Source organism: Pseudooceanicola marinus (genome assembly GCF_020177265.1).
GTDB classification, from domain to species: Bacteria; Pseudomonadota; Alphaproteobacteria; order Rhodobacterales; family Rhodobacteraceae; genus Pseudooceanicola; species Pseudooceanicola marinus_A.
This window is the reverse complement of record NZ_JAIVMC010000004.1, coordinates 54,848-168,188: the sequence shown is the minus strand read 5'-3', so window position 1 is coordinate 168,188 and position 113,341 is coordinate 54,848. Positions and strand designations below refer to the sequence as shown.

At 68.6% G+C, this 113,341-nt stretch carries 103 protein-coding genes and 2 pseudogenes (2 of these 105 cut by a window edge); 46 read left to right on the top strand and 59 right to left on the bottom strand.

All coding sequences use genetic code 11. The features are described from left to right. Positions 1-190 carry the 3' end of an organoarsenical effux MFS transporter ArsJ gene (gene arsJ / locus LC066_RS07850; protein WP_224897764.1) on the top strand. Its footprint begins 1,079 nt before the window's first position, so only the last 190 of its 1,269 coding nucleotides appear in the window; its start codon lies beyond the left edge, outside the window; the stop codon is at positions 188-190. Here arsJ and LC066_RS07845 read toward each other — a convergent pair. Together LC066_RS07845 and LC066_RS07840 are read right to left on the bottom strand one after the other, a co-directional pair. After that, positions 187-1,371 carry an MFS transporter gene (locus LC066_RS07845; protein ID WP_224897762.1) on the bottom strand — a complete coding sequence of 395 codons (1,185 nt, stop codon included), beginning with the start codon at positions 1,369-1,371 and terminating at the stop codon, positions 187-189. The two genes, arsJ and LC066_RS07845, sit on opposite strands and share 4 nt — an antisense overlap. Next, positions 1,368-2,249, bottom strand: a complete 882-nt coding sequence (locus LC066_RS07840; protein ID WP_224897760.1) for a TIGR00730 family Rossman fold protein — start codon at positions 2,247-2,249, stop codon at positions 1,368-1,370. Before LC066_RS07840 ends, LC066_RS07845 begins: the two co-directional genes overlap by 4 nt. 284 nt (positions 2,250-2,533) lie before the next feature. On the opposite strand from LC066_RS07840, the gene dapD reads away from it, so the two are divergent. After that, positions 2,534-3,361, top strand: coding sequence for a 2,3,4,5-tetrahydropyridine-2,6-dicarboxylate N-succinyltransferase (gene dapD / locus LC066_RS07835; RefSeq protein ID WP_222477347.1), 828 nt, complete (start codon positions 2,534-2,536; stop codon positions 3,359-3,361). 194 nt (positions 3,362-3,555) lie between these two features. Next, complete coding sequence (locus tag LC066_RS07830) at positions 3,556-3,807, top strand: GlsB/YeaQ/YmgE family stress response membrane protein (protein ID WP_085889138.1); 252 nt, start codon at positions 3,556-3,558, stop codon at positions 3,805-3,807. A gap of 49 nt (positions 3,808-3,856) precedes the next feature. Here LC066_RS07830 and LC066_RS07825 read toward each other — a convergent pair whose 3' ends face one another. Continuing rightward, positions 3,857-5,062 (bottom strand): DUF2235 domain-containing protein, encoded by a 1,206-nt coding sequence (locus LC066_RS07825; RefSeq protein WP_224897758.1) that lies wholly within the window; start codon positions 5,060-5,062, stop codon positions 3,857-3,859. Between the two features lie 135 nt (positions 5,063-5,197). Between LC066_RS07825 and LC066_RS07820 the strand changes: the two genes are divergently transcribed. Next, complete coding sequence (locus tag LC066_RS07820; RefSeq protein ID WP_085889140.1) at positions 5,198-5,569, top strand: hypothetical protein; 372 nt, start codon at positions 5,198-5,200, stop codon at positions 5,567-5,569. A 64-nt stretch (positions 5,570-5,633) separates the two neighbouring features. Here LC066_RS07820 and LC066_RS07815 read toward each other — a convergent pair whose 3' ends face one another. Then, entirely contained in the window at positions 5,634-6,740 is a 1,107-nt protein-coding gene (locus LC066_RS07815; RefSeq protein ID WP_224897756.1) for a Hint domain-containing protein, read from the bottom strand. A gap of 355 nt (positions 6,741-7,095) precedes the next feature. Between LC066_RS07815 and dapE the strand changes: the two genes are divergently transcribed. The 3 genes from dapE to LC066_RS07800 all read left to right on the top strand — a co-directional run bounded on the left by dapE (position 7,096) and on the right by LC066_RS07800 (position 9,755). After that, complete coding sequence (gene dapE / locus LC066_RS07810; protein ID WP_224897754.1) at positions 7,096-8,259, top strand: succinyl-diaminopimelate desuccinylase; 1,164 nt, start codon at positions 7,096-7,098, stop codon at positions 8,257-8,259. Beyond that, positions 8,259-8,681: a GNAT family N-acetyltransferase gene (locus LC066_RS07805; protein ID WP_224897752.1), complete on the top strand. Its 423-nt coding sequence runs from the start codon at positions 8,259-8,261 to the stop codon at positions 8,679-8,681. Before dapE ends, LC066_RS07805 begins: the two co-directional genes overlap by 1 nt. Positions 8,682-8,783: 102 nt before the next feature. Then, positions 8,784-9,755: a 2-dehydropantoate 2-reductase gene (locus tag LC066_RS07800; protein ID WP_224897750.1), complete on the top strand. Its 972-nt coding sequence runs from the start codon at positions 8,784-8,786 to the stop codon at positions 9,753-9,755. Here LC066_RS07800 and LC066_RS07795 read toward each other — a convergent pair. After that, the gene (locus LC066_RS07795; RefSeq protein ID WP_222477340.1) at positions 9,752-10,525 is read right to left on the bottom strand and encodes a sulfite exporter TauE/SafE family protein; all 774 of its coding nucleotides are present in this window, start codon (positions 10,523-10,525) and stop codon (positions 9,752-9,754) included. The genes LC066_RS07800 and LC066_RS07795 overlap by 4 nt on opposite strands. Positions 10,526-10,649: 124 nt before the next feature. Between LC066_RS07795 and rnr the strand changes: the two genes are divergently transcribed. After that, the gene (gene rnr / locus LC066_RS07790) at positions 10,650-12,956 is read left to right on the top strand and encodes a ribonuclease R (protein ID WP_224897748.1); all 2,307 of its coding nucleotides are present in this window, start codon (positions 10,650-10,652) and stop codon (positions 12,954-12,956) included. Between the two features lie 132 nt (positions 12,957-13,088). Then, entirely contained in the window at positions 13,089-14,546 is a 1,458-nt protein-coding gene (locus tag LC066_RS07785) for a lytic murein transglycosylase (protein ID WP_224897746.1), read from the top strand. Between the two features lie 283 nt (positions 14,547-14,829). On the opposite strand, the gene LC066_RS07780 is transcribed toward LC066_RS07785, so the two are convergent. From LC066_RS07780 to LC066_RS07760, 6 genes and pseudogenes are all read right to left on the bottom strand, one after another. Continuing rightward, positions 14,830-15,393, bottom strand: coding sequence for a membrane integrity-associated transporter subunit PqiC (locus tag LC066_RS07780; protein WP_222477335.1), 564 nt, complete (start codon positions 15,391-15,393; stop codon positions 14,830-14,832). Between the two features lie 2 nt (positions 15,394-15,395). Further along, positions 15,396-16,568, bottom strand: a pseudogene (locus tag LC066_RS21575) (paraquat-inducible protein B); the annotation flags it as partial. Positions 16,569-17,096: 528 nt separating this feature from the next. Further along, positions 17,097-17,480: pseudogene (locus LC066_RS21570) on the bottom strand (MlaD family protein); the annotation flags it as partial. Next, positions 17,477-18,142 (bottom strand): paraquat-inducible protein A, encoded by a 666-nt coding sequence (locus tag LC066_RS07770; protein WP_222477333.1) that lies wholly within the window; start codon positions 18,140-18,142, stop codon positions 17,477-17,479. The pseudogene LC066_RS21570 and the gene LC066_RS07770, both read right to left, overlap by 4 nt. Beyond that, positions 18,139-18,861, bottom strand: a complete 723-nt coding sequence (locus LC066_RS07765) for a paraquat-inducible protein A (RefSeq protein ID WP_224897742.1) — start codon at positions 18,859-18,861, stop codon at positions 18,139-18,141. The genes LC066_RS07770 and LC066_RS07765 overlap by 4 nt, the downstream gene beginning before the upstream one ends. Before the next feature lie 98 nt (positions 18,862-18,959). Next, entirely contained in the window at positions 18,960-19,778 is an 819-nt protein-coding gene (locus LC066_RS07760; protein ID WP_224897740.1) for a purine-nucleoside phosphorylase, read from the bottom strand. Between the two features lie 207 nt (positions 19,779-19,985). On the opposite strand from LC066_RS07760, the gene LC066_RS07755 reads away from it, so the two are divergent. Then, positions 19,986-21,167, top strand: coding sequence for a MalY/PatB family protein (locus LC066_RS07755; RefSeq protein WP_224897738.1), 1,182 nt, complete (start codon positions 19,986-19,988; stop codon positions 21,165-21,167). A gap of 131 nt (positions 21,168-21,298) precedes the next feature. Continuing rightward, positions 21,299-21,934 carry a VOC family protein gene (locus LC066_RS07750; RefSeq protein ID WP_224897736.1) on the top strand — a complete coding sequence of 212 codons (636 nt, stop codon included), beginning with the start codon at positions 21,299-21,301 and terminating at the stop codon, positions 21,932-21,934. A 99-nt stretch (positions 21,935-22,033) separates the two neighbouring features. Here the strand turns inward: LC066_RS07750 and LC066_RS07745 are convergent, their stop codons facing one another. The 5 genes from LC066_RS07745 to LC066_RS07725 all read right to left on the bottom strand — a co-directional run bounded on the left by LC066_RS07745 (position 22,034) and on the right by LC066_RS07725 (position 27,587). Further along, positions 22,034-22,498 (bottom strand): Hsp20 family protein, encoded by a 465-nt coding sequence (locus LC066_RS07745; RefSeq protein WP_085889154.1) that lies wholly within the window; start codon positions 22,496-22,498, stop codon positions 22,034-22,036. 144 nt (positions 22,499-22,642) lie between these two features. Further along, on the bottom strand, positions 22,643-23,509 hold the full coding sequence (locus tag LC066_RS07740) for a trypsin-like serine peptidase (protein WP_412103232.1): 867 nt from the start codon (positions 23,507-23,509) through the stop codon (positions 22,643-22,645). Positions 23,510-23,577: 68 nt separating this feature from the next. After that, positions 23,578-24,948 (bottom strand): glycolate oxidase subunit GlcF, encoded by a 1,371-nt coding sequence (gene glcF, locus LC066_RS07735; RefSeq protein ID WP_224897735.1) that lies wholly within the window; start codon positions 24,946-24,948, stop codon positions 23,578-23,580. Position 24,949: 1 nt separating this feature from the next. After that, complete coding sequence (locus LC066_RS07730) at positions 24,950-26,077, bottom strand: FAD-binding protein (protein ID WP_224898151.1); 1,128 nt, start codon at positions 26,075-26,077, stop codon at positions 24,950-24,952. A gap of 55 nt (positions 26,078-26,132) precedes the next feature. Continuing rightward, entirely contained in the window at positions 26,133-27,587 is a 1,455-nt protein-coding gene (locus LC066_RS07725) for an FAD-linked oxidase C-terminal domain-containing protein (protein ID WP_224897733.1), read from the bottom strand. Between the two features lie 138 nt (positions 27,588-27,725). Here LC066_RS07725 and LC066_RS07720 point away from each other — a divergent pair, with 138 nt between their 5' ends. The 9 genes from LC066_RS07720 (at position 27,726) to LC066_RS07680 (ending at position 38,099) form a co-directional block, all read left to right on the top strand. Continuing rightward, positions 27,726-28,463, top strand: a complete 738-nt coding sequence (locus LC066_RS07720; RefSeq protein WP_222477316.1) for a DUF599 domain-containing protein — start codon at positions 27,726-27,728, stop codon at positions 28,461-28,463. A 194-nt stretch (positions 28,464-28,657) separates the two neighbouring features. Further along, the gene (locus LC066_RS07715; RefSeq protein ID WP_224897731.1) at positions 28,658-30,100 is read left to right on the top strand and encodes a flavin-containing monooxygenase; all 1,443 of its coding nucleotides are present in this window, start codon (positions 28,658-28,660) and stop codon (positions 30,098-30,100) included. A gap of 9 nt (positions 30,101-30,109) precedes the next feature. Then, positions 30,110-31,144, top strand: a complete 1,035-nt coding sequence (locus tag LC066_RS07710) for a DUF5591 domain-containing protein (RefSeq protein WP_222477313.1) — start codon at positions 30,110-30,112, stop codon at positions 31,142-31,144. Then, on the top strand, positions 31,141-32,124 hold the full coding sequence (locus tag LC066_RS07705; RefSeq protein ID WP_224897729.1) for a hypothetical protein: 984 nt from the start codon (positions 31,141-31,143) through the stop codon (positions 32,122-32,124). Before LC066_RS07710 ends, LC066_RS07705 begins: the two co-directional genes overlap by 4 nt. A gap of 228 nt (positions 32,125-32,352) precedes the next feature. Continuing rightward, positions 32,353-33,837, top strand: coding sequence for a 4-hydroxyphenylacetate 3-hydroxylase family protein (locus LC066_RS07700; RefSeq protein ID WP_224897727.1), 1,485 nt, complete (start codon positions 32,353-32,355; stop codon positions 33,835-33,837). Between the two features lie 2 nt (positions 33,838-33,839). Next, complete coding sequence (locus LC066_RS07695; RefSeq protein WP_224898149.1) at positions 33,840-35,021, top strand: amidase; 1,182 nt, start codon at positions 33,840-33,842, stop codon at positions 35,019-35,021. Further along, a complete protein-coding gene (locus LC066_RS07690; protein ID WP_224897725.1) occupies positions 35,018-35,899 on the top strand; it encodes a polysaccharide deacetylase family protein in 882 nt (293 codons plus the stop codon). The genes LC066_RS07695 and LC066_RS07690 overlap by 4 nt, the downstream gene beginning before the upstream one ends. Beyond that, complete coding sequence (locus tag LC066_RS07685) at positions 35,896-37,356, top strand: amidohydrolase family protein (protein WP_224897723.1); 1,461 nt, start codon at positions 35,896-35,898, stop codon at positions 37,354-37,356. Before LC066_RS07690 ends, LC066_RS07685 begins: the two co-directional genes overlap by 4 nt. Next, positions 37,353-38,099, top strand: coding sequence for an Asp/Glu/hydantoin racemase (locus LC066_RS07680; protein WP_224897721.1), 747 nt, complete (start codon positions 37,353-37,355; stop codon positions 38,097-38,099). The genes LC066_RS07685 and LC066_RS07680 overlap by 4 nt, the downstream gene beginning before the upstream one ends. A 57-nt stretch (positions 38,100-38,156) precedes the next feature. Here the strand turns inward: LC066_RS07680 and LC066_RS07675 are convergent, their stop codons facing one another. From LC066_RS07675 to LC066_RS07665, 3 genes are read right to left on the bottom strand one after another with little or no spacing between them, the layout of a single operon-like run. Beyond that, complete coding sequence (locus LC066_RS07675; protein WP_224897719.1) at positions 38,157-39,179, bottom strand: aldo/keto reductase; 1,023 nt, start codon at positions 39,177-39,179, stop codon at positions 38,157-38,159. Next, positions 39,176-40,300, bottom strand: coding sequence for an NADH:flavin oxidoreductase/NADH oxidase (locus tag LC066_RS07670; protein WP_224897717.1), 1,125 nt, complete (start codon positions 40,298-40,300; stop codon positions 39,176-39,178). Before LC066_RS07670 ends, LC066_RS07675 begins: the two co-directional genes overlap by 4 nt. Positions 40,301-40,310: 10 nt before the next feature. Then, positions 40,311-41,288 (bottom strand): ABC transporter substrate-binding protein, encoded by a 978-nt coding sequence (locus tag LC066_RS07665; RefSeq protein WP_224897715.1) that lies wholly within the window; start codon positions 41,286-41,288, stop codon positions 40,311-40,313. A gap of 486 nt (positions 41,289-41,774) precedes the next feature. Between LC066_RS07665 and LC066_RS07660 the strand changes: the two genes are divergently transcribed. After that, positions 41,775-43,358 (top strand): ABC transporter permease, encoded by a 1,584-nt coding sequence (locus tag LC066_RS07660; protein WP_224897713.1) that lies wholly within the window; start codon positions 41,775-41,777, stop codon positions 43,356-43,358. Further along, positions 43,355-43,786: a VOC family protein gene (locus LC066_RS07655; protein WP_224897711.1), complete on the top strand. Its 432-nt coding sequence runs from the start codon at positions 43,355-43,357 to the stop codon at positions 43,784-43,786. The genes LC066_RS07660 and LC066_RS07655 overlap by 4 nt, the downstream gene beginning before the upstream one ends. A 103-nt stretch (positions 43,787-43,889) precedes the next feature. Here LC066_RS07655 and LC066_RS07650 read toward each other — a convergent pair whose 3' ends face one another. The 8 genes from LC066_RS07650 to LC066_RS07615 form a co-directional block, all read right to left on the bottom strand. Beyond that, a complete protein-coding gene (locus tag LC066_RS07650; protein WP_224897709.1) occupies positions 43,890-44,717 on the bottom strand; it encodes an ABC transporter ATP-binding protein in 828 nt (275 codons plus the stop codon). Continuing rightward, positions 44,714-46,156: an aldehyde dehydrogenase family protein gene (locus LC066_RS07645; RefSeq protein ID WP_224897707.1), complete on the bottom strand. Its 1,443-nt coding sequence runs from the start codon at positions 46,154-46,156 to the stop codon at positions 44,714-44,716. Before LC066_RS07645 ends, LC066_RS07650 begins: the two co-directional genes overlap by 4 nt. Beyond that, entirely contained in the window at positions 46,157-47,536 is a 1,380-nt protein-coding gene (locus LC066_RS07640; RefSeq protein ID WP_224897705.1) for an aminotransferase, read from the bottom strand. Between the two features lie 165 nt (positions 47,537-47,701). Next, a complete protein-coding gene (locus LC066_RS07635; RefSeq protein ID WP_224897703.1) occupies positions 47,702-49,045 on the bottom strand; it encodes an 8-oxoguanine deaminase in 1,344 nt (447 codons plus the stop codon). 16 nt (positions 49,046-49,061) lie between these two features. Further along, entirely contained in the window at positions 49,062-50,027 is a 966-nt protein-coding gene (locus LC066_RS07630) for a helix-turn-helix domain-containing protein (RefSeq protein ID WP_222477292.1), read from the bottom strand. 280 nt (positions 50,028-50,307) lie between these two features. Continuing rightward, positions 50,308-51,303, bottom strand: coding sequence for a CobW family GTP-binding protein (locus LC066_RS07625; RefSeq protein ID WP_224897701.1), 996 nt, complete (start codon positions 51,301-51,303; stop codon positions 50,308-50,310). Beyond that, complete coding sequence (locus tag LC066_RS07620) at positions 51,300-51,644, bottom strand: hypothetical protein (protein ID WP_224897699.1); 345 nt, start codon at positions 51,642-51,644, stop codon at positions 51,300-51,302. The genes LC066_RS07625 and LC066_RS07620 overlap by 4 nt, the downstream gene beginning before the upstream one ends. Beyond that, on the bottom strand, positions 51,644-52,525 hold the full coding sequence (locus tag LC066_RS07615; protein ID WP_224897697.1) for a polysaccharide deacetylase family protein: 882 nt from the start codon (positions 52,523-52,525) through the stop codon (positions 51,644-51,646). The genes LC066_RS07620 and LC066_RS07615 overlap by 1 nt, the downstream gene beginning before the upstream one ends. 264 nt (positions 52,526-52,789) lie before the next feature. Here LC066_RS07615 and LC066_RS07610 point away from each other — a divergent pair, with 264 nt between their 5' ends. Then, positions 52,790-53,758, top strand: coding sequence for an asparaginase (locus LC066_RS07610; RefSeq protein WP_224897695.1), 969 nt, complete (start codon positions 52,790-52,792; stop codon positions 53,756-53,758). Positions 53,759-53,770: 12 nt separating this feature from the next. On the opposite strand, the gene LC066_RS07605 is transcribed toward LC066_RS07610, so the two are convergent. The 4 genes from LC066_RS07605 to LC066_RS07590 are packed head-to-tail and all read right to left on the bottom strand — an operon-like array spanning position 53,771 to position 60,575. Then, the gene (locus LC066_RS07605) at positions 53,771-55,822 is read right to left on the bottom strand and encodes a hypothetical protein (protein WP_224897693.1); all 2,052 of its coding nucleotides are present in this window, start codon (positions 55,820-55,822) and stop codon (positions 53,771-53,773) included. Between the two features lie 3 nt (positions 55,823-55,825). Next, positions 55,826-58,651 carry a DUF4159 domain-containing protein gene (locus LC066_RS07600; RefSeq protein ID WP_224897691.1) on the bottom strand — a complete coding sequence of 942 codons (2,826 nt, stop codon included), beginning with the start codon at positions 58,649-58,651 and terminating at the stop codon, positions 55,826-55,828. After that, complete coding sequence (locus tag LC066_RS07595) at positions 58,651-59,526, bottom strand: DUF58 domain-containing protein (protein ID WP_224897689.1); 876 nt, start codon at positions 59,524-59,526, stop codon at positions 58,651-58,653. The genes LC066_RS07600 and LC066_RS07595 overlap by 1 nt, the downstream gene beginning before the upstream one ends. Next, the gene (locus tag LC066_RS07590; RefSeq protein ID WP_224897687.1) at positions 59,523-60,575 is read right to left on the bottom strand and encodes an AAA family ATPase; all 1,053 of its coding nucleotides are present in this window, start codon (positions 60,573-60,575) and stop codon (positions 59,523-59,525) included. The genes LC066_RS07595 and LC066_RS07590 overlap by 4 nt, the downstream gene beginning before the upstream one ends. 64 nt (positions 60,576-60,639) lie before the next feature. On the opposite strand from LC066_RS07590, the gene LC066_RS07585 reads away from it, so the two are divergent. From LC066_RS07585 to LC066_RS07575, 3 genes are all read left to right on the top strand, one after another. After that, positions 60,640-61,245, top strand: a complete 606-nt coding sequence (locus tag LC066_RS07585) for a DUF1285 domain-containing protein (RefSeq protein WP_224897685.1) — start codon at positions 60,640-60,642, stop codon at positions 61,243-61,245. Positions 61,246-61,432: 187 nt separating this feature from the next. Further along, positions 61,433-61,816: a VOC family protein gene (locus LC066_RS07580; protein ID WP_224897683.1), complete on the top strand. Its 384-nt coding sequence runs from the start codon at positions 61,433-61,435 to the stop codon at positions 61,814-61,816. A 2-nt stretch (positions 61,817-61,818) separates the two neighbouring features. Continuing rightward, a complete protein-coding gene (locus tag LC066_RS07575; protein WP_224897681.1) occupies positions 61,819-62,520 on the top strand; it encodes a helix-turn-helix transcriptional regulator in 702 nt (233 codons plus the stop codon). A 15-nt stretch (positions 62,521-62,535) separates the two neighbouring features. On the opposite strand, the gene LC066_RS07570 is transcribed toward LC066_RS07575, so the two are convergent. Beyond that, positions 62,536-63,459: a cation diffusion facilitator family transporter gene (locus LC066_RS07570; protein WP_222477277.1), complete on the bottom strand. Its 924-nt coding sequence runs from the start codon at positions 63,457-63,459 to the stop codon at positions 62,536-62,538. A gap of 70 nt (positions 63,460-63,529) precedes the next feature. Between LC066_RS07570 and LC066_RS07565 the strand changes: the two genes are divergently transcribed. Continuing rightward, on the top strand, positions 63,530-63,940 hold the full coding sequence (locus LC066_RS07565; RefSeq protein ID WP_224897680.1) for a MerR family transcriptional regulator: 411 nt from the start codon (positions 63,530-63,532) through the stop codon (positions 63,938-63,940). A gap of 93 nt (positions 63,941-64,033) precedes the next feature. On the opposite strand, the gene LC066_RS07560 is transcribed toward LC066_RS07565, so the two are convergent. The 8 genes from LC066_RS07560 to rbfA form a co-directional block, all read right to left on the bottom strand. Continuing rightward, entirely contained in the window at positions 64,034-65,374 is a 1,341-nt protein-coding gene (locus LC066_RS07560) for a M16 family metallopeptidase (protein ID WP_222477275.1), read from the bottom strand. Continuing rightward, positions 65,371-66,765, bottom strand: a complete 1,395-nt coding sequence (locus tag LC066_RS07555) for a M16 family metallopeptidase (RefSeq protein ID WP_224897677.1) — start codon at positions 66,763-66,765, stop codon at positions 65,371-65,373. Before LC066_RS07555 ends, LC066_RS07560 begins: the two co-directional genes overlap by 4 nt. 277 nt (positions 66,766-67,042) lie before the next feature. Continuing rightward, the gene (locus LC066_RS07550) at positions 67,043-67,558 is read right to left on the bottom strand and encodes a DUF3035 domain-containing protein (RefSeq protein ID WP_222477273.1); all 516 of its coding nucleotides are present in this window, start codon (positions 67,556-67,558) and stop codon (positions 67,043-67,045) included. A gap of 50 nt (positions 67,559-67,608) precedes the next feature. Next, entirely contained in the window at positions 67,609-68,076 is a 468-nt protein-coding gene (lspA, locus tag LC066_RS07545; RefSeq protein ID WP_224897675.1) for a signal peptidase II, read from the bottom strand. A gap of 20 nt (positions 68,077-68,096) precedes the next feature. Next, positions 68,097-69,695, bottom strand: a complete 1,599-nt coding sequence (purH, locus tag LC066_RS07540; protein ID WP_224897673.1) for a bifunctional phosphoribosylaminoimidazolecarboxamide formyltransferase/IMP cyclohydrolase — start codon at positions 69,693-69,695, stop codon at positions 68,097-68,099. 22 nt (positions 69,696-69,717) lie between these two features. Beyond that, positions 69,718-71,472: a heparinase II/III family protein gene (locus LC066_RS07535; protein WP_224897670.1), complete on the bottom strand. Its 1,755-nt coding sequence runs from the start codon at positions 71,470-71,472 to the stop codon at positions 69,718-69,720. A 208-nt stretch (positions 71,473-71,680) separates the two neighbouring features. Next, a complete protein-coding gene (locus tag LC066_RS07530; RefSeq protein WP_224898147.1) occupies positions 71,681-72,397 on the bottom strand; it encodes a phosphodiester glycosidase family protein in 717 nt (238 codons plus the stop codon). 64 nt (positions 72,398-72,461) lie between these two features. Then, positions 72,462-72,917 (bottom strand): 30S ribosome-binding factor RbfA, encoded by a 456-nt coding sequence (gene rbfA, locus LC066_RS07525; RefSeq protein ID WP_224897668.1) that lies wholly within the window; start codon positions 72,915-72,917, stop codon positions 72,462-72,464. Positions 72,918-73,168: 251 nt separating this feature from the next. Between rbfA and dapB the strand changes: the two genes are divergently transcribed. Together dapB and LC066_RS07515 are read left to right on the top strand one after the other, a co-directional pair. Continuing rightward, a complete protein-coding gene (gene dapB / locus LC066_RS07520) occupies positions 73,169-73,984 on the top strand; it encodes a 4-hydroxy-tetrahydrodipicolinate reductase (protein ID WP_224897666.1) in 816 nt (271 codons plus the stop codon). Positions 73,985-74,097: 113 nt separating this feature from the next. After that, positions 74,098-74,478, top strand: a complete 381-nt coding sequence (locus LC066_RS07515) for a dihydrodipicolinate reductase (protein WP_224897664.1) — start codon at positions 74,098-74,100, stop codon at positions 74,476-74,478. Positions 74,479-74,562: 84 nt separating this feature from the next. Here the strand turns inward: LC066_RS07515 and LC066_RS07510 are convergent, their stop codons facing one another. After that, positions 74,563-74,769 (bottom strand): DUF1674 domain-containing protein, encoded by a 207-nt coding sequence (locus LC066_RS07510; protein ID WP_412103234.1) that lies wholly within the window; start codon positions 74,767-74,769, stop codon positions 74,563-74,565. A gap of 214 nt (positions 74,770-74,983) precedes the next feature. Here LC066_RS07510 and LC066_RS07505 point away from each other — a divergent pair, with 214 nt between their 5' ends. The 5 genes from LC066_RS07505 to rpsO all read left to right on the top strand — a co-directional run bounded on the left by LC066_RS07505 (position 74,984) and on the right by rpsO (position 79,929). Beyond that, entirely contained in the window at positions 74,984-76,393 is a 1,410-nt protein-coding gene (locus LC066_RS07505) for an RsmB/NOP family class I SAM-dependent RNA methyltransferase (RefSeq protein WP_224897663.1), read from the top strand. Between the two features lie 225 nt (positions 76,394-76,618). Beyond that, entirely contained in the window at positions 76,619-77,554 is a 936-nt protein-coding gene (truB, locus tag LC066_RS07500; protein WP_224897660.1) for a tRNA pseudouridine(55) synthase TruB, read from the top strand. Between the two features lie 8 nt (positions 77,555-77,562). Then, positions 77,563-78,090, top strand: a complete 528-nt coding sequence (locus LC066_RS07495) for a DUF1643 domain-containing protein (RefSeq protein ID WP_224898143.1) — start codon at positions 77,563-77,565, stop codon at positions 78,088-78,090. Positions 78,091-78,196: 106 nt separating this feature from the next. Next, the gene (locus tag LC066_RS21430; RefSeq protein ID WP_263625020.1) at positions 78,197-79,453 is read left to right on the top strand and encodes a calcium-binding protein; all 1,257 of its coding nucleotides are present in this window, start codon (positions 78,197-78,199) and stop codon (positions 79,451-79,453) included. Positions 79,454-79,659: 206 nt separating this feature from the next. Beyond that, positions 79,660-79,929: a 30S ribosomal protein S15 gene (gene rpsO / locus LC066_RS07475; RefSeq protein WP_222477256.1), complete on the top strand. Its 270-nt coding sequence runs from the start codon at positions 79,660-79,662 to the stop codon at positions 79,927-79,929. Positions 79,930-80,037: 108 nt separating this feature from the next. On the opposite strand, the gene LC066_RS07470 is transcribed toward rpsO, so the two are convergent. Then, entirely contained in the window at positions 80,038-80,406 is a 369-nt protein-coding gene (locus LC066_RS07470) for a hypothetical protein (protein ID WP_224897658.1), read from the bottom strand. Positions 80,407-80,533: 127 nt separating this feature from the next. After that, complete coding sequence (locus LC066_RS07465; protein WP_224897656.1) at positions 80,534-81,217, bottom strand: class I SAM-dependent methyltransferase; 684 nt, start codon at positions 81,215-81,217, stop codon at positions 80,534-80,536. Between the two features lie 302 nt (positions 81,218-81,519). On the opposite strand from LC066_RS07465, the gene pnp reads away from it, so the two are divergent. Both pnp and LC066_RS07455 read left to right on the top strand, forming a co-directional pair. Further along, positions 81,520-83,652, top strand: a complete 2,133-nt coding sequence (gene pnp, locus LC066_RS07460; RefSeq protein ID WP_222477254.1) for a polyribonucleotide nucleotidyltransferase — start codon at positions 81,520-81,522, stop codon at positions 83,650-83,652. Positions 83,653-83,778: 126 nt separating this feature from the next. Next, entirely contained in the window at positions 83,779-85,005 is a 1,227-nt protein-coding gene (locus LC066_RS07455; RefSeq protein ID WP_224897654.1) for a glycosyltransferase, read from the top strand. Between the two features lie 12 nt (positions 85,006-85,017). On the opposite strand, the gene LC066_RS07450 is transcribed toward LC066_RS07455, so the two are convergent. The 4 genes from LC066_RS07450 to LC066_RS07435 all read right to left on the bottom strand — a co-directional run bounded on the left by LC066_RS07450 (position 85,018) and on the right by LC066_RS07435 (position 88,444). Next, positions 85,018-85,905 (bottom strand): glycosyltransferase family 8 protein, encoded by an 888-nt coding sequence (locus tag LC066_RS07450; protein WP_224897652.1) that lies wholly within the window; start codon positions 85,903-85,905, stop codon positions 85,018-85,020. Then, positions 85,902-87,026 carry a nitrogen fixation protein FixF gene (locus tag LC066_RS07445; RefSeq protein WP_224897650.1) on the bottom strand — a complete coding sequence of 375 codons (1,125 nt, stop codon included), beginning with the start codon at positions 87,024-87,026 and terminating at the stop codon, positions 85,902-85,904. The genes LC066_RS07450 and LC066_RS07445 overlap by 4 nt, the downstream gene beginning before the upstream one ends. 66 nt (positions 87,027-87,092) lie before the next feature. After that, a complete protein-coding gene (locus LC066_RS07440; protein ID WP_224897648.1) occupies positions 87,093-87,611 on the bottom strand; it encodes a c-type cytochrome in 519 nt (172 codons plus the stop codon). 176 nt (positions 87,612-87,787) lie between these two features. Beyond that, positions 87,788-88,444, bottom strand: coding sequence for a redoxin domain-containing protein (locus LC066_RS07435; protein WP_222477246.1), 657 nt, complete (start codon positions 88,442-88,444; stop codon positions 87,788-87,790). 259 nt (positions 88,445-88,703) lie between these two features. Between LC066_RS07435 and LC066_RS07430 the strand changes: the two genes are divergently transcribed. Then, positions 88,704-90,149 (top strand): aldehyde dehydrogenase family protein, encoded by a 1,446-nt coding sequence (locus LC066_RS07430; RefSeq protein WP_224897646.1) that lies wholly within the window; start codon positions 88,704-88,706, stop codon positions 90,147-90,149. 317 nt (positions 90,150-90,466) lie between these two features. Here the strand turns inward: LC066_RS07430 and LC066_RS07425 are convergent, their stop codons facing one another. Further along, positions 90,467-90,862 (bottom strand): VOC family protein, encoded by a 396-nt coding sequence (locus LC066_RS07425; protein ID WP_224897644.1) that lies wholly within the window; start codon positions 90,860-90,862, stop codon positions 90,467-90,469. 150 nt (positions 90,863-91,012) lie between these two features. On the opposite strand from LC066_RS07425, the gene LC066_RS07420 reads away from it, so the two are divergent. Then, the gene (locus LC066_RS07420; RefSeq protein WP_224897642.1) at positions 91,013-92,038 is read left to right on the top strand and encodes a serine/threonine protein kinase; all 1,026 of its coding nucleotides are present in this window, start codon (positions 91,013-91,015) and stop codon (positions 92,036-92,038) included. 141 nt (positions 92,039-92,179) lie between these two features. Here the strand turns inward: LC066_RS07420 and LC066_RS07415 are convergent, their stop codons facing one another. The 3 genes from LC066_RS07415 to LC066_RS07405 all read right to left on the bottom strand — a co-directional run bounded on the left by LC066_RS07415 (position 92,180) and on the right by LC066_RS07405 (position 94,852). Then, positions 92,180-92,827: an RluA family pseudouridine synthase gene (locus LC066_RS07415; protein WP_224897640.1), complete on the bottom strand. Its 648-nt coding sequence runs from the start codon at positions 92,825-92,827 to the stop codon at positions 92,180-92,182. Positions 92,828-92,879: 52 nt separating this feature from the next. After that, complete coding sequence (locus LC066_RS07410; protein ID WP_224897638.1) at positions 92,880-93,500, bottom strand: LysE family translocator; 621 nt, start codon at positions 93,498-93,500, stop codon at positions 92,880-92,882. Between the two features lie 179 nt (positions 93,501-93,679). Continuing rightward, positions 93,680-94,852, bottom strand: a complete 1,173-nt coding sequence (locus LC066_RS07405; RefSeq protein WP_224897636.1) for a thiolase family protein — start codon at positions 94,850-94,852, stop codon at positions 93,680-93,682. 91 nt (positions 94,853-94,943) lie between these two features. Between LC066_RS07405 and LC066_RS07400 the strand changes: the two genes are divergently transcribed. The 3 genes from LC066_RS07400 to LC066_RS07390 all read left to right on the top strand — a co-directional run bounded on the left by LC066_RS07400 (position 94,944) and on the right by LC066_RS07390 (position 97,826). Continuing rightward, entirely contained in the window at positions 94,944-95,282 is a 339-nt protein-coding gene (locus LC066_RS07400) for an STAS domain-containing protein (RefSeq protein WP_222477238.1), read from the top strand. Positions 95,283-95,325: 43 nt separating this feature from the next. Next, positions 95,326-95,778: an ATP-binding protein gene (locus LC066_RS07395; protein WP_224897634.1), complete on the top strand. Its 453-nt coding sequence runs from the start codon at positions 95,326-95,328 to the stop codon at positions 95,776-95,778. Between the two features lie 473 nt (positions 95,779-96,251). After that, positions 96,252-97,826 carry a gamma-glutamyltransferase family protein gene (locus LC066_RS07390; protein WP_224897632.1) on the top strand — a complete coding sequence of 525 codons (1,575 nt, stop codon included), beginning with the start codon at positions 96,252-96,254 and terminating at the stop codon, positions 97,824-97,826. 164 nt (positions 97,827-97,990) lie between these two features. Here the strand turns inward: LC066_RS07390 and hspQ are convergent, their stop codons facing one another. Continuing rightward, positions 97,991-98,317 carry a heat shock protein HspQ gene (gene hspQ, locus LC066_RS07385; protein WP_085889292.1) on the bottom strand — a complete coding sequence of 109 codons (327 nt, stop codon included), beginning with the start codon at positions 98,315-98,317 and terminating at the stop codon, positions 97,991-97,993. 85 nt (positions 98,318-98,402) lie between these two features. On the opposite strand from hspQ, the gene LC066_RS07380 reads away from it, so the two are divergent. Both LC066_RS07380 and LC066_RS07375 read left to right on the top strand, forming a co-directional pair. Further along, positions 98,403-99,284, top strand: coding sequence for an AEC family transporter (locus LC066_RS07380; protein WP_224897630.1), 882 nt, complete (start codon positions 98,403-98,405; stop codon positions 99,282-99,284). Positions 99,285-99,429: 145 nt separating this feature from the next. Next, positions 99,430-100,011 (top strand): transglycosylase SLT domain-containing protein, encoded by a 582-nt coding sequence (locus LC066_RS07375; RefSeq protein ID WP_222477234.1) that lies wholly within the window; start codon positions 99,430-99,432, stop codon positions 100,009-100,011. 84 nt (positions 100,012-100,095) lie between these two features. Here LC066_RS07375 and LC066_RS07370 read toward each other — a convergent pair whose 3' ends face one another. The 4 genes from LC066_RS07370 to LC066_RS07355 all read right to left on the bottom strand — a co-directional run bounded on the left by LC066_RS07370 (position 100,096) and on the right by LC066_RS07355 (position 106,907). Then, positions 100,096-100,701, bottom strand: a complete 606-nt coding sequence (locus tag LC066_RS07370; protein WP_224897628.1) for a LolA family protein — start codon at positions 100,699-100,701, stop codon at positions 100,096-100,098. 316 nt (positions 100,702-101,017) lie between these two features. Then, entirely contained in the window at positions 101,018-104,227 is a 3,210-nt protein-coding gene (locus tag LC066_RS07365) for a DNA translocase FtsK (RefSeq protein WP_224897626.1), read from the bottom strand. 12 nt (positions 104,228-104,239) lie between these two features. Next, on the bottom strand, positions 104,240-105,418 hold the full coding sequence (locus tag LC066_RS07360; RefSeq protein WP_224897624.1) for an aminotransferase class I/II-fold pyridoxal phosphate-dependent enzyme: 1,179 nt from the start codon (positions 105,416-105,418) through the stop codon (positions 104,240-104,242). A 154-nt stretch (positions 105,419-105,572) separates the two neighbouring features. Continuing rightward, on the bottom strand, positions 105,573-106,907 hold the full coding sequence (locus LC066_RS07355) for an amidase (RefSeq protein WP_224897622.1): 1,335 nt from the start codon (positions 106,905-106,907) through the stop codon (positions 105,573-105,575). A gap of 49 nt (positions 106,908-106,956) precedes the next feature. Between LC066_RS07355 and LC066_RS07350 the strand changes: the two genes are divergently transcribed. After that, positions 106,957-108,240, top strand: coding sequence for an FAD-dependent monooxygenase (locus LC066_RS07350; protein ID WP_412103231.1), 1,284 nt, complete (start codon positions 106,957-106,959; stop codon positions 108,238-108,240). 106 nt (positions 108,241-108,346) lie between these two features. Here LC066_RS07350 and LC066_RS07345 read toward each other — a convergent pair whose 3' ends face one another. Genes LC066_RS07345 through trxA form a run of 3 tightly spaced genes read right to left on the bottom strand, consistent with a single transcriptional unit; the run spans position 108,347 to position 110,155 of the window. Continuing rightward, the gene (locus tag LC066_RS07345; protein ID WP_222477224.1) at positions 108,347-108,553 is read right to left on the bottom strand and encodes a Trm112 family protein; all 207 of its coding nucleotides are present in this window, start codon (positions 108,551-108,553) and stop codon (positions 108,347-108,349) included. Beyond that, positions 108,550-109,194 (bottom strand): LON peptidase substrate-binding domain-containing protein, encoded by a 645-nt coding sequence (locus tag LC066_RS07340; protein ID WP_085889294.1) that lies wholly within the window; start codon positions 109,192-109,194, stop codon positions 108,550-108,552. Before LC066_RS07340 ends, LC066_RS07345 begins: the two co-directional genes overlap by 4 nt. Positions 109,195-109,234: 40 nt before the next feature. Next, positions 109,235-110,155 carry a thioredoxin gene (gene trxA, locus LC066_RS07335; protein ID WP_224897618.1) on the bottom strand — a complete coding sequence of 307 codons (921 nt, stop codon included), beginning with the start codon at positions 110,153-110,155 and terminating at the stop codon, positions 109,235-109,237. Positions 110,156-110,442: 287 nt separating this feature from the next. Here trxA and LC066_RS07330 point away from each other — a divergent pair, with 287 nt between their 5' ends. Both LC066_RS07330 and LC066_RS07325 read left to right on the top strand, forming a co-directional pair. Continuing rightward, the gene (locus LC066_RS07330) at positions 110,443-111,861 is read left to right on the top strand and encodes a hypothetical protein (protein WP_224897617.1); all 1,419 of its coding nucleotides are present in this window, start codon (positions 110,443-110,445) and stop codon (positions 111,859-111,861) included. Positions 111,862-111,966: 105 nt separating this feature from the next. Continuing rightward, a protein-coding gene (locus LC066_RS07325; protein ID WP_224897615.1) for an AMP-binding protein crosses the window boundary here: on the top strand, positions 111,967-113,341 show its 5' portion. It continues 257 nt past the right edge of the window; the window shows 1,375 of its 1,632 coding nt (coding positions 1-1,375); the start codon lies at positions 111,967-111,969; the stop codon falls past the right edge of the window.

The following is a 113,341-nucleotide window of genomic DNA, read 5'->3' as shown; positions in this document are numbered from 1 at the left end:
GGTGACGATGGACGTGGGGTTCTACTACATGGCCAATGCCGCCGGGCGGCTGTTGGGCACGCTGCTGTCGGGGCTCAGCTATCAGCTGGGCGGGCTGCCCGCCTGCCTCGGCGTGGCGGCGCTGTTGCTGCTGCTGTCGCGGGTCGGCGCCGGGCGGCTGGACGCCGGGGCGCAGGGGCAGACGGCCTAGGCCGCGCCCAGCACCCGACCGGCCCGCATCCGCGCGGCCAGGATATGCACCAGTGCGCCCAGCCCGTAGAACAGCACGGAAAACACCACCAGCCCGGCAAAATCGAAGGCCCCGGTCATCGCCAGCAGGATCGGCGTCCCGCTGAGGTTGCCCACGTTGCCCATCTGCGCCAGCACCCCGTTGGCCAGCGCCCGGTCCGCCGGATCGACGTTGATCTGCGGCACGGAGGCGAAACCGCCGCTCTGCATGAAGCCCATGGCGATGAACAGCACCGCCGGCACCCAGACCACGCCCGGCGCCAGCACCAGCAGCACGACCGAGGCCGCGGCCATGATGTAGCCCGCGATGGCCACCGGCACCGCGCGGAACAGCTTCAGCGCCAGTGCGCCCAGCGTCAGGGCCGAGGCGATGCCAACGAGTGGCAGGACCGTCATCTGCATCTCCCGCGTCGCCTCGGGCAGGAAGGTGGGCAGTACCGTCATCAGCGCGACGAAGTTGATGGCGTAGAACAGCCAGGCCACGCCCGACGCCGCGATGAAGGGCGAGGAATAGGCGGTGGCGTGGCGATCCAGGATCATCCGCAGGCCCAGCCGTTCGCCCGGGTGGGCCACTTCGCCATCGGGAACGGAGCGATCATCGGGCAGCAACACCCAGAGGAGCGCGGCCATCACCAACAGGAAGCCGGCATGCGTGGCCAGCACCAGCTGCACCCCGCCCGCGTCCAGCATCCAGGGGCCCAAGGCCGCGTAGATCGCGAAGGTCACGCCGAAGTAGGTCCCCCAGAGCGTCATCGCCATGGGGCGCGAGCGGTCGTCGGTGATCTCCGCCAGCAGGGTCGGCGCGGCGACGACGATGGCCAGATGCGGCAGGCCTTCCAGCGCCCGCAGCGCCAGCATCACCGGCAGTGGCGGCAGCAGCATCTCCAACCCGGAGATCACCGCGCCCGCCACCAGCGCCCAGATCAGCGTGCGGCGAAAGCCGACGCGCGTCACCACCATACCGGCCAGCAGGCCCAGCAGGACCCCCATCAGCGACACCAGCGACACCAGGAAGCCGAGCGCCGCGCCGCCCTGCGGGTAGACCCCTTCCCAGGCGTGAAACAGGACGGAGACCTTGCCGAACTGCGCCGCGGCCCCCATGCCCGCGCAGAACAGCAGGACGACGCGCAGCCAGGTGATCACGCGGCGCCGCCTTCTTCCGTCGGGTCGCCCAGGTCCTTGCGGCCCGGGATCTCGCTGCGCTTGGTGCCGGCACCTTCCCAGCTCTCGATCGCCTCCAGCGCCTCCTCGGCGGTTTCGACGAAGCGGAAGAGGTCGAGGTCCTCGGGCGAAATGGTGCCCGCCTCCACCAGCTTCTCGAAGTTGATGACCCCCTCCCAGAAGCTGCGGCCGAAGAACAGCACCGGCTGACGTTCCATCCGACCGGTCTGGATCAGGGTCAGCGCCTCGAAGGTCTCATCCAGCGTGCCGAAGCCGCCGGGGAAGACGCAGACGGCGCGGGCGCGCATCAGGAAGTGCATCTTGCGCACGGCGAAATAGTGGAAGTTGAAGGTCAGCTCGGGCGTGACATAGCTGTTGGGCACCTGTTCATGCGGCAGCACGATGGACAGGCCGACGGAGCGCCCGCCCGCCTCATGGGCGCCCTTGTTGCCCGCCTCCATCACGCCGGGGCCGCCGCCGGTGCAGACCACCCAGTCGGTGCCGCCCGCGTCCAGCGACTTCTTCGTCACCAGCGCCGCCAGCCGCTCCGCCTGGGTGTAATAGGTCGCCAGCTTCGCCATCGGATGCCCCTCTGGCACCACCCCCGGCGCCCGGATGCGCGCACCGCCGAACAGGACCACGGTGGAGTTGATCCCCGCCTCGTCCAGCGCCAGCTCGGGCTTCATCAGTTCCAGCTGCAACCGGACCGAGCGCATCTCGTCGCGCAGCAGAAATTCCTCGTCGGCGTAGGCCAGCCGGTAGCTGGGCGACATGGTCTGCGGCGTCTGTTCGACATAGCGGGCGGTCGTCTTGTCGTCATGGGCGTCGCGGAAACGGGAATGGCGGCTGTCGTGGCTCATGGTCTTTCCTTCAATGACCCGACCTGCCTAGCGCAGGCCGCGCCCGGGCGCCATGGGGGATGGCCGGATCGTCGTGGAAGCGGCGGGCAAGGGCGGATGTGCCCGCAACGGTGGCGCAATCCGCGGCCACCTGCACCGCCGAAACGCCCCGCCCCCGCCGCGCGCAGGGGCAATTCCTTCGCCAAAGGGCCCCAAGGGGTCGCTGCATGCAATTGCGGTGCGGGCGGCAAGCGCTTATACCGCGCTGGACCGAATTCATCGCCTGACGTTCCCGGAGGAAGACCATGTCCAACGCCCAGCTCGAAGCTGCCATCGAAGCCGCCTGGGAGGCGCGCGACCAGATCACCCCCGCCACCGAAGGCGAGACCCGCGAGGCGATCGAAGCCACGCTGAACGCGCTGGACAGCGGCAAGCTGCGCGTCGCCGAGAAGGGCGAAGACGGCAACTGGCACGTCAACCAGTGGGCCAAGAAGGCCGTCCTGCTGGGCTTCCGCATCAAGGACATGGAACCCCACGCCGGCGGCCCGCAGGGCTCCACCTGGTGGGACAAGGTCGACAGCAAGTTCTTCGGCTGGGGCGAGAAGGAATGGAAGGACGCGGGCTTCCGCGCCGTGCCCAACTGCGTCGTGCGCAAATCCGCCTTCATCGCGCCGGGCACCGTGCTGATGCCGTCCTTCGTGAACCTGGGCGCCTATGTCGACAGCGGCACCATGGTCGACACCTGGGCCACCGTCGGCTCCTGCGCGCAGATCGGCAAGAACTGCCACATCTCCGGCGGCGCAGGCATCGGCGGCGTGCTGGAACCGCTGCAGGCGGGTCCCGTCATCATCGAGGACAACTGCTTCATCGGGGCACGCTCCGAAGTGGCCGAAGGCGTGATCGTGCGCGAAGGCTCGGTGCTGGGCATGGGTGTCTACCTCGGACAGTCCACCAAGATCGTCGACCGCGAAACCGGCGAGGTCTTCTACGGCGAAGTGCCGCCCTATTCCGTCGTCGTCGCGGGCACCATGCCGTCGAAGAACGGCGTGAACCTCTACTGCGCGGTCATCGTGAAGCGCGTGGATGAACGCACCCGTTCCAAGACCGGCGTGAACGAGCTGCTGCGCGACTGATCGCGCCTCGCCCGCTGACGCGGCGCCACGGATCGGCCCGCCTCCCCCGGGGAGGCGGGCCTTTTTCATGGCCGCGCCCGCGCGGGCCAAAGGGAAGCGCCGAAGGGACTGGACACAGGGAACCGCAGCGCCGGGTTTCACGTTGTCATGAAAACAGGCCCCACGCGGGCGCAGACACGGACAGGAGAGAACACATGGTCGGCATCGGCTGGTTTCTGGCAATCATCCTCGGCGCCCTGGCGGGCTGGATCGCGGAGAAGATCATGAACTCCAGCATGGGGCTTTTGATGAACATCGTGATGGGCATCATCGGCGCCGTGGTGGGCAATTTCCTTCTGACCGCCATCGTCGGCGCCACGCTTTACGGCATCATAGGCCAGATGATCGTGGCCGTGCTGGGCGCCTGCCTGCTGATCGCCATCGTGCGTGGCCTGCGCCGGGCCTGAGCCGGACAAGAGACTGCAAGACGCATGAAGGGCGGGGCTACTCCGCCCTTCATGCGTTTGTGTTGGGGTCGTCTTCGTCCGCAAGCTGCGGCAGGTGGCCCGCCAGGTTCGGGGGCCGATAGTCGGGCCGAGCCTGCAGGCGCGTCGCGACACTGGGGTGGATCGTCGCGCTCTCCGGTATGTGCCGATAGGCTCCAAGGGGCCAGGTCAGCCCGAGGAAGCGGCGCCCCGGCGCCTCGCGATCGAGGGAAGGCCAGAGCTCCAGCGGCCACCAGCCCCAGGTTAGCGAGACGTTCTGATCGGCGGTCGGGTCCGGTGCGACGTATTTGTCCCCCTCGGTCGTCCCAAGGACCAGGCGGTTCACGCTGCGGGTCTTGTAGCGCAGCCCCGCGGCCTGCGTTTCCTCGATGAGCCAGGCCAGGGGGATCTTGCCCAGTTGGCTACGCGCCTCCTCGTAGCCGCCGCCGACGTCGCCATGGACACCGGCGAACCAGACCTCCTTGGCATCCTGCGGCTCTCCGCTGCCGGGTTTGGCAAAGGGTTTGCGCACCTCGCGATCCGGCCCCCACAGCGCGGCCCGATACATTGAGCGGCGCTCGTCGATGGCCACCGCATGACGCAGGAATCGGACGGACGGGTTGTTGGCCGTATAGGCGTGGTGCTTCAGCCGGATGCCGCGCCGCCCCCATTCGATCACGCTGGCCACGGTGTCCATCAGGGCCAGACCGGCCACAGCCACCTTCTGCGGGCGCAAGGCACGCTCATGCAGGCGGATCTCGGCGAAGGCTGCCTCGGCATCCGCGTCTTCCCTCGCCCCGGCGCCCTCTCCGATGCCCTTGTAAGCGCGATAGGCATAATCCAGCAGGTTCATCTGTTCGGGCCGCAGCACGCCGAAGGCATGCAGGAACCCGGCCAGCACCCGCGCCGTGTAGGCGCCCCGCGAGAATCCCATCAGCCAGATCCGGTCCGCGTCCTCGCCGCCCTCTCCGTGCTCGTAGTTGGCGCAGAGAAAACGATAGGCCTCCTTCACGTTGCGATCCATGCCGCTGCCGGTGGCCATGCCCCAGATCTCAAGGCTCCGCCGCCGCAGCCGGGACCAGGCGTTCTGGGCCTCCAGCGTCCCGACGCCGGGGTCGTAGTAGACCAGCTGCGCCTCGTCGCTTTTGAGGCACCCGTAAAGGCGCAGGACATTCGTACGCTTGCGCCCGATCTCGTTCGACGTCCCGTCCAGCAGGATCACGATGTCCTTGGCCATGCCCGCGCCCTTCCCGATACCATCACGTATGCCCCGACCCTAGCGCCCGGCCGCTGCGGGCGCGAGTAGCGAAAGCCCCCCTTTACTCGGCGCGCCCTTTCTGGCACGGCCCTGCGCATCAGCGAGGAGCGCGAGATGGCCAAGGACGGCAAGGACAAGAAGGCCCCGAAACGGCAACAGGTCTACACCCTGCTGGTCGAGGTCGGCCGCCATGACGGCGACGGGTTGCCCGAGGGCAGCACCGGTGCGGCGCTGATGTGCTATGCCTCCGGCGTGGACGAGGCCGAGGCGGTGCGCGAGACCGTGGCGATCCTGAAACAGGCCGACCTGGCGCCGCTGGACGTGACCGGCTACGGCACGCTGGACGACCGCATCGAGATGGGTCACGAGGTCGAGCAGGAAGAGCGCGATCTGATGGCCCGCGCGGCGGAGGAAAACTCCGTCATCGTCGCCCAGATGACGCCCTTCTTCGGCGATGAACAGGGCAGCGCGGACCGCCCGAACTGAGGCGCGCGCCCCCATGGCGCGCCGCAAATTCCCACGGTTTCAACAGAACGACCGCCCGCGCCGCTCAGGCCGCGCGGTGGTTGGCCAGGATCTTCGCCTCGTAGTCGCGCAGGACGGGCCGCGCATGGCCTGGCTGGTGCGGCAGGCGTGAGCGTTGGTAGCCCGCCAGCAGGCTGGCCTCGACCAGGGCGGCCGACCGGCGCAGACGCCCCACGTGCAGGCTTTCCATCTGGGCCCCGCAGACTCCCAGCACCTGCTGATCCGGCAGCAGCAGCTGGTGCATCGTGACCAGCGGCCCGGTCTCGGCCCAGGCGCCGGTCTGGTCCGTCACCAGATGCTGCGCGGCGACCAGCACGCTTTCGCTGTGGAAAAGATAGCGCACCTCCTCCCCCCCGGTCACCAGGCGCTGGCCCGCGGCCACGACCACGTCACGGGTCAGGCCGAAATGCGGGGCAAACAGCTGCACCGGGCGGAACAGCCCGCGCGCCGGCAGGGTGCGGCGCACCGCGGCCAGCACGGGCACGGCGCCCTCGCCCTCGATCAGCACCAGGTCGCCGCGGCGCAGCTCGCGCACCGCACGGCGCCCCTCGGGCGTGTCGATCAGCGTGTCGCCCTGCAACCCCGGCATCGGCCCGATCGGTTCGATCCCGTCCGACACGGCCAGGAAATCGACGCCCGCGCCCAGCATCTCCAGCTCGGGGTAAAGCGCCGCCTCGGTCAGCGCCTGGAAAGGCAGTGCGACGGGATCGGCAAAACCCGTGGCCAGCGGCGCCACGTCCCGTTCGGGCCGCTCCACCACCAGCCGCGCCACGCCGGACCGGCTTTCCCAGGACAGCATGGCGCGGATCCGTTCGGGCCGCTCGCCACTGTCCAGCGTCAGGCTGCACTGGCGCACCTTGCTGCCCCGTTCGAGCACGAGGCTCAACGCCCCGCCAGGCACCTGGCTGAGGGTCAGCCGCCCGGCGACGGGGTGGCGGAAGGTGATGTCGAGAAGCGGATTCAGCACGCGGGTCGCGGTGATCTGCGCCTCCAGCAGGATCGAGCCCTGACCCATCAGCTCGGCCGGGCCGGCGCTGCGCAGCAACGTGCCAGTGCCCCGACCGGCCGGCGTGTCCGGCCCGCTGGCCGCGATGGCCCCCACGCCGGGGCAGGAAACGGCGACCCAGCCCATGGCCTAGCCCCGCCCGCGCGCCGACATGGCGCGAAGCACGACCCGAAGTACGGACCGCCGCGCAGATCCCCGCGCCGTGCTGGAAAGAAAGATCGTCTGCCCTGTCATGGCGCCTCGCCCGGCGCGTCTCTCTGCGCGCTCTTGCAGGTAAAATCGCATTCCTTGGCTCTCAGGTAAAGATCATATGGTGGCAAACTGCATTTCACCGGGCAGATATGGCCCGTCGCTCCGGTTTCGGGCCGCCTCACGCCTCTCCGGAGGCCGTCCCGGCCCCGCGCCCGGCGCTCCGGCACGGCCCCGCCCTTTGCAACAGGCGCGAAACCGGCTAGCCATTCGGCCAGAAAAGGAGTTCCCCATGCCCGCCGACGCCTCCGCGCCCACCGATCCCGTTGCCCTGACCGCCGAGCTGATCCGCTGCCCCTCCGTCACGCCGGAAGAGGGCGGGGCGCTGGTCCTGCTGCAGGAGCGGCTGGAGGCCGCGGGCTTCACCTGTTTCCGGGCCGACCGCAACGGCATCGCCAACCTCTTCGCCCGCTGGGGCGAGAAGGGGGCCGCCCGCACCTTCGGCTTCAACGGTCACACCGACGTGGTGCCCGTGGGCGACGCCGCCGCCTGGACCGCCGATCCCTTCGGCGCCGAGATCCGCGACGGCCGCATGTACGGGCGCGGCGCCACCGACATGAAATCCGGGGTGGCCTGTTTCGCCACCGCCGCCATCGACTTCGTCACCCGGACCCCGCCCGAGGACGGCGCGGTGGTGCTGGCGATCACCGGCGACGAGGAAGGCGACTCGACCGATGGCACCATCGCCCTGCTGGACTGGATGGAGGCCAACGGCGAGAGCATGACCCATTGCCTGGTTGGTGAACCGACCTGCCCCACCACCATGGGCGAGATGATCAAGATCGGTCGCCGCGGGTCGATGACCGCCTGGTTCACGGCGACCGGCAAGCAGGGCCATTCCGCCTATCCGCACCGCGCGAAGAACCCCCTGCCCGCCATGGCGCGGCTGATCGACCGGCTGGCCAGCCAAGAGCTTGACCAGGGGACCGACCATTTCGACCCCTCGACCCTGGCCGTGGTGCAGTTCGACACCGGCAATGACGCCACCAACGTCATCCCCGCCCAGTGCCGCGCCGCCGTCAACATCCGCTTCAACGACATCCACACCGGCGAAAGCCTGAGCCAATGGCTGCGCCGCGAGGCGCAGGACGTGTCGCGCCAGTTCGACATCGTGATCGAGCCGCGCATCAAGATCTCCGGCGAGGCCTTCCTGACGCCCCCGGGCGAGCTGTCGGCGCTGGTGGCCGGGGCCGTGGAGGCCGAGACCGGCGTGACCCCGGAGCTGTCGACCACGGGCGGCACCTCGGATGCGCGTTTCGTCAAGGATCTCTGCCCGGTGGTCGAGTTTGGCCTGGTGGGTGAGACCATGCACCAGGTGGACGAGAACGTGCCGGTGGAGCAGATCCCGCAGCTGAAGGCAGTCTATGCGCGGGTGCTAAAGGACTATTTCGCCTGATGCTGCAAATCGCCCCCGTCACCGACCCCGCCCCCTGTTTCGCCCTGCGCGAAGAGGTCTTCATGGCCGAGCAGGGGTTCACGGCAGAGGAGGAATGGGACGACCTGGACGCAGGCGCCGAACATTTGCTGGCGACGCTGGACGGCGCGTCTGTCGGCACCGCGCGGCTGCTGGAAGAGGACGGTGCGGGGCGGATCGGACGGATCTGCGTGGTGAAGGCGCAGCGCGGCACCGGCCTGGGCGCGGCGCTGGTGCGCGCGGGTATCGAACGGCTGGCGGCGCGCGGGCACAATCGTATCGTGCTGGGCGCCCAGGTGCGGGCCATGGGGTTCTACGAGGGCCTGGGGTTCGTGGCCTGCGGCCCGGAGTATGATGACGGCGGTGTGCCGCATCGGGAGATGGAGCTGCGGCTGGAGGGGTGAAGGGGGCGCTGCCCCCGTCGCCCGCCGGGCGACTCCCCCGGAGTATTTTCAGCCTGCGTATGAAGGAAAGACGGAGCCGGATGGCCCGAGGGGAGTGAGAGCATGAAAGTTGCGGTGATCGGATGCGGGGCTATCGGCGGATGGCTGACGGCGGGGCTGTTGCGCGGCGGCGCCGAGGCGGTGGTACTGGCGCGGGGTGCGACGCTGGCCGCGCTGCGGGCCGAGGGGCTGATGCTGGACGAGGGCGCGGGGCCGGAGCGGATCGCGGTGACGGCCACCGATGACCCGGCGAATCTGGCGGGGGCCGATCTGCTGGTGCTGGGGGTGAAAGCCCATGCGCTGCCCGGTCTGCTGCCCGCCATCGAGGCCGCCATGGGGCCGGAGACGCTGGTGATGCCGGCGGTGAACGGCCTGCCCTTCTGGTTCCTGCAGGATTTCGGCGGCCCGGCCGAGGGGATGGTGCTGGACGCCGTGGATCCCGGCGGGGCGCTGGCCCGGGCCATTCCGGCGGAGCGGATCGTCGGCAACGTGGTGCATGCCGCCTCGCGCACGCCCGCGCCGGGGCAAGTGGAGCTGGTGAAAGCCAACAAGCTGCTGCTGGGTCAGATCACGCCGGGCGGTCCCGTCGCGCGCATCACCGCGCTGGCCGAGGTCTTCCGCAAGGGCGGCATCCCGGCGGAGGAGACCGGCGAGGTCCGGCGCGAGGTCTGGGCAAAGCTCTGGGGCAATTCCAACATGAACCCGCTGTCGGCCCTGTCGCGCGCCGATACCGCCGCCATGCTGGCCGATCCGGGCGTGCGCGCCCTGACCCTGCAGATGATGCGCGAGATGGCCGATCTGGGCGCGCGCATCGGGCTGCCGGGCTTCGACGACATGGACGAACGCATCGCCACGACGCGCAAGCTGGGCCCGATCCGCACCTCGATGTTGCAGGATGTCGAGGCCGGGCGGCGGCTGGAGATCGACCCGATCCTGGGGGCGCTGGTGGAGCTGGCCAGCAAGCTGGAGATGCCGGTGCCCGCCATGGCCGGCGTCTATGGCCTGACCCGGCTGCTGGATGAAAGTCTCGCTTAACCCAGGCCGGTGATGCCGTCCCAGAGCAGCTTCACCGCCGCCAGCGCCACCAGGGCGTAGCAGATCGCGTAGAGGCGGCGAGCGTCCATCCGGCCATGCAGCCGGTGGCCCAGCCATAGCGCCAGCGGGATCACCGGCACGGCGGCGGCCATCAGGATCAGTTCGGACGCGCCGGGCGGCGCCACCAGCATCCAGGGCACCAGCTTGAACAGGTTGGCCGCGGTGAAGACGATGGAGGTCGTACCGGCGTAGAGCCGCGTCGGCAGGTCGCGCGGCAGCAGGTACATGGCCAGCGGCGGGCCGCCCGCATGGGCCACCATCGAGGTGGTGCCGCAGCCCAGCCCCGACAACAGCGCCCCCGGCGCGCTGAAGCCCCGGTGCCCTGTCCTGCGGCCCCCGCGCAGCCACAGCCCGGTGAAGATCAGCGCGATGCCCCCCACCAGGATCGCCACCGCCGGTTCCGGCAGCACCCCCAGCAGGACCGTGCCCAGAAGGGTGCCCGCCAGCACCCCGGGCACCAGCCAGCTGGCGTCCTGCCGGCTCCAGGTTGAGGGGGACCAGTAGCGCAGCCCGAAGAGATCCATCGTCAGGAAGAGCGGGGCCAGCACCACGCCCGCCGTCAGCGGGTCCATCGCCAGCGACATCAGCGGGATACCGATCAGGGCGAAGCCGCCGCCGAAGGCGCCCTTGACGAAGGCGATCATCCCGGCGGCCGCCAGGGTGACGAGCACCGCCACGAGGTCGGGCAGGACGGCAAGGTCGGGCAGCATGGGCGGGGGCCTTCCGGGCAGGGGAAACGCCCGACAGCAAAGGCCGCCGGCGGGGAAAGGTCAAGCGTCCTGCCCTGCCCCTTTTCCCGATGACCCCGCCCGCGCCGCGTGCTAGGGCTGGCCCATGTCCCAGCTACCGACGAAGCAAGAGATCCTCGACTGGATCGCTGCCAACCCCACCCTCACGGCCAAACGCGACATCGCCAAGGCCTTCGGCATCAAGGGCGCCGCCCGGATCGACCTCAAGCGCATCCTGAAGGAGCTTGAGGACGAAGGCGTGCTGGAAAAGCGCAAGAAGACCTACCGTGACCCGGACCGGCTGCCGCCCGTCTCGGTGCTGCTGGTCAATGCGCCCGATGCCGATGGCGACCTGACTGCGCGGCCGCTGGAATGGCATGGCGAAGGGGTGGAACCGGCCGTCCACCTGATCCTGCGCGCCTCGGACCCCGCGCTTGGCGCCGGCGACCGCATCCTGGGCCGGCTGACCCCGATCGAGGGCGAGAATGCCTACGAGGCGCGGCTGATCCGCAAGATCGGCACCAACCCGACCCGCATCCTGGGCGTCTTCCGCATGGGATCCGAAGGCGGGCGGATCGTGCCGATCGACAAGGGCAACGACAAGGAATGGATGGTGCCCGCCGGCGCCACCCATGGCGCCAAGGACGGCGAGCTGGTCGAGGGCGAACAGGCCGGGCCGAAGGCGCGCATGGGCCTGCCCAAGGCGCGCATCGTCGCCCGCCTGGGTGATCCCACGGCCCCGCGCGCCGTCTCGCTGATCGCCATCCACCAGCACGGCATCCCCGATGCCTTCCCTGACGAGGTGATCGCCGAGGCCGACGCCAAGAAGCCCGCCGGCCTGTCGGGCCGCGAGGACCTGCGCGAGCTGCCCCTGGTCACCATCGACCCCAGCGATGCCCGCGACCACGACGACGCCTGCTATGCCGAGGCGGACGACGATCCGAAGAACCCCGGCGGCCATATCCTGTGGGTCGCCATCGCCGACGTGGCCCACTACGTCACCCCCGGCTCCGCCCTGGACCGCGAGGCGAAGCGGCGCGGCAACTCCAGCTATTTCCCCGACCGCGTCGTGCCGATGCTGCCCGACCGGCTGTCAGGCGACCTTTGTTCGCTGCACGAAGGCGTGCCGCGCGCCTGTATCGCCGTGCGCATGGTGCTGGACCGGCATGGCAAGAAGCTGCGCCACACCTTCCACCGCGCCCTGATGCGCTCCGCCGCCTCGCTGGCCTACGAGGACGTGCAGGCCGCCATGGACGGGGCGCCGAACGACAAGACCGCGCCGCTGCTGGAGACGGTGATCAAGCCGCTCTACGAGGCCTACGCCGCGCTGAAGGCCGCGCGCGAGGCACGCCAGCCGCTGAACCTCGACCTGCCGGAGCGCAAGATCGTGCTGTCGGACGAGGGCGAGGTGCTGTCGGTCAACTTCCGCGACCGGCTGGACGCGCACAAGCTGATCGAGGAATTCATGGTGCTGGCCAACGTGGCCGCCGCCGAGACGCTGATCGCCAAGAACTCGCCGCTGCTGTTCCGCGTGCACGAGGAACCCAGCCCCGAGAAGCTGAACGCCCTGCGCGAGACGGCGGATGCCGCCGGCTTCGGCCTGGCCAAGGGACAGGTCCTGAAGACCGCGCATATCAACCGGCTGCTGGACCAGGCGGCGGGCACGGATCAGGCCGAACTGATCAACATGGCCACCCTGCGGTCCATGATGCAGGCCTATTACGCGCCGGTGAACTTCGGCCACTTCGGCCTGGCGTTGCAGAACTACGCCCATTTCACCTCGCCCATCCGGCGCTATTCCGACCTCGTGGTGCACCGCGCGCTGGTCAACGCCCACCACTGGGGCAAGGACGGGCTGACCGCCCAGGACATCGAGAACCTGGAGCAGACCGCCACCCATATCTCGGAGACCGAGCGCCGCTCGATGATGGCGGAACGCGACACGACGGATCGCTACCTGGCCGCCTACCTGTCCGAACGCATCGGGCAGGAGTTCGAGGGCCGCGTCTCGGGCGTGGCCCGCTTCGGTGCCTTCGTGCGGCTGGATGAGACCGGCGCCGACGGGCTGATCCCCATCCGCTCCCTCGGGCAGGAATTCTTCCACTTCGACCGCGAAGCGATGACCCTGATGGGCTCGCAATCGGGGATGCTGGTGGAACCGGGCATGCGGGTGAAGGTGAAGCTGGCCGAAGCCGCCCCCGTCACTGGCGGGCTGGAACTGGAGCTGATCGAGCTGGAGGGCGAGGCCGTCACCCCCGGCCCCCGTGGCGGGCGCCCGGGGCGCGGCGGCCCGCGCAAGAGCTTCGGCAAGGGGAAGGGGAAGCCCAAGGGCAACCCCAAGCGCAAGCTGATCCGCGCCAAGGCCAAGACCGACAAGACCAAGCGCAAGCTGACCCGCAAGCGCAACGGCTGACCGTCGGCCCCGGGCGGTGCGCACGGCGCCCGCCCGCCGGTCCCGCTTTCGCGTCAGCCCATGCTTTCGGCACGGCATTTTTCCGGTTACACTGGGGTTAATAATAACGTCAGAGCAGTCGGATTTTCAGCCATGCGCGTTCCCGCCAAGGCCTTTGCCCTTGCCGCCTTCGCGGCCACCCTCGCCCCGCCGATGAGCGGCGCCGCGGTGGCCGATGCCCCCCAGACCTCCCTGCGCCCGCAGGCCAGGCCCGTGGTCATAGCCGGGTCGGTCACCGCCGCCTCGCTGGCGCAGGTCATCGACCGGGCGACCCCAGCTGCGGCCCCGACCACCGCCCCCGCGTCCCAGGCACAGACGACGCCGCGCGCCAGCGTGATCCTGGCCTCGGCCAGCTCGCTGCGCCCGCGCCTGCGGCCCTCGGCGCTGGCCAGCTCGGGCAGCCGCTCCGCCACGCCGCAGGCGACGCCCGTCGCCGCCGACCCCGGTTTCACCGCCTGGCTGCGCGGCTTCCGCCGTCGCGCCATGGCCGAAGGCATCACCGGTGCCACCTTCGACCGCGCCTTCCGCAACGCCCGCTTCATGCCCGAGGTGATCGCCAAGGACCGCAACCAGTCCGAGTTCACCAAGTCGATCGGCGACTACATGGATGGCGCCGTCTCCGACAGCCGCGTGCGCAATGGCCGGCGCGAGTATTCCCGCAACACGCGGCTTCTTTCGAGCATCGAAAGCAGCTACGGCGTGCCAGGGCAGTACATCACCGCGATCTGGGGGCTGGAGACGGCCTATGGCTCCTACCGGGGCAAGACGCCGCTGATCTCCTCCATGGCGACGCTGGCCTATGAGGGCCGCCGCGGCTCCTTCTACGAGGCGCAGCTGATCGCGCTGCTGAAAGTCGTGCAGCACGGCGACAGCCAGCCGGAGAACATGCTGGGCTCCTGGGCCGGGGCCTCGGGCCATACGCAGTTCATGCCCACCTCCTACCTCGGCTACGCGGTGGACCACACCGGTGACGGGCGGCGCGACATCTGGTCGGACGATCCGTCGGATTCGCTGGCCTCCTCGGCCAACTACCTGGCGAAACACGGCTGGCGGCGCGGTCAGCCCTGGGGGGTCGAGGTGACCCTGCCCGCCAATTTCGACTACACCCAGGCCAACGCGCCGGAACGGATGCCCTCCGCCTGGGCCCGCCTGGGCGTGCGCCCCGCGCGCGGCCAGCTGCGCGACTACGGCAATGCCCGGCTGCTGCTGCTGGCCGGCGCCCGCGGGCCAGCCTTCCTGGTGTTCCACAACTTCGATGTGATCAAGCGCTACAACAACGCCGACACCTACGCCCTGGCCGTGGGCATCCTCGGCGACCGGATCGCCGGCGCGGGTGACATCACTCGCCCCTGGCCGCAGGGGGAACGGATGCTGAAACGGTCCGAGCGGGTGGAACTGCAGCGCCTGCTGACCCGGCGCGGCTATGACACCGGGGGCGTCGACGGCATCCTCGGCTCGCGCTCCACCGCCGCGATTCGCGCCTACCAGCGCTCCATCGGCGCCACGCCGGACGGCCACCCCTCGGTCGCCCTGCTGTCCCGCCTGCGCTGACACAGCCCCGGGCGCGCGCGGCAGGATCCGCGCGCCCCACCCTGATCGCCGCGCGTGGCGCATCCGCCACCCGTCGCAGCGGACAGGACACCAGGCACCCCGCCCCTGTCTTCACGTCGTCGAAAATACTCCGGGGGGAAGTGAGCCCGGCACGGGCTCAAGGGGGGCAGCGCCCCCCGCCCCTTCAGCTATCTGCACAGTCCTTCGAAAAAGACGCGATGCCTCACCGGGCGCTCGCGTCGGGGGCACTGCAAACCAGAGTTGGGCTGGTCCCCTGCCCCTCTCAGCGCAGGCCGTCGCGCGCCACCTGGCCCGCCAGTTCCGCCACCGCCTGCGCCCGGGCCGCCGCGATCTCCGACGGGCCCGGCCCGGCCACCGGGACGGTGATGTCGAACAGCCCCGTCCGGCCACGCCCGCCCAGGTCAGGCGCCACGAAATACTGCCCTGACAGGCGGAAGGTGCCATCGGCCTCGGCCAGCATCTGCTCCACCCGGACCTCCAGTCGCGCCTGAGCCCGGTCGTTGAAGGGCCAGGGCTCGCCCGCCACCTGCACGCCGGTGATCCGGCCCAGATGCCGCGCCAGTTCCAGGCTCATCCCGCGCGATGGCAGATCGGCCCAGAGCACATCGGTCTCGGCGGCCACCGCGCCATCGGCCTGGCGCCGCGCGATCTGCTGACGCTCGGCATAGTCGGGCAGCGACACCTCCAGCACCTCGACGGAGCTGTAGCGGATGCTGACCGGGGCCAGCGTCTCGGGGGCCACGTCGGGCACGGTGTAGAACCGTTCATCGGCGGCGCAGCTGGCGAGGGCCAGGGCGGCGGAGGTGGCAAGGATCAGGTGGCGCATGGTCATCTCCCGAAGAGAATGGAATTGGGGTTGCGTTCCAGCTCGCGCGCCAGGGCGCTGATCGCCTGGGCGGCGCGGTCCAGCTCCCGCAGGGTGCCGCGCAGGTCGCGGCCCACGCCGGCGTCGGCGTCATAGCCCGACAGCACGGTGGCGGCGCGCGACAGGACCCCGCGCGCCTGTTCGATCAGCCGCGGCAGGTCATCCGCGGCCACCTCGATCGACCCGGCGGCATCGCGGGCCGAGGCCAGGGTCTCGTTCAGGTTGGCCACCACGCCGCCCTCGCGCAGCTCGGCCAGGGTGGCGCGCAGCTCGTCCAGGGCCTCGTTCAGATGCGCGGGCAGGTCCCGGGCGCCTTCGGTCGAGAGCACCGCATCGGCGCTTTGCATCAGCCGGTCCAGCGTCGCGGCCAGCTCGTCCAGCGGGACCTGTTCGGCATTGGCGGCAATGGCGTCGATACGGGCCACCACGTCGGGCACGCCGGCAACGGCACCGCTGACACTGTCGGCGGCCGAGGACACACCGTCGAGCGCAGCCGCCAGTTTCTCCGCCGCGGCCTGGGCGTTCAGCGCCGCCACCAGTTCCTCGACCTGATCGGCGATGCCGCCGATCTGTTCGGGCAGCGCCTGCACCGCGTCCGACCCGACCAGGCTACGGGCGTTGCCCAGCAGATCACGCACGTCACCCGGCACCGCGTTCAGCTCTTCATTGCCGGCCAGATTGCCGATGTTGTCCAGCGTATGGATGGCACTGTCGATCAGCTCCTCGATCTTGAGGTTGTTGATCCGCTCCATCACGCCCTCGGCGGTGGCGGAGACGTCGGAAATCGCGCCCTCGGTGGTGGGGAAGGTGATCGAACCGTCCTCGTCCACCACGACCTCGGCGGGTGCGGCATCATCGATCTCGGCCAGCTCCACCTTCAGCCCGCCGGTCAGGATCGAGGCGGTGGCCAGCCGCGCGCGCAGCCCGTCCTCGCGGACGCGATCCTCGAAGAACTGCAGGGGGTCTATCGCCACGCCGGAGGCCTCCAGCCCCAGGCGCTGCGGACGGATCTGCAGGGTGACGGCCAGCCGCACCCGGTTGTCACCGAAGCGGTCCGGATCGACGATGCCGCTGACCGCATCCACGCGGCCGATCCGCAGCCCGCCGTAGGTCACGGGGGCATCCACCGACAGGCCCGCCACGTTCTCCTCGAAGATGGCGTTGAAGACCATTCGCTCTCCGTCCTGCTCGCCGAAGGCGCTGGCTCGGGCCGTGCCCTCGCTGGGATAGACGGTGAAGAGGGTGCCCTCATCCACAGGCTCCCCGCCCGAGACGACGGTGTTGAAGGTCACGCCCCCCGCCAGCAGCGAGGCGACGGAGGAGAAGTCGAGGCTGGCGCCGTTCGGGCCCAGCGAGAAGTTGAACCCGGAGGTATCCCAGAACCGCGTGGCGGAGCTGATGAGCCGGTCATGGGGGGAAAAGATGATCGCGTCGGCCTCGACGGTCGATCCATCCTCGCTGACCTGCGCCTGGCCCAGGTGGCCGACCTCGATGCCGCGGAACTCGATCGGCACGTCGCTGGTCAGATCGCCATCGGCGGAGGCACGCAGGCGGATGCGCAGCCCCTCGCGACCCTCGCGGTTCAGCGGCGCGCGGTCCAGCCCCTCGAAGCTTTCCTGGCCGCCCTGGGCTTCGCTGTCCCAAAGCCCTTCGATGTAGACGCCCGACAGCACGGTGCCGAGGCCCGTCACCCCCCGCGCGGTGACCTGGGGGCGCACGATCCAGAAGGCGGCCTCGTCATCCACGTATTCGGCCACGTCGCGATCCACGCGGATGAAAACCTGCACCCGGCTGAGGCCCTCGCTGAAGCCCACCTTTTCCACCACGCCGACGGCCACGTCGCGATAGCGCAGCTCGGTCTCTCCGGCGGCCACGCCCTCGGCATTGCCGAAGGTGACCTCGATCAGCGGGCCACGTTCGGCATAGCTCTGCCAGGCCACGCCCAGGGCGATTGCCAGGGCGATCACCGGCAGCAGCCAGATCACCGACAGCCGCTGGATGACGGACCGGCGGGTGGAGGTGACATGAACGTCGGGGGTCTCGCTCATCCGGCGGGCTCCTCTTTGGGGTCTTTCGGGGAGGGGGCGGGCAAGGGCGCCAGGTCCGGCACCTCGCCCTCCTCCGCATCCCAGATCAGGCGGCTGTCAAAAGCCATGGCCGAGAACATGGTGAAGATCACCGACAGCGCGAAGTAGAGACTGGCCTGGCCCGGGCGGATCGCCACCACCGCGCCCAGTTGCACCAGCGAACTGAGGATGGCGACGACGAAGACATCGATCATCGACCAGCGTCCGATGTATTCCACGATCTCATGCAGGTGCTGGCGCCGTTCGGCCGACATGCGGCTACCGTGGCGCACGCCGAGGGCCAGGGCCGCGATGACCGAGAACTTGGCCACCGGGATCGCCACCGAGGCCGCGAGGATCACCAGCGCGATCCCCCAGCTGCCATGGCGCCCCAGTTCCAGCGCGCCGCCGATGATCGTGTTGTCCTGGCGGCTGACCAGGGTGCGGGTGATCAGCATCGGATCGAGGTTGGCGGGGATGTAGCAGATCAGCCCCAGCACCCACCACGCCCAGACCTTCTGAAGCCCGAGGGGATTGCGGCTTTGCAGCTTGTGGCCGCAGCGCCCGCAATGGGCGATCCCCGGTTCCCAGACGCGGTTGCAGCGGGTGCAGGCCACCAGGCCCATTTCGCGTGCCGACTTCATGGGGTGCGCCCCGTCGGCAGGTCAGGGGTGCCAGCGCGGGCGGCATCGCGGGCCGCGCGGCGTTCCTTGCGGCCGGGGTGCACCAGGCTGCGGTCAAGGCTGCGCCAGACCGACTGGCGGCAGGTCAGCCCGTCCTGCACCGGCACCAGGATGACCAGGAAGGCGAAGATCCAGAAGGCGGGGCCGAATTCCACCCGCGCCAGGTCGCTGACCTTGATCAGCGCCACGGCACAGCCGATGGCGAAGACCTCGGCCATGGACCAGGGGCGCAGTGCCTCGGACAGGCGGAAGGCGCCGATGGCGCCGGGCCAGGGGGCGCGGTCGCGCACCAGCGGCCACAGCACGTAGATCGACAGCAGCGCCCGCAGCGCCGGGATGAAGACGATCAGCCCGGCCAGCAGAAGGGACAGCAAGGTGAAGAGCGTCGAGGAGGAAAAGGCCAGCGCCGCGTCGAGGATCGAGGAGGCATTGGCCAGCCCGGCCCGGCTGATCCGCAGGAAGGGCAGCGAGGTCGCCGACACCGCCAGGATCAGCACCGAAACCGCCACCGCGATGATCTGCTTGCCCGCGCTCTTGCGGGGCGCGATCAACACGTGATCGCAGCGCCCGCACAGCGCGCGCTGCCCCGGCTGCGGCTCCACCACGTGCTGAACCGCGTCGCATCGCGGACAGGCGATGAGATCGGCAAGCGGATCGGCGGAAGCTTTGGCATGGGCCATGGACGGGCGTCCCGGGGCGGAAAAATCAGGTATCAGCTAGCCTCACCATGCTTCATGTCAAATGGCAAGGCACGCCCCCGAGAGCCCCTTCCGCAGCGTCAGAGCGTCCCGGTCAGCCCGGGCAGCAGCCGGGCGATGATGCCCTTCAGCTTGGCCGCGCCAATGGGGGCGCTGTTCTTGGTGTGCTCGTGGCTGATATTCTCGTCCGACAGGCCCGCGGCCATGTTGGTCACCACGCTGACGGCGGCACAGCGCAGGCCCAGGAAGCGGCCCAGGATGACCTCGGGAACGGTGGACATGCCGACGGTATCGGCGCCCAGCATCTTCAGCATGCGGATCTCGGCCGGCGTTTCGAAGGAGGGACCGGAATACCAGGAATAGACGCCCGACTTGATATCGATGCCCTGGGCCTGGGCCGCCTCCTCGATGGCGGCGCGGATGGCGGGATCGTAGGCATCGGTCATGTTGACGAAACGCGCATCGGTGGGCTCGCCGATCAGCGGGTTCAGACCCGAGTAGTTGATGTGATCGGCGATGATCATCAGGTCGCCCGGCGGAATGTCACCGCGGAAGCTGCCGCAGGCGTTGGTCACCAGCAGCGCCTTGGCGCCCAGTTCTTTCATCACCTCCAGCGGCAGGCGCATCGCGTCCGAACGACCGTTCTCGTAGTAGTGCTCCCGCCCGCTCATCACCGCGACGCGCATGCCGTGCAGGGTGCCGATGACCAGCTCGGCGGAATGGCCGGAGACGCCGGAATGGGGAAAGCCCGGCAGGTCGGTATAGGGGATATGCGTGCCCTCGACCTCATCGGCCAGCGGGCCCAGGCCCGAGCCGAGGATCATCGCCATTTCCACCGGGGCGTCGCCCGCCCGGGCGCGGATCGTCTCGACAAGGGTCTCGATGCTGGGGGCTGTCATGGTGGATCCTCTGCTGTCTGTCGGGTGCCCGCGCCTGCGGGCCGTTCCTTCCCCGGTAGCGGCCTGGCCCGCCTCGGGCAAGCCCTGCCGATGCGACAGCCGCCCGGCTTCGCGCCACTGCACAGGGACGGTCCACCATCCTGCCGGAATCGCCTTGCACCGAGGACCCGAGACGCTAGCGTCGGCTTCGACGCAAAGGAGCCCCGCATGACGACCCCCGATTTCGACGAGATCATCGACCGCCGCGGCACCCATTCCGCGAAATGGGACAACCTGGAAACCTACTACGGCCTGTCCCCGGACGAGGGCATCCCGATGTGGGTGGCCGACATGGATTTCCGTCCGCCGGCCTGCGTCACCCAGGCGCTGCGCGATTTCGTCGACCAGGGCGTCTTCGGCTATTTCGGGGATGACACCGCCTACAAGAACGCGATCGTCTGGTGGATGCAGAACCGCCACGGCTGGGAGGTGGACCCGGTCGCCATCTTCTCCACCCATGGGCTGGTCAACGGCACCGGCCTCTGCCTTCAGGCCTTTACCGAGCCGGGCGACGGGATCGTGATGTTCACGCCGATCTACCATGCCTTCGCCCGGGTGATTAATGCCGCCGACCGCAAGGTGGTGGAATGCCCGATGGTGCTGGACGAAGGGCACTACACGCTCGACTTCGATGCCTACGACGCGCAGATGACCGGCAACGAGAAAATGCTGCTGCTCTGTTCGCCGCATAACCCCGGCGGCCGCGTCTGGACCCAGGCGGAGCTGGAGGGCATGGCGGCCTTCGCGCAGCGCCACGACCTGATCGTCGTGTCGGACGAGATCCACCATGACCTGGTGATGCCCGGGCAAAAGCATATCCCCATGGCCGTGGCCTGCCCCGAGATCGCCGACCGTCTGGTGATGATGACGGCCACCACCAAGACCTTCAACCTGGCCGGCGGGCACGTGGGCAATGTCATCATCCACGACGCCGCCCTGCGCCGGCGGTTCGAGAAGGTGATGGGCGCCCTGGGCATCTCTCCCAACTCCTTCGCGCTGCACATGGCCACCGCCGCCTATTCGCCCGAAGGGGCCGAGTGGGTCGATGCGCTGTGCGACTACCTCGATGGCAACCGGAAGGTCTTCGATGCCGGCATCGAGGCGATCCCGGGGCTGAAATCAATGCGCCTGGAAGGCACCTACCTGGCCTGGGTCGATTTCTCCGGCACCGGCATGGACCCGGCAGAGGTGAAGCGGCGGATCCTGGAAGAGGCGAAGATCGCGGTGAACTACGGCGCGGTCTTCGGTCTGGGCGGCGACGACTTCCAACGGTTCAACCTGGCCACGCCGCGCGCGCGGGTGGAAGAGGCCGTGGCACGGATGCAGGCCGCCTTCGCCGATTTGCAGTGATCGCGAGGGGGCGGGGGCTCTGCTCCCCTTGAGCCCTCATGGGCTCAATTCCCCCCGGGATATGTCCGGCCAACAAATGGAGAGAGGGGCGGAGCGCCCGGAACCGGCGGTCATGCCCTAGGGAGGAAGACATGCAGGCAGACAGCCGTCTGGATCATATCGTGGTCGCCGCCAGCACGCTGGAGGCGGGCCTCGCCTGGACCGAGGAGAGGCTGGGCGTGGCCCTGCCGCCGGCGGGCGGCAAGCATCCCCTGATGGGCACCCACAACCGGGTCATGCGCCTGGGCGAGGCCAGTTTCCTGGAGGTGATCGCCCCGGATCCGGAGGCCCCGGACCCGGGACACGCGCGCTGGTTCGGGCTGGACAACCCGCCGGACAGCCCGCGCCTAGCGCACTGGTTGGTGCGGGTGCCGGGGTTGGTGGCCCGGCGTGACGCCCTGCCCCTGACCTGTGGCCCTGCACTGGCGCAGCAACGCGGCGATCTGCGCTGGAAGATCACCGTGCCCGAAGACGGCCACCTGCCCTTCGGGGGCGTCTTTCCGTCCTTCCTCGACTGGGAATGTGACGAGGCGGCGATCCCGCCGCGCGCCATGCCCGGTGGCGCGTTCACCCTGACCGCGCTGGAGCTGTCGCACCCCCGCGCCGCCCAGGCCGAGACCCTGCTGGCGCCGATCCTGCAGGATGAGCGGGTCCGCTGGGCGGTCTCGGATACCCCCGCCCTCACCGCCCGCCTCACCGGGCCGTCGGGCGAAGTGGTTTTGGGCTGACATCGCAAACACAGAAGGCGCGACCCCCGGATGGAGGCCGCGCCCGACTGAGGTAAGTCCCAGGCGCTCTCATTCCCGGAACTACAGGGCCCGAGGGTATCAGGCGTCCTGTGCGGCGATCGCGCGGTGGTTCACGGTATTGCCACGGGCGATCTCGATCCGGCGCGGCTTCAGTGCTTCGGGCACTTCGCGCACCAGGTCGATGTGGAGCATACCATCGGTATGGGTGGCCCCTGTCACCTGGACATGGTCCGCCAGCTGGAAGCGGCGTTCGAAGGCGCGGGTGGCGATGCCGCGATGCAGGTAGGTGCGGCTGTCGTTTTCCTCCGCCTTGCGGGCAGAGACGACCAGCGCGCGGTCCTTCACCTCGACCGTCAGCTCGTCTTCGGCAAAGCCGGCGACGGCGATCGAGATGCGGTAGGCATCATCGGCGGTTTTTTCAATGTTGTAGGGGGGATAGGTGGATTGGGCGCCGTCATTGGTCAGCACGCGATCCATCATGTCGGCCAGTTGATCGAAGCCAACGGTGGCACGGTAAAGCGGCGCAAGATCGAAGTTACGCATGTCTGTCATCCTTCTCGAAGCGATAACTATGTCTGGTGGCCCTCCCACGGGGACGAGCCGGTCTTTCGGGACCCGTCTGGCGTCCCGTATCCCTGATCTGGGAAGGCGTTTTCGCGATTTCAAGAGGGTGGGCGAGGGTCCGCCTCAGTCGCCGGGGCGGATGAATTTCGCACCGATATCCTCGCGCCCGCCGCCGACGGTGACACGATTGGCCCGCGGCGCGGGCTCCAGCCCGTAGCCCTGGCCGGCGGCCAGTTCGGCCTTCAGCACCGACAGCGGGGTTTCCAGCTCGGTCCCCAGGGCCACTGGCCCGCCGTCGACCTCAGCCTTGGCCGAAACCACCGAGACGATGCGGGGCACGCCGCTGGCAAAGGAGAAGATCGGCGCGCCGGAGCTGCCGTAGTCGACGTTGCACGACGTGACCAGAACCCCGCCCTGACGCGCGATCACGCCGCAGATTTCCTGCAACGACGGCGCCTCGGCCCGGTCATGGGCGTAGGAGACGATGCCCACCTTGTCCCCGGCGGCGGGTCGCATGTCGGTCTGGAAGGGGATGACGGTGGTGTTGCGAATGGGCTGGTACAGCTCCAACAGGGCCAGGTCGTTGCGCACCCGGTCGGCGGAGACGGCGGCCTGGTAGACGTAGTCGGGATGGGTGACCGCGCGACGCACCTGCCGATAGGCGCTGGCGCGGCCGTTGCGCATGCCCGCCAGGAACTCGATCTGGCCGGGGTCGATGCGCGCGCCGCTGCCGCGTTCGTAGAGGCAATGCGCCGCCGTCAGCACCAGGTCGGGCGCCACCAGAGCCCCGGTGCAGAATCCCTTGCCGCCGATATCGAGCCGCCCCACGGCTTCCCAGCCGCGCCCCGCGTCGCCGGTATCCAGACGCTGCAGCGCCGAATCGTCGGGCTGCGCCAGCATCGGGCCACTGACCAGGATGGGCGCCAGAAGGCCAAGCAGGGCTGAGCGAAGGCGCGATCGGCGCGGGGTACGGGCGTGGGGGCGGGGCATTGGGTCTCCGGGGTCTTGCCGCCCTACACTGCCTGCCGCTTCGGGCCAAATTTGGGCGAAGACGGGATTTAATCGCGCAGGTTCGGCACCGGCATCACATCGGGCGTCGCACCAGACACCGAACGGGGCTGCGGCAGCGGATCCCCCGACAGCGAGGGCGGCACCGGCCCGCCCGTGGCCCAGTCCAGCAGTTCCACCGAATGCACCACCGGCACCCCCGTCCCCGATCCGATCTGCATCATGCAGCCGATGTTGCCCGCGGCGATCACCTGCGGGCTCAGCGCCTCCAGCGTGTCGACCTTGCGCGCCTTCAGCTGGCCCGAGATCCCGGGCTGCATCAGGTTGTAGGTGCCCGCGGAGCCGCAGCACAGATGCGCATCGGCGGGCAGAAGCACCTCGAAGCCGGCGGCCTTCAGCAGGGCCTTGGGCGGGTCGGTCACCTTCTGGCCGTGTTGCAGTGAACAGGCGGCGTGATAGGCCACGCGCATTCCCCGCGCGGGGTGATCAGGGGCGACTTCGGGCAGATCCAGTTTGGCCAGCAGCTCGGTGATGTCCATCGCAAGGCCCGCGACCTTCTCCGCCGGGCCCGCAATGTCGCTGTCCCGGAACATATGGCCGTAGTCCTTCACCGTGGTGCCGCAGCCGGAGGTGTTGATGACGATGGCGTCCAGGCCCTCGCCCTCCATCTCCGCCTCCCAGGCGCGGATATTGGCCTCGGCGGCAGCGTGGCTGTCGTCTTCGCGGCCCATGTGATGGGTCAGCGCGCCGCAGCAGCCGGCGCCTTTCGCCACCACCACCTCGACGCCCAGACGGCGCAGCAGGCGAATGGTGGCATCGTTGATGTCGGTGTTCAGCGCGCGCTGCGCACAGCCGGTCATCAGCGCCACGCGCATCCGGCGCGGCGCGGATGGCGCGAAGGTCTGCGGCCGGTCGTTGGGCGAGACGGGCGGCAGGTGGCGCGGTGCCATCTCCAGCATGGCGCGCAGGCGGGCATCGGGGATCAGCCGGCGGAAGGGCCGGGCGATCTTCGCCCCCATCATCGCCAGGCGGAAGCGCCCCGGATAGGGCAGGATGCGCGCAAGCAGGGCCCGCAAGGCGCGGTCATGCCAGGGGCGGCGGTAGTGGGTTTCGATATAGGCGCGGGCATGGTCCACCAGATGCATGTAATGCACGCCCGAGGGACAGGTGGTCATGCAGGCGAGGCAGGACAGGCACCGGTCGATATGCTTGACCGTCTTGGCGTCCGGCACCCGCTCGTTCTCCAACATGTCCTTGATCAGGTAGATGCGGCCCCGCGGGCTGTCCAGCTCGTCGCCCAGCATCTGGTAGGTGGGACAGGTGGCGGTGCAGAACCCGCAATGCACGCAGGCGCGCAGGATCTTGTTGGCGGTAGCCGTACCGGGGTCTTCCAGCTGTTCGGGGGTGAAGTTGGTCTGCATGTCAGGCCCCTTCCATCAGGCCGGGATTGAGGAGGCCCCTGGGGTCGAACTTCGCCCGCAGGCCGGCCTCCAGCCGGGCAATCGGCGCCGGGCGCGGCTGGAACATCGGCACCTGCGCGCGCAGGGCCTCGCCTGCGCGGATCAGCGTGGCATGACCGCCCCGCGTGGCGCATTCGGCGCGGATCGCGGCGGCGCCCGCGTCGCCCTCTTCCGGCACGCGCAGCCAGATCAACCCGCCGGACCAGTCCAGCAGGGCCTCATGATCCACCCCCGCGCCCGACAGCCGCTCCAGCAGCCCCGGCGCCTCGGTGGGTTTCACCGACAGCTTCCAGACCGCGCCCGGCTGCCCGGCGAAGGGCGAAACGTCGCGCAAGGCCTGCCACAGGGCCGCGCTCTCCGCGCCCTCGACCACGTCCCAGCCGCCGCCCAGGGCCGTGTTCAGGGCGCCTGCGCGATAGGCGACCGAACCGGCCAGCCCCTCGACCCGCAACCGCGTCTGGCCCCCGGCCCACCCGGCACCGCTGACGTCATAGGGGGTGCCCATGGCGCGGCACATGTCGGTAACGGCCTGCGCCACCCCCTGCCCCGCGCGCACCAGCGTGGCCTCCGCCTGGGGCCGGGCCAGCACCTTCAGGCTGACCTCGGTCAACACGCCCAGCGTCCCCCAGCTGCCCGCCAGCAGCTTCACCAGGTCATAGCCGGTGACGTTCTTCATCACTCGCCCGCCGTTCGACACGACCTCACCGGCACCGGAGACAAACCGCACCCCCAGCAGGTGATCGCGGCAGGCGCCGACCTGCACCCGGCGCGGCCCCGAGACATTGGCGGCCACCACGCCCCCGATGGTCGGCTCCCCCCCGGTGCCCAGAAGCGCGCGGTGATCCATCGGCTCGAAGGCCAGGCGCTGGCCCTTTTCGGCCAGCAGCGCCTCGACCTCGGCCAGGGGCGTCCCCGCCCCCATCACCAGCGTCAGCGCGCCCGGCTCGTAAAGACGCACGCCCGACAGCCCGCCGGTCTCCAGCACCTCGCCCGCCAGGGGCACCCCCCGCGTGCCCCCGCCCCGCACCGCCAGCGGCGCGCGGGCGGCCCGCAGCAGCTCGGCCAGTTCGGTCTCCGTCCCGGGTCTCATCATCCGAAAGCTCCAAATACTCTGGGGGCCAAATACTCTGGGGGGAGGGGCGCCGTCAGGCGACCCGGGGGGCAAGGCCCCCTGCCCGGCGCGAGGCCGAGACCTCCAGCGGGAACACCTTGGCCGGGTTCAGCAGCCACTTGCCGTCGAAGACATCCTTCACCCGCATCTGCGCCTCCAGATCGGCCGGGCGATACTGGTGGCCCATCAGGTCGCGTTTCTCGATGCCCACCCCATGTTCACCGGTCAGGCAGCCGCCGACCTCGACACAGAGCTTCAGGATCTCGGCCCCCAGGGCCTCGCACAGCTCCAGCTGGCCTTCCTGGTTGGCGTTGAACAGGATCAGAGGGTGCATGTTGCCGTCGCCCGCGTGAAAGACATTGGCCACGTCGAGACCGTACTCGCGGCTCAACTCGCCAATACGGCCCAGCACGCGGGGCAGTTCGGTCACCGGGATCGTGCCGTCCAGGCACATATAATCGTTGATCTGCCCCATGGCGCCGAAGGCCGACTTGCGCCCCAGCCAGATCCGCGCGCTTTCCTCGGCCGAGCCGCTTTCGCGCAGCTCCACCGGATCGTGGCGGCGGGCGATGGCTGTGATGATCTCCAGCTGCTCGGCAATCTCGGCCCCCGATCCCTCGACCTCGACGATCAGCAAGGCCTCGCAATCGGGATAGCCCGCGCCGGAGAAGGCATCTGTGGCGCGGATGCAGGGGCGGTCCATGAACTCGATCGCCACGGGCAGCACGCCCGCCTCGATGATGTCGCTGACGCATTGGCCCGCCACCTCCAGGCTGTCGTAGCCGATCAGCACCGGCCGCGCGCCCTCGGGTTTCGCGAGGATGCGCAGCGTCGCCTCCGTCACCACGCCCAGCTGCCCCTCGGACCCGCAGACGAGGCCCAGCAGGTCCAGCCCGGCGGCGTCCAGATGCGCGCCGCCCAACTCGATCACCTCGCCCTCCATGGTGACCATCGTGACACCCAGCAGGTTGTTCGTCGTCACCCCGTATTTCAGGCAATGCGCCCCGCCGGAGTTCATGGCGATGTTGCCGGCGATGGCACAGGCCAGCTGGCTGGAGGGGTCGGGGGCGTAGAAGAACCCGTCGGCCTCCACCGCGCCCGAAACGGACAGGTTGGTGCGCCCGGTCTGCACCCGGATGAACCGGTTGGCATAATCGGTTTCCAGCACCGCGTTCATCCGCGCCACGCCCAGGATCACGCAATCCGCCGTGGGCAGGGCCCCGCCCGCCAGCGAGGTGCCCGCGCCGCGCGGCACCACCGGAACCCCCATCTCGTGACAGATCCTCAGCACCGCCGCGACTTCCTCGGTGGAGCTGGGCAGCACGGCGCAGAGGGGCGGGCAGCGATAGGCCGTCAGGGCGTCGCATTCATAGGCGCGGGTCTCGGCCGGGTCGTCGATGACGGCCTGCGCGGGCAGCACCTTGCGCAGACGCGCCACCAGCGCGGGTTTCTTCGACAGGACCGCCGCATCGGGCGCTGGCATCTGCATGGCTCTCCTCCCCTTGGTCCGCGGATCGCTGGCCCGGGAATATCAGGATTGGTAAGATTTTTGAACCAATTTCTTGCCAGAAATATCCAGCGCCATTTTTCGATAGCCAGACGCCGCGTCCCACGGCTAGGTAGCGGCATGACGATGAGCGATGTCCTGACCCTGTTTTCCACCGCAGACGCCGCCGCCGTGGTGCTGATCCTGGCCGGCTGGCTGGGGATCGGCTGGCGGATCGAACACCCCGGGCCGCGCCCCTCGGTGTCGATCCTGATGGCCGAGAACCGCCGCGAATGGCTGCGCATGACGATCGAACGCGGCAACCGCATCGTCGACAGCCAGATCCTGGGCATGCTGCGCGCCAACAGCTCCTTCTTTGCCTCCTCCACGCTGATCGCCATCGGCGGCACTTTGGCCCTCCTGGGCAATTCCGACCAGCTGCGCGGGGTCGTCAGCGACCTGGGCGTGATCGACCGCAGCTCCGAAGTCTTCTGGGAAATCAAGCTGATCCTGGTGTTGCTGTTCATGGTCAACGCCTTCCTGAAGTTCGTCTGGGCCAACCGCCTGTTCGGCTATTGCGGCGTGTTGATGGGCGCGATCCCGAACGAACCGACCGATCCGCGCGCCATGCCGCGGGCGCAGAAGGCGGCGCAGATCAACATCTTCGCCGCGCGCAGCTTCAACCGGGGGCTGCGGTCGATCTATTTCGCCATGGCCGCGACCGGCTGGTTCCTGGGCCCCTGGGGCCTGCTGGCCGCGACCCTGACCACCTGCGCCATCCTGTGGCGTCGCGAGTTCGCGTCGCAGTCGCGGGAACTGTTGCTGACCCGCGACATGGACCCGGCAGAGGCGCCGAACGGGCCCGACAGCCCGGCCTGAACGGTCACGAAATAGGCAGGGCGGCGGACAGGGGCGCGGTTTTTCTTTGCTCCACTGGCAAAGCGCGCCAAGGGCGCTGACCGGCGGGTCGGAACGTGGAAATCTGACAGGCAAAGGCCGTGGCAACCGGAAAATCGGGTCCGGCCGTGCGGCGCCCCTGCGCGGGGCGTCAAACGTCCTGATCAGGAGTGTCCATGTCAGACCCGCTGAATGCGCTGGCCGCGGCCGCGCAGGCGCAGATTGATGCGCTGTCCTATCCCCGCAGACCCTGGGTCACGCCGCGCCAGTACAAGGGCCAGCCGGTGCTGGACGTGGCGATTGTCGGCGGCGGCCAGTCGGGCCTGTCGATCGCCTTCGGCCTGATGCGCGAGAATGTCACCAATATCCGCCTCTATGACCGCAACCGCCCCGGCGAGGCTGGCCCCTGGACCTCCTACGCGCGGATGCAGACGCTGCGCACGCCGAAACACGTCTCCGGCCCCGAGATGGGCATCCCCGCCCTGACCCCCGAGGCCTGGTATCGCGCCCGCTACGGCGATGCCGCCTGGGAGGTACTGGACAAGATCCCGAAGGCGCAATGGCAGGACTACCTGGGCTGGGTTGCGGGCATTGTCGGCCAGCCGGTCTTTCACGGGGTGGAGGTCGTGGACCTGGAGCCGCTGGAGGGAGGCATTACCGCCATCCGCCTGCGCGACCGTGACGGGCACGAAAGCGTCGACTACGCCCGCGCCGTGGTGCTGGCGCCCGGCATCGAGGCCACCGGCGCCTGGGCGGTGCCCGAGTTCGTCCGCGACGCCCTGCCCGACACCCTTTACGCCCATACCGCCGAGACCATCGACTTTGCCGCCCTGGCGGGCAAGCGGGTGGCGGTGCTGGGCGGCGGCGCCTCGGCCTTCGACAATGCCGCCTGCGCGCTGGAGGCGGGCGCGGCCAAGGTGGATCTGTTCGTGCGGCGCCCGAAACTGCCGCCGGTGAACCCCTACCGCTGGATGGAATACACCGGCTTCCTGCGCCATTTCCCCGATCTGGACGATGCGACGAAGTGGGAGTTCATGCAGACCATCTTCCGCATGAACCAGCCGCCGCCGCAGGACACCTTCAACCGCTGCCATGTCTGGCAGAGCTTCGGCATCCATTACGACAGCCCCTTCACCGCCCTGGCGCACGTGGATGGGAAGGTGCAGATCGCCACGCCCCAGGGCAGCTTTGACGCGGATTTCCTGATCGTCGGAACCGGCATGGCCATCGACCCGACCCTGCGCCCCGAACTGGCCCGCCTGGCCCCCGGCATCGCCACCTGGGCCGATCGGTTTGCCCCCGCCGCCGGGCCCGAGGCCTACGGGCTGGGCGCCTATCCCTACCTGGGCGATGCCTTCCAGTTCCAGGGCCGCGATGCCGTCTCCGACGCCGTGCTGGCGCGCCACTACTGCTATACCTTCGCCGCCATGGTCTCCCAGGGCTGCTCCGCCGGGATCTCGGCGCTGAAGTTTGGCGCCGAACGGGTCGTACGCGGCATCACCCGCCAGCTGTTCACCGAGGACGCGGCCGATCATCTGGCGACCCTGCGCGCCTATGACGAGCCCGAGCTGCGCCCCGAAACCGCCCCCCTGCCCCATCTGACGCCGGAAACCATCTAGGAGGATCCCATGTCGAACCAGGTCATCGTCGAAGACAAGGCCGCCCGCTTCCTCCAGTCGCAGGAGAAGATCCAGGCGCCTTATGAGCTCGACCCAGAGCTGTGCCTTTATTCCCCCCAGGACAACATGGACTCGCTGTCGCATCCGCGCATTGCCGACTGGATCGAGTTCGTCACGGAACGCTACATGCCGCCCCTGCCCGAGGGCGGGCGCAAGGTGCTGCTGATGATGCCCTGCACGGCGACGAAACCCTATCCCTTCTCGACCGAACACCGGGCGATCAACCGCCGCCTGCATGACGAAGGGTTCCGTCCCGTCGCCCGCCAGCCCCTGGCGCAGGAGCTGTGCGCGCGACTGGGTCCCGACGATCCGCAGGAGCTGCTCGACGTGTCGATCCTCAGTGACGGCAAGGGCACCTACATTCACCGCGCGGTGATTTCCGAACCCATGGCGCTGGTCCCTTACGAGACGATCACCGGCTACGAGGGCAAGCCCTCGCCCTGCCATGCCTATGACGATCCGGGGCTTTTCGAGAAGCGCGGCAATGCCGTCTCGCCCTGGCGCGGGGACAGCACGGCGGTTCAGGTCGGCCCGTCGAAATGGGCCTGGGGCGACAATGAAAAACGCGCCTATGTCGAGATGCACAACGAAATGGCCCGCCTGCTGGCCAAGGCGATGGAACGGATCGGCGGATTCTACGACGCGCGCATTTCCTGGGTGGCGCCGGGGCTGACCCACCGGTCCTTCGTGCTGGAGAAGGGCGCGCGCAAGGCCCATGGCGTGCCGGCCTCGAAGAAGGTCGCGGGGCGCAACCTGGCCTTCATCGGCGCCAATGACCTGCTGCCCGATCCGCTGAAGATCACCTGCCTGCCCCTGGCCGAGGACTGCACCGACGCGATCGCGCGGCTGGCCAAGCGCCTGGGCACCACGCCCGACCGCGTCGGCAGCCACTGGTCGCGCGGCGGGGCGAACGCGACGCCGCTGGCCCTGCCGGAACTGCTGGACGTCTTGGTCGAGAACATCCTGGAAAAGGAAGACGCATGACCCTGTCGCTGACCATCGGCTCCTCCGACAACGACCGCCTGCGCCCGCTGATCAACGACGAGATCCGCATCGACGGGGTCGCGGCCACCTGGCACACCCACCCGGTGCAGGAACTGTTCAACCTGCAATGCGCGCGCCACGTCTACGACGCTGCCGAATATCCGCTGGCCACCTACCTGCGCGATCTGGAAGGGCCGCGCCGCTACTTGGCGGTGCCGATCTTCCCCTCGCGGCACTTCCGCTTTTCCTGCGTCTTCGTGAACCGCGCGGCGGGGCTGACCTCGCCCGCCGATCTGGCCGGCAAACGCGTCGGCATCCCGATCTGGGACATGGCCGCCGCCGTCTGGCTGCGCGGCATCTTCGACGAACATTACGGCCTGCCGATGCGCGCGCCCATCTACGTCACCAACGGGCTGGAGTTCGGCCGCAGCGGCGATGAGCACCCGCAGCAATACCCGGCGGATTTCGAGATCGTCCATGCCGATGACGAGGGCGGGCTGGCCCGGATGCTGGCCGAGGGCAAGATCGACGCGCTTTATACCGCCGCGGCGCCCTCGACCTGGGATCCCTTCGACCCCGATTGCCCGGTGACCCGCCTCTACGAGGACCCGCGCGAGACGGAAACCGCCTTCTATGCGAAGACCGGGATCCTGCCGCCGATGCACATCTTCGCGGTCAAGCGCACCATCGCCGAAGCCCACCCGGGCCTGACCCGTCGCCTGTTCACCGCGCTGAACGACGCGCAGCAGATGGCGCGTGACCAGATCTACCACTCCGGCGTGCTGAAGACGATGCTGCCCTGGCAGCTGGAGGCCCTGCTGGACACCGAAAGACGCCTCGGCCAAGGCTACTGGTCCGGCGGCTTCGCCCGCAACCGCGACACGTTGCAGGCGATCATCCGCTACATGGGCGAGGAAGGTCTGCTGAAGACCAACATGACCCCCGAAGACATGTTCGACGCCGACATGCTGGCGACCTGACCAGTGGCGCGGGCCGCATGGCCGGACCTGCGCCCGACGATGCCTGTCCCTGCGGGGCCGCCCCGCCGGGATTGACCCTGGAAAGTCCGCTTTCCACCCTGACCCGAGACCCGGAGCCTGACCCGAAAAAGGGCGATAGGAGACGGGGCCACGGACCCCAGACCACACCCCTTCCGCGGTGCATCGCAGGATCAGATTCCCCCTGCGCCGCCAGACCGGAGACCCAAGATGCCCAAGAACGGTGCCGACCACCTCGCCTCGCTTCAGGACGACCGCTGTATCTACCTCGACGGCAAACGCGTCGCGGATATCAACACCGACCCCGCCTTTCGTGGCGCCGTCGCTTCGGCCTGCGCGCTCTATGATTACCAGGCCGCGCCCGAGAACCAGGACCGGATGACATTCGCCTCGCCCAAGACCGGCAAGCGGATCAACAAGTCCTGGATGATGCCCACCACCCATGCCGAACTGGTCGAGCGTCGCAAGGCGATCGAGGAATGGTCGGCCCTGACCTGCGGCATGATGGGCCGCTCGCCCGATCACGTCGCCTCCACCTTCGTGGGCTTCCGCATGGGCCTGGACGTCTACGAGGCCGCCGACCCCAAACGCTCCGCCGCCCTGGCCGATTACTTCGACTACGTGCGCGACAATGACCTGTACCTCAGCTACGTCATCATCAACCCGCAGGCGGACAAGGCGAAATCCGCCGCCGGTCAGGCCGACCGCGACCTGGTCGCGCGCATCGTCGACGAGGACAGCGAAGGCGTGACGATCCGCGGCGCCAAGATGCTGGCCACCTCGGGCATCGTCGCGAACGAGATCATGGTGTCGGGCATCACGCCGCTGCAACCGGGCGATGAGGATTACGCCTTCACCCTGACGATGCCGCTTGGCACGAAGGGCCTGAAGATGCTGTCGCGCCGCAGCTACGAGGCCAGCGCCACCTCGACCTTCGACTACCCGCTCTCCGCCCGTTTCGACGAGAACGACGCCGTGGTCGTCTTCGACGATGTGAAGGTGCCCTGGGAACGGGTCTTCATGTTCCGCGACCTGAAGCTGGCGCAGGCGCAGTGGCACCAGACGCGCGGTCACGTCATGCAGAACTACCAATGCATGATCCGCCTGACGCAAAAACTTCACTTCCTGCTGGGCCTGGCGCGCAAGATCGCCGAGACCAACAACATCATCGGCTATCCGCAGGTACGCGAACAGCTGGGCCTGATCGCCGCCAAGGTCCAGAACATGGATGCCTTGGTGCTGGCGATGGAGGCGAAGGGCGAGCAATACGGGAAATACTACGTCCCCGACCGCTCGATCCTCGTCACCGCGCAGGTCATCGCCCAGACGACCTATCCGGAAGTGGTCGAGGCGATCCGCATCTTGTCGGGCGGTGGCATGATCATGGTGCCTTCGTCGGATCTCGACTTCGCCAGCCCCGAAACCGCAGACATCATCGGCCGCACGCAACGCTCGCCCGTGATGGACAGCCATGACCGGGTGAAGCTGATGAAACTGGCCTGGGACGCGGTCGGATCCGAGTTCGGCTCGCGCCACTTGCAGTACGAGATGTTCTACTCGGGCGCCCAGTTCGTGATCCGTGGCAACTCCTTCCGCTTCTTCGACTGGGACGAGGTGAAATCGCGCGTCGACGGCTTCATGGGCACCTATGACCTGGAGGTCGACAACCTGCTGGCCAAGGCGGCGGCAGAGTGAGCATGGACGCCGAAACGCTCCGCCGCGCAGCCTTCGTCGGCCATTCCCCGGCGCCCTTCCGGGCGGCGGAGACCGGCCCGCTGTCGGACCTGACCTTCGCCGTGAAGGATCTGTTCGACATCGCAGGCAGCGTCACCGCCTGCGGCAATCCCGACCGGCTGAAAGCTGGGGTGGTGGCCGCCGCCACAGCACCTGCGGTGCAGGTGCCGCTGGCCGCCGGCGCGCTCTGTCTGGGCAAGACCCATACCGACGAAGTCGCCTGCGGGATGTTCGGTGACAATGAGTTCTACGGTACCCCCATCAACCCCCGCGCGCCGTCCCGCGTGCCGGGGGGCTCTTCCTCCGGCTCGGCTTCGGCCGTGGCGGGGGGGCTGGTGGATTTTGCGCTCGGCACCGACACAGGCGGCTCGGTCCGCGTGCCGGGCAGTTTCTGCGGCATCTTCGGGCTGCGCACCACCTTCGGGCGGCTGTCGGTGGCGGGCGTCATGGCCATGGCGCCCAGCTTCGACACCGTGGGCTGGATGGCCCGCACGCCCGAGGTGATGTCGCGCGTGGGCGAGGCCTATTTCGGTGCCCCGAAACCCCTGTCGGCGACCCGGCTGATGCTGGCCCGCGATGCCTTCGCCATTCCCAATGCGCGGGTGGCCGAGGCGCTGGCGCCGCTGGCGCAGGCACTGACCACGACCGAGGTCGATCTGTATCGCGGCGGGGTCGAGCACTGGCTGGAGACCTTCCGCCCGCTGCAACTGGGCGACCTGCACGCCACCCTGGGCACCTGGGCGGCGCAGCCCGGGCGGCAGGTCTCGGCCTCCATCGCCCAGCGTATGGAACTGGCCAGCACCGTCACCGCCGCCGACATCGCCCCGGCGACGATCTGGCGCGATGCGCTGACCGGCTACATGGTGGACCTGTTGGGCGGCGACGGCGTGCTGTGCATTCCCACGGCCCACGACCTGCCGCCCGAAGTGGGGGGCGGTCTGGAACAGCTGATCGAGTTCCGCGAAAAGACCCTGGCGCTGACCTGCGTCGCCTCGCTGACCCGGCTGCCGCAGCTGAACATCCCCGCGACCACGGTCGAGGGCGTGCCCGTGGGCCTGTCCTTCATCGCCGGCCCGCGTGGCGAGGAACGGCTGCTGGCCATCGCCGCCGAGATCTTCGCGCAACTGCCAGAGGGCACCGCATGACGCGCGATTTCGTCGGATACGGGCGGGTGAAGCCCGACTTCCGTTGGCCCGGCGGCGCCGGTCTGGCGGTGGTCGTGGTGCTGAACTTCGAAGAGGGCGCCGAGCCTTCGATCCCCGACGGCGATCCGGCCACCGAGCTGGCCCTGACCGACGCCATCCCGGGCGAGGTGCCCCTGGGCCAACGCGATCTGGTGGCCGAAAGCCTGTTTGAATACGGCAGCCGCGCGGGGTTCTGGCGGCTGGCCGAGATGTTCGAAGATTTTGACATCCCCCCCACGATCGGTGCCTGCGCCCAGGCCCTGGCGCGCAACCCCGAGGCGGCGGGGTTCATCGCCGAAAAAGGCTGGGACATCTGCGCCCATGGCAACCGCTTTCAGCGCCATTTCCTGATGACCGAGGCCGAGGAACGCGCCGCCATCGCCGCCGCCGTCGAGGGCATCACCGCCGCCACGGGCCGCGCCCCCACGGGCTGGCAATGCCGCTATGCCGCATCCGAACGCACCCGTATGCTTCTAGCCGATCACCCCTGTCTGATCTACGATGCAGACGGCTATGCAGACGATTTACCATACTGGACCGAAGGTCGCCTGGTGGTGCCCCATACCTTCACCCTGAACGACAACCGCCTGGCCACCGCCAAGCTGCCGACGCCGGGCGATTTCCACGCCTACCTCTGGTCGGCCTTCCGGACCTTGCTGCGCGAAAGCGCCCGCTCGCCCCGGCTGATGACCATCTCGCTGCACAACCGCATCTCGGGCCAGCCCGCACGGTTCGAAGGCATCCGCAACTTCCTGGAAGAGGTCGCGGGCACCCCGGGCGTCTGGTTCGCGCCCCGCGCCGAAGTGGCCCGCCACTTTGCGCAGGTCTGCCCAAGATGACAGGCCTGGTTCTGACCGGCGGCCTCGTGGCATGCCCCCTGACCGGCGCGGTGACCGTCCGTGACGTGATCCTGCGCGACGGGGTGATCAGCGCGGACGCCGCCGGCCTGCCGCGCCGCGACATCAGCGGGCAGATGGTGATCGCCGGGCTGGTCAACGCCCATACCCATGGGCACGCCAACCTGAACAAGGGCGTGGCCGACCGCTGGCCGCTGGAGTTTTCCCTGACCTCGGGCGGCTGGATGGCTGCCGGTCGTGATGCACAGATGGTCTATGACAGTACCCTCTTGGGCGCCTGGGACATGCTGTCGAAAGGGGTGACGGCGGTCTATGACCTGGCCGTGGGGATGCCCGCCCCCGATCCCGACCATCTGGCCGCCGTGGCCCAAGCCTATGCCGACGCGGGCCTGCGCGCCGTTATCGCGCCAATGGTCGCCGACATCGGCTTTGCGGACAGCATCCCCGGGCTGGTCGAGACCCTGCCGCCCGAGATCGCCGCCAGCCTGAGCACCGCCCCGCAGGACCCCGAGGCCCTGCTGACCCGTATCGACAAGGGCATGGGCTTTGCCCTGCCGGAGGGGATCACCTGGGGCCTGGCGCCGACCATCCCGCACCAATGTTCCGAGGCCTTCCTGCGAGGCGCCGCCGACCTGGCCCGACGCCGGGGCTGGCGGCTGCACATGCATGTTGCCGAGAGCCGCCTTCAGGCCGAAGTGGCGCGCCAGCTTTGGGGCGGCTCGCCCGTCGACCGGCTGGAAAGCCTGGGCATTCTGGGCCCCGATTTCACCGCCGGTCACGCGATCTGGCTGGGCGCGCGCGACTTCGCCACCCTGGCGCGGCACGGCGCGTCAGTGGCGCATATCCCGGCGTCGAACCAGCGCCTGGGCGCAGGCGTGGCCCCGGTGCAGATGATGCGCGAGGCAGGGCTGACGCCTGGCCTCGCCACCGACGGGGCGAACTCGTCGGACGCCATGAACACGTTCGAGGCGATGCGCCATGCGACCAACCTGTCGCGTCTGTCCGAGACCACACGCGACCACTGGATCGACGCCGCCACCGCCTATGGGATGGCCACCCAAGGCGGCGCGGCCTGCATGGGGCTGGCGCCCTCGACCCTGCGCCCCGGCGCCCCCGCCGACCTGACGATCCTGTCCCTCGACACCCTCGCCTTCACCCCCCTGAACGATCCGGTGGTGCAGATGGTGACGGCGGAAACCGGCAGCTCGGTCACCTCGGTCTTCGTCGCGGGACGCGAGGTGCTGACAGACGGCCAGCCCCGTTTCGACACCCGCGCCTTGCGCGCCCGCATCGCCCGCCACATGCCTGCGCTGGAGGCTGCCCGCGCCGACCAGCGCGCCGCCGCCGAGGCCGCCCTGCCCCATATCCAGCAGTTTCTCGACACCCGGCCGAAACCCGACCTCGGCTTTACCCGCACCCTGCCCATGGACCCGTCATGACCCTGCCCTATCCCTACAGCGACCCCGCCAGCTATACCCGCATCGGCCATATCATGCCCTCGTCAAACACCTGGGCCGAGCCGCTGACCTATGCCCTGAGCATGCAGGAGGCGGCGCGCATCTCGAACCATTTCTCGCGGATCGTGGTGAAGACCCTGGCGCTGAACGAAAGCTCGGAAAGCCATTTCCAGTACGACCCGATGCTGTCTGCGGCGCGGCTTCTGGCCGATGCGCCGCTGGACGTGATCACCTGGAACGGCACCGCCGCCAGCTGGCGCGGCATCGACCAGGACCGCAAGCTGTGCGAGCTGATCGAGGCGGAAACCGGGATCACCGCGACCTCGGCCACCATCGGCTATTTCGATCTGTTCGCCGCGAAGAACTGGCGCAAGATCTCGCTGGCCGTGCCCTATACCGAGGATGTGACGGCGGCCATCGTCGAGAACTACACGCGGTCCGGCTTCGAGGTGGTGAAGGCCGTCTCGCTGGGCTGCGTGGCCAACGTCGACATCGGCGCGACGCCGCTGGATCGGATGCGCGCCCTATTGCACGAGGCCGCCGACGATGCCGCCGATTGCGTCGCGGTGGTCTGCACCAACTTCCCCGCCACGGCGCTGGCGGCGGAATACGAGGCCGAGACGGGGATCCCGCTGGCCGATTCCATCTCTGTCACCTATCTGGATGCCTGCCTAAAGGCCGGGGTGCGCCCCGCCATCACCGGCTGGGGTCAGATGTTCGACTGACGCGGGCCCCGTCGGTCCGAGGAGGCCCGGCAGGGCCGAGGAGGCCGCCGCCCAGCCCTAGTCGGGCACCGGGGCGGCGGGGTCCAGCAGGCCCTCGCCCCTCAGGTCGGCCCAGAGGGCGGAGGGGATCTCCGCCTGCAGGGCGGCGATGTTGCGGGTGACCTCCTCGGGACGCACGGCGCCGAGGACGACCGAGGCGACGGCCGGATGCGCGAGGGCGAAGTGCAGCGCCGCATGGGGCAGCGCGGTGCCATGGGCGGCGCAGATCCGCTCGATCCGGGCAACCCGGTCGAGGACGTCCGGCCCGGCCTCGGCATAATTGTATTTCGCCCCCGGCACCGCGCCGGTGGCCAGGATGCCGGAGTTGAACACCCCGCCCAGGATCAGCGCCGTGCCCCTGGCCTGCGCCCGGGGCATCATCGTGGCAAGCGCTGGCTGTTCCAGCAGGGAATAGCGCCCGGCGAGCAGCACCACGTCATAATCCGCATCGCCCAGGAACCGCTCGGCCATCTCGTGGTCATCGAGACCCAGCCCGTAGCCGGCGATCACCCCCTGCCCCTTCAGCTCCGCCAGCGCCCGCGTGGCGCCATCCAGCGCCTGACGATAACGGGCCTCGATCATCGCCTCGCCATGGGTCCAGCTGTCCACATCGTGGATCAGCACCAGGTCCAGCCGGTCCGTGCCCAGCCGCAGAAGGGACTGGTCGATGGACCGCATCGTCCCGTCATAGCTGTAGTCGAACCGCGCGGCATGCGGCAGGGACCCGACGAAACCGCGCGCGGGCGCCGCCACGGAGCCATGGCGGTGCGGGTCCATCACCCGGCCCACCTTGGTCGACAGCACCAGCTGATCGCGCGGGACCGACCGCAGGCCGGTGCCGGTACGATGTTCGGCCAGGCCGTTGCCGTAGTGCGGCGAGGTGTCCAGCAGGGTGATGCCGGCCGCCAGCGCGGCCTCCACCGTGGCGATGGCCTGATGGTCGTCCAGATGCGCGTAGAAATCCCCTAGAGGCGCGGTACCAAGCCCGATGCGACTGACGCAAAGCCCGGTGCCCCCCAGGGGCACGCGGGGCAGTGTCATGAGGCCCCTCGCGCGAACTGGTTGTAGAAGGCGTAGCGGTGCGGCTGGATGAAATCGGGTGTCTCCACGCCCGCCGCCTCGGCGCATTGCCGGGGGAAGTCGAAGTTGTTCAGCATCTCGCTGGCCACCGCGACCAGGTCAGCCTTACCGTCGTCGATGCTGCCCATGGCGACGGCGGGGCTGTGGGTGCCGCCCACGGCCATGGTCGCCACCCCCGCCTCGGCCCGCACGCGTGCGGCCATGTCGTGCTGGGCCGTGATCTCCTCCCCGACCTGCGAGCCATTGGTGCCCGGCGCGATGCCACCGGCGGAGCAATCCACCACGTCGACGCCTACGCCCTTCAGCGCGGCGGCCAGGGCCACAGTGTCCTCCAGGTCCAGCCCGCCCTCGACGCGATCAACGCAGGAGGCGCGGTAGAAGATCGGCATGTCCTCGGGCAGGGCGGCGCGCAGGTCCTGCGCGATCTCCACCGGCAGGCGATGCCGCGCCTCGGCGGACCCGCCGTAGCCGTCGGTGCGCCGGTTCGACAGGGGGGAGACGAAGCTGTGCAGCAGGTAGCCGTGGGCGCCGTGGATCTCGACGAAATCGAACCCGGCCGCCATGGCCCGCTGCGCCGCCGCGACAAAGGCCGCGCGCAGGGCGGCGATGTCGTCCAGGCTCAGCTCGGCTGGGGCGGGCCAACCGTCGGCGTAGGGCACAGCCGAGGGCGCAACGCAGGTCCAGCGCCGCGGGTCGCCTGCGGGCAGGAATTTCGCCCCGTTCCAGGGCGGCTCGGTCGAGGCCTTGCGGCCCGCATGCGCCAGTTGCACTCCTGCGGGGACACCGTGACGGTGAAACGCCTCGGCGATCATCGCCAACCCGGGGATCTGGTCATCCGACCATGCCCCGAGGCAATCCGGCGTGATCCGCCCCTCGGGCTGCACCGCCGTCGCCTCGATCAGGGCGCCGCCCAGACCGGACATGGCCATGTGGGCGTAGTGATCGAAATGCCAGCCCGTCGCGCGGCCATCCTCGGCGGCGTACTGGCACATGGGGGACAGGAGAAGGCGGTTATGAAACGTCACCCCCCTGACGATCAGGGGGGTGAACAGGGCGCTTGGCCCGGTGGTCTTGTCAGTCATTCGATCCGGCTCAGATTTCTTTCAGAAGCGAGGTATCGAACATGCTCTCGTCGGCCTCGATCCCCACCTTGTGCATCGACTCGATCGTAGCAGCGATCCATTCGTCGTCCATGGCGAAGATCCCGTCGGGATGCTGGATCAGGTCGACCTGGATGTTCGAATGGAACTGGGTCATGTCGGGGGTATAGCCGTTGCCCTTGAACCAGCTGTCTTCCCATTCCAGCGCGGCCTTGCCGGGGGCCTCGAATTCCTTTTCCCAGCCGCGGCGCGAGGCGCGCAGGAAGCCCACCAGGTCTTCGCGACGGGTCTCGATGGTTTCCACATTGGCGCAGACCAGGTCCTGGCCCATCACCATGCCCACGTCGGAGAAGAGGATGAAATCGGATTCCTTGCCGGCGGCCTGGCTGATCACATAGGGCATCGAGGTCATGAAATCGACGACCGCGTCCACCTGACCGGCGACCAGCGGGGTCGGGTCGAAGGTATAGGGGACGAAGTTCACCTTTTCGCCGTCGACACCGGCCAGGCCGAGGACGACCTTGAAGGGGCCGACGTTAAGCGGCGGGCAGGCAACGGTGCGGCCCTCCAGATCCTTCATCGTCTCGATGCCGCTGTCCTTCAGGAAGATCACCGAGTCGGGGCTTTTCTGGAACTGGGCGCCGATCACCTTGAAATCGGCGCCTTTTTCAAAGATCGCCTCGGCGGTTTCCATGGGCGAGACCAGCGCGATATCGGCCTTGCCGGTCAGCAAAGAGGCCTGGGGGATCACGTCGGGGCCGCCGGGGATATAGTCGATCTTCAGACCCTCGTCGGCGTAGTACCCTTCTTCCATGGCGATGTAGTAGCCGTTGAATTCGGGGTCGTTGATCCAGATGGCCTGAAGGGTCAGCGTGGTCAGATCCTGCGCGAACAGGCGGCCGGGGACGGAGGCAGCGGCCAGACCGCCCAGGGCAGAGGCGGTGAAGGCGCGACGGGAAAGCTTGGTCATGGGGAAGATCCTGTTGGGTGAGGTTATCGTTTTCCTGGCGCGGTCCGTTTTTCCGGTTCCCGGCGATAGGACCCAGCCTAGGTAGCGGATCCGGGCGCGGTCAATTTGGCTGGCTTGGCCTGTCATGCGCGCTGACTTGACGGTTTCTGCGAAGCAGCAAATGCGATTTGCAAAGCGCATGAAATCCATGCAGAGCGCGCTATTTCGCCCCGTTTTTGCCGTTCCGGGCGGGATTTTCGGGACTCGGCGGCGGAAAACGCCGCGACACCGTTTCCCGGCCTTTGCACAGGAATTGCACAAAACCCTGGCCAATCTGGCCCGCCTGCGGCCCGGTGGCGCCCCTATCGCAAGGCAGGCGCACCTGCGGCCAAGTTTTGCCGCGCCGCCGAGCGACGCGCGATTCTGGCGCCGCGATCCAGTTTGCGGGCAGGCTTCATGCGACCAGGATGGCGCGTCCCGTCCGCCCCAGCAAAGGCCCGACCGATCATGTCCGATACGCTGCCCCTGCCCGAAACCGCCCCCCGCCCGCTGCTGGCGCTGCTGCGGTCCCCTGCGGCGCTGATCGCGCTGAAGGTGGCGCTGGTGCTGTCGGTGCTGCTGGTCTGGCACCTGCTGGGCACCCAGACCCGGATGGGACGACTGATCCTGTCGAGCCCGGTCTATATCCTGGGGGACATGTGGACCGGCGCCGATCTGTACCTGCTGCACGGCGCGGCCACGGTGAAAATCGCCGCGACGGGCTTTGCCATAGGCTGTGGCGCGGCCTTCGTCATGGCGCTGCTCTACTGCGTGCTGCCCTGGCTCGACACCGCGTTTCGGGGCGTGAACATCGCCATCTACACCATGCCCGCCATCGTCGTCGGTCCGCTGCTGGTGCTGTTCTTCAAGGGCGACTGGCCGCAGACGATCCTGTCGGCGCTGATGGTCTATTTCCCCGCCATGTCCACCATGTTGCTGGGGCTGAAGCAGGTCGACCAGAGGCTGTCGGACCTGATCGAGGTCTACGGCGGCCATGAAGGCGCGCTGATGCGCTATGTCCGCCTGCGCGGCGCCCTGCCCGCCATCTTCGCCGGGCTGCGCGTCGCCGCCCCGATCGCCGTGCTGGGCGCGGTGCTGGGGGAGTTCGGATCGGGCACGCGGTTCGGCTTCGGGTCCTTCCTGCTGTCGACCCTGCCGCAGGCCAATCCGACGCGGCTGTGGGGGATCGCCATTTCGACCTCGATGATCGGGCTCTGCGGCTATCTGATCTTCATGATCCCCGCCGTCTGGCTGCGCCGCACCACCGAAAGCGCGACGCTGGCCACCGCCATGGCCGCGCCCGCGCGCAGCGGCAGCTGGGTGGAACGGCTGGGGTTCGGCGTGCTGGCCTTCGTGGTGCCCTTCCTGCTTTGGGCCTTCCTGATCGACCTGGCCGACATGCCCTCGATCATCGCGCCGGGGCCGCTGACCACGATCCGCTTCATCTTCACCGAAGACGCCTTCCCGATCTGGGAGGCGCTATCGATCACCCTGCCGATGGCGGTGCTGGGGCTGATCGCCGGGCTGGCCTTCGCCTTTGTGCTGGCCTCGATGTCGATCCTGTCGCCGGCCGTCGCCCGCGCGCTGGTGCCGGTGGCCATGGTGGTGCAGAACACGCCGCTGGTGGCGCTGGTGCCCTTTGTCGTTCTGGCCTTTGGGCGGGGCGTGGCGGCCTCGGTCTTCCTCGCCATGCTGGTGGTCTTCTTCCCGGCTTATGTGCTGCTGACCCAGGGCTTCGCCTCGATCCCCTCGGCGGCGCGGGACCTGGTCTCGGTCTATGGCGGATCGCGCTGGCAGCTGCTGTGGCGCATCGCGATACCCTATTCCATCTCCTACCTCTTTGCGGCGGCCAAGATGGTGGCGCCGATGGCCCTGCTGGGCGTCATGGTGGCGGAATGGCTGGTCTCGGGCATCGGCCTGGGCAACCTGCTGAACCTCGCCCGCCCGGCGCTGGATTACGAAACGATCTGGGCCGGGGCGCTGATCTCGATCCTGATCTCGGCCCTGACCTATGAACTGGTCGGCATCCTGGAGCGGAAAACCCGGCGATGAGGTTTCACCACGCCTCGATGACCGTCTCGGACCTGCCCGCCGCCATGGAGTTCTTCCGCGCTGCCTTCGGCTTCGCCCCCGACTTCGTCGAGGAGGAGATGGGCGCCGACATCGCCCGTATGGCGGGGCACCCGGGGCTTCTGTGCGCCTTCACCCAGATGCGCGCGCCCGGGATGGATCTGGTGCTGGAACTGATCGCCTTCACCCATCCGGACGGCCCGCCCCCCGCAGATCCGCTGCCCTGGCGGCCCGGCGCGGGGCATGTCTGTTTCCACGTCGACGATCTGGAGACGACGCTGACCACCTGCCGCACCGCCGGCGCCACGGTTCTGGGAGAGGTCATCGCCTTCCCCGGCGGGCGCTGCTGCTACATCCGCACGCCGGGTGACGCCTTCGTCGAGCTGGAGTGGATGGCCCCCGCCAGCTGACGCCCGCTACCCCAAAAGCAAAACCGCCACGCCCCGAGGGGCGCGACGGTTCCTTGCTAGTCCGGGCATCGGGATGCGGCCCGCACCTGGCTAGCTCCGTGGGTCAGTCGTCCTTATGGCCCGGGTGCAGCTTCTCCATCAGCTCTTCGCACATGGCGTGGAAGGCCGGGTCGGAGAACAGCGCCTTGGTGCGCGGCCGCTCGAACGGCACGTCGACGATTTCCGCGATGCGCCCCGGCTTGGCGTGCATGACGACGATCTGGTCGGCCAGGAAGACCGCCTCGTCGATGCCGTGGGTGACCAACAGGGTGGTGGCCTTCTGCTGGCTCCAGATGCGTTGCAGCTCGATGTTCATCGACCGGCGCAGGATCTGGTCCAGCGCGCCGAAGGGTTCGTCCATCAGCAGCACCTCGGGCTCGGTGACCAGGGCGCGCGCGATGGCCACCCGCTGGCGCATCCCCCCCGACAGCTGCGCCGGCAGGTGATCCTCGTAGCCCTTCAGCCCTACCAGGTCGATCATCTCGCGGATCTTGGCGTCATGGGCGGCGACCGAGCGTTTCAGCACCTGCAGCGGCAGCGCCACGTTGCGATAGACCGACCGCCAGGGCATCAGCGCAGCATCCTGGAAGGCGATGCCCAGCTTGCCCTGGTTGCGGTATTGCTGCGGCTGGTTGCCGCGAATGCGCACGACGCCCTCGGTCGGCGTTTCCAGCCCGGCGACCATGCGCATCAGGGTGGACTTGCCACAGCCCGACGGCCCGATCAGCGCCACGAAGGCCCCGCGCCGCACCTTCAGCGACACGTCGGCCAGCGCCTCGATCTGCGCCTTGCGGGTGACGAAGGTCTTGCCCGCGTGATCGACCAGGATGTCGACGGGCGGTTCCGCCGTCCCGGCGCTGCTCTGGCCCTGGCTCTGGACGCTCATGTTCATTGGCTCTCCTCGCCGTTGCGGTGGCCCAGCATGGCCTTGACCTCCAGGAAGTCGGTCAGCCCGAAGACCCCCAGCTCCCGCCCGTTGCCGGACTGCTTGTAGCCGCCGAAGGGGGCGGAGAAGTCAAAGGGCGGGTTGTTGATGAAGATGCGACCCGCGCGAATGCGGCGCGCCACGGCCTCGGCCCGGTCCAGGTCGCGGCCATAGACGTAGCCGGCCAGCCCGTAGTCACTGTCGTTGGCGATCTGCACCGCCTCGTCCAGGCTGTCGTAGGTCAGCACCGACAGCACGGGGCCGAAGATTTCCTGCCGGGCGATGGTCATGTCATTGGTCACATCGGCAAAGATCGTGGGCCGCACGTAGAAGCCGCGGTTGACGCCCTCGGGCAGGCCTGGCCCGCCGCACAGCAGGCGCGCGCCCTCCTCGATGCCCCGGGCGATGAAGCCCTGCACCCGGTCCCACTGCGCGGCATTGGCGACGGGGCCCATGGTGGTGGTGCGGTCGGTGGGATCGCCAATTCGGACCTTGGCGACCTCGGCCAGCAGCCGCGCCTCGATCTCTTCCTGCCTTTCGCGGGGGATCAGCATGCGCGAAGGCGCGATGCAGCTTTGACCGGAGTTGATGAAGATGCGCCCCACTCCGTCGACCAGCGCCAGGTCGAGATCGGCATCGGGCAGGACGATATTGGCGGATTTGCCGCCCAGCTCCTGATGTACCCGCTTCACCGTGGGGGCGGCGGTGCGGGCAATCTCCACACCCGCGCGGGTGGAGCCGGTGAAGGACACCATGTCGACGCCGGGATGGGCGGCGATGGCCGCGCCGACCTCCGGCCCCGATCCGTTGACCAGGTTGAAGACGCCCGCAGGCACGCCCGCCTCGGCCAGCACCTCGGCCAGGATCAGCGCCGACAGCGGCGAGATTTCCGAGGGTTTCAGCACCACCGTACAGCCGGCGGCCAGCGCCGGGCCCAGCTTGGTCACGATCTGGTTCAGCGGCCAGTTCCAGGGCGTGATCAGCCCGGCCACCCCGATGGGTTCATAGCGCAGCCGGGTGGTGCCATGGGGCTGTTCGAAGGCGAAGCCCTCGGCGGTATCGGCGGCCTGGTTGAAATAGATGACGGAGCTGTCGGTCTGCATCCAGTCCGACAGATCGGCGGGGGAGCCCATCTCGGCGGTGACCGCCTGTTCCAGCTCCGCCTTGCGGGCCTTGAAGACATCCGCGATGCGGCGCAGCAGGGCCACGCGTTCGGCCACCGGGGTGGCGGCCCAGGCCGGGAAGGCGGCACGGGCGGCGGCAACGGCGCGGTCGACATCCGCCGCCGTCCCCCAGGCCACCCGGGCGATCTCCTCGCCCGTGGCGGGGTTCACCACGGGTCCGGTCGTGTCGGACAGGGGCGCCACCCAGACACCGCCGATATAGAACTCACCCCAATGGGTCATTCACATGATCCCCAGTTTCTTGGCCGTGGCGTCGATGGCCTGGCGAGCGATGGCGAACATCTCGTCCATCTCGGCGATGGTCATCACCAGCGGCGGCATCAGCGCCATGGTGTCACCGTTGTCGCGGAAGGCCAGACCCAGTTTCAACGCCTCGACCGAACATTGATTGCCGACGCGCTGTTCAAAGGGAAACGCCTCGCCGGTTGCCTTGTTTGCGACCAGTTCGATCCCCGCCATCAGCCCGACGGAGCGGACATTGCCGACCAGCGGATGATCCACGAACTCAGCCAGCTTGGCCTCGAAATGCGGCACCAGTTCCGCCTCGGCGCGTTCGACGATGCCCTCGCTTTGCAACACCTCGATATTGGCCAGGGCCACGGCGCAGCAGGACGGATGGCCCGAGTAGGTATAGCCATGCGCCCATTCGCCCCCGTCCTCGATCAGCACATCGGCCACGCGGTCCGACATCAGGCAAGCCGACAGCGGCAGGTAGCCCGAGGTCAGACCCTTCCCCAGCTGCATGAAGTCCGGCTGGATGCCGTAGTAGAAGCTGCCGAACCACTTGCCGGTGCGGCCAAAGCCCATGACCACCTCGTCCACGGCCAGCAGCACGTCGTACTTGCGGCAGATCTTCTGGATCGCGGGCCAGTAGGTCATCGGCGGGCAGATCGAGCCGCCAGCAGATTGCGCCGGTTCGGCGTAGAAGGCGGCGACGTTCTCAGGCCCAAGTTCCAGGATCTTGTCCTCAAGCCAACTGGCGGCCAGCTCGCCGAAATCCTCGTCCGACATGCCTTCGGGCTTGTTGCGGTAGGCGTAAGGCGTGCCGACATGGGTGATGAAATCCAGCGGCAGATCGCCCCCGGCCTCGTGCATGTCGGGCAGGCCCGACAGCGAGGCGGCCACCTGGGTGGACCCGTGATAGGCCTTTTCCCGGGCGATGATCATCCGCTTGTCCGGCTGGCCCTTCAGCTTCCAGTAGCGGCGGATGGCGCGCACGGCGGTCTCGTTCGCCTCCGACCCCGAGCACTGGAAGAAGACGTGGTTCAGCCCCTCGGGCGTGATCTGCACCAGCTTCTCGGCCAGTCGGATGGCGGCGGGGTGCGAGGTGTTGAAGAAGGACTGGCAGAAGCTGAGGTCGGTCATCTGCGCCGTTGCGGCTTCGACCAGCTCCTTGCGGCCATAGCCGATGGTGACGCAGCCCAGGCCCGACAACCCGTCGATGATCCGGTCCCCTTCGGTGTCCCAGACATAGACGCCTTCGCCGCGCACGGCGACGCGGGAATGGCTGGATCGCAGCGCCTTGTGATCGGTGAACGGGTGCAGGTAATGCGCCTCGTCCAGGTCCTGCCATTGCCGGGTCTCCAACTGTCGATAGACCATGGGGCGTTCTTTCCTATCTGTCGCGACCATCCCATGGGGCCGCCACGGGTAGTATCGGACGGGGCGCGCCGCCGGGCCATCGCGGCCTCTGGCGTCGCGGCGCGGCAAAACATGGTCCCCGGTGCACATCTTTGTGGCCCGAGTTCCAAGGCCACGCCGGGCGGATCACACCGCCTGCAGGAACCGCGCGGCAGCGGCCCCGTGATCGCGGCGCAGCGCCTCCAGATCGACGCCCAGGGGCAGGCCATCGACCACGCGCCACTGCCCCGCGACCATCACCCGGTCGGCCCGGTGCGCGCCGCACAGGACCAATGCGGCCAGCGGATCGCCCGCGCCGGAAAAGCGCAGCTCGTCCAGCGTGTACATCGCCAGGTCCGCCTGTTTGCCCGGCGCAATCACCCCGATGTCGTCGCGCCCCAGCAATTTTGCCGACCCTTCGGTGGCCCAGCCAAGCGCATCCAGATGCGTCACCGCCGCAGAGCCATAGGTCAGCCGTCCCAGCATCAGCGCGTGGCGCACCGTTTCCATCAGGTTGGAGTTGTCGTTGGAGGCCGAGCCATCGACGCCCAGCCCGATGACGGCGCCCGCCGCCTCCAGTTCCTTCGTGCGGCACTGGCCCGAGGCCAGCACCATGTTGGACGTCGGGCAATGACAGACGCCCATGCCGCATTTGCCGATGCGGGCGATCTCCTCGTCATTGAAATGGATCCCGTGCGCCAACCAGACGCGCGACGACATCCATCCGGTGTCTTCGAGGTAGTCCAGCGGGCGCATGCCGTATTTCGCCAGACAGAACTCATCCTCGTCATGGGTTTCGCCCAGGTGCGTGTGCAGGCGGCAATCGTGTTTCTCCGCCATCTCGGCGGTGTCGACCATCATGTCGCGGGTCACGTTGAAGGGCGCACAGGGGGCAAGGGCCACGGTGGACATGCTGCCCTCGCTGCGGTCGTGGTAACGGCCCAGGACCCTCTCGCAGTCGGCCAGCATGGTGTCGTAGTCCTGGATCAGCCGTTCATCCGCGATGCCGCCGGACTTGGTGCCCATGTTCAGCGCCCCGCGGGTCAGCCCGATCCGCATGCCAAGGGCGCGCGCCTCCTCCGCCTCGATGTCCACCGCGTCCGCCATGTCATCGGCGAAGACGAACAGGTGATCGGAGGCCGTGGTGCAGCCCGACATCAACAGTTCGACCAGCGCCAGCCGCACGCCCAGGCGGAAGGTGTCGCGGTTCAGATGCGCGCCCCACAGCGGGTAGAGCGTCTTCAGCCAGGGGAACAGCTCCTTGTTGATCGCCTGCGGATGCGCCCGCGTCAGCGTCTGGAAGAAATGGTGGTGGGTGTTCACCAGCCCCGGGATGACGACATGGGCGGAGGCATCCTGCACCTCGTCCACCGGCTGCGCGGGCTGACGCCCCGCCGCCACAAGTTCGACGATCCGGCCATCCTCGACGACAAGGCCGCCCCCTGCCCCCTCGGCCATGATGGCCAGCGGGTTCCTGATCCAAAGACGCATTGCGAATTCCTGAAAGTTAGCTGAGCCGCGACTTGCGATAGGCGCGCGGCGAGATCCCGTATTGCGCCCGGAAGGCGCGGGAGAAGTGGGAGAAATCCTTGAAGCCCCGGCGCAGGGCGATGGTGGTGATCGGCCAGGAGGACAGCAGGCTGTCGCCCAGATCCTTGCGGATCCGTTCCAGTCGCTGCGCCTTGATCCACTTCGACACCTGCAGGTCCTCGCCCTCGAACAGCTCGTAGAGGGACCGCAGGGAGATGGATTGCGACCGGGCAATCTCCGCAGGACACAGGCTCGGTTCGTCCAGATGGGCCAGGATATGCGCCTTCACCCGGGCCAGCTGCGCCTGGCGGTTGGCCGAGAGGGGCTGATCCTGGGCGATCTCCGACAGGGCGGTGGCCAGCAGGTCGACCACATGGCTTTCCAGCCGCGAGATCAGGCTGTCGCGCGCGCTTTCGCCCTTCACCTCGCACATGGTGATGATGAAATCGAACAGGAACCGCCCCGGCAGGGACTGGCCCGAGATCTGTCGCACGATCAGCGTATCCAGGCAGGGCACCCGATCCTGCAGCAACCGGCGCGGCAGTTTCAGCGCGATCTGCCGGTAGGGCCCCTTGAAGACCATGCGATAGGGTTGCTGGCTGTCGTAAAGCACCATCTCACGCGGGCGCACGGTGACGGTGCGGCCGCCCTGGGTCAGCTCGCAATCGCCTTCGACCTGAAGGCAGACCTCGTACCAGGCGTCGTTGCGCGCGATATGCTCCTCGGCGCGGCTGACCTCCATCGCGGTGGAGACGAAATCGGCCAGCACCACCTCGCCGAACTGCATCCAGGAGACGGAGCCGAAGAAATCCTCTTCCGGCGACCCGGTGACGATGGTCGAGGGGAACAGCTCATTCGCCGACTCCTGCCAGAAGGCCAGCCGTTCGCCGCGCGGGATCGAGGTGGTCGAAAACCTCTGCCAGCCGCTTGCCTCTGTCTGCATCACCCTCTCCGTCTGCATGGGGCCGGTACGGGGGTGTACCGGATGGGATGATCCTGCGAAGCGCATGGCCCTGCGTGCAAGACGAGGCGCGGTATGACCCGGGGTCAGACTGGCGATCTGCCGGAAGAATGGTCAGTTTCGGGCGATTTCAGGGGCCAGGCGGCACCGGGGAGGCGCCCGCGCGGCTGCTGGCGCCACAAACTGGGCCAAGCGGGCGCACGCAGGGGCAAGTCCTGCGGCACGGACAGGCAATTCGCCCAGGCGCACCTGCGCCGGCGACTCAGCCCGGAAGCGGCGCGACGGCATGGCCCAGCCGGTCGAAGGCCTCAAACGATCGTCGGATCCGCTCCGGCTCCAGATCCTCGAAGATGAAGACGAGCCGTGTATGGGGCACCCCTTCGGGCCAGCGCGTCAGGTGCTGCGGCGGATGCACCAGCCAGCCCACGGCGTTGATCAGCACCGGCGGGCCGCCCGGATCGACCTCCAGCACGCCCTTCACGCGGTGGATGCGGTCGCCGTGGCTGTCCAGCAGCGCGGTCAGCCACAGACCGAAGGCCGTCCAGTTGATCGCGCCGGGCCGGGTGATGGTCAGGGTGCGGATACCGTCCAGGTCAGCGTGGCCGTGGCCGCTGCCGGGGGCCGCAACCGCCGGCGTCTCCGGCGCCTCCGGCCAGTCGCGCGGCCCCTGCGGCAGCAGGCGCGACAGCGGCGCATCGGCGAAGGTCAGCTGTGCCACCGGGTTCAGCCGGTGCAACTGGTCAAGCGTGCCCTGCGTCTGGGCGGGCACCGACAGGTCCCGCTTGGCCAGGGCGATCACGTCGGCGGCGGCCACCTGGCGCCGCGCCATGCCGCCCGCCTCGGCCAGGGCATCGGGCCCGTTGATCGCATCGACCACGGTGATGACGCCGCCCGGCGCGACATGGCTGCGCAGCACCGGATCGGCCGACAGGGTGGACAGCACGGGGAAGGGATCGGCCAGGCCCGTCGTCTCGATCATCACGCGCGTCAGCGGCGGGATCTGCCCTCGCGCGGCGCGGTCGATCAGGTCTCGGATGGCGCCCGCAATGTCATCGCGCACGGTGCAGCAGATGCAGCCGGACCGCAGCAGCGTCACCTCCCCCTCCAGCGGGGTCAGCAGCTCATGGTCCAGGCCGATCTCGCCGAATTCGTTGACCAGCACGGCGGTGCCCGCCATCTGCGGGCTGGTGAGCAGCCGTTGCAGCAGGGTCGTCTTGCCCGCGCCCAACTGGCCGGTCAGCACGGTGACGGGGATCATGCGGCACCGCCCTCGTCAGGCACGGCGTCCTCGATCCGCGCCAGCCAGGCCGGGTCCAGCGGATCCATCGGCCGGCCCGTCATCCGCCCGCCCTCGGCCCAGACGTGGGAGATCATGGACAGCACCTGCGTCTGCCCGGTCAGGGTCTGAAGGATGTACTGCCCCTGCCAGTCGCGGAATTTCAGCCCACGCGAGGCCAGCACGGCGTTCAGCACCTTGGCGCGCCGCGCCGCCTCGGCCCGCCGCGCCTGGGGACCGTCGCGGCGGGTATAGACACCCGCGCGCGGCACGGCGTCCGACCAGTGGTCATCGCCCCCCAGGATACCGCAGAGCGCGCACATCAGGCGCGAGGGAAGCGACGGTCGTAATCCTCGGCCATCTCTTCCATGGTGACGAAGCGCACGCCCTCATGGGCCTGGAAATGCTTGATCAGCCGTTCCAGCATCATCAGAACCTGCGGACGGCCCGACACGTCGGGGTGAATGGTGATCGGGAAGATCGCGTAGTCCATTTCGCGGTAGACCCAGTCGAACTGGTCGCGCCACAGCTGTTCGATGTCGCGCGGATTGACGAAGCCGTGCGAATTGGGGCTGCCCTTGATGAACATCATCGGCGGCAGGTCATCCAGATACCAACTGGCCGGGATCTCGATCAGGTCGGTTTCGGCGCCGCGCACCAGCGGTTTCATCCAGTCCTGCGCGTGGGCGGTGTAGTCGATCTTGGTCCAGCTGTCGCCGACGCGCACCCGGTAGGGGGTGTGGTCGTCATGCATCAGGGAATGGTCGTAGAAGATCCCGCGCTCCAGCAGCAACTCGTTGGTGACGTTGGAAAATTCCCACCAGGGCGCGACATAGCCCCGGGGTTTCCTGCCGGTCAGTTTCGTGATCAGCTCGATGCAATGGTCCAGCACCGCCTCTTCCTGCTCACGTGTCATGGCGATGGGATTTTCGTGGCTGTAGCCATGCACGCCGACCTCGTGGCCGGCCTCCGCCACGGCCTTCATCTGCTCGGGGAAGGTCTCGATCGAATGGCCGGGCATGAACCAGGTGGTGGTCAGATTGTACCGCTCGAAGAGCCGCAGCAGGCGCGGCACGCCCACCTCGCCCGCGAACATGCCGCGCGAGATGTCGTCGGGGCTGTCCTCGCCCCCGTAGGAGCCGAGCCAGCCCGCCACCGCGTCTACGTCCACGCCGAAACCGACCAGAATTTCTTTCTCTGCCATGGGATTGCCCCTCCTGTCGCGTCCTTGCAGACAGGCGACACCGGCGCAGGCCTCGCTGTCGAGCGAACGGGCACCGCGCGCCAAGACTTTCCGCAGCGAGGGCCGGTTTGCCCCCCGTCCTGCCGGTTTCGCAGGCAGGCGCGCGGCCCCCTGGGCCTCCCTGCTTTTGCGCAGCCCCCACCATGGTCGTCGCCGCCTCCGCCTCTGGGCAAGACGGGGCGGGCAGGTTATCGAAAGGGCTGGATGACCCGCAGCGAGGCCCCCATGACCGATACCCCCCAGACCGGCACGCAACCCAAGATCACCCTGATCGCCCTTGGCGGCACCATCGCCTCGATCCGTAGCGACAGCGGGCGGGCACGGGCCGGCGCCATGACGGGCGAGGCACTGATCGAGGCGCTTGGCCTCGACACCCCCGTCACGCTGCAGGTCGAGACCCTGGCGCAGAAGGCCTCCAACGCGCTGACCTTCGCCGATCTCTTCGCCGTGCGCGATGCGGCGCAAGCCGCGGTGGCCGAGGGCGCGGCGGGCGTGGTCGTGTCGCAGGGCACCGACACGCTGGAGGACAGCGCCTTCCTGCTCGACATGATCTGCGATCTGCCGGGCGCCGGGCTGGTGCTGACCGGGGCGCAGCGGGTGCCCTATGCCCTGGGGTCCGACGCGGGGCCGAACATCCGCGATGCGATCACCGTGGCGGCGCACCCGGCGGCGCGGGGCGCGGGCGCGCTGCTGGTCTTCGACCAGGAGGTGCATGAGGCCCTGCATGTACGCAAGGTCAGCTCCCACCGGCTGCGCGGGTTCGATTCGCCCGGGCACGGGGCGCTTGGGCTGGTCGACGGCGCCTTCATCGACATGCGCCGCCCGGCGCACCTGCCGGAACGGTTCCCGGGCCTCACCGCCCCCCTGCCCCGGGTCGACATCCTGCCGGCCGCGATGGAAGCCTCGCCTCTGCTGCTGCGCGCCGCCGTGGACAGCGGGGCGCAGGGGCTGGTGCTGGACGGGCTGGGGCGCGGCCAGGTGCCGCCCGACTGGATGCCCGAGATCGCCGCGCTGCGCGAGGCCGGCGTGCCGATGGCCGTCACCTCCTCCACCCTGTCGGGTCGGCTGGGGCCGGATTACGACTACCCCGGCTGCATGGCCGAGATCACCGCGCTTGGCGTCCTGCCCTGTGACGAGCTGAGCGCGCGCAAGGCGCGGCTGTGGCTGGCCTGCCGGATCGCCGCCGGGACCTGAGCGGAGGGCCCCTCAGCGGCGCCCTTCGCGCAGCCAGCCTGCCAGGATAAGGCCCGCCGACAGCAGCAGGACCAGCCAGGGCGGCAGAAGCGGGATCTGGCGGACCGAGCGGGTCTCGTAAGCCTCGCGCGGGGTCAGGCCGATCCAGCCGCGCCCCGCCGCCGGACGCCCGGGTCGCACGTCGCGCAGGCCGGGCAGACCGTCGGAGAGATTGCGCACCCCGCCGCGCGTGGCCTCCACCGCCTCGGCCATCACGTCGCCGCTGGCAATCGTCTCCTCGAACTCGCGGGGCGCGGCAGGGCCAAGGCCGATGACGGAGCTCAGATCACCGGAGGTCAGCCGGTAAAGGCCAATCTCGGGGCCTTCGAACTGGGCCTGGAAACGCCCGGGCGAGACCTCCTCCAGCGCCAGCTCCGTCTCGGTCCCGTCGGGCGCGATCACGGTGACGCCGCCCACGCTGTCCGACAGCGACCGGCGGGTGATCACCATCCGCTGCCCCTGAGCCTCGGCGGTCAGGGCCTCCTCCTCCAGCTCGGGTTCCTTCATCATCCAATGGGCCAGGCGGCGCAGCAATTCCAGCTGCGGCCCGCCGCCCTCGAAGCCGCGATTCCACAGCCAGGGCTGATCGGAGGCCAGTTGCGCCACACGGCCCTCGCCCACCCGGTCGAGGATCAGCAACGGCCGGTCACCCGCGCCTGACATCACCACCTGGCCGCGTTCCGGGGTCAGCTCGACTTGACGCATCCAGCGGCCCCAGTCGCCGTCCCAGGCCTCCTCCAGCCCGGCGGTGACCGGGTGACGATGGCCCAGGTCGGTGACGGCAGGGCGATAGCCCTCCTCCACCACCCGCGCCGTGGGCCGGCCCGGCAGCACCTCGGCCAGAGGCGAGCGGTAGAGCGACTCGGCCGAGGCGAAATCGGGCCCGGCGGCGATCAGAACCGCGCCGCCCGTTTCCACGTAGTTGCGGATGTTGTCGAGGTAGAGCGCCGGCAAGATACCGCGCCGTTTGTAGCGATCGAAGATGATGAGGTCGAAATCCTCGATCTTGTCCATGAACAGCTCCCGCGTGGGGAAGGCGATCAGCGACAGTTCCGACACCGGCACGCCGTCCTGTTTCGACGGTGGCCGCAGGATGGTGAAATGCACCAGGTCGACGGAACTGTCTGATTTCAGCAGGTTGCGCCAGGTGCGCCCGCCCGGATGCGGCTCGCCGGAGACCAGCAGGACCGACAGCCGGTCGCGCACGCCGTTCATCTGCACGATGGCGGAATTGTTGCGATCGGTCAGCTCGCCATCCTGTTCGGGCGTGGTGAAGCGGATTACGTTGCGCCCGCCGTGCGGCAGCACGACCGGGATCTCGACCTCCTCGCCCACGGGCAGACCGTAGCTTTGCGGCGGGCCGCCATCGACGGAAATGGCCAGCTCGGCCACCTCGCCCAGGTCCTCGGGCACGGCGCCTTCGTCCTCGATCCGCAGGGTCAGCAGGACCTCCTCGCCCAGGATGCCGAAGGCCGGGGCATTGCTGACCATCAACCGGCGGTCCCAGTCCTCGGGCGTGCCGGACAGCAGCAGGTGCATCGGCGCGGGCAGGCCGGGCAGCTGGTCGATGTCATGCACCCGCCCGTCGGAGAGCAGGATCACCCCGGCGATGCGCCCGCGCGGCTCCTCCGCCAGGGCCTCGCTGAGGGCGGTCATCAGCAGGGTGCCGCTGTCGCCCTCACCATCGCCGACCTCGATCCGGCGCAGCTCGGTATTGTCGCGCGCGGCGATGCGGGCGGCGAGGGTTTCGGCGGCCTGTTCCGTCTGTGCCGCGCGGTCGCCCAGGCGTTGCGAGGCAGAGCGATCCTCGACCAGCAACACGATGTCCGACAGCGGGCTGCGATCCTCCTGCCGCAACGAGGGACCGGCCAGCGCCGCCAGCACCACCGCCGCCGCCGCGCCGCGCCAGGCCCAGCCGGCAAGCCCGCGCCAGACCGCCAGGACCACGCCCGTCACCGTCAGCGCGGCCAGAACGGCCCAGACGGCCCAGGGCAGAAGCGGGTCGAAGATGATCTGTCCAAGCATGGCCTAGTTCCCCAGCCGGTCCAGCAGCGCAGGCACGTGGACCTGGTCGGATTTGTAGTTCCCGGTCAGCACGTGCATCACCAGGTTCACGCCGAAGCGATAGGCGATCTCGCGTTGGCGTTCGCCGCCCATGCCGGACCCCACGGGCAGCAGTGGCAGCCCGTCCTCGCCCACGGCCCAGGCGGCGGCCCAGTCGTTGCCGCCGATGACCACCGGCGTCACCCCGTCGTTGAGGTTGCGGAAGGGCATCCCCTCGATCTGCTCGGCATCCGCGGGCGCGGCCTCCACCCAGACGGGGGCGCCGACGTAGCGGCCGGGAAAGTCCTGCAGCAGGTAGAAGGTGCGGGTCAGCACGTGATCTTCGGGCATCTGTTCCAGCGCCGGCACGTCCAGCGGCCGGGCCAGGTCCTGCAGCCGCCGCCCTTCCGGCGTGGCGGCGCCGAAGCCCGCGACATCACCGTCCCGGGTGTCGAAGAGGATCATCCCGCCGCTGCGCAGGTAGCGGTTCAGCTTGGCATAGGCCGCATCCGACGGGATCGGCTGATCGGCGGTGACGGGCCAGTAGAGGAACGGGAACAGCGACAGCTCATCCGTTTCCAGGTTCACCCCCATGGGCGCGGCCGGTTCGACCGAGGTGCGGAAGTAGAGCGTATCGGACAGCCCGCGCAGCCCCGCCTGCGCCAGGTCGTCGACCCGGTCGTTGCCGGTCAGCACATGGGCCAGCACGGTCTCCTGGGTGGCGGCGAGGGCGAAATCCTCGGCCTCCTGCGCTGCCTGCCCCCGCGTCTCCTGTCCCTGCGTTTCCTGCGCGCGGGCCACCTGGGGCGCGGGCAGCAGCAGGGCCAGGGCCAGCACGGCGGAGGCGCCCGCGGCACGGGTCCCGCGCAGCCGCCCCGACAGGGCCAGCGAGGCCAGGATATCGGCCAGCAGCAGCAACAGCGCCAGCCCCAGAAGGAACCCGCCCAGGGGGCGCTCGACCGGCGGCACCAGACCCTGCACCGCCACGCGGCCAGGCCAGCGGGCGGGCGCGATCGAGGTTTCGGTCCCCATCACGTTGCGGGCGATGGCGCGGTCCTCACTGCGATAGAGACCCGGTTGCAGGTCCGGCCCTAGCGGCGCAGCGATCAGGTCGGCCCCGTCCACCCCCGGCAGGGTCCCGGCGTTGGAGATGGTGCCGAAGGCGTCCATCACCCGTTCGGGCGCCCAGGTGCTGCCCTCGATCTCCTCTGCAGCGGGGCGGGTGTTGACCGAGGACACCGACAGCCGTTCCAGCATGCCAACGAAGAGACCCGACAGCGGCAGGGTGGACCATTCGGCGTTGGCGGTGACGTGGAACAGCACGACCTGCCCCTGCCCGATCGCCTTGCGGGTGACCAGCGGCGTGCCATCGCTGAGCCGCGCGATGGAGCGTTCGGCCAGGGTCGGATCGGGCTGGGCCATGACCTGCGAGGACACGGTGACGTCTTCGGGCACCGGCAGACCGGCAAAGGGGCTGTCGTCGTCGAAGGGCGCCAGGGTCTTCGGATCGCCCCAGGACATGGCGCCGCCCAGGCTGCGCCCGCCGGCGCGCAGGCGCACGGGCATCAGCGGGTCTTCCTCGGCCCGGCTGACATCGCTGGCGGCCAGGCGCGGGCCGGCAAAGCGCAGGAGCATCCCGCCGCCCTCGACCCACTCCGTCAGGGCCTCGGCCTCGCCGTCCGAGAGGGTGGCCACATCGGCCAGCACCACCACGTCGGGGTTGGCGGGCAGCACGTCGGTCAGGGCGCCATGCAGCAGGTCGGCGTTGGTTTCCAGCGCGCTTTGCAGGTAGTGCAGCGGCGACAGCAGCTCCAGCGCCTCGCGGTCGTCGCGCCCTGCGATCAGCGCGACCTCGCGCCGGCGCAGCCCGTCGTCGGTCAGCGCCACGGCCCCGGCAGAGCGGGTGCCGGCGAGGGCGAAATGGGTCAGCCGTGCCCGGATCTCGGCCGGCAGGACCATCTCGGTGCGGGCCAGGGCGGCCCCGGCGTCGAAGGTCATCTCGGCCTGCTCCAGCACGCGCATGACGCCCGCCGGGTCGCGGCCATGGGCCTGCACGGTGACGGTCTGGGCGCGGTCGAGGTCGCGGGCGGCGCGGATCGCGGTCAGCTGCACCGCGCCATCGGCGAAGGCGGGCGGACGCAGGGCCAGCACGTCGCCGCCGGTTTCCAGCACGCGCACCGGGCCGCGGGCCTCGACGGCCTCCAGCAGGGCCTCGCGCCCGGGCCGGTCCAGGCCGTCGGAGATCCAGACGGTCTCGATCCCGCTGTCCAGCGCGCCGATCGCCTCGATCGTGCGGGCCATGGCCTCGTCCTCGCTGTCGCGGGGCTCCCAGGGTTCAGGGGCCAGGCCCGGCAGGCGGGTGACCCAGGTTTCCGGGGTCTGGAACACGGGCGGTTCGGGGGTGGTCAGGCGGATGACGGCGGCGGTGCGGCCTGCGCGGGCCGCATCCTCCAGCAGGGTCTCGGCGGCCTCTTCCTGGCGCGGCCAGTCGGCGGCACTGGCCCAGCTGCCGTCAAGCAGCAGCAGAAGCGGGCTATCGCTGCCCTCCGCCGCGCGGTCCTCGGGGTTCAGCACGGGACCGGCGAGGCCGATGATCACCGCGGCCACGGCCAGCATGCGCAGCAGCAAGAGCCACCAGGGCGTGCGGTCGCTGACGCTTTCATCGTCCTTCAGGCCCAGCAGCAGGGCCACGCCGGGGAAGCGCCGGCGCACCGGCGCGGGCGGCACCGCGCGCAGGATCAGCCACAGGATGGGCAGGGCCACCAGGGCCAGCAGCAACCAGGGCGCGGCGAATCCGACAGGTCCCAGCATCACACCCCCCGATCCAGCGCCTGCCAGACCCACAGCAGCGCGCTCTGGGCCGAGGCGGAGGTATGATGCTGGCCGTATTGCCAGCCGGTCGCGGCGCAAAGCTGCGTCAGATGCTCTTTGCGTTCCCCCAGGCGGGCGAGATAGCGATCCTTCAGCTCGCTCGCCTTCAGCGTTTCATGGGCGACGGTGCCCCCCATGCTTTCGAAAATGGTGCGGCCATGGAAGGGGAAGGCCTCCTCCACCGGGTCCAGCACCTGCAACAGCACGCCGCGCACGCCGCGGTCGGCGGCCTTGGTCAGCGCGATGGTCAGCCCGTCGATGGGGCCGAGGAAATCACTGACGAAAAGGGCGCGGGCATTGGGCAGCATGGCGCGATGTTCGGGCACGCCGAAATCCTCGTCGCTGGCGCGGCTGAAGAACTCGGCCAGGCGCAGCACCTGGTTCTGCCCCCGGCGCGGCGGCAGCAGGGTGCCGGTCAGGCCCACGCGTTCGCCGCCCCGGATCAGCAGGATGGCCGTCGCCAGGGCAATGTCGCGGGCGCGGTCACCCTTTTCGGGAAGGGTCTTGTCGTTCGAGGTGAAGGACATGGACGCCGACTGATCGACCCAGAGCATGACGCTCTGCGCGATCTGCCATTCGCGTTCGCGCACGAAACGGTCGTCGGACCGAGCGGAGCGGCGCCAGTCGATCATGCGGCGCGGGTCGCCCGGCTGCACCGGGCGGTATTGCCAGAAGTCATCGCCCAGCCCTGCGCGGCGGCGACCGTGGTCGCCCAGCAGGACGGTGCCGGCCAGCTGCTCGGCCCGCGCCAGCAGCGGCGGCAGGCGGGCGGCCTCCTCCTCGGCGCGGTGTCGAAGGGCGGCCGGTGTCCTCACGCCGCGGCCCCGCTCCCCTTGGCGGCGCCACCGATCACGTCCTGCGCGATCTCGGCGATCAGCCCGTCGAGGTCATCGCCCCGGGCACGAGCGGCGAAGTTCAGGCCCATGCGGTGCGACAAGACGGGCTGCGCCATGGCCAGCACGTCCTCGGGCGCGGGGGCCAGACGGCCCTGCAGCATGGCGCGGGCGCGCACGGTCAGCATCAGGGCCTGAGCGGCGCGGGGGCCGGGGCCCCAGGACACGGTGTCGCGCACCCGTTCCGGCGCGGTGACGTCGTCGGGGCGGCAGGCGCGCACCAGGTCCAGGATCATCTCGACGATCGATTCGCCCACGGGCATGCGGCGCAGCAGGGATTGCGCGGCGATCAGCTCCTCGGCGGTGAAGATGGCATGCGCCTCGTCCTCGGTGGCGCCGGTGGTGGACAGCAGGATCGCGCGTTCGGTGTCGCGGTCGGGGTAGAGCACGTCGATCTTCACCAGGAAACGGTCCAGCTGCGCCTCGGGCAGCGGATAGGTGCCTTCCTGTTCGATCGGGTTCTGGGTGGCGAGCACGTGGAAGGGACGGCCCAGTTCACGATCCTCGCCGGCCACGGTCACCACCTTTTCCTGCATCGCCTGCAGCAGGGCCGACTGGGTCCGGGGCGAGGCGCGGTTGATCTCATCCGCCATCAGAAGCTGGCAGAAGATCGGCCCCTGCAGGAACCGGAAGGCACGGCTGCCGTCCTCGCCGGTTTCCAGCACCTCGGAGCCCAGGATGTCGGCGGGCATCAGATCGGGCGTGAACTGGATGCGGTTGCCATCCAGCCCCATCACCGTAGACAGGGTTTCCACCAGCCGCGTCTTGCCCAGGCCCGGCAGGCCGATCAGCAGGGCATGCCCGCCGCAGAGCAGCGAGGACAGGGTCAGATCGACCACCTGTTCCTGGCCGACAAAGCGCCGCGTGATCGAGGCCTTGGCCTGCGCCAGCTTGGCTTCCACCGCCTCGATCTCGGCCACGAGATCCTCGGCGGGGGTTTCCTGGGTCGTTCCGGGGGCGGTCTCACCCATGACATTCCTCCAGCGCAGGCTATGCTCTATAGTGTTAAGAGAAACTGTAGCGACGAGTTGGTTAATGATAAATTCACTGTCGTCACAAAATAGTGTGAATATCTCCGCGGACAGCATCGCAGCCTCGGCGCGCGCCGCCAAGGGGCGCGGATTGCCGCCGGTCCACAAGTGGAACCCGCCCTTTTGCGGCGACCTGGACATGCGGATTGCCCGCGATGGCACCTGGTTCTACCTCGGCACGCCCATCGGGCGGCCAGAGCTGGTGCGGCTGTTCTCGACCATCCTGCGCAAGGATGGCGATGATTACTTTCTGGTCACTCCGGTGGAGAAAGTCGGCATCACCGTCGATGATGCCCCCTTCGTCGCCGTTGATTTCGAGGTCGAGGGAGAGGGCGAGTCGCAGGTGCTGACCTTCCTGACCAATGTCGCCGACGAGGCCGCGGCCGGACCGGACCACCCGATCCGCGTCGAACGCGACCCCGAAACGGGCGAGCCCTCGCCCTACGTGCTGATCCGTGACCGGCTGGAGGCGCTGATCGACCGCAAGAGCTTCTACCGGCTGGTCGATCTGGGCGAGACCCAGGAGGTCGAGGGCACGGACTGGTTCGGCGTGCGGTCCTCGGGGGAGTTCTTCCCGATCATCCCGGCGGCGGAGTTGAGCACCTCCTAGGCTGTGCCCCCCGCGGCAGCAGCCGGGCACCTGCCGGGGCGCCGCGCGCGGTTGGCAGACCCAGGGCAGTACGGCTCCCACAGGACAGACGCCAGCTTTCCCGCTGGACGCTGACGGCTGCTGACAGGATGCTGTCAGCAGGGCTGTGTCAGACAGGGCGCATCACCGCTCTGACAGGAGACACCCCATGAGCCAAGACATGCAGACCCCCGCCCTGACGACCGTCTGGACCGAGATCCCCGTCACCGACCTGGAGGCCGGCGCCGCCTTCTACCGCCAGGTCTTCGGCTGGGAGATGCCGATCACCCAGATGGGTCCCGAGAGGGTCGCCGCCTTCGGCAGCGGCGGCGTGGGCGGCAACCTGGTCGCAGGGCCAGTGGCCGGGGGCAAGGGGCCGGTGATTCACCTTCTGGTCCCAGAAACGGTGGAGGCGGCGACCGAACGCGCCCTGGCCGCGGGCGCCACCACCGAAGGGCCCCTGCTGTCGATCCCGCCGGGCCGCTACCAGGTGATCCACGACCCCGATGGCAATCGCATCGGCCTGTTCGAACCCGCCATGCAGGGGACCTGAGGATGCGCCGCGCCGACCGCCTGTTCCAGATCGTGCAGCATCTGCGCGGCGGGCGGCTGGTGACCGGGCGCGCCCTGGCGGAGCGGCTGGAGGTGTCGCTCCGCACCATCTATCGCGACGTGGCCGACCTGCAGGCCTCCGGCGTGCCGATCGAGGGCGAGGCCGGGCTGGGCTACGTGATGCAGCCGGGCCATGACGTGCCGCCGCTGATGTTCACCGAAGAGGAAATCGTGGCGCTGGTCGCCGGGGCCCGGCTGCTGCGGGCCTGGGGCGGACTGTCCATGGCCGCGAGCGCCGAGGAGGCACTGCTGAAGATCGACGCGGTGCTGCCCGAGGCGGCCCGCGCCCGCGCCGGCGCCGTGCAGGTCCATGCCGTCGCGCCGCGCGACCTGCCGCCCGCCCTGCGCGCCCGCCTCGACCGGATCGAGGCCGCCGTGCATGGCCGCACCCGGCTGCACATCCGCTACCTGTCGGAAACCGGCGCCGAGACGGAGCGCGTGCTGCGCCCGCTCGGCCTGTTCTTCTGGGGCAAGGTCTGGACCCTGCTGGCCTGGTGCGAGCTGCGCGGGGATTTCCGCACCTTCCGCCTGGATCGCATCGCCGCCATCGAAAGCGGCGCCCGTTTCGCTCCCGAGCGCGACAAGTCGCTGGCCTTCTTCTACGCCCGCGAAAAGGCCGCGGGGCGCATCCCCGCGGATCGCTGACGCCTGCCTGCCGGTCTAGTGACCGATCAGCGGCGCATCGGCACAGGCCTCGTCGCGGGTCTCCAGCTGCAATGTCACATGGGTCAGCTCGAACCGGTCGTGCAGCAGGGCCACAATGCGGGCGCGCACGCCGGGCGCCTCGGCCGCGGCGCCCGACAGGACCACATGTGCCTCCAGCGCCGCCTCGTTCTCCTGCATCCGCCACAGGTGCAGGTGGTGCAGCCCGTCGACCCCCTCGACCGCGCGGATCTCGCGCGCGACCTCACCAACTTCGGGGCTGTCGGGGCTGCCCAGCATCAGCAGGCGGATCACCGGCCCGATCTCGGACCCGGCGTGCCACAGGATGTAGCCGGAGATCATCAGGGTGACGATCGGATCCACCAGCCGCCAGTCGTAAAGCAGGATCAGCGTGCCGCCGACGATCACCGCGACGGATCCAAGCGCATCGGCGATGTTGTGCAGGAAGGCCGCCCGCATGTTCACGCTGCCCTTCTGCAACGACAGCATCAGCAGGGCCGTGGCCGTGTCGATGACCAGCGCCACGCCGGCCACGATGACCACGGTCCAGCCCTCGACCTCGGCGGGGTTGAACAGCCGCTCCACCCCCTCGAAGGCCAGCATGACGGCGATGACGATCAGCGTGGTGTAGTTGACCAGCGCGGCGACCACCTCCGCCCGGCCATAGCCGAAGGTCATCGAGGCGTCGGCAGGGCGCCGGGCGATGCGGCGGGCGACGAAGGCGATGACCAGCGACAGGGCGTCGCTGAGGTTGTGGATCGCATCGGCGATCAGCGCCAGCGAGCCGGAGAAGATCCCGGCCACGATCTGCACCACGGTCAGCAGGATGTTCACCGCGACAGCCCAGGCGACTCGCTTGTCCCCTGCCAGCTCGGCGCTGGCGTGGTGGTGATGGTGATGATGGGCGTGATCGTGGGGCATGCTCGGCTCTTTCTCTGCGTCACGAGACAAGATAGGATCTCTAGTCACTAGAGGTTCAAGGGGAAATGCGATGTTTTCCATCGGAAGGCTGTCCCGGGCCACCGGGGTCAAGGTGCCCACGATCCGCTACTATGAGGAGGCGGGGCTGATGCCCCCGCCCGAGCGCAGCGCGGGCGGCCAGCGCCGCTATGCCCGCGCCGACCTGGACCGGCTGCACTTCATCGCCCATGGGCGCGGTCTGGGCCTGTCGCTGGACGCCATCCGCCATTTGCTGGAACTGTCGGACAAGGGCCGCGACTGCACCGATGCCCACCAGATCGCCGCGCAGCACCTGTCGGACATCCGCGCCCGCATCGCCCGCCTGCAACGGCTGGAGACAGAGCTGGAGCGGCTGGCCGAAGCCTGCGACCACGCCCCCGGCGCGCCCTGCGGCCTGATCGAGGCGCTTGGCGATCACGGGCAATGCCTGGGCGAGCACTAAGTCGCGCCCCGGCGCCAACGACGCCCCGCAGAACGCGAAACGCCCCCGCAGCCGGACTGCGGGGGCGTTCGTTTCCTCGCGAGGCAGGCAGGGTCAGTTCACCTCGTCCAGCCCGTCGGGCTGCCCCACCACGACGAAGCGCAGGCGGTCGGGGTGCAGGCGTTCACGCGCCACGCGGTTGATCTCCTCCAGGGTGACGGCGTTGATCCGGTCGTTGCGCCCGGCGGGGTAGTCGATCGGGAAATCGTCATGCTGCATCCCCACCAGGATGCGGGCGATGGTCCCGTTGCCGTCAAAGCGCAGCGGATAGGCGCCAGTCATGTATTTCTTCGCCTGCTCCAGTTCCTCGGCGGTCACGCCCTCCTCGGCCACGCGGGCCCATTCGTCGCGGATCACCTCGATCGTCTCGGAGACCCGGCGATTGTCGGAGGCCACGCTGCCCATCCAGACATCGGCGTAATCGCGATCGGCCAGCCAGCTGTAGATGCCATAGGTCAGCCCGCGGTTTTCGCGCACCTCGGTCATCAGCCGGCTGTCGAAGCCGGAACCACCGATGATCTGGTTGAGGATATAGGCCGGGAAGAAGTCGGGATCGTCCATGCCGAGCCCCTCCTGCCCCCAGATCACCTGCGCCTGCGGGGTGTCGTAAAGCGTGATCGACACGCCGGGGGTCAGGGTCAGGTTCGCCTGGCCGGGCAGCGGACCGCCGCGTTCGGGTAGTTCGCCCAGCAGGTCATCCAGCAGGACACCCAGTTCCTCGGGGGTGATGTCGCCCACGGCGGCGATGGAGACGCGGTTGTTGTCCTTCACCATGACATTGCGCCAGGCGTCGATCATGTCCTCGCGCGTGAGCGGCGCAACGCTGGCCTCGGTGCCCTCGATGGATGTGGCATAGGGGTGGTTGCCGTAGGTCTGCGCGGCGAAGTTGGTGCTGGCGATCTTCTGCGGGTCCTTGGCATCGTTGCGGATGATCGACAGGACCTGCGATTTCACCCGTTCGACCGCATCCTCGGGGAAGGTCGGCTCGACCAGGGACTGGCGCAGCAGGGCCACCGCCTCGTCCCGGTTTTCCGACAGGAAGCGGGCGGAGACGGACAGGCCGTCGGAATGGGCGTCGTAGGAGAACTGCGCGGCCAGCCCTTCGACGGCGCGGCCAAACTCACGGCTGTCCATCTCGGCCTCGCCCGTGCCGGATCCCTCTTCCAGGAGGCCGGTCATCAGGTAGGTCGCCCCACGCTTGCCAGGTTCATCAAGCGAGGCGCCACCGGCAAAGCGGATCTCCAGCGCGGTGAAGGGGATCGAATGCTCCTCCACCAGCCAGGCGGTCAGGCCGCCGGGGCTGGTGACCTCCTGGATGGGCACCTCCGCGCGCAGTGGCAGGGCGGTAAGCAGAAGAAGGGCGGGGGCCAGGATGTGGCGCATCAGGCGGATCATTGGGTCACCTCACCGGCTTCGGGGTTCGACAATGGCACGGGTTCGGCCGAGCCTTCGGGGTCCGGCATCAGCAACCCGGTCACAGCGTGGTCGCGGTTCAGCACCTCCTGGGCGGCGTCCATGATCTGCTCTGGCGTCACCGCCTGCAGGATGCCGGGCCAGGCCTGCACATCCTCGATGGTCAGACCGGAACTGAGCGCACTGCCATAGACCCGGGCCATGCCGGCCACGTCGTCGCGTTCGTAGATCTGTTCGGCCCGCACCTGCATCTTGATCCGGTCCAGCGCCTCCTCGTCCACGCCGGCCTCCAGGAAGCGGGCGATGGCGGCGTCCAGGTCGGCCTCGGCCGTCTCCAGATCCACGTCCGGCGGGGGCACGATGTAGACGCCAAAGGTGGTGTCGTCATAGGAGGTGGCGGAGTAATAGGCCGCCGCATAGACCGCCGCCTGCTGGTCCAGCACCAGGTCCTCGTAGAGGAAGGAGGTCGAGCCACCGCCCAGCAGTTTGGCCAGGATCACCAGGGCCGCCGCCTTTTCCTGCGCGCCGGGATCGCGTTCGGGGGCCAGGTAGTTGCGGCTGACATAGGGCTGCGCCACGCGGGCGTCCTTGAAGACGACGCGCCGTTCGGCGATCTGCGGCGGCTCCTGCGGGCGCTGTCGCTCGGCGTCCAGCGCCGGGTTGGGGGCCAGCACGCCGTAGTATTCGCCCGCCAGGTCGCGCACCTCCTCCGGCTCCACGTCACCGGCGACGATCAGCGTGGCATTGTTGGGCGCATAGTAGGTTTCATACCAGGCGTTCGCCTCCGCCAGGCCCAGCTGTTCCATCTCGTGCCGCCAGCCGATGACGGGCACGCCGTAGGGATGGTTGAGGTACTGCGCCGCCTTCATCTGTTCGTTGAACAGCGCGCCCGGATCGCTGTCGGTGCGCATCGAGCGCTCCTCCAGGATCACGTCCCGTTCGGTGGCGATGTCGTCCTCCGTCAGGGCCAGGTTGCGCATCCGGTCGCTTTCCATCTGCATCATCAGGGGCAGACGGTCCGCGGCGACCCGCTGGAAGTAGGCGGTGTAATCCTGGCTGGTGAAGGCATTGTCGGTGCCACCATTGGCGGCAACGGTGGCCGACAGTTCCCCCGACTCCATGCTGTCGGTGGCCTTGAACATCAGGTGTTCGAGGAAATGCGCAATGCCCGAGACGCCCGGCGCCTCATCCGCGGCGCCCGCGCGATACCAGACCATGTGCACCACGACCGGCGCGCGATGATCCTCGATCACCACGACCTGCATCCCGTTGTCCAGCGTGAAGTCCGTGACCTGGTCGACGGCCTCCGAAGCCGTGGCCTGGGTGGCGAGACAGGCCAGGGTCAACGCCCCGGCGGCGAGCCGTTTCAGCATGCGCCCTCCTCTCATGTACGTCATGGGGCATGAAGATACGGTCCGACGGGGCGGCGGCAAGGGGCCGCATCCGCATTCACCATGAAGTGACGGCACGAGACATGAATTGATGGCCGGAGCTTCCGTCGCGAAGCCTAACAGGCGGTTAATGGCTGACCCTCCGGGTCGCGTGCCCAGCGTTTATGCCCCCGCACCCTGCCCTGGAGATGAAAAAGCCCCCGCAAAGGCGGGGGCTGTCAGGCCCGCGAACCGGGCAGCGCTCAAAGCACCGTCGCGGTCAGTCGACCGGCGGGTAGCTGGGCACCGGCACGCCGCGGCGCACGTAGTACTGGGCCACGTTGCGCGGGTCGATCGACTGGTCCTCATAGGCGCGGTAATACTGGTCCAGCTTGAAGGGGCGCAGGTTGTTGAACATCGCCTTCCGGCGGCGGAATTCCTCGTCCTCGGCGGCCAGCGTCGGGCGAATCTGCGGGTCAACCCCGGCGCGCGACGCATAGGTGACCAGCGCGCCATCGGCGGTGCTGACGCCTTGGTCTTCCAGCGCCGACGGACGTCCGCCCAGAACCGCCACGGCATCGCCCAAGGGTTGCTGATCGACACGGTTGGACCCGCCTGGCGTCGGCGCGGGCAGCGCGGCGTAATCCTCGGGCTGTTCCAACTCCTTGGAGGGGACGATGTTGAACTCTTCAGGCCCCCCGCCACTGTCCGAGAAGTAGCGCAGCGTGCCGTCGCCGCTGCTGCAGCCGGCCAGCGCACAGATGGTCAGAATGATCGCTCCCCGAGCCAGATTCATCGCGGTACTCCTTGGCGTTGCCCGAGGCTTATCCGATTGCAGGTCCGAGGTCACGCCTCTTTCTCCGCCGGCAGGAACACCAGCGCCGCCGCTCCGAGGAAGATCGCCACATCCGCAATGTTGAAGGCATAGGGGTTGTCGATGCCGCAGCAGGTGACATTGGCGAAATCCGCCACGGCCCCGTAAAGCAGCCGGTCGACGACATTGCCAAGCGCGCCGCCCACCACCAGGCCGGCGGCGATCAGGCCGGCGCGGCGCGGCATCTCGCGCTTCACCCACCACAGCACGCCGACGGAGATCAGCAGCGCCAGGGCGATCAGCACCCAGCGGGCCCAATGCGCCCCGTCCGAGAACAGGCCGAAGTTGATCCCGTCGTTCCAGGCCATGCGGAACCGCAGGTAGCCGTCGATCAGGACGATCTCCTGGCGATGCGCCAGATCCATCATGTGCACGACCAGGTATTTCGTCACCTGGTCGGCCAGAAAGACCCAGAAGGCGGCCCAGAACACGATGCGCATTGGTGTTTCCCTTGCCCGCTTCAGTGACGGAAGTGGCGCATGCCGGTCATCACCATGGCCAGGCCGGCTTCGTCGGCGGCGGCGATCACCTCGTCGTCACGCATGGAGCCGCCGGGCTGGATGACAGCGGTGGCGCCCGCCTCCGCCGCGGTCAGCAGGCCATCGGCGAAGGGGAAGAAGGCGTCGGAGGCCACGACGGAGCCACGGGTCAGCGGTTCCGACAGGCCCAGCACCTCGGCCATGTCCTGCGCCTTGCGGGCGGCGATGCGGCAGCTGTCCACGCGGGACATCTGGCCCGCGCCCACGCCCACGGTCGCGCCGTCCTTGACGTAGACGATGGCGTTCGACTTCACGTGCTTGGCGACCTTCCAGGCAAACAGCATGTCGGCCATTTCCTTTTCCGAGGGCTGACGCTTGGTCACCACCTTCAGGTCGTCCATGTCGATGTGACCGGCGTCCTTGTCCTGCACCAGGTAGCCGCCCGAGACCTGCTTCACCATCAGGCCGGCGGTCAGCGGGTTGGCCAGGCCGTTGGTCAGCAGCAGGCGCACGTTCTTCTTCTTAGCCAAGATCTCCTTGGCGGCGTCATCGGCACCGGGGGCGATGATGACCTCAGTGAAGATCTGGCTGATCTCTTCCGCCGTCTCCGCGTCCAGCTTGGAGTTCAGGGCGATGATGCCCCCGAAGGCCGAGGTGCGGTCGCAGTCAAACGCGCTCATGTAGGCTTCGCGCAGGGTCTGGCCGCGCGCCACGCCGCAGGGGTTGGCGTGCTTGATGATGGCACAGGCCGGGCCGTTGCCGGGCAGGAATTCCGACACCAGCTCAAACGCCGCATCGGTGTCGTTGATGTTGTTGTAGCTGAGTTCCTTGCCCTGCAGCTGGGTCGCATTGGCCACGCCCGGACGGTCGGAGCCATCGGTGTAGAAGGCTGCCGACTGGTGCGGGTTCTCGCCATAGCGCAGGGTCTGGGCCAGGGTGCCGGCAAAGGCACGACGGCGCGGCGCGGTCTCTTCCAGGGCGCCGGTCATCCAGGCCGAAACGGCGGCGTCATAGGCGCCGGTGCGGGCATAGGCGGTCAGCGCCAGCTTCTGGCGGAAGGCATAGGAGGTGGCGCCGTCGTTGGCCTCCAGCTCGCCCAGCAGGGGCTGGTAGTCCTCGACATCCACCACGACGTTGACGAACTTGTGGTTCTTGGCCGCGGCGCGGATCATCGCCGGGCCGCCGATGTCGATGTTCTCGATGCAGGTGTCGTAATCGGCGCCCTTCGCCACGGTTTCCTCGAAGGGGTAGAGGTTGACGATCAGCAGGTCGATCGGGCCGATGCCGTGTTCGTTCATCGCCGCCACGTGGCCCTCGTCGTCGCGCAGCGCCAGAAGGCCGCCGTGCACCTTGGGGTGCAGGGTCTTCACCCGGCCGTCCATCATTTCCGGGAAGCCGGTGACATCGGCCACGTCGCGCACCTCCAGGCCCGCGTCCCGCAGCATCCCGGCGCTGCCGCCGGTGGACAGCAGCTCGACCCCACGCGCGGCCAGCGCCTTGGCCAGGTCGACCAGCCCGGTCTTGTCGGAAACGGAGATCAGCGCGCGGCGGACGGGGTGCAGGGCTCGGGTGTCGGTCATGGTGTCGGGGTCCAGCTGTGGGTCAGGTCAGATCACTCAGTAAAACCGGGTCCTCCTCCTCGTGGGAGAGGTCCCGGACGGAGACGGGAGTATCCTGTGCCTTGGCAAAAGACCAGCGAATGCGCGAGGCATATTCAACGGCGCGGCCCGAAAGAACGATCTGAAGGGTCGATCGGGGCTTCAGCCGGTTACGTTCGAGAAAGACCGAAGGCTCCAGCGTCATCTCCTGGCGGCCATCATGGCGGAACACCCAGACCTCGCCGCTCTTCAGCGCCAGGCTGACGGCGGTGCCGCCCATATCCAGATGCGCCTCGATCTCCGGGTGCAGGTGGAAACGGATCTGGTAGGGGATGCCCTCCAGCTTGTGGGCGTCCATGACGCGGTCGAACCGCTTCTTGTCGCGGTCGTCGAGGCACAGCAGCATGTCCTCGCCCGCAATGGCGCGCCCGTCGAAGGTCAGCTCCAGCGTGCGGGCATGGGTCAGGCCGTGGGTCCGCACCCAGCCGTCATGCCCGCCCTGGAAACGAATCCCGTCGGAGGCATGGGTCAGGCGGACCGGCACCGTCTTCGGTGCATCCTCCAGCTCCTCGCCGCGCAGCCCCTTGCGATGCGACAACCGCCCCGAGGACAGCCCGTCGAGGCAGAGGGTGGAATGGCTGGGGGTGGCCCGCCCGGCGCGGCGCCACTCGGGGCCGAAACTGCGACCCGAGCCGCAGTTCACCACGACCGGGCGCCGCCCCGAGGTCAGCTCGAACGCCAGGGTGGAGGCATGGGCCGAGAGGCTGGCGCGCCCGGTGGGCGGCGGGCTGGCGTCGACGACGACCGAGGTGCGGCCCGTCGACAGCCGGGCGAATCCCATCGCCAGCCCATCCGGCTGGGCATGGCTGATGCCGCTGGCGGCCAGCGCCTGGTCCAGCCGCCCTTCCTGCCCGCGCCCGCCGCCGTGGAACCGCGCCAGCGATCCATCGGCATGGCGCAGGGTGCGAAGGGTGGGGGCGATACGTTCGATGGCGGCGCGATGTTCCGGGCCGGTCTCGATCTCGGCCTCTTCCAGGGCCAGGGCGGCCCAGGTCAGCAGGGTGAAGACCTCCAGCAGCTCTTCGGGATTGCGCGTGGGCAACCCGCCCTGGGCGTCGATCTGGGCCTTTGCCTCGCGTTCCAGGGCGCGGCGGGCGGGGTCGACGTGCCCTTCCATTCCCCGCAGGGCGAGGCCCGCGTAGATCAGCCCGGTCAGCGCCTCGAAGCGCGGCAACCCGGGCCGCGCGGCCTTCCATCGACGCGACAGATAAATGGTCTGGCGGCCCAGCGATAGGAAAAAGGCCTCGGAGGCGGCACTGTCCCGGGCGCGCAGCAGGAACAGGGCGTGGTGGATCCAGCGGATCAGCCGCCGCCCGGCCAGATCGGGCTGCCAGCCGGGGCCGCGCCCACGTCCGTAGCGCGCCATCCAGTCCCAGGTCCACTCCTGGGCCGCCAGCCGCGCCTTCTGGTCGCCCACGGCGGCCAGGTCATCGAGCCAGGCAAAGCCGTGCACTTCATCCTCGAAGGCGTCATCGGGGGGCGCAATGTCCCAGATCGAGGTCTTGGGCGCCTCGACCAGCTGGCCCGCGAAAAGGAAATTGCCCGCCAGCATCTGCCGGCCCCGGGCAAAGGCGCCGACGCTGCGGGGTTCGGGCTGGCTGGTAAAGGCGGTGGCAGGACGGGCGCGGGCCGCGGCCCATGCGTGCAGACGGTTCAGAAACCGTGCGCCGCCGGGGGCCTGGGGCTCGGATCGGGACATCTGCCTGCCTCTGTCGCTCGTCTGCTTGTCGTCGAAACGCTCTGCTGGCGTTTGGCCGCATCCTAGCCCGCACCGCAAGCCCTGTCATGCGTGAAACGGGATCAGTGCCGCGCTGTGCCCGATCCGCCAGCATCCGCGCCCCCTGCCCGGGCAAAGGGGGCCGTGACCCCGCCCGCCGGCGGCCATCGGCTGTCAGGACGATACCGACTTACTCCGCCGCATCCTCGACCACGGCCACGATGGGACCCATCGGGCGGCCCCAGTCGGCCCGGCCCAGCTCGGGCGCATAGAGCCGCGAGACGTTGCCGTCGAAGTAGAGCGCCTGCGGCAGGTCCAGCATATCGCGGAAGACGCTGGCGAAATCGTGGAAGGTGACGGCACTGCGGGAGATGACGAAGACCGCACGGTCCCCCTCCGCCGTCGTGCCCACCCCGTTGCGGATGTAGCGCGAGGTGCTGTCGGGCAAGAAGCGCGGGTGCAGCTCTCCGTCGATCACCAGCATTGGACCCGACTGGGTCGCATCGCGGCACCCCAGGTCGTCGCGGCGGCGCTGGTACTCAAGCGTCTCGACCACCTCCGCCCGGCCGTCGGCCAGGCAGAAGACCCCGTTGGGCAGCAGACCGAAATTGCCCGGCCCGGCATTGGGGATCACGCGCATGATCTCCTGCCCGTCTTCCAGGTAGTGGCCCACGGGCGCCCGGTCCTCGTGGTACATGCCGGCGTTCATCGCGAAGGCCAGGCGCTTGCCCTTGCTGGCCAGACGCGCCTCAAGCGTAGTGAAATCGCCGTAGGGCGCCCCGCCCGGATCATAGAGGAAGAGTTCAAGGTCCTCCGCCGAGGGATCGACCTCGCAGATCGAGTAGCGGTTGCCCTCCCAGGTCTCGTCCCGACAGGTGACCGCCCCCGCCGCGAGGGGCCAGAGCATCAGCAGGAGCAGGAACACCGGGCCCGCCAGCACGGCGGGAAAGGGACGGCGGGCGATCACCGGGTCAGCCCCCGGTCCGCTCGTCGTCGTCGCGATCATCATCGTCCTGGGCCTCGTCGTCCTGATCGGCACCGGTATCGCGGCGCACGGTCTCGTCGGCGAAGAGGCGGCGGGTCTCGTCCAGCCGGTCGAAGGTATCATCGGGACGGAAGCGCAGATCCGGCGTGAACTTCAGGTTCAGCTTCTTGCCGATCTGGCGGCGCAGCTCGCCGCGGTTCTTGGCCAGCAGGTCGATGGCATCATCGACGTGACCGCCGCCCAGGGGCATCACGTAGGCCGTGGCGATCTTCAGGTCCGGCGAACAGCGCACCTCGCCCACGGTGATCGACAGCCGGTTCAGCTCCGGATCATGGATGTCGCCACGCGACAGCAGCTCGGACAGGGCGCGCCGCACCGTTTCGCCCACGCGCAGCTGCCGCTGCGAGGGTCCCGCGCCGTCGTGAAACTTGTTCTTGCTCATCGCTGCCGCCTCATGCGGGGCCGGCCGGTCCGGCCCCTCCTGTCTGTCGTGTCAATGTCGCGCCGCATCTAGGCCCTTCGCGCGCCGGGAACAAGGCCCGCCACCGGGAGGGCACCGGCACCCGGCCGTCCCGCGCCGCCACGGATGTCCGAACCCTGCCACGCGCCCCGCCCTTTGCCAAGCAGGGCCGGGGACGCTAAGGAAGGCCGGCAACAGCACCGGCGGCCGCGCGGCCCCAGAAGGAGACCCCCATGACCAATCAACCGGGTATCGTGATCACCGGCGCCTCGGGGCGCATGGGCCAGATGCTGATCCGCACCGTGACCGAGAGCGACGCCGCCCGCCTCGTCGGCGTGCTGGAACGCAGCGGCCATGACTGGATCGGCCGGGACGTGGGCGAATGCATGGGCGGCGCTGCCCTGGGCGTGAGCGTCACCGACGACGCGCTGGAGGCCTTTTCCAAGGCCCAGGCGGTGATCGACTTCACCGCGCCCGCCGCCACCGTGGAATTCGCGGCGCTGGCCGCCCAGGCCCGCGCCACCCATGTGATAGGCACCACCGGCCTGTCCGACGACGACCTGGAAAAGATCGCCGCCGCCGCCCGCCATGCCACCATCGTCCGCGCCGGCAACATGTCCCTGGGGGTCAACCTGCTGGTGCAGCTGACCAAACAGGTCGCCGCCGCCCTGGACGAGGATTTCGACATCGAGGTGATCGAGTATCATCACAACCGCAAGGTCGACGCCCCCTCGGGCACCGCGCTGATGCTGGGCGAGGCCGCCGCCGAAGGCCGCGGCGTGGACCTGAAGGAGGTCACCGACAGCGGCCGTGACGGCATCACCGGCGCCCGCAAGCGCGGCGACATCGGGTTTTCCGCCATCCGCGCCGGGGCCATCGTGGGCGAACATGACGTGATGTTCGCCTCGCAGTCCGAACGCCTCGTGCTGCGCCACGTGGCCGAGGATCGCTCCGTCTTCGCCCGCGGCGCGCTGAAGGCCGCGCTTTGGGGTCAGGACAAGGGGCCGGGCGAGTACGACATGCTGGACGTGCTCGGCCTGAAGGGCTGAGCAGACAGCCCGCGCCCCCCCCGGGCGCGGGCGCCTGCGCACAGATCCGCGCGTCCGGCAGGACCCTCATCCGGGGTGTTGAAACGGCACGGCGTGGCCTCTATCTCAACCGCATGAGCCTGTCGCACCACACGGTACCTCATGGCCTCTGCGCCCTTGCCTGCCTGGCGCTGCTGTCGCCACCGGCAGAGGCCTCCGATATCCACACCATTTCCACCCGCAATGATTTCGTCGCCCTTGTCGCCGGCGCCCGGCTGAGCGCGCTTGGCGTCACCATGCGGATCGAGGGAGATGGCCGCATTCGCGGCGAGATGCTGGGCACCGGCCTGTCGGGCCGCTGGCACTGGCAGGACGATCTTTTCTGCCGGCAGCTGAGCTGGGGAGATCGACGCAGCAAGGAGGAGTGCCAGACAGTCACCCTCATCTCCCAGACCCTGCGATTTACAAGCGACGCAGGCGAGGGACAGTCGAAGGACTTCTGGCTGCGCCGCTGACCCCTTGCGCCATGGGGGCCAGGCGCCGAGCGGAGCCTGAACCGTCACGCCATGCTCAGGCCGGGCCAGCCCCGGACGCCGCGATCAGAAATCGATCGCGATGCCCTTCTTTTCCCAGTCGCCGTAGCGCGCGGGGTCCGGCCCGTCGCGGCCGCCCAGCTCCTTCGGGCGGGCGGCTTCGGCAGCCAGCGCGGCCTCGCGGCGGGCATCGGCCTCTTCCAGGGCGCGGCGCGCAACCTCCGGCAGGGCAGCCCGACGGGCGGCCTCTTCCTCGGGGCTCAGGCGGGGCACCGCGGGCGCTTCGGGGGCGTCGTCGGCGGCACCGCTGGTCAGGTCGGGAACCGGCTGCGGCATCCGGTCGGAGGTCTCTTCGCTCATGGCACGCTTCCTTTCGGCTCTCCCCATGATATACGCCGCCCTCATCCAGCCGCAAGACGAGCCCCAGTCACGATCTGCCGTCACGATCTTTCCCGGGATCTGACCCGTTGCCCCGAAAGGTGCCCCGATGTCCAAGCCGACCACGCCCCGCCCGCCCCGCTCCAACGGCCAGGGCCGCCCTGATCGCAAGGGCGGACCGAAGGGCCCGCGCGGCGGCAAGCCCGGAGGCGGCCCGCGTGGCCGTGACGGCAGCGCCGATCGCGCGCCGGCCGCGCCGCTCTCGGCCCGTGCCGGGGCGCTGCGCCTGCTGAACGGGGTGCTGGGCGAGGACCCGCGCCTGCTGTCGGAACTGCGCGAGGCGCCCTGGCTGGGCCGGCTCTCCCCGCCGGACCGCGCCCGGGCTCAGCGTCTGACGACGGAAACGCTGCGCCAGCTGGAACGCTGCGACCGGCTGCTGGAAAAGCACCTGACGAAGGCGCCACCCCTGCCGATCCTGAACATCCTGCGCCTGGGCACCTGGGAACTGGCCGCGGGCGGCGCGGCGCATGGCGTGGTCAATGACTGGGTGACCGAGGCGGCGCGGGCCGCGGGCCGGGCCAACATGAAGGGGCTTGTCAACGCGGTGCTGCGCAAGGTCGCCGCCGAGGCCGAGGACGAATGGCCCAAGCTGCGCGCGCCCCGCCTGCCCGACTGGCTGCGCGAACCGCTGTCGCTGGCCTACGGCCACGAGAAGATCCGCGCCTTCGAGACGGCCCATGCCGCGGGCGCGCCCCTGGACCTGACGGTGAAAGACCCTGCCAGCGCCGAACACTGGGCGAAGGAGCTGGGCGCCACGCTGCTGCCCACCGGATCGCTGCGCCTCGCCGACGGTGGCCAGGTGTCGGCCCTGCCGGGTTACGCCGAGGGCGCCTGGTGGGTGCAGGATGCCGCCGCCGCCCTGCCCGCCCGCCTGCTGGGTGACCTGACCGGCAAGACCGCGCTGGACCTCTGCGCCGCCCCGGGCGGCAAGACGATGCAACTGGCCGCCGCAGGCGCCCGGGTCACCGCGCTGGACCTCAGCGAAACCCGCCTGGCACGGGTGCAGGAGAACCTCTCCCGCACCGGGCTGTCCGCCGGGATCCGCGCCGGCGACGCGCTGGAACAGACCGGCGCATACGACGTGATCCTGCTCGATGCGCCCTGCTCCGCCACCGGCACCATCCGCCGCCACCCGGACCTGCCGCAGGCCCGCGACGGCGACGAGATCGGCGAGTTGATCGAGCTGCAGTCGGCCATGCTGGACCACGCCCTGACCCTGCTGGCCCCCGGCGGCCGCCTCGTCTTCTGCACCTGTTCGCTGATCCCCGACGAGGGCGAATGCCAGGTGGAAGAGGCGCTGGAACGCCACCCCGGCCTCAGCGTGATCGCCCCCGAGAGCCCCGGCCTCGAACCCGCCTGGATCACCGAGGAAGGCGGCGTCCGTACCACCCCCGACCTCTGGCCGGACCTGGGCGGCATGGACGGGTTCTACATGGCTGTGCTGCGCAAGGCCGACTGAGCGCGCCAGGGATCGTCCTGGCGGACGATGGCCTCCGGCGGGAGTATTTTCAGCCATCGTATGGAAGGAGCAACTCTCCTTGTTCCATACGATGGCCAGAAATACTCCGGGGGGAATTGAGCCGCAGGCTCAAGGGGGGCAGCGCCCCCGCCCCTGGACGCTTGACGGATGCGCGCGGCTCGGCTAGCTCACCGGCCTTTGAAAACAGGCAATCCGAGAGACGACATGGCACGCAAACGCAAGGGGCGCGACATTTCCGGCTGGCTGGTGGTGGACAAGCCCGCGGGGCTGACCTCCAACGCGGTCGTGAACAAGGTCCGCTGGGCCTTCGACGCCAAGAAGGCGGGCCATGCGGGCACGCTGGACCCCGAGGCGACGGGCACTTTGGCCGTGGCCCTGGGCGAGGCGACCAAGACCGTGCCCTTCGTGACCGATGCGCTGAAGGCCTATGATTTCACCGTCACCTTCGGCGCCGCCACCAATACCGACGATGCCGAGGGCGAGGTCATCGCCACCTCCGACACGCGCCCCAGAGATGACGAGATCAAGGAGGCGCTGAACGCCTTCGTCGGCGACATCCAACAGGTCCCGCCGCAATTCTCCGCCGTCAAGATCGACGGCGAACGCGCCTACAAGCGTGCCCGCGATGGCGAGGAGATGGAGCTGGCGGCCCGTCCCCTCTGGGTCGAGAGCCTGATCCTGCTGGACCGTCCCGATGCCGATCACGCGCGTCTGGAGATGGTCTGCGGCAAGGGCGGCTACGTCCGGTCCATCGCGCGCGACCTGGGCGCGAAACTGGGCTGTCTGGGTCATGTCGACCACCTGCGCCGCGTCTGGTCCGGCCCCTTCGAGGCGGCCAAGGGCATCTCCTTCGCCACGGTGGAGGAGCTGGCGCGCACGCCCGATCTGGATCAGTACCTGCTGCCGCTGGAAACCGGGCTGACCGACCTGCCCATGGTCACCGCCACCGCCGAGGGCGCGGCGCGACTGCGCCATGGCAACCCAGGCATGGTAATCGCCCAGGGCCTTGACTACGGCGAGGAGTGCTGGGCCGTGCACCAGGGCGTGCCGGTCGCCGTGGGCACCTTCAAGGCGGGCGAGCTGCACCCCAGCCGCGTCTTCAACCTGCCCGCGGCCCCCGCCCCGACGCCGGAAGGCTGATGGCGGCGCTGGTCGAGAAGCACTTCCAGAAGGGCGACGCCACCAGCGCCGCCCTCTATTCCCCCTGCGGCCACTACCGCTATGCCCTGACCCGGGTCTGGGACGACAGGGCGCCGCGCCTTCTTTACGTCATGCTGAACCCCTCGACCGCCACGGAACAGCAGAACGACCCGACCATCGAACGCTGCGAGCGGCGTGCCCGCACCCTTGGCTATGGCGGGTTCCGGGCCTGCAACATCTTCGCCTGGCGCGAGACCTCGCCCGCCCTGCTGAAGAAGGCCGCCGATCCGATCGGCCCCGCGAACGATGCCCAGCTGGCGGAGGCTGCCCGCTGGGTCGGCGACAACGGGCTGATCCTCTGTGGCTGGGGGGCACATGCGGATCACATGGGGCGTGGCCGGGCCTGCGCCGCCCTGCTGCGGGCCACCGGCCGACCGCTGGCGCACCTGGGCCTGACCAAGGCCGGGGAGCCGCGCCACCCGCTCTACATCGCCTATGCCACCCAGCCACACCCCTGGGTGGTAGCGGTCGATTAACCACCCGCTCCGGATGTCTTTGACCTGGCGCCCTGCCGCGTGGCCTACTCGCCACGGGTGTGAGTGCGCGCTCCGCGTCCACGGACGGCGGAGCAGGTAGGGTGACATGTATCTTCTGGCCAGTCTGATGGGCATGCTGATGATCGGCGCCACCGCCGTCCTGGCGCTGGACGACACCGCCGATGTGGAGAACGAGGACACCGACAGCGAAGAGGATCACGACACCGGCAGCAGCAGCGGCTGGCTCGACCGGATCCTCGGCGGCGGCGAGACGCCTGCCGGAGACGACGATCCCGAAACGGATGAGGTCGAAACAGATGGCGCCGGCAACGAGGAGACAGACACCTCCGCCGGGACCGACCCGTCCGGCGACGATGCCTTGTCCGAGACTGGCCTGGGTGAGACCTCGGGCGACGACGTGGCAGCCGAGGACGAGATTGCAACCGCCTCGGGCGACAACCTCCTGAGCCTTGATGAGATGATGGCCCTGCGCGCCCGGCTCGACCGGCTGGCGGAGGAGTTCACGACCTCTCTGAACACCATCGAGGCCGGCACCCCCGGCGACGACCTGATGCAGGGCGGCGACGGACAGGACCAGCTGGGCGGCTACAGCGGCGAGGATTCCATTGCCGGCGGGGCCGGAGATGACGCGCTTCATGGCATGCGCGGCAACGACGCCCTGCTGGGCGAGTCGGGCGATGACACGTTGGAGGGCGGCTCCGGGGACGACCTGTTGGCGGGGGGCTCGGGCGCGGATGTGCTGTCGGGCATGTCCGGCGCCGACACGCTGGCCGGCGGCGCGGGCAACGACGTGCTACGCGGCGGGGCAGGCGACGATCTGTTGGCCGGCGGGTCAGGCGATGACGCGGCCTCCGGCGGGATCGGCAATGACCGGCTTCTGGGCGGGCTGGGGGCGGATACGCTCTTCGGCGCGTCGGGGGACGACTGGATCTCCGGTCTGATCGAGAGCCTGGACGAAGATCCCGCCACCGCCGAGGGGGGGCCGCGGGATCTGGATCAGGGCGACTATCTGAACGGCGGCTCCGGCGACGACACGCTGATCGGTGGCGCGGGCGACACGCTGACCGGCGGCGCGGGCGCGGATGTCTTCGTGCTGGGCGACTGGATCACCGGCGAGGAAACGGCGGTCGAGATCATCGACTTCACCCCCGAGGACGACGTGCTGATGGTCACCTATGCCGATGGCACCCCGCCGCCCGAGATCAGCATCCAGAGCGACGGCACCACGACCCGCGTCCTGGCGGATGGCACCTGTATCGCCAGCTTCGCCGGGACGGATGCGATCGGCGAAGGCAGCATCGCCGTCCTGCCCCTGTCCGACGCCCAGACCTTCGCCGCCTGACCGGCAGTCTGACGGGACACCTGACGGGGTCGCCTCGGGCAAGTGGCTGCGCGAAGCCGGGCAAAACGCCAGAAAAGGCTTTATTTCACCGCCGGAATCCCCTATCAGCGCGCAATCTTTCGGGGACCGCCCCGGTGGATTCTTTATGGACCCTGCTGGACGACATCCCGGCTTGTGCCCCAACCCTGAACTCATAGGAGATTCCGATGTCGATCACCGTCGAAGAAAAAGCCCGCCTGATCAAGGAATTCGGCACCAAGGAAGGCGACACCGGTTCGCCCGAGGTGCAGGTTGCGATCCTCAGCTCGCGTATCGCGACCCTGACCGAGCATTTCAAGACCCACAAGAAGGACAACCACGGTCGCCGTGGCCTTCTGATGATGGTCGCCCAGCGTCGTAAGCTGCTGGACTACCTCAAAGGCAAGGATCAGGCCCGTTACCAGGACCTCATCAAGCGCCTGGGCCTGCGCCGCTAAGCGCGCCCACCGTCGCAAGACAGCAAACGCCCGGTCCGAAAGGAGCGGGCGTTTCGCGTTTTGGCGCCGCGGGAGGTCACCCGACGGGGCGACACGCCCACAAACCCATTACTCGCACATAAGAGTAGGCTTGCGGAAACCGTCAACGATGTAGTCGTCCCCCTGCTTGATTGCAGTAAGCGTGTAGACACATTGGTTTGAATGGGGGACGTAGGTCGTCGATTGGCTGTATGCGGTTGCGTAGCCACCGTTGCCATAAACCGTTGTTGTCGTTGGTGTGGTGATCGGAATGACACCACTATTCGTCATCGACCACTGGAACGCGCGCCTGTTCGCACTGATGTCCATGACGTGGCTTGGCGGGCCATAGTCCAAGATGGGCTCCTGAATGGATTTCCCGACATAACTTTCCATGATGCTGCTGGCGCATCCAGTCATCAGCAAGACGGCCAGCGCCCCAGCGAATAGTCGTTTCAACAAAATCTCCTCCCCTTTTCCGTCAGAGACAGACTGACGGCCAGACGCCCGACACAGAAGAAGAAATTGCAAGATCCAGTCGGAAACAGCCGGTAGCGTATCCTCAATGCGTCACCACTGCCCCTCCCTACCCCCGCCGCGCCAGGAACAGGACCTGGCCGCGCGGCAGCATGCGGTCGTCGCGGGTCAGCTGCCAGCCCAGCCCCTCGGCCACGGTGCGCACCTCCGCTTCGGGGCGGTGCCAGGGGGGCTTGCCCGGATGGGTCACCACACCGTCCGCCTGGCGATAGGGCGCGCCTGCGGCTTCCTCGGGGGCGAGGAAGACGGTGAAGGCGAAAAGCTCCAGCGCCGGGAAGCGACGCAGCGAAGTCAGCGCGCGGTCGAGGTAACCGGGTGCCAAGTGCGGGAATACGGCGAAGCAGATCGCATGGGTGATCGCGTCGCTGACGCCCGGGAAGTCGAAACCGGGATCGCCGATCAGCTGCGCCGGGTCGGGGCGCTGCGCCGGCGGCACCTCCACCAGTTCCCGCTCATATCCGGCCAGCAGGATCTCGCGGCTGGCGTCGGTGGCCCAGTAGTGGCCCGGGCACAGATAGGGGATCGCCTTGCAGCCCAGGCGCAGGGCACCAGCACCGATGTCCAACAGGTGGTGATGGGAGTGCAGCCCGTGATCGCGCAGCAGGCCCATCTGCACCCGTCCGGTTTCATCCCAGCGGCCGCCGACGATGGCACGATGGCGCCCCTCGGCAATGGCCCGGTCGTAGAAACCGGGAGCCTCGTAGGGCGAGGGGGGCAGCGGGGCGGAAGACATCGGGGCGGCATCTTTTCGGCTGGGACGGGGACCACGGGCAGGCTCGGGCGCGCCGCGCGGGCGGGCCGGATCCGCCCTGCATATCGGTCCCGGCGCACACGGCAAGGACGAATTGCCCCGCCCGGCGCCCAACCTCAAAGCTTTCCAAGAGACCCATTCTCCTGTATGGCGCCGGTAATCTGAGACGTAGCGCAAGGGACCCCGGCGCTGTGACATGAGGATTAGGGGTCGGTGGCAATGGGGCCACCATGCAAACGGAGGACCCGGGAGGGCCCGGGACAGCCTCCAGACAGGATACGCTGATGTTCAACGTAACGAAAAAAGAGATGCAGTGGGGGGACGAGACCCTCACTCTTGAAACGGGCAAGGTTGCCCGTCAGGCCGATGGCACCGTCATCGCCACCCTTGGCGAAACCTCCGTGATGGCCAACGTCACTTTCGCCAAGAAGCAGAAAGAGGGCCAGGACTTCTTCCCCCTCACTGTCCACTACCAGGAAAAATACTACGCGGCCGGCAAGGTCCCGGGTGGCTTCTTCAAGCGTGAGGCACGGCCCACCGAGAAAGAGACCCTGACCGCGCGCCTGATCGACCGCCCGATCCGCCCGCTGTTCGCCCCCGGGTTCAAGAACGAAGTGCTGGTGATGTGCACCGTGCTGAGCCACGATCTGGAAAACGATCCCGACATCGTCGCCATGATCGCCGCCTCCGCCGCGCTGACCATCTCGGGCGCGCCCTTCATGGGTCCGATCGCCGGCTGCCGCGTCGGCTTCGTCGATGGCGACTACGTGCTGAACCCCTCCGTCGATGACATGCAGGGCCTGCGCAACAACCCCGAACAGCGTCTCGACCTGGTCGTCGCCGGCACCAAGGGCGCCGTGATGATGGTCGAATCCGAAGCCTACGAGCTGACGGAAGACGAGATGCTGGGCGCCGTGACCTTCGCGCACGAACAGATCCAACCGGTTGTCGACCTGATCGTCAGCCTGGCCGAAGAGACCGCGAAAGAGCCTTTCGACTTCACCCCCCCGGATTACTCGGCGCTGTACGACGCCGTGAAGGCCGCCGGTGAAGACAAGATGCGCGCCGCCTACGCCATCACCGACAAGCAGGAGCGCACCAGCGCCGTTGCCGCGGTGAAGGAAGAGATCATCGGCGGTCTGACCGAGGAACAGCAGGAAGATGCGAACCTCGGCTCGGCCCTGAAGAAGCTGGAATCCACCGTCCTGCGCGGCGACGTGGTGAAGAACGGCAAGCGGATCGACGGTCGTCGCACCGACGAAGTGCGCCCGATCGAAGCCGAAACCGGCTTCCTGCCCCGGACCCACGGCTCGGCGCTGTTCACCCGTGGCGAAACCCAGGGTCTGGTCGTGACCACGCTGGGCACCGGCGATGACGAACAGTTCATCGACGCCCTGCACGGCAACTTCAAATCCAACTTCATGCTGCACTACAACTTCCCGCCCTACTCGGTCGGCGAAGTGGGTCGTGTCGGCTCCCCTGGTCGTCGTGAAATCGGTCACGGCAAGCTGGCCTGGCGTGCCCTTCAGGCCGTCCTGCCCGCCCCCACCGATTTCCCCTACACGATCCGCATCGTGTCGGAGATCACCGAATCCAACGGCTCCTCCTCGATGGCTTCCGTCTGCGGCGGTTCGCTGTCGATGATGGACGCCGGTGTGCCGCTGAAGGCCGCCGTGGCCGGTGTGGCCATGGGCCTGGTGCTGGAAGATGACGGCTCCTACGCCGTGCTGACCGACATCCTGGGCGACGAGGATCACCTCGGCGACATGGACTTCAAGGTGGCCGGTACCTCCGAGGGCATTACCTCGCTGCAGATGGACATCAAGGTCCAGGGCATCACGCCCGAGATCATGAAAACCGCCCTGGCCCAGGCCAAGGACGGCCGGATGCACATCCTGGGCGAGATGAACAAGGCCCTGTCCGGCGTCGGCGAATTCTCCGCCCATGCGCCGCGCATCGAGACCATGCAGATCCCCACCGACAAGATCCGTGAAGTGATCGGCTCGGGCGGCAAGGTCATCCGCGAGATCGTGGAAACCTCCGGCGCCAAGGTCGACATCAACGACGACGGCATCATCAAGATCGCCTCGTCCGACGGTGAGGCCATCCAGCGCGCCTACGACATGATCCACTCGATCGTGGCGGAGCCGGAAGAGGGCAAGATCTACAAGGGCAAGGTCGTGAAGCTCGTCGATTTCGGCGCCTTCGTGAACTTCTTCGGCAAGCGGGACGGCCTGGTGCACGTCTCCCAGATCGAGAACCGTCGCCTGAACCACCCCTCCGACGTGCTGAAGGAAGGCCAGGAAGTCTTCGTGAAGCTCGTGGGCTTCGACGACCGCGGCAAGGTCCGCCTGTCGATGAAGATGGTCGACCAGGAGACCGGCGAAGAGATGACCAAGGAGGAAGGCGCCGAGTAATCGGACCTTCCGACTGAGCTGCTCGAAGCTCTGTTCGACGGCCACCGGGACCCCCGGTGGCCGTTTTTCGCTTGAGGGGCAGATCACCCTTTCACTGGGCCCGTGGAAGCGGCTAGTGAGCTCGCCATGAAGATCATAGTGATTAGCTCAGTCCCTGCCTTCCCGACCACCCAAGGCAACCGCAGCCGTATTCGCGCGATGGCCGAGCAGCTTGTCGCCCAGGATAACGAAGTCCACCTCGTCTTGCTGCCGGCAGATCGCAAAGCATACGATCTGGACGCTCACCGCGCCGCCTTCGACCAACCCGAGGGGCAGCGCGTCCACCTGGTGAGCAATGGCGGCCGCGTCGGGCACCGCCTCTTCCGCCTGCGTCGCTCGCTACGCAAGGCCTGGCGCAAACCCTTGCGCCGCATGGGGCTGGATATCGGCTTCTACTCGCCGTTGGAGCTGCTGTGGAACCATCGCTGGGACGATCAACTGCGCGCGCTTTGCGCCGATGCGGACGCGGTGATCGTCGCTTATGCCATCAACTCATACGCGCTGACGCTCTGCCCGGAGGGCGCCCGTCGTATCCTCGACACCCACGATGTCTTCGCCGATCGCCATCGGGTGTTCCGGGCCCAGGGCATGCCAGACAAGTACTGGATTTCCCTGAAACCCGAGCAGGAATTGCGGGCCTTCCGACGTGCCGACAGCGTTCTGGCGATTCAGGGTGACGAAGCCGAAGATATCCGTCGCAGGCTGGCCTCCACGGATGCGCAAAGGCAGCCGAAGGTCACCATGGTCAGCCATCTGCTCGATACCAGCAACTGCCTGACCGATTTCGGCACCGATGACGCCGCGCTCTTTGTCGGCTCGGACAATCCCGCCAATCTGCAGGCGGTCGAGACGTTCATATCCGATACGCTGCCCCTGATACGCCACCGCCGACCCGATTTCCGGCTCCATCTGGCGGGCTCGGTCTGCCGGAAGCTCGCGGATCAACCGGGCGTCATCCGGCACGGCTTTGTCGATGATCTTTCCGAGGCTTACCTCCAGGCCCCGATTTCGCTGAACCCGATGCTGGTAGGCACCGGCATCAACATCAAGCTGCTGGAGGCCATGGCCACCGGCGTGCCCATCGTCTCCAGCCAGACAGGCCTGCGTGGCCTTCCCCCGTCCCAGCAGGGCGGCATCATCAGCCTGCCCGACGGCGATCACGAGGGTTTTGCCGATGCCGTCTGCGCATTGGCCGGGGATGCCGGAAAGCGGCGCGCCCTGGGCGAGCAGGCGCATGCGGCGGCACAGCTCTGGGCCAATCGCCAGATCGAGGCCCTTTTCAAGGAGCTGTCCAGCGACGCGGTCGCCCCGTAACCCGCGCCAACCTCAGTCTAACAGGCGCTTGGAAGCCAGACGCCATTGCCGCAACGCCCTGAGGCGGCCGCGCAGCAGGGCCTTGGCGAGGCTCTGCTTTTTCCAGGGTTTCTTTGGGCCGGTGTAGTGGATCAGCCGGGACGCCGCCGGGGTCTTTTCCGCATCGGGCAGCCAGGGCAGCCCGGCCAGCGTTTTCGCCCGAGCCGCGTCGCGGCCCCAGATGCTGTTCCAGGCCTGCGGCAGGAAGGCGGTGCGCCCGTCGAACAGCAGGTTCAGGAAATCCTGGTCCATGAACTTGTACCGGCTGGCCTCACCCGCATCGCCCATGCGGGCGCAGAGATCCGCATCGGCGCGGATCGCCTCGCAATCCAGCAGCAGCAGGCCCGCGTTGAAATAGCCCGCCACATCGGCGCGTCCCAGCAACGCGGCGTGGTGGGCCAGCTTCTCGGGTCGCTCCTGGCCGGCGCGCATCTGGTCCAGCACGTAGAAATCCCGAACCGCACCCAGGGGCTGGCCGGCCAGGTCGGCATCCTGCACCTCCGCCAGGTCGCCCAGGACCAGCATGTCGCAATCGAGGTAGATGACCCGCCCCTCGACCCAGCGTGGCAGGTGCATCCGCGCCAGGGTCACCAGAGAGATGTTGCTGTCGCGCTGTTCGGCCCCGTCGAACAGATCCGGCGTGATCTCATGATAGACCAGCCGGGCGCCGCCGGCCTCGCAGTGCGCCGCGACACGGTCGCGCTGCGCCGCGGTCAGCTGATAGCCCAGGAAATGCACCTCCAGCGCCCGCGAGGCATGTTCCAGCGCGGAACCGATGACGACCAGCGCCGCCTCGACCATGTTGGCATCCGTCGCCACGGCGATGCGGATGGGCCCCTGCCCCGTCACGTCGCCGCTCATGCCGCCCGCGCCTTCAGGGTCTCGGCCAGGTCCGCGGGCAGCTCGGCATAGCTGCCGTGCACCAGGTAGCGGTTCCACAGATACCCCAGGACCTGCCGCCGCAGCCGCTCATCCGGCGCCCAGTCGCGCGCCGCCAGCGCCGCGTCCAGCGACGCCGCGTCGGGGGCATGCTGCACCAACCCGTCGATGTTGTAGCAGGCATGGCCCAGGGTAATCACCGGCTTGCCCAGCAGAAGCCCCTCGATCCCCACGGTGGAGTTCAGCGTGATGACGGCGCGCGCATCGCGGATCAGATCGGAGGTGACATTGCCGTTGGCGAAGATCACCCGAGGATGCTCGCGCCAGCCGATGACCGACCGTTTGAAGCTGGGGTGTTCCTTGATGACGAAGGTGTCGTCCGGGTTGCGGTCGGCGGCGGCGCAGACCTGTTCCAGGAACTGCTCCATGTCGCGGATCCAGGGCGAATGCTGCGTCACCTGCATGTCCGAGGGCACCTGGAAGGGCACGAAGACATAGCCCGGCGTCAGCTCCACCGGGTCGTACTTGCTCTTCGACGGGCGGTTGTTGACGAACTCCGGCAGGCCGGGGGCAGCGAAATCCTCTTCCGTCTCCAGGTAGAAGGCGGGGTCGCGGGGCACGGAATTGGCGCCGTTCAGCCCCTTTGGGTCGACCTGCAGGGTCTTGGGGAAGAACCCCGCCTCGATGAAGACGCGCGGCCGGCCCCGGCTGGCGGCTTCCAGCACCGATTCGGGATAGGAGGAACCGTTGTAGACGATCACCACCTCCGGATCGCTGGCGGCCAGCTCGGCCAGCAGCGCCTCCTTCAGGACCGCCGCCTGGACCCGTTTGATGTAGGAATAGAGGCCCGCGACGAAGGGATTGCCGAAGATTTCGGGCAGGCGGATGCGTTTGCGGGCCATGTTGCCCGCGATCAGCTGCCGCGCCTCGGCACCGGGGGCCACCAGCGCGCGGGCCTGTACGCCCAGGGCGCGGGACCAGCCGCGGTGCCGCGCCAGGCGCGCCAGCGGCTTGCCAGGAGAGGTCGCGACCACCTCCACCGCCCCCGCAAGGGCCTGATCAAAGGTGTCGATGACGCCGGTGTCGAGCTTCAGAAAACGCATATGTCCGTCTTAGCGCGCCGCGGCGAAATGAAAAGGGGCAGCGGCCTGCGGGCCCGGCGGGCCGGCTCAGTGCCCGGCGTCGCCCACCAGGCTCCGCACGGCATCGTTCTGGGCCGCGTACATCGCGTTCACGCCGTCCTGATGCTCTCGCGTGGCCTCGGGCCAGGTGGACTTGATGTAGGCCAGCACGTCGAGGATCTGACGATCGTCCAGCGTATCGCCGAACTGCGGCATGCCGCCCTCCTCGGCGCCGGTCAGGCAAAGCTCGGCCACCTCGCCGCTGCGGGTCAGCTCGAACAGGGCGTAGTCGGGGTGTTGCCAGCTGTGGCCGGTCTCATCATGGGGCGGCGCCACCAGATCGGGGTTGCTCACCGACGGCGGCGTCGGGTCCGGACCCAGACCGCCGTGGCAGGCGGCGCATTGATCGTCGTAGAGCAGATGCCCCCGGGCCACCGTCTCCGCATCGTTCCAGGCCAGCAGGGGCGGGTCCTCGCGGTCAGCCATCAGGGTCAGCCCCAGTCCGGCGACCAGCCCGATCCCCGCAATTCCCACGAGCGCCACAATACCCTTCGCCGATCCGCGCATGACAGTCCTCTTTGCCTTGCATGGATCCTAGGCCGGCCGGCGCGGCCCCACAATCTCTGCCGCGCGCCGGAGCCGCCGCCCGGGGCCCTCTGCCCGGTTTTCGCCCCGATCACGCAAAAGGGGCGCCCCGCAGGACGCCCCTTTCCGATCTTCCGGCCTTGCCTGGCCCCGGTGACTTATGCCGGGTCCTTGGCGAAGCGCAGGTAGGGCAGCTTGATGTCCAGGTCGCCGAACTTCTCGGCGGCGGCGGCATCGTCCAGCGACAGGGCGACGATCACGTCCTGGCCGGTTTCCCAGTTGGCCGGGGTGGCCAGCGGCGCGCCGAAGGTCTTCTGCAGGCCGTCGAGGGCGCGCAGCACCTCGGCGAAGTTGCGGCCCACGGACATCGGGTAGGTCATCGACAGCTGCAGCTTCTTGTCCGGGCTGATGATGAAGACCGAGCGCACGGTGGCGCTGTCGGCGGGGGTGCGGCCATCGGGCAGATAGGCGTCGGCAGGCAGCATGTCCCACATCTTGGCGATTTCCAGATCGGTGCCGTCGATGATCGGGAAGCCCGCGGAGGTGCCGGCGAAGCTCTCGATGTCGCCCTTCCACTTCTTGTGCTCTTCCACACCGTCGACCGAGATGCCGATCACCTTGGTGTTGCGCTTGGCCCATTCATCGGCCAGCTGCGCGACGGCGCCGAACTCGGTGGTGCAGACCGGGGTGAAATCCTTCGGGTGGGAGAAGAGAATCGCCCAGCTGTCGCCGATCCAGTCATGGAACGAGGCGATGGTGCCCTGGTCGGTCTCGGCCTTGAAATCGGGAACGGTATCGTTGATGCGCAGAGACATGGTGTCCTCCTGTCAGGATGTGTCTTCCGACATATCTAGTGGGCGTCAGGACGTTTTGCACCCCCGTTGGCAGGGCTGCGCCCCTGCCCGCGTCAATACGCCCGCCAGGACGGCGGAGGCTGGCGCATTGCACGACGCCAGCGCACCGGGCAGTGGCGGAGGGATCTTGCCCAGCCCCGCGCAGAGTGACACAGTGATCGCGAAGATTGCAAAACCACGTCCCGCACAGCGAAATTAAAGACGACCGAAGGACAGCCCCATGATCGAGAAACGCGACTTCTACATCGACGGCCAGTGGGTCGCCCCGCTTGAGCCCCGCGACCACCAGGTGATCGACCCCTCGACCGAGGATCCCTGCGCGGTGATCTCTCTGGGCTCCGAGGCCGACGCGGACCGCGCCGTGGCCGCCGCCAAGGCAGCCTTCCCCGCCTGGATGGCCACGCCGCCGGCGGACCGCATCGCCATCGTCGAGAAGTTCCTGGAGATCTACGAGCGCCGCAAGGAAGAGATGGCCCAGGCGATCTCCACCGAGATGGGCGCCCCCATCGACCTGTCGCGCAGCGCCCAGTGGGGGGCCGGTTTCTCCCACACCAAGAATTTCCTGCGCGCCGCCAAGACCTTCGAATTCGTGCGCCCGCTGGGCGATCACGCCCCCAATGACCGCATCGTCTACGAGGCCGTCGGCGTCTGCGCCCTGATCACGCCGTGGAACTGGCCGATGAACCAGGTCACGCTGAAGGTGATCGCGGCGCTGATCGCGGGCTGCACCATGGTGCTGAAACCCTCGGAGGAAAGCCCGCTGAACGCGCTGCTCTTTGCCGAGATGATGGACGAGGCCGGCGTGCCCAAGGGCGTCTTCAACCTGGTGAACGGCGACGGCGCCGGTGTCGGTTCGGCCCTGTCGGGCCACCCCGACGTCGACATGGTGTCCTTCACCGGGTCCACCCGCGCGGGCATCGCGATCTCGCAGAATGCCGCCAAGACCCTGAAGAAGGTGCACCTGGAGCTGGGCGGCAAGGGCGCCAACGTGATCTTCTCCGATGCCGACGACAAGGCGGTGAAGCGCGGCGTGCTGCACATGATGAACAACTCCGGCCAGAGCTGTAACGCCCCCTCGCGCATGCTGGTGCAGCGCGACCGCTACGATGCCGCCGTGGAAGAAGCCGCCGCCGTGGCCGAGAAGATCACCGTCGGCCCTGCCTCGCAGGAAGGCCGCCATATCGGTCCGGTGGTGAACGCCAGCCAGTTCGAGAAGATCCAGGGCCTGATCCAGAAAGGCATCGACGAAGGCGCCCGCCTGGTCGCCGGCGGCACCGGCCGGCCCGAGGGCTTCAACCGCGGCTTCTTCGTGCGGCCCACGGTCTTTGCCGATGCCAACAACCAGATGACCATCGCCCGCGAGGAAATCTTCGGCCCCGTCCTGACGATCATGCCCTTCGACACGGAAGAAGAGGCTATCGCCATCGCCAACGACACGCCCTACGGTCTGACCAACTACGTCCAGACCACGGATGGGGAACGCGCCAACCGCATGGCCCTGTCCCTGCGCTCCGGCATGGTGGAGATGAACGGCCAGCCGCGCGGCGCGGGTGCGCCCTTCGGCGGCATGAAGGCCTCGGGCAACGGGCGCGAGGGCGGCATCTGGGGGCTGGAGGATTTCCTGGAGGTCAAGGCCGTCTCCGGCTGGGACGCCAAGACCGCCTGATCCCGGAAAGGGACTCTGTCACGAGAAAGGGGAGGTCTAGGACCTCCCCTTTTGTCATTCGGCCACGTTTCGCTAGGACGGACCCGGCAGGCAAGGGGGCTCTGCCCCCGCCGCCCTGCGGGCGACTCCCCCGGAGGTATTTTCGACGAAGTGAAGCAGGGGAGGCAGTGCCCGGTCGGGCCAGCGTGGCCTCCTTCGACATCCTGCGGGACCCGCCCCTGGCCAAAGTCGGCCACGCCGGGGCAGGCCGCATCGCCCCTGTCTTCACCTTGTCCCAAGTACTCCCGCCGGAGGCCACCGGCCAAGGGCCGGTCCTCTCAGAGGAACCGCCCGCCGCGCTCGATCACCTCGATCTCGTAGCCGTCGGGATCGGCGATGAAGAAGAACTTGGCGATGAACTGTCCGTCGGGGGCGAATTCGACGATCTTGCGCGGGGCCAGGCCCGCCTCGGTCAGCCGGGCGTGCTCGGCCTCGACATCCTCGACGGAAACCGCCAGGTGGCCGTAGCCGTCGCCCAGGTCATAGGGCTCCGTGCGGTCCTTGTTCAGCGTCAGTTCCAGTTCGAACCCGGTTTCAGCGTTGGACATGTAGATCAGGGCGAAGCTCTCGAAATCCAGCTTCTGCGCCACGCTCAGCCCGAAAGCCGTTTCGTAGAAAGCGACGGACCGCGCCTCCTCCAGCACCCGGATCATGGAATGGATCATCTTGGCCATGGGGCCCTCCTGTCTTTGCTGCCCCTTCCCTAACCCGCCGGGACGGGCCGGGAAAGGCGCCCCGCGCTTGCCCCCCGGCCCGGCGCCCTGCTAGATGCGGCAACGCCTCAGGACCCGGCAGCGCCGCCCCAACCCCGAGAGACCCGTCCCGTGACCGACCCCGTCTTCATCCCCGTCACCGTGCTGAAGCGCGATCCCTTCTCGGAAACCGTGTCGGGGCACCTGGCCGGCGCGCCGGATCGCCGCGTCGCCCTGCGCAAGCTGGACGAGCTGCCCCTGTGGTCGCGCCCCGTGGCCCGGCTGCTGGCCCGGCGCGAGGTGCGGGGCCTGCGCGCCGTGCAGGGGATCGAGGGCTGCCCCGAGCTGATCCGCTATGACCGCGAGGGCATCCTGCGCGGCTGGTCCGAAGGCACGCCGCTGCAACTGGCGAAACCCGCCGACGCGGCCTTCTACCGCGATGCCAAGCGACTCTTGCGCGAGATGCGCCGCCGGGGCGTCACCCATAACGACATCGCCAAGCCGCAAAACTGGCTGATGCGCCCCGATGGCGGCGCGGCGGTGATCGACTTTCAGCTGGCCTCGGTGCATCGCTTTCGCGGCCCGCTTTTCCGCACCATGGCGCGGGAGGACCTGCGCCACCTGCTGAAGCAGAAGCGCGCCTATGCCCGCCACCTGCTGACGCCGGCCGAACGCGCCATGCTGGCGCACAAGGCGCTGCCCACCCGGATCTGGATGAAGACCGGCAAGCGGCTCTACAACTGGATCACCCGCGACCTCCTGGACTGGTCCGACGGCGAGGGCACCGAGGATCGGATCGAGCGCAACGGGCCGAAGATAGCGGCCCGCCTGAAGGACCAGCCGGTGACGGCCCATCACGTCGCCACCTATGCCCTGCCCGGGCGCGGCACCGGCCTCTATACCTTCGTGGAGACCGCCATGAGCCAGGAGGCGCTGCGCACCCTGCTGCCGGAAAGCCTGTCGGAGAAGGTGCAGCCCGTGGCGCAGTTGCCCCGCGACGAGGCAGGCAAGGTGCGCGGCGACCTGCTGTCGCTGATCGCCGCCAACCGCCTGGACGAGATCGAGACCCTGCGCCTGCGCGATCCCGCGCTATCGCCGCAGATCGATACCCTGATGGCCAACCGCCAGAACCTGACCGACCGTATCCTCAAGCGGTGAACGCCCCCAGAGGCGCCCGCTTCCCCCTATTTGTTGGCCAGAAATATCCCGGGGGAGGCGCCAAAGGCGACGGGGGCAGAGCCCCCTCTCCCTTCGATTTGCCGCCGTCCGGCGACGGGGGCAGAGCCCCCTCTCACGCCCTCAGAACGGCGCCTTGGCGCGGAACTTCATCCCCTGCCCGCCTTCGGGGTGCAGCAGGCGCAGCTCTTCGGAATGCAGCATCAGGCGCGGATGGTCGCGGGCCTCACCCTCGGCGTAGAAGGGATCGCCCAGGATCGGATGGCCAAGCGCCAGCATGTGCACCCGCAACTGGTGCGACCGACCCGTCTGTGGAAACAGCCGCACCCGGCTTTCGGCATCCGAGGCCTTCACCACCTTCCAGTCGGTCACGGCGGGCTTGCCATTCTCATGGTCGACCATCTGCTTGGGGCGGTTCGGCCAGTCGACGATCAACGGCAGGTCCACGGTGCCGGTCTTCGGCTCCAGCCGCCCATGGACCCGGGCGACATAGGTCTTCTTCACCCGGCGGTGTTCGAACTGCAGGCCGAGGTGGCGCTGCGCGTGCGGCGTCATGGCAAAGACCATCAGGCCGGAGGTGTCCCGGTCCAGCCGGTGCACCAGAAGCGCCGTGGGAAAGGCCGCCTGCACGCGGGTCAGCAAGCAATCAGCCAGGTGCTCCCCCCGGCCCGGCACGGACAGAAGGCCCGTGGGCTTGTCGACGATCAGCAGCTCGTGATCCTCGTGGATCACCGACAGGGGGGTATCGGGGGGCGTGTAGACGTCACTCATGGCCGCCCAGATAGCCTCTCACCTTCGCGCCGTCGAGCCTCGACGCCCCGACTCAGGACCGGGCCGGCAGCGAGGACGCCCCCAGAAGCACCCCGTAGACAATGAAACAGACCGCCATGGCGCGCCGGAACCAGGTGTTGAAGACGGCCCCAAGGGCGGCACGACCGACGAAGACGCCAAGCGCGGTGTAGGTCACGTAGCTGGCGGTGGTGATGGTCAGCGCGGTCGGCACGATGACGGCCATCTGGCTCCAGATCGGGACATCGGGCTGCACGAACTGCGAGAAGGCCGCCAAGTAGCCCGCCACGGACTTCGGGTTGATCGTGGCGATCAGGAAGGCGCGGATATAGACCGAATGGCCCGGCCGGTCCGTGGCGGCCGGGGGGCGCCGGGCGTTCATCCAGCCGCGGATCCCCGTCCAGATCAGGAAGGCGGCGCCCAGGTATTTCGCCACCAGGAACCCGGTGGGCGAGGCAGCGATCAGCGCCGTGATCCCGGCCGCGGAGGCAAAGAGGAAAAGCGTCGCCTGGGTCAGGATCCCCGCCACGCCCCAAAGCGCGCGGGGGAAGCCCAGGGTCATGCCGTTCTGGATGCAGTTGACCGCATTCGGCCCCGGCGTGGTGACGAAGAGCACCCAGAAGAGCGCGAAGACGGTCCAGCCCTCGAAGCTCATGCGTGGGCCCCGGCGGGGCGAGGGACAAGGGAAGAAATCTGGATCATCTTGGTCGTTCCTGCTGAGAGGGGAGGGGGCTGTCTGCCCCCTCTTGCGGCGCCGGGGGCTGCAATTCACCCCGGAGGATATTTGAGGCCAACAAATAGGGAAAGGGGGGGCGCCGCCCGCCCGGCCTCGGATCAGGGGCGTTCGATGGCGATCGCCGTCCCCTCGCCGCCGCCGATGCAGATGGCGGCGACCCCGCGTTTCGCGTCGCGCGCCTCCATCGCGTTCAGCAGGGTGACGATGATCCGCGCCCCCGAGGCGCCGATCGGATGGCCCAGGGCGCAGGCGCCGCCATTCACGTTCACCCGATCATGGGACAGCCCCATTTCCGACATGAAGGCCATGGGAACCACGGCGAAGGCCTCGTTCACCTCCCACAGGTCCACGTCCGTCACGGCCCAACCAAGCTTCTTCAGCAGTTTTTGCGCCGCCGGCACCGGGGCCGTTGGGAAATTGGCCGGGGCATGGGCGTGGCTGGCGTGGCCCATGATCTGCGCCCGGATCGGCAGACCGCGTGCCCGGGCCGTGGCGCGGGAGGCCAGCACCAGGGCCGCCGCCCCGTCGGAGATCGAGGAGGAATTGGCCGCCGTCACCGTGCCGCCTTCGCGGAAGGCCGGTTTCAGCTGCGGGATCTTGTCCGGCCGGGCGAGGCCGGGCTGCTCATCCGCCGCGACGGTCACCGCGCCCTTGCGCGAGGCGATCTCCACAGGGGTGATCTCGCCCTCGAAGGCACCGGAGCTCTGGGCGGCAAGCGCCCGTTCCAGCGAGGCCAGGGCGTAGTCGTCCTGGGCCTGTCGTGTGAACTGGAAGGCCTCGGCGCAATCCTCGGCGAAGGTGCCCATCAGGCGCCCCTTGTCATAGGCGTCCTCAAGGCCGTCGAGGAACATGTGGTCGACGGTGCGCCCATGCCCCAGACGGGCCCCGCCCCGCATGGCGGGCAGCAGGTAAGGGGCGTTGGTCATGCTTTCCATGCCGCCCGCGCCCATCACCGCCGCATGGCCCAGGGCGATCTGGTCGAAGGCCATCATCGCCGCCTTCATGCCGGACCCGCACATCTTGTTCAGCGTGGTGGCCGGCACCGCCTCATCCAGCCCGGCGGCGAACCCCGCCTGACGTGCGGGGGCCTGGCCCTGGCCCGCGGGCAGGACGCAGCCCATCAGCAGCTCGTCCACCGTGTCCACGCCCGCCTGGGCCAGCGCGGCGCGCAGGGCGGCCCCGCCCAGGTCCGACGCGGTGAGCGGGCTGAACGCCCCCTGGAACCCGCCCATGGCGGTCCGGGACGCACCCGCGATGATGACTTCCTGCATGAAACCCTCCCTCTCTCTGACCCGTGCATACCGAATGGTAAGGAATGCCGTCTAGCGTTTCCACACCCGCAGTTTTCCAGGGAGGCCCGGGATGGAGTTCAGCATCAACGCCAGTGACGGCGCCACGATCATCACGGTGCAGGCCGCGCGCATCGATGCGGCGGTCGCGATCCGGTTCAAGGACCTGATGCAGAATGCGACCGACGGGCTGGACGGGCGGATCATCCTGGACCTGACCCAGGTCGATTTCATCGACTCCAGCGGCCTGGGCGCCATCGTCGCCTCGATGAAACAGCTGCAGCCGGGCCAGAAGCTGGAGCTTGCCTCGCTCAACACCAACGTCGACAAGGTGTTCCGGCTGACGCGGATGGACACCGTGTTCCCCATCCACAACGACATCCGCACGGCAGTGTCCAGCCATGCGGGCTGATCCCTCGACAGATCGGGCGGCCCCTCCGCAGGGCGCTGCGGCCATGAAGGCGATGACGGGCAGCGGCACCTTGCACCTGACCTTCCCCAGCTCGCCCCTGTCGGTGCGCCGCGCGCTGCAGACCGTGGTGACCGACCTGCAGGGGTTCGACCTGGAGGAACGCGGGACGGTCGAACTGGTGCTGGCCGAGGCGCTGAACAACGTCGCCGAGCACGCCTATGGGGCCGAGGATCGCGGCTGGATCAGCCTCGACTGCACGAAGGAACGCGACGGGCTGCATTTCCGCATCCGAGACGAGGGGCGGCCGATGCCCGATGGCGTGGCCCCGATGGGCGACCCTGCCCCGCTGCCCGAGGCGCTGGAGGCGATGCCCGAAGGCGGGTTCGGCTGGTTTCTGATCCGCGACCTCTCGCGCGATGTCTGCTACAGCCGACAGGGCGACGTGAACGAACTGACCTTCCGCATGCGCATCGGCGGCACGGAGGCCGGGCTCTGACTGACCGGGCGGGCGATGCCCGTCATGCCATGGCCCAGGCGAGCAGGCGGCGGGTGACCAGACCCCGACGCACATGCCACTGGGACCGAACAGCAATCACCAACCGGCAACAGCGGCGCAAATGTCCCGAAACTGTGGCCAGCCCCCCAGGATCAAGGCACCTCGGCCACACCTGTCCCGCCATCGGACATTTTTCGCCACAATCGCCGAATTTGCCCCGAAATCGCCCCACGCCAATCCCATTCGGGCCATGACCCGGGCCGACCCTTCTATTTGTAGCTGCACTGGCTTCCCTCGGCGCCGCGTATAACAGCCCCCACCCAGTGCGTGGCGTCGAGGTCTTACCAGCTCCCCCTCCCCCAGATCATCGCCGCCACCGACCGCGCCTCCGGTATCGTGCTCCCGACGGGTCGCTTTGCCCTTGACCCCGGCCGCGCCCCCTCGCAGCATCGCGCCCTCAATGAGGAGGAACCATGCGCGATCTGCACCTGCCCGGCCGCTCCCCCGTCTGGGCCGAGAACGGCCTTTGCGCCACATCCCATCCGATCGCGGCCAATGCCGCGCTGGACATCCTGAAGGCCGGCGGCAACGCCATGGACGCCGCCATCGCCGGCGCCGTGGCGCTTGGCGTCTGCGAACCGGCCATGTGCGGCATCGCCGGGGACTGCTTCGCGCTGGTCAAGCCGGCGGGCCAGGATCAGGTGCTGTCCTACAATGGCTCGGGCCGTGCCCCCGCTGGCGCCTCCGCCGCCGCGCTGCGTGCCGAGGGGCTGACCCAGATGCCCGACCGCGACGCCCGATCCGTCACCATCCCTGGGGCCGTTGCCGCCTTCGAAGAGATGTCGGCGCTTTGGGGCAAGCTGGGGCTGGCGGACAGCCTGGCACCCGCGATCCGGCTGTTCGAGACCGGCGTGCCCGTGCATGCCCGGGTCTCCGTCGACTTCGCCAGTTCCGCCGACCGGCTGGACGCCACCGCCGCCCGCCACCTGATGCCAACGGGCAGGCCGCCGAAGGAAGGCGCACGCTTCGCCCTGCCCGGCCAGGCCGAGGTGCTGCGCCGCATCGCCCGCGACGGCGCCCGTGCCTTCTACGAAGGCGAGGTGGCCGAGGACATGCTGACCGCCCTGCGCCAGGGCGGCGGCGCCCATACGGCGGAGGATTTCGCGGCTCAGAAAGGCCTGCAGACCGACCCGATCTCCGGCGCCTACAAGGGCGCGACCCTGCATGAACACCCGCCCAACGGCCAGGGGGCCACGGCGATCCTGATGCTGAACATCCTCGGCCATTTCGACCTGACCGCCCTGGATCCCTTCGGCGCCGAGCGCACCCACCTGGAGGCCGAGGCCGCCAAGCTGGCCTATGCCGCGCGCAATCGCTTCATCGCCGATCCCGCCACGGCCCAGGGCGACCGGATGCTTGATCCGGCCCTCGCCGCCGACCTCGCCGCGCGCATCGACCCGGCCCGCGCGCTGCCCGAAGGCACGGCCTTCGACGGCACCCCGCATCGCGACACGATCTACATCACCGTGGTCGACCGCGACCGCATGGCGGTCTCGCTGATCTACTCGGTCTTCCACGCCTTCGGCTCCGGCCTCGGCACCGAAAAATTCGGCCTGGTCCTGCACAACCGCGGCATGGGCTTCACCCTGACCGAAGGGCACGGAAACGAGCTGGCGCCGGGCAAGCGCCCGCTGCACACGATCATCCCCGGAATGCTGGCAGAGAACGGCAGGCCGAACCTGCCCTTCGGCGTCATGGGCGGCCAGTACCAGGCGGCGGGACATGCGCGCTTCGTCACCAACCTGCGCGACTACGGCCTCAGTCCGCAGGAGGCCATCGACGCCCCCCGCGCCTTCCCCGAGGGCGGCACCCTGCAACTGGAACGCGGCTATGCGCCGGAGGTCGCCACCGCGCTGGAAGCCAAGGGCCACAGGATCGTCACCCCCGACACGCCGATCGGCGGCGCCCAGGCGATCCGCATCCACGACAGCGGCTTCCTCGAAGGCGGTTCCGACCCGCGCAAGGACGGCTGCGCCATCGGCTACTGAGGCCCCCGCCCGCTCTCGACAGGGCAGGCGGCCTGGCGCCCAGGCGCCAGCCACCGCTCTGGTGTCATACGTTGGCCGGAAATACTCCGGGGGGAATTGAGCCGACACGGCTCAAGGGGGGCAGCGCCCCCTGCCCCGGCCAGCATTCCGTCCGGGCGCCGGGCTCAGTTCAGCTGGAAATGCAGCGGGTAATGACCGTCCTCGAAGGGACCGAACAGATCGGGAATATCCGGGTGATCCACCGGCTCTCCCGACAGGTCCTCGACCAGGTTCTGTTCCGAGACATAGGCCACGTAGTAGCTCTGATCGTTCTCGGCCAGCAGGTGATAGAAGGGCTGTTCGCGCACAGGACGACTGTCCTCGGGAATGGCATCGTACCATTCCTCGGTGTTGCTGAACTCGGGATCGACGTCGAAGATGACACCGCGGAACGGGTGCTTCTTGTGGCGCACGATCTGGCCCAGATGATATTTCGCGTTCGTCTTCAGCATCGCCTTGCAGGTCATGAGGCCCCCTACTAACGTCTTTCCCCGGCCCTTGTCCAACCCGATGCAGCGAATTTAAAGGAAACACTCTGTGAATCTCGTCCTGACAGTGCTGGAGATCACGGCCCCCGTCTTCCTGCTGGCCGCCATCGGTTTCACCTGGGTCCGGATGGGCTTCGACTACCAGATCGATTTCGTCACCCGACTCGCCATGACACTGTCGGTGCCCTGCCTGATCTTCACCGCGCTGATGAAGACGGAGATCGACCCGGCCGCCCTCACCGCACTGTCCCTGGCCGCCGTCGCGGCCTATGCGGCGCTGACCGCGGTCACCGCCCTGGCCATCTGGGGGCTGAAGCTGGAGATGCGCAGCTACCTGTCGCCGCTGATCTTCGGCAACACCGGGAACCTCGGCCTGCCGCTGGCGCTCTTCGCCTTCGGGGAGGCGGGTCTCAGCTACGCGGTGGTGGTCTTTGCGGTCATGGCGGTGTGGAACTTCACCTTCGGGGTCTGGATCGTCTCCGGCGGCGGCTCTGTGGTGCGGGCGCTGAAGGAACCCCTGCTCTGGGCCACGATCCTGGGCGGCATCTTCCTCAGCCAGGGCTGGCAGACGCCGCTGTTCCTGACCAACACGCTGGAACTGGTCGGCCAGCTGGCGATCCCGCTGATGCTGATCACCCTGGGCGTGGCGGTGGCGCGGCTGCGACCCGGCTCGATCCGCCTGGCCTCCGGGCTGTCGGTGCTGAAGGTGGTGCTCTGCGTGGCTATCGCCTGGATCACGGGGCGGGCCTTCGGACTGGATGACGTGGCCTTCGCGGTGCTGGTGCTGCAGATATCGACCCCCGTGGCCGTCACCTCCTACCTGCTGGCGGTGAAATACGGCGCCGATTTCGATGCGGTGGCGGGCCTCGTCGTGGTCTCGACCCTGCTGTCGGTGCTGCTGCTGCCGGCCCTTCTGGCGGTGCTGCTCTGATCGCCAGGGCGCGCGCCCACCTAGGGCGTTCGGCGCGGGTATCCAGTCGGCTTTTCTGACTGGCGATCACGTCATTGCCAGTTTCGCAGGTGCCGCGTTTCGTGTAACCTGCTGGAAAAAGACAAAAGCAGAAAACGAGAGGCAGATGAGCAGAAAGCTATTCGCATTTCTGGCGATCCTCCTTGTCGCATCCTGTGGGGGCGGCCGGGACACCACCGCGCCGCGCAACCTCGACAACGCCTGTTCCATCCTGCAACAGCGCCCGCACTACGAACGCGCCTTCGAACGCGCGGAACGTCGCTGGGGGGTGCCGGTTCACGTCCAGATGGCCGTGATGCACCAGGAGAGCAAGTTCATCGGGAATGCGCGCACCCCGCACCGCTTCGCCCTGGGGATCATCCCCCTGGGCCGGCAAAGCTCGGCCACGGGCTACAGCCAGGCGCTGGACGGGACCTGGGAGGAATACCAGGAGAAACAGGGCGGCCGTTTCGCGCGCCGCACCGACATCGACGACGCCACCGATTTCATGGGCTGGTACATGAACGAGACGACCCGCCGCCTGGGCATCCCGCTGGATGACGCGCGCGGGCAGTACCTGGCTTACCACGAGGGCCGGGCGGGCTACGCCCGCGGCTCCTACCTGCAGAAATCCTGGCTGATTTCCGTGGCACAGAACGTCGCGATCCGCTCGGACCTTTACGCCCGACAGCTGGCCTATTGCAGCTGAGGCCGGCCCCCGGATCTGGCAAAATAGGAACGGCGCCTCCCATCCGGGGGCGCCGTTTTCCATTCAGGCCTCTCGCGCGCGGGCTCAGCCCCCGCGCCGCGCCATTTCCTGACGGATGGAGAACATGCCGGTGCCCAGGGACACGCCGGTTTCCAGCTCGCCCAGGATCACCGTGGTCTGGCTGCCGGCCTCGTCCGTCACCACCCATTGCCGCAGTTCCACCGGGTCGCCGGTGAAGATCAGCTCGATATGGCCGTACTCGGGATGCTCGGGGTCCTGCGCCCGCACGATGGTCGAGGGGCCTTCCTCGCGGTAATCGGTCACCATGTTGTCGCGGCCCAGGTCGATGCGGTCATCCAAGATCAGCTTCAGCGGCGTCATCCCGAGGCTGTAGGTCTCCGGCCCGCCGTTGGATTTCGGGTCGAAGACGGCGACGGCATTGCCCCCGGCCATCACCAGCGCCTCGTTCGGCGGGTCGTATTCGAACCGCATCCGCCCCGGGCGCATGATGTAAAGCTGCCCGGTGGAGATGGAGCCATCCCCGTTGACCTGGGTGAACTTGGCCTCGGCCGTCTTCATGCCGTTCATGTAGGCCGACAGCTCGGGCAGCGGAATGGGATCGGCCAGCGCCGGCAGGGCGGTGGCAAGGATCGCGGCGGCAGGCGCCAGAAGACGGGTCATCAGTTTCATGGCCTAGATGTAAGCTCCGGCAGTCATTCGTTCCAGACACAAACGCGAGGCAAGGCGTGAGCGTTCCGCCATCGGCGCCGGACCGCCAAGGGGCATCCCCCAAACCAATTCCAGCTGTCGGAGAAGCGCAGGCCCCGCGCCCCGACGTGCCGAACGCCCGGGCCCCCGCGGGCGCCCCCCACAGCAAGAGGGGCGGGTGCCGCATCGGCCCCGCCCCTGTCTTCACTTCGTTAAAAATACTCCGGGGGGAATTGAGCCGAAGGCTCAAGGGGGGCAGAGCCCCCACTCCCTAGCGACCCTAGATCCCTTGCGGCCCCTATTGCTCGGGCACCAGCACCTCGCGCTTGCCGACGTGGTTGGCAGCCGAGACGACGCCTTCCTCTTCCATCTGCTCCACCAGGCGCGCGGCCTTGTTGTAGCCGATGGCCAGCTTGCGCTGGATGTAGGAGGTCGAACACTTGCGATCCTTGATGACGATCGCCACCGCCTGATCGTACAGCGCATCCTCGCCGCCGGTATTGCCACCGGTATTGAGGCCCAGCACCGCGTCGATGTCCGCCGATTTGTCGTCATCCGGGCCGTCCTGCACGCCGCCGACATAATCGGGCGGACCGTAGGCCTTCAAGTGGTTGACGATCTCCTCGACCTCCTCGTCACTGACGAAGGGCCCGTGGCAACGAGTGATCTTGGCGCCGCCGGCCATGTAGAGCATGTCCCCCATGCCCAGAAGCTGTTCGGCGCCCATCTCGCCCAGGATGGTACGGCTGTCGATCTTCGAGGTCACCTGGAAGGAGATCCGGGTGGGGAAGTTCGCCTTGATGGTGCCCGTGATGACGTCGACCGACGGGCGCTGCGTGGCCATGATCAGGTGGATCCCCGACGCCCGCGCCATCTGCGCCAGGCGCTGGATGCAGGCCTCGATCTCCTTGCCGGCGACCATCATCAGGTCGGCCATCTCGTCGACGATGACGACGATATAGGGCATCTTCTCGGGCGCGAATTCCTCGGTCTCGAAGATGGGATCGCCGGTGTCCTCGTCAAAGCCCGTCTGCACGGTGCGCGAGAACATCTCGCCCTTCTTCAGGGCATCGGCCACGCGGCCGTTATAGCCGTCGATGTTGCGCACGCCCATCTTGGACATCTTGCGATAGCGCTCTTCCATCTCCGCCACGACCCATTTCAGGGCCACGACGGCCTTCTTCGGGTCGGTCACCACCGGCGACAGCAGGTGCGGGATGCCGTCATAGACCGACAGCTCCAGCATCTTCGGGTCGATCATGATCAGGCGGCAGTCTTCCGGCGTCAGGCGGTAGAGCAGCGACAGGATCATGGTGTTGATCGCCACCGACTTGCCCGAGCCGGTCGTCCCGGCGATCAGAAGGTGCGGCATCTTCGCCAGGTTGGCGATCATCGGCTCACCGCCGATATCCTTGCCAAGCGCCAGCGGCAGCTTCATGTGGCTGTCGCCGAAATCGCGGGCCGCCAGGATCTCGCGCAGCACCACCATCTCACGGTTGTCGTTCGGAAGTTCGATGCCAATCACCGAGCGGCCCGGCACGGTGGAGACCCGCGCCGACAGCGCGGACATCGACCGCGCGATGTCGTCGGCGAGGCCGATCACCCGGCTGGCCTTCAGACCCGGCGCCGGTTCCAGTTCGTACATGGTGACCACGGGGCCGGGGCGCACGCTGACGATCTCGCCCTTGACGCCGTAATCGTCCAGGACGTTCTCCAGCATCCGCGCGTTTTCCTCCAGCGCCTCGTCCGACAGGTGCAGCCGTTCGATCGTGGTCGGGTTGGTCAACAGCGACAGGGGCGGCAGTTCGTATTCCGCCTCGGCCGGGTCGAAGGCCAGCCCGGGCTGGGCCTCGGCCTTGGCGCGGCTGGATTGCGGCACCGGCTTGCGCTCGTTGTGCTGCACCACCTTCTTCGGCTCGGCCACGGGGATGCGCGGCCGCTCCTGCGGCATCTGCTCGGGCGTGGCGAACTCGGCGTAGGGGGCGTCTTCGGCCTCTGCCGCATCAACGTCATGGCCATCGTCGTAGCCGTAGCCATCGTCATAGGCCTCTGCGGTCGCCATGTCCTCATCGGGTTGGGCGGTGAACCGGGCCTCGTCCTGGCGCGCGGCGGCGGCCTCGTAGGGATCGACCAGTTCTGCGCGCGGCAGCTCACGGTCTTCCGGCAGCGCCTCGGCCTGCGGATCAGCCGCATAGGCCAGACCGGCGTGGCGCGGATCGGCTCCGCCCAGACGCGGGCGGGCGGGCTGCGGCGCCTGGGCGGCGGTCAGCGGCGGTTCCGGCGGCAGGCCCTGGTCGCGGGAGGAGGTCAGCGGCGGCTCGGGCCGGGTCTGATCCAGGATCAGCGGCGACGGCCCCTTGCCCCGCAGGCCGCGACGGCCGGTGGCGGTGGCCCCTGCCCCGCGCACGGGCTGCGGACGGGGCGGCATCGGTGCGCGGCGGGCGCGCGAGCGGACCACATCGGCGATCTTTGCCCGGATGCGTTCGTCCGAGGGCAGATCCTCCTCGCCGGCGGCCATCAGCAGATCGTCGTCGTCCATCTCGTCCCAGTTCTGCGGCTCGGGGCGGCGGATGAGACCCGGCAGACGACCCAGCAGGCGCGGCTTCGGCTCCGGCTCCGCCTGCGTCATCGCCATCGGCTGATCGTCGTCATAGGCCAGCACGTCGTCCTCGTTCTGCCAGGTGTCGACGGGCGGCAGGTCGTCCTGCTGCCAGTAGACATCTTCCTGTGCCGTCAGGCGGGCGTCCTGGTCGTAGGCGGCGGAGCGGGCGGCCAGGCGCGCATCGCGCCGGCGCTCGGCGCGGTTGCGCAGACTGTCCCCGGCTTTCGAGGTGGCCTGGCCCGCAACGGCGAAGGCGCCCACGGCGCCCCGGCCCAGCAGGCGGCGCAGCAGGTCATAGCCCAGCACCACGCCGACCAGCAGCCAGCGGAAGCCAAGCCGGATTTCCATCATCGTCACGCCGGCCACGTAGATGCCAAGCGCCAGCGCCGCCGGCCCCATGATCAGCCCGGCGAGTTTCAGCGAGCCGGCGACGGTCATCGGCGACAGGCCAATCAGAGCGCCCAGCACCGTATCCCCGAAGAGGCCGCCCAGGCCGAAGGCATGCGGCCAGGTGTCCGATGTGTTCAGCGTGCCGCCGTAGACCGACAGCAGCACCACGAAGACCGGCGCGAAGACCAGGCGCCCGACGGGCGCATCATCGCCCAGGTGCAGTCCGAACCGCACGCCCCAGATCACCGCCAGCGCCGCCAGGGCCCAGCCCCCGATGCCGATCACCATGATCACCGGCGCCGAGATCGAGGCACCGAAGAGGCCCAGCCAGTTGCGCACCGGCGCATCCGAGGCCGACAGCCAGGAAGGATCCGACGGCGTGTAGCTGTACAGCATCGCCGCCAGCCCGAGGCCCGCCACCAGCAGGGCCAGCCCAAGCAGTTCCTTGCCGCGCTTCTCGATGGCTTCCTGCATCGAACTGTCGAAGAGGGGGTCACGTTTCGTCTGGTAGGCCATTCTCTCCGCTCCTCAATCCCAAAGGCAGGCGCGCAGCTTTTCCAGCCCCGTCACCATGTCGTCGCGCGGCGCCACCATGGCGACACGAATATAGCCGCGACCGGGGTTGCCCGCCTCGGTCTCGCGGCTGAGGTAGGCGCCGGGCAGAACCCGCACGCCGGTCTCGGTCCACAATTTCACCGCCGCCGCCTCGCCGTCCTCGACGGGCAGCCACAGGAAGAACCCGGCCTCGGGTCCCTGGTAGCCCGGCACGCCGCCGAGAACCTGATCGGCCGCCTGGTATTTCTGTTGGTAGAGCGCGCGGTTCTCGTCCACGTGCGTCTCATCCGCCCAGACCCGTTCGGCCACCCGTTGCAGGGGCAGCGGCAGGGGGGCACCGGCATAGGCGCGCAGCTGGCGGATGCGGCGGATCGACTGCGGGCCACCGGCCACGAAGCCAGAACGCAGCCCGGGCAGGTTCGAGCGTTTCGACAGCGACTGGAAGATCAGCACGCGTTCCGGGTCGGCCCCGGTTTCCGCCGCAATCTCCAACGCGCCAGTGGGCGCCGCGTCGCGCCAGATCTCGGAATAGCATTCGTCGGAGAAGACCTGGAAATCCCATTTCTCCGCCAGGGCCATGACCTCGCGCCAATAGGCGGGCGAGGCGACGGCGCCCTGCGGGTTGGCCGGGGAACAGACAAAGGCCGCGACGGTGCGGTTCAGCACCTCCTCGGGCAGGGCCGCGTAGTCGGGCAGGTGCCCCGTCTCGGCGGTGGCCGGCACGAAGACCGGCTCGGCACCCACGGAAATCGCGGCGATCATGTAGACCTGGTAGAAGGGGTTGGGGATCAGCACCACCGGGCGCTGCCCGCGCTTCTCCTCCGGGCACAGGGCCATGGCGACGTTATAAAGCCCCTCGCGGGTGCCGTTCAGCGGCATCACTTGGCGGGCGGGGTCCATGCGCACGTCATAGCGGCGGGCGATCCAGTCGGTGATCGCCGCCTGCAGCTCGGGCGTGCCGTCGTTGGGGGGGTATTTTGCAAAACCGGCGACGTTCTCGGACAGCACCTGACCCACCCAGTCCGGAAACGGGTGCTTGGGCTCTCCGATCGTCATATGCGTCACCTCACCGCCCGGCTCGATATGGTCGAGCAACGCGCGCAGGCGCGGGAACGCATATTCCGGAAGGTTCGAAAACCGCTCTGGAAACATCTAAAACTGCCTCTGGATCGGGGTCGTTTCGCCCCGTTTATCCCGGCAGACTAACCCATTGGCGCGCCACACGTCCAGCGCTCTTGCCCTTTGGCCACAGCGATGTTGCATCGAAACACCGCGCGGCCCCGGGAAAGCGGCCCCGCGCACCGCCTCAGGCGGCGCGCAGCGCCACCTCGGCCGCATGGGCCACGCGCGACAGGGCCTCTTCGCCCATGGGCCGACCCAGCAGCATCAGCCCGCAGGCGGGGGTGCCCGTGGGCAGGGAATAGCCCGGCAGGCCCATCATGTTGCCCACCCGGGTATTGCGCAGGGCCAGCAGATTCTCGGTCACGTAATAGGCGTGGTCCTCCATCATCCGCGCGGCATCGGGCGGCAGGATGGGCGAGGTCGGCATCAGGACCGCATCATAGGCGCCCATGCGGGCGTTCCAGGCCGCGCGCGCCTGGTACACCGCCTCCCAGGCGGCGACGTAATCCGGCGCGCTGACCGAAGCGCCGCCGCGGAACCGTTCGAGGATCTCGGGGAACATCTTTTCGGGCGCGGCCTCGATCACCTCGCCCCACAGGCCATAGGCCTCGGGCGCGAACAGTTTGGCGGCCAGCGGCGCCACGGCGTCGTATTCCGGCGCGGTGACCGCCACGATCTCGGCGCCCGCCTCCGCCAACACCTCCAGCGCGTGGCGGTAGGCGGCCAGGGGTTCGGGGCGTATGTCGTCGAGCACATGGGTTTCCAGCGTCGCCAGGCGCAGGCCCTTCAGGCTGGCGCCGGTCAGATCCGGCGCCGGGCGTCCTTCCACCGCCGACAGCAGCAGTACCGCATCGCGCACTGACCGCGCCAGCGGCCCCACGGTGTCGAACCGTTTCGCCAGCGGCACCACCCCGTCCAGGCTGATCCGGCCGCTGGTGGTCTTCAGCCCCACCAGGTTGTTCCAGGCAGACGGGATTCGCACCGACCCGCCGGTGTCCGACCCGATCCCCCCCGCCGCCAGCCCGAAGGCGACCGAGGCCGCCGCACCCGACGACGACCCGCCCGGCACCCAATTGGGATTGTTGACGTTGGGCGAGGTCGCGGTGATCGGGTTCAGCCCGATGCCCGAAAAGGCCAGTTCCGACATATGCGTCTTGCCCAGGCAGACCAGCCCGGCCTGGGTAGCGTTGCGCAACACCCGGGCGTCCTCCTCGGGCACACGCCCGGCCAACAGGGCGCTGCCCGCCTCGGTCGCAACGCCGGCGCTGTCGAACAGGTCCTTCCAGCTGACCGGCACCCCGTCCAGCGGGTGCAACCGCGTGCCGTTCTGCGCCCGCAGGCTGGCCGCGCGGGCCTCGGCCCAAGCACGATCGGGCGTGGTGCGGGCGTAGATCCGGGAGGTTTCGGCATGGGCGTCGATGGCGGCCAGATAGGCCTCCGTCAGGGCCAGCGGGTCGATCTCTCCGCGGGCGATCCCCGCGCCCAACTCCGCCGCTTCCATCCACAGCCAATCCTGCATCTCGCCCTCATCCGTTTTCCGCCGCGCGACGGTAGCGGCAGCCGGGCGCATGGACAATCCCGCCCGGGGGCGCATATTCAGCCCCAGGACCAAAAGAGGCGATGCCATGAGCGATGCGAGCGAAAGTCACAGCGATCTGCTGATCGTGGGCGGCGGGCTGAACGGCCCCGCCCTGGCCCTGGCGGCGGCGCGCGCGGGCCTGACCAGCACGATCATCGACGCCCTGCCCAAGGCCCGGATGGAGGATGCCACTTTCGACGGGCGCGCCTATGCGCTGGCCCTGGCCTCCGTCCGGCTGCTGCGCAACATCGGCGTCTGGGACCGGATCGAGGGTCACAGCCAGCCCATGCTGGACATCAAGGTCAGCGATGGCCGCGCGGGCGAAGGCCCCTCGCCGCTCTGGCTGCATTTCGATCATGCCGAGATCGAGGAAGGTCCCATGGGCCACATGGTCGAGGACCGCTACTTGCGCCGTGCCCTGCTGGAGGAAATGGCCGAACGGCCCGAGATCACCGTGCTGAACGAGACCCGGGTGACCGACCAGCAGACCGGCCCAGATGGCGCCTCGGTCACGCTGGACAGCGGCGAAGTGCTGCGCGGGCGCGTCGTTGTCGGCTGCGACGGCAAGAAAAGCGCCACCGCGCAGCGCGCCGGCATCCGCCGCCACGGCTGGGGCTACGGCCAGACCGCGCTGGTCTGCGCCATCGCCCACGAAAAACCGCACCACGGCGTCGCGCATCAGTTCTTCATGCCGCCGGGTCCGCTGGCCATCCTGCCGCTGCCCGGCAACCGGTCGTCGATCGTCTGGAGCGAACGGGACGCCACCGCCCGGGCCATCCAGGCCCTGCCCGACAACGAATACCTGGAAGCGCTGCGCCCCCGCTTCGGCGATTTCCTGGGGGAGATTTCCCTCGAAGGGCAGCGCTTCCTCTACCCGCTGGTCCTGTCGGTCTGCGAGGAATTCGCCGGCTGGCGCCTGGCGCTTGTCGGTGATGCGGCCCATGGCATGCACCCGATCGCGGGCCAGGGCCTGAACGCGGGGTTGCGCGATGTGGGCGCCCTGGCGCAGGTGCTGACCGAGGCGAAGGACCGGGGCGAGGACATCGGCGCGCTGGACGTGCTGAAACGCTACGAGGAATGGCGCCGCTTCGACACCGCCAGCCTGGCGATGGCCACGGATCTGACGAACAAGCTGTTTTCCAATGACAACCCGCTCTTGCGCGCCGGCCGCGACCTCGGCCTGGGGCTGGTCAACCGGATGCCCGGCCTGCGCCGCACCTTCATCCGCGAGGCGGCGGGCCTGACCGGCGATCTGCCCGACCTCATGCGCTGAGCCCCGGGCGGGGCAACGATCCTGTCCCTGCCGCAGGAACAAGAGGCCCCGCTGCCATCGGCAACGGGGCCTTGTTGTTTCCAGGGGCCGACAGCCGCGGCGGCGGTCAGTCCAGCCGGCGCGCCTCGTCCACCAGCATCACCGGGATGCCGTTGCGGATCGGGAAGGCCAGGCCGGCCGCGTCGGAAATCAGCTCATCTGCCTCAGCGTCGTAGCGCAGCGTCGCATGGCTCTGCGGACAGACCAGCGCCTCCAGCATGCGGCGGTCGAAAAGGGGCTGGGCGGGCGCGGGGGCCTCGGGGGTATCGGTCATTGCAGCAATTCCTGTCCGTCTCCGCCGCGCAGTGCATATTCCAGTAGTGTCACAAGCGTTTCGCGGCGTGTTGTCAGCGAGGGCGCCTCCAGCAGCGCCTGTTTCTCATCATTGGAGAAATTCAGGAGCATGGACAAGGAGTTGATGAGCAATTCGTCATCCGCTTCCTTCAGCGTCTCCCAATCGGTCGACAGGCCCTGATCTTCGAAGTAGCGCGACAGCAGCGGCATGAAGGCATCGCGGCGGAAATCGGGGTCACTGTCACTGGGCGCCAGGTCGTGTTCAAACCCGGCCCAGTCGACCGAAAACCGCCTGTAGGGGGTGAACCCGGTGACCTCATCCCCCATGCGGTAGCGCGAGATGCCGGTCAGAGTGATCATGTAGCGCCCGTCCTCGGTTTCCGAGAACTGGGTGACCCGGCCCGCACAGCCGATGCGGTGCAGCCCATGCTGACCCTCGCCGGCCATCTCGTTGGGCTGGATCATCCCGATCAGGCGATGCGGTGTCTTCAGCACATCCTCGAACATCGCCAGGTAGCGCGGCTCGAACAGATGCAGCGGCAGCCGGGCGCGCGGCAGAAGCAACGCGCCAGGCAGGGGAAAGACGGGAATCACGTCGGGCAGGTCAGCGGGCGTCATCATCTGATAGAAGCTAGACCGCATGGCGCACCCGGAAAGCCCGTCAGGCGAAAATCATCGACGACAGTTTGCGGCGTCCCGCGAGGACGATCGGGTCCTGTGGCTTCAGCGCGTCGAAGATGGTGAACAGCTGCTGCTTGGCGGCGGCGTCGTTCCATTCCCGGTCGCGGCGGAACAGCTCCAGCAGCTGGTCCACGGCCTCCTGCACCTGCCCCGAGGCGTAAAGCGCCTGGGCCAGGTCGAAGCGCGCCTGGTGATCGTCGGGATTGGCCTCGACCTTGGCCTGAAGCTCGGCCACGGGGCCGGCTTCAGCGGCCTGCTTGGCCAGTTCCAGCTGGGCATGGGCCGCTTCCAGCTCGGGCGCGGTGCTGATCTCGGCCGGCGCGCCGTTCAGGATCGCCTCGGCCTGCTCGACCTCGTCCAGCGCCAGGTGGGCACGCACCAGCCCGCCGTAAGCCGGGGCGTTGGCCGGGTCTTCCTGCAGGATCGCGGCAAAGGTCTGGGCCGCGTCGGCGGCGGCCCCCTCGGCCAGCATCTCCTCGGCGGCGGCGATCGCATCGTCCAGCCCGCCATCGGCGCCCCCCGGCGACATCGCCACCAGCTTGTCGACGAAGGTCTTCACCTCCGACGGCGGCAGCGCGCCCTGGAAACCGTCGACCGGCTGGCCCTGGAAGAAGGCGTAGACCGTGGGGATCGACTGCACCCGCATCTGGCTGGCGATCATCTGGTTTTCGTCGACGTTGACCTTGGCCATCTTCACCGCGCCGCCGGCGGCGTTCACCGCCTCTTCCAGCGCCGGGCCCAGAGTCTTGCAGGGGCCACACCAGGGCGCCCAGAAATCGACGATGACCGGCACTTCCTGGCTGGCCTCGACCACGTCCTGCATGAAGGTCGCTTCGCTGACATCCTTGACGTAATCGCCCTTGGGCGCATCGGTGTTCTGGCCGGTTCCGAGCTCGATCATGGCTGGCTCCCCTGGTGCTGTATCTCGTCCCGCGCACGTCCCCGTGCGCCTGCTTGCCGCCTATATGGACCCTTCGCCGGTGTTTTCCAAGCGGCAGAGGGACGCGGACCGGGCTCGCGGGCCCCCGCAGCGCGACCGATCCGGCGGTGCCCGGTTTTGCAGCCCGCGCGCCGCGCGGCGCCGCCATGCACCCCACGCCGCCCTGCCATGCGAGGGCACCTGACACCCGCCCCCTCCCTTGCCATCCCCGCGGCCGGGCCGCTAACTGGCGCCACGAAAGGCCCGCCATGACCCTCCGCATCCCCCACCTGACCGCCAGCCCCCGCCACGACCGCATCACCGGGGGCCTGCTGTGCCTGGCCGTTCTGGGGGTCATACTCAGCGCCTTCACCGGCTGGAGAGGGGCCGACTGGCTGGCCGAGGGCGGCACGCTGGCGGCGATCCTGTGGATGACGCCCACGGTGCGCGCGGGGCGGCAGGTCTTCGTCCTGCTGGGCGCCGCGCTGGCCATCTATGCGGTGATCGCCGCGCCCCATGCGGGCGAGGTGCTGGCCGCCTCGCTGGCCCAGGCCAGCTTCATCCTCGCCTTCTTCTGTGCCCTGGCCACCCTGCGCCACGCCGCCGAACTGTCCGACAGCATCACCCGCGCCGCGGTCTACCTGGCGCAGCAGCCCCCCGGACGGCGCTACACCGCGCTGACGCTGGGGGCGCAGGTCTTCGCATTGGTTCTGAACTACGGATCGATCTCCCTGCTGGGGACCATGGCGCGCAGCTCTGCCCGGTCGGAGCCGGACCCGGAGATCGCCCGCATCCGCACCCGGCGCATGCTGCTGGCGGTGCATCGCGGGTTTGCCGCCTCGCTGGTCTGGTCGCCCCTGGCCCTGGCCGTGGTGATCTCGACCACCGTGATTCCCGGCGCGACCTGGGGCAGCGTCGTCCTGCCCTCGCTGGTTTCGGCGGCCCTGATGACCGGGATCGGCTGGACCATCGACCGGATCTACAAGCCGAAGCTGCGCCCCGGACAGGTGCCGACGCGCGCCGATCCGGCGGACAGCGGCGGCCCCCGGGTGCTTCTGCCGGTGCTGGCCCTGCTGGCGCTGATCGCCCTGCCCGTCTCGGCCGTGCACCTGCTGACCGGGCTGCCCGCCTCGCGCATCGTGCTGGCCGTGGTCCCTCTGGTCGCGGCGATCTGGTTGTGGCGCATGGGGCCCGCAGGGCGGCGGGGCGGCTACCTGGCCGAACATTCCGGCGCCTTCCTCTTCTCCGAACTGCCGGCCCTGCGATCGGAAATCGTGCTGCTGACCATGGCGGGGTTCCTGGGGACCGGCGCAGGCACGCTGCTGGCGCCGCTGGTCGCCGCCACCGGCTTCGACATGAGCGCCCTGCCGGTCTGGCTGGTGCTGGTGCTGCCGATCTGGCTGATCCCGCTGGGCGGACAGATCGGCATGAACCCGATCCTCTTCGTGTCGCTGTTCGGCCCGCTGCTGCCAACGCCCGAGGCCCTGGGGATCTCCCCCGTGCCGATGGTCCTGGCCTTCACCGGGGGCTGGGCCATGGCCGGCGCCACCTCGCCCTTCACCGCCTCGGTGATGCTGACCGCCCGCCTGGGCGACGCGGACCCGCTGGAGGTCAGCCACCGCTGGAACGGCCCCTACATGCTGATCCTCGGCGTGGCGTTGACCGCCTGGGTGCTGCTGCTGGCCTGACCGCGCCACCGGCCGGCCGGCCATCCATTTGACGCCAGATCCCTGAGGCGTACCTTCGCAGGTGCAGAAAATCCGCAAGATGCACCGAAGACGAAGGGAAGACACATGGGCTGGATGGCCGACGAAACCGGGCTCGGGCGTTGCGAGGCGAACTTCGCCCCCCTCACCCCGCTGAACAATCTCAAGCGCGCCGCGACGATCTGGCCCGACCGCGAGGGGCTGGTCTACGGCACCTTCCGCAAGACATTCGCCGAATACCATGAACGGGCCACGCGGCTGGCCTCGGCATTGGCAGGGGCTGGCGTGCAGCCCGGAGACGTGGTGGCCACGCTTCTCCCGAACGTTCCTGCCCATGCCGAGGCGCATTTCGGGGTGCCCGCCTGTGGCGCGGTGCTGAACACGATCAACACCCGGCTGGAAAGTCAGACCATCAGCTACATCCTGGACCACGGCGGCGCCAAGGTGGTGCTCTGCGATCCGCAGCTGATCCCGGTGCTGGCCGATGCGATCGAGGACATGGACCGCGACGAGGCGCCCCTGGTGATCGAGGTGGCCGACCGTCAGGCCGGGGTGCGGCCCTTCGGCGACTACATGGAATACGAGGATTTCCTGGCCTCGGGCGATCCCGACTTCGACTGGATCATGCCGGGCGACGAATGGGAGAGCATCGCGCTCAACTACACCTCAGGCACCACCGGACGGCCCAAGGGCGTGGTCTATTCCCATCGCGGGGCGCATATGAACGCGCTCGGCTATGCCACCGGCTGGGGGATGCCGCTGTACCTGCGCTATCTGGGCGTGGTGCCCTTCTTCCACTGCAACGGCTGGTCGAAACCCTGGCTGCTACCGCAACTCGGCGGCTGCATGCACTGCATCCGCGACATCAGCGCCGCCAATATCTTCGACGCCCTGGCGGATGAGGGGGTGACCCATTTCGGCGGCGCGCCCATCGTGCTGTCGCTGCTGGTCAACGCCCCGGAGGAAGAGCGCCGCCCGCTGGATCACGTGGTGCAGGTGATGACCGCCGGCGCGCCTCCCGCCGCCGCCACCCTGGGCGCGCTGGAGCCCATGGGCTTCGAGGTGACGCAGGTCTTCGGCCTGACCGAGACCTACGGCGCCATTTCGCTCTGCACCTGGGACGAGGACCGCGACGGCGCCCTGTCGCAGGCCGACCGTGCCGCGCGCAAGGCGCGCCAGGGCGTCCCCCTGCCTTCGGTCGATGAAACGGTCCTGATGGGCGAGGACGGAGAGATCCTGCCGCGCGACGGCAAGACCCAGGGGGAGATCGCCATTCGCGGCAATTCGGTGATGAAGGGCTACCTGAAGAACCCCCGCGCCACCGAACGGGCCTTTGCCGGCGGCTGGTTCCACACCGGCGACATCGGGATCCAGCACCCTGACAACTACCTGCAGATCTCCGACCGGGCGAAGGACATCATCATTTCGGGGGGTGAGAACATCTCCTCCGTCGAGGTCGAGG

Coding starts and splice junctions, on each gene's coding strand:
- LC066_RS07715 (WP_224897731.1), top strand. CDS start 28,658: ATGTCAGACCCGCTGAATGCGCTGGCCGCGGCCGCGCAGGCGCAGATT.
- purH (WP_224897673.1), bottom strand. CDS start 69,695: ATGACCGACACCCGAGCCCTGCACCCCGTCCGCCGCGCGCTGATCTCC.
- LC066_RS07690 (WP_224897725.1), top strand. CDS start 35,018: ATGACGCGCGATTTCGTCGGATACGGGCGGGTGAAGCCCGACTTCCGT.
- LC066_RS07620 (WP_224897699.1), bottom strand. CDS start 51,644: ATGTGCGCGCTCTGCGGTATCCTGGGGGGCGATGACCACTGGTCGGAC.
- LC066_RS07795 (WP_222477340.1), bottom strand. CDS start 10,525: ATGCTGCCCGACCTTGCCGTCCTGCCCGACCTCGTGGCGGTGCTCGTC.
- LC066_RS07725 (WP_224897733.1), bottom strand. CDS start 27,587: ATGCAGATGCCAGCGCCCGATGCGGCGGTCCTGTCGAAGAAACCCGCG.
- LC066_RS07805 (WP_224897752.1), top strand. CDS start 8,259: ATGCTGCAAATCGCCCCCGTCACCGACCCCGCCCCCTGTTTCGCCCTG.
- LC066_RS07665 (WP_224897715.1), bottom strand. CDS start 41,288: ATGACCAAGCTTTCCCGTCGCGCCTTCACCGCCTCTGCCCTGGGCGGT.
- LC066_RS07785 (WP_224897746.1), top strand. CDS start 13,089: ATGCGCGTTCCCGCCAAGGCCTTTGCCCTTGCCGCCTTCGCGGCCACC.
- LC066_RS07625 (WP_224897701.1), bottom strand. CDS start 51,303: ATGATCCCCGTCACCGTGCTGACCGGCCAGTTGGGCGCGGGCAAGACG.
- rpsO (WP_222477256.1), top strand. CDS start 79,660: ATGTCGATCACCGTCGAAGAAAAAGCCCGCCTGATCAAGGAATTCGGC.
- LC066_RS07745 (WP_085889154.1), bottom strand. CDS start 22,498: ATGCGTAACTTCGATCTTGCGCCGCTTTACCGTGCCACCGTTGGCTTC.
- LC066_RS07830 (WP_085889138.1), top strand. CDS start 3,556: ATGGTCGGCATCGGCTGGTTTCTGGCAATCATCCTCGGCGCCCTGGCG.
- LC066_RS21430 (WP_263625020.1), top strand. CDS start 78,197: ATGTATCTTCTGGCCAGTCTGATGGGCATGCTGATGATCGGCGCCACC.
- LC066_RS07765 (WP_224897742.1), bottom strand. CDS start 18,861: ATGGCCCATGCCAAAGCTTCCGCCGATCCGCTTGCCGATCTCATCGCC.
- LC066_RS07395 (WP_224897634.1), top strand. CDS start 95,326: ATGAAGGCGATGACGGGCAGCGGCACCTTGCACCTGACCTTCCCCAGC.
- LC066_RS07655 (WP_224897711.1), top strand. CDS start 43,355: ATGAGGTTTCACCACGCCTCGATGACCGTCTCGGACCTGCCCGCCGCC.
- LC066_RS07370 (WP_224897628.1), bottom strand. CDS start 100,701: ATGAAACTGATGACCCGTCTTCTGGCGCCTGCCGCCGCGATCCTTGCC.
- LC066_RS07630 (WP_222477292.1), bottom strand. CDS start 50,027: ATGCAGACAGAGGCAAGCGGCTGGCAGAGGTTTTCGACCACCTCGATC.
- LC066_RS07635 (WP_224897703.1), bottom strand. CDS start 49,045: ATGCGTCTTTGGATCAGGAACCCGCTGGCCATCATGGCCGAGGGGGCA.
- LC066_RS07355 (WP_224897622.1), bottom strand. CDS start 106,907: ATGCAGGATTGGCTGTGGATGGAAGCGGCGGAGTTGGGCGCGGGGATC.
- LC066_RS07825 (WP_224897758.1), bottom strand. CDS start 5,062: ATGGCCAAGGACATCGTGATCCTGCTGGACGGGACGTCGAACGAGATC.
- LC066_RS07435 (WP_222477246.1), bottom strand. CDS start 88,444: ATGTCTCTGCGCATCAACGATACCGTTCCCGATTTCAAGGCCGAGACC.
- LC066_RS07610 (WP_224897695.1), top strand. CDS start 52,790: ATGACCGATACCCCCCAGACCGGCACGCAACCCAAGATCACCCTGATC.
- LC066_RS07365 (WP_224897626.1), bottom strand. CDS start 104,227: ATGGCCTACCAGACGAAACGTGACCCCCTCTTCGACAGTTCGATGCAG.
- LC066_RS07615 (WP_224897697.1), bottom strand. CDS start 52,525: ATGGCAGAGAAAGAAATTCTGGTCGGTTTCGGCGTGGACGTAGACGCG.
- LC066_RS07820 (WP_085889140.1), top strand. CDS start 5,198: ATGGCCAAGGACGGCAAGGACAAGAAGGCCCCGAAACGGCAACAGGTC.
- LC066_RS07660 (WP_224897713.1), top strand. CDS start 41,775: ATGTCCGATACGCTGCCCCTGCCCGAAACCGCCCCCCGCCCGCTGCTG.
- LC066_RS07375 (WP_222477234.1), top strand. CDS start 99,430: ATGAGCAGAAAGCTATTCGCATTTCTGGCGATCCTCCTTGTCGCATCC.
- LC066_RS07760 (WP_224897740.1), bottom strand. CDS start 19,778: ATGACAGCCCCCAGCATCGAGACCCTTGTCGAGACGATCCGCGCCCGG.
- LC066_RS07580 (WP_224897683.1), top strand. CDS start 61,433: ATGAGCCAAGACATGCAGACCCCCGCCCTGACGACCGTCTGGACCGAG.
- LC066_RS07645 (WP_224897707.1), bottom strand. CDS start 46,156: ATGACCCATTGGGGTGAGTTCTATATCGGCGGTGTCTGGGTGGCGCCC.
- LC066_RS07800 (WP_224897750.1), top strand. CDS start 8,784: ATGAAAGTTGCGGTGATCGGATGCGGGGCTATCGGCGGATGGCTGACG.
- LC066_RS07585 (WP_224897685.1), top strand. CDS start 60,640: ATGATAAATTCACTGTCGTCACAAAATAGTGTGAATATCTCCGCGGAC.
- rnr (WP_224897748.1), top strand. CDS start 10,650: ATGTCCCAGCTACCGACGAAGCAAGAGATCCTCGACTGGATCGCTGCC.
- LC066_RS07710 (WP_222477313.1), top strand. CDS start 30,110: ATGTCGAACCAGGTCATCGTCGAAGACAAGGCCGCCCGCTTCCTCCAG.
- LC066_RS07440 (WP_224897648.1), bottom strand. CDS start 87,611: ATGCGCGGATCGGCGAAGGGTATTGTGGCGCTCGTGGGAATTGCGGGG.
- LC066_RS07705 (WP_224897729.1), top strand. CDS start 31,141: ATGACCCTGTCGCTGACCATCGGCTCCTCCGACAACGACCGCCTGCGC.
- lspA (WP_224897675.1), bottom strand. CDS start 68,076: ATGCGCATCGTGTTCTGGGCCGCCTTCTGGGTCTTTCTGGCCGACCAG.
- LC066_RS07405 (WP_224897636.1), bottom strand. CDS start 94,852: ATGCAGGAAGTCATCATCGCGGGTGCGTCCCGGACCGCCATGGGCGGG.
- LC066_RS07425 (WP_224897644.1), bottom strand. CDS start 90,862: ATGGCCAAGATGATCCATTCCATGATCCGGGTGCTGGAGGAGGCGCGG.
- pnp (WP_222477254.1), top strand. CDS start 81,520: ATGTTCAACGTAACGAAAAAAGAGATGCAGTGGGGGGACGAGACCCTC.
- LC066_RS07340 (WP_085889294.1), bottom strand. CDS start 109,194: ATGATGACGCCCGCTGACCTGCCCGACGTGATTCCCGTCTTTCCCCTG.
- LC066_RS07640 (WP_224897705.1), bottom strand. CDS start 47,536: ATGGTCTATCGACAGTTGGAGACCCGGCAATGGCAGGACCTGGACGAG.
- LC066_RS07515 (WP_224897664.1), top strand. CDS start 74,098: ATGAGCCTGTCGCACCACACGGTACCTCATGGCCTCTGCGCCCTTGCC.
- LC066_RS07780 (WP_222477335.1), bottom strand. CDS start 15,393: ATGCGCCACCTGATCCTTGCCACCTCCGCCGCCCTGGCCCTCGCCAGC.
- dapB (WP_224897666.1), top strand. CDS start 73,169: ATGACCAATCAACCGGGTATCGTGATCACCGGCGCCTCGGGGCGCATG.
- LC066_RS07400 (WP_222477238.1), top strand. CDS start 94,944: ATGGAGTTCAGCATCAACGCCAGTGACGGCGCCACGATCATCACGGTG.
- hspQ (WP_085889292.1), bottom strand. CDS start 98,317: ATGCTGAAGACGAACGCGAAATATCATCTGGGCCAGATCGTGCGCCAC.
- LC066_RS07750 (WP_224897736.1), top strand. CDS start 21,299: ATGCAGGCAGACAGCCGTCTGGATCATATCGTGGTCGCCGCCAGCACG.
- LC066_RS07680 (WP_224897721.1), top strand. CDS start 37,353: ATGACCCTGCCCTATCCCTACAGCGACCCCGCCAGCTATACCCGCATC.
- glcF (WP_224897735.1), bottom strand. CDS start 24,948: ATGCAGACCAACTTCACCCCCGAACAGCTGGAAGACCCCGGTACGGCT.
- LC066_RS07565 (WP_224897680.1), top strand. CDS start 63,530: ATGTTTTCCATCGGAAGGCTGTCCCGGGCCACCGGGGTCAAGGTGCCC.
- LC066_RS07730 (WP_224898151.1), bottom strand. CDS start 26,077: ATGAGACCCGGGACGGAGACCGAACTGGCCGAGCTGCTGCGGGCCGCC.
- LC066_RS07570 (WP_222477277.1), bottom strand. CDS start 63,459: ATGCCCCACGATCACGCCCATCATCACCATCACCACCACGCCAGCGCC.
- LC066_RS07555 (WP_224897677.1), bottom strand. CDS start 66,765: ATGCTGAAACGGCTCGCCGCCGGGGCGTTGACCCTGGCCTGTCTCGCC.
- LC066_RS07550 (WP_222477273.1), bottom strand. CDS start 67,558: ATGAATCTGGCTCGGGGAGCGATCATTCTGACCATCTGTGCGCTGGCC.
- trxA (WP_224897618.1), bottom strand. CDS start 110,155: ATGATCGAGCTCGGAACCGGCCAGAACACCGATGCGCCCAAGGGCGAT.
- LC066_RS07755 (WP_224897738.1), top strand. CDS start 19,986: ATGACGACCCCCGATTTCGACGAGATCATCGACCGCCGCGGCACCCAT.
- LC066_RS07700 (WP_224897727.1), top strand. CDS start 32,353: ATGCCCAAGAACGGTGCCGACCACCTCGCCTCGCTTCAGGACGACCGC.
- LC066_RS07575 (WP_224897681.1), top strand. CDS start 61,819: ATGCGCCGCGCCGACCGCCTGTTCCAGATCGTGCAGCATCTGCGCGGC.
- LC066_RS07560 (WP_222477275.1), bottom strand. CDS start 65,374: ATGATCCGCCTGATGCGCCACATCCTGGCCCCCGCCCTTCTTCTGCTT.
- LC066_RS07415 (WP_224897640.1), bottom strand. CDS start 92,827: ATGAGTGACGTCTACACGCCCCCCGATACCCCCCTGTCGGTGATCCAC.
- LC066_RS07350 (WP_412103231.1), top strand. CDS start 106,957: ATGGACAATCCCGCCCGGGGGCGCATATTCAGCCCCAGGACCAAAAGA.
- LC066_RS07330 (WP_224897617.1), top strand. CDS start 110,443: ATGACCCTCCGCATCCCCCACCTGACCGCCAGCCCCCGCCACGACCGC.
- LC066_RS07770 (WP_222477333.1), bottom strand. CDS start 18,142: ATGAAGTCGGCACGCGAAATGGGCCTGGTGGCCTGCACCCGCTGCAAC.
- LC066_RS07590 (WP_224897687.1), bottom strand. CDS start 60,575: ATGGGTGAGACCGCCCCCGGAACGACCCAGGAAACCCCCGCCGAGGAT.
- LC066_RS07720 (WP_222477316.1), top strand. CDS start 27,726: ATGACGATGAGCGATGTCCTGACCCTGTTTTCCACCGCAGACGCCGCC.
- LC066_RS07360 (WP_224897624.1), bottom strand. CDS start 105,418: ATGTTTCCAGAGCGGTTTTCGAACCTTCCGGAATATGCGTTCCCGCGC.
- LC066_RS07450 (WP_224897652.1), bottom strand. CDS start 85,905: ATGAGCGGCGACGTGACGGGGCAGGGGCCCATCCGCATCGCCGTGGCG.
- LC066_RS07670 (WP_224897717.1), bottom strand. CDS start 40,300: ATGACTGACAAGACCACCGGGCCAAGCGCCCTGTTCACCCCCCTGATC.
- LC066_RS07390 (WP_224897632.1), top strand. CDS start 96,252: ATGCGCGATCTGCACCTGCCCGGCCGCTCCCCCGTCTGGGCCGAGAAC.
- dapE (WP_224897754.1), top strand. CDS start 7,096: ATGCCCGCCGACGCCTCCGCGCCCACCGATCCCGTTGCCCTGACCGCC.
- LC066_RS07840 (WP_224897760.1), bottom strand. CDS start 2,249: ATGAGCCACGACAGCCGCCATTCCCGTTTCCGCGACGCCCATGACGAC.
- LC066_RS07815 (WP_224897756.1), bottom strand. CDS start 6,740: ATGGGCTGGGTCGCCGTTTCCTGCCCCGGCGTGGGGGCCATCGCGGCC.
- LC066_RS07650 (WP_224897709.1), bottom strand. CDS start 44,717: ATGAACATGAGCGTCCAGAGCCAGGGCCAGAGCAGCGCCGGGACGGCG.
- LC066_RS07430 (WP_224897646.1), top strand. CDS start 88,704: ATGATCGAGAAACGCGACTTCTACATCGACGGCCAGTGGGTCGCCCCG.
- dapD (WP_222477347.1), top strand. CDS start 2,534: ATGTCCAACGCCCAGCTCGAAGCTGCCATCGAAGCCGCCTGGGAGGCG.
- LC066_RS07455 (WP_224897654.1), top strand. CDS start 83,779: ATGAAGATCATAGTGATTAGCTCAGTCCCTGCCTTCCCGACCACCCAA.
- LC066_RS07505 (WP_224897663.1), top strand. CDS start 74,984: ATGTCCAAGCCGACCACGCCCCGCCCGCCCCGCTCCAACGGCCAGGGC.
- LC066_RS07675 (WP_224897719.1), bottom strand. CDS start 39,179: ATGACACTGCCCCGCGTGCCCCTGGGGGGCACCGGGCTTTGCGTCAGT.
- LC066_RS07685 (WP_224897723.1), top strand. CDS start 35,896: ATGACAGGCCTGGTTCTGACCGGCGGCCTCGTGGCATGCCCCCTGACC.
- LC066_RS07445 (WP_224897650.1), bottom strand. CDS start 87,026: ATGCGTTTTCTGAAGCTCGACACCGGCGTCATCGACACCTTTGATCAG.
- rbfA (WP_224897668.1), bottom strand. CDS start 72,917: ATGAGCAAGAACAAGTTTCACGACGGCGCGGGACCCTCGCAGCGGCAG.
- LC066_RS07465 (WP_224897656.1), bottom strand. CDS start 81,217: ATGTCTTCCGCCCCGCTGCCCCCCTCGCCCTACGAGGCTCCCGGTTTC.
- LC066_RS07530 (WP_224898147.1), bottom strand. CDS start 72,397: ATGCTCTGGCCCCTCGCGGCGGGGGCGGTCACCTGTCGGGACGAGACC.
- truB (WP_224897660.1), top strand. CDS start 76,619: ATGGCACGCAAACGCAAGGGGCGCGACATTTCCGGCTGGCTGGTGGTG.
- LC066_RS07605 (WP_224897693.1), bottom strand. CDS start 55,822: ATGCTTGGACAGATCATCTTCGACCCGCTTCTGCCCTGGGCCGTCTGG.
- LC066_RS07410 (WP_224897638.1), bottom strand. CDS start 93,500: ATGAGCTTCGAGGGCTGGACCGTCTTCGCGCTCTTCTGGGTGCTCTTC.
- LC066_RS07740 (WP_412103232.1), bottom strand. CDS start 23,509: ATGCCCCGCCCCCACGCCCGTACCCCGCGCCGATCGCGCCTTCGCTCA.
- LC066_RS07535 (WP_224897670.1), bottom strand. CDS start 71,472: ATGTCCCGATCCGAGCCCCAGGCCCCCGGCGGCGCACGGTTTCTGAAC.
- LC066_RS07695 (WP_224898149.1), top strand. CDS start 33,840: ATGGACGCCGAAACGCTCCGCCGCGCAGCCTTCGTCGGCCATTCCCCG.
- LC066_RS07345 (WP_222477224.1), bottom strand. CDS start 108,553: ATGACCGATACCCCCGAGGCCCCCGCGCCCGCCCAGCCCCTTTTCGAC.
- LC066_RS07600 (WP_224897691.1), bottom strand. CDS start 58,651: ATGCTGGGACCTGTCGGATTCGCCGCGCCCTGGTTGCTGCTGGCCCTG.